Origin of the sequence: Lysobacter soli (assembly GCF_003382285.1) — a bacterium.
Taxonomy (GTDB): domain Bacteria; phylum Pseudomonadota; class Gammaproteobacteria; order Xanthomonadales; family Xanthomonadaceae; genus Lysobacter_J; species Lysobacter_J soli.
The window spans coordinates 1-114,613 of sequence record NZ_QTJR01000007.1 but is presented as its reverse complement, the minus strand read 5'-3'; the positions used below and the strand labels follow the sequence as shown (position 1 = coordinate 114,613).

The window sequence follows — 114,613 nt, the reverse complement described above, 5'->3', positions numbered from 1 at the left end:
GGATGCGGAGCTCGAAGCCCGGGACGCTGAGCTCCAACCTCGGAGCGTCGAGCTCAAAGCTCGGGACGCCGAGCTCAAAGCCCGGAGCGTCGAGCTCAAAGCTCGGGACGCCGAGCTCAAAGCTCGGGCCGTCGGGCTCCAGCCCGGAGCGTCGATCGCGAAGCGCGGGGCGTGCGCCTCGTAGGGCGGATCAAGCCTCCCGGCGCGTGCGGTCCGGGCACGCGAGGGTTCTGCCGCCTTCACACGCGCGCTTTATAAAACCGGAACCAGGAATCCCGAATCCACGCTTTGCGACGTTATGCTGTGGCGAAAATCTCGCCGCGCCGTCCCCCGCGCGCGCCTGCCGCCGGAACCGATGCAAGCCTACGTCTACAAGAGCCTCCGCAAGCCCGACACCTACGTTTACCTCGCGCAGCGCGACGACTTCGCGCGCCTGCCCGAACCGCTGCGCACGCAGCTGGGCACGCTGCATTTCGTGCTGGAAGTCGCACTGACCCCCGAACGCAAGCTGGCCCGCGAGGACGCCGCCGTCGTGCGCGAGAACCTCGCGCTGCGCGGTTTCCACCTGCAATTCCCGCCGAAGGTCGAAGACCCGATGCTGGAGGACTGGGGCACCGATGCCTGAGTCCACGCCTCCCGTCCGGGCCGCCCGCACCGCGTCGATGCCGCTGCGCATCGGCGGCGTGCTGGCCGGTGGTGTCCTGCTGGGCCTGATTGCGGGCGTCGGCGGCCTCGTTGCCGCGATCGCGGGCGTCCTCGCGCAGCCGTTGAACGCACTCGCCGTACGCGCCTGGCGCGATGGCGGCCTGCCCGCGCGCCGCGAGGCCATCCGCGACGGCATCGCGCTCGCGCTGGTCTGGGGCGGCGCCGTCGCCGTGCTCGCCGCGTTGCTGGCGTGGCCGCTGTCCTCGCTGCTTTCCAGCGGCTCGCTGGGCGCCGCGCTCGGCGTGAGCGCCGTCGTCGGCCTCGCGCTGCTCGGCCTGTGGCGCGTGTGGCCGCTGTGGCTCGGCCTGGAGCGCGACGGCGGTCCGATTCGCGAGCACTGGCACGCGCTGGGCGAACTCGAACTGGGCGCCTGGCGCGGACTCGGCGTCGCGGCGATCGTGCTGGCGATGGCGGTGATCGTCGTCGCCCTGGCCTGGCCGCAGCTGCTCGGCGGTGGCGTCCGCTGGACGCTTGCGGCGCTGCTGGCGCTCGGCGCTCCCGCGCTGCATGCGCTGCTCCAGCAGATCGAACCGGCCGACCCGCTGCCGGGCTTCGCGTTCGATGCCGACGAGGACGAGGTCGAACTCGACGAACCCGTCGCACTGACCGAGGGCGAACCGCTCGCGCCGCTGCTGTACGCCGCCGCGCGCGCCGGCCGCGTGGAGCGCGCGCTGGAGTTGATCGAGCTGGGCGCCGACGTCACCGCGCCGCCGCCGGCCGACGATCGCGACCAGCGCAGCCTCGCCGTGCTCGCCGCGGTGTTGCCTGACCTGCGCCTGCTGCGCGCGCTGATCGCCAACGGCGCCGATCTCAACGCGAGTCACGCCGGCATGACGCCGCTGCTGGCCGCCACGCGCGACAGCTGGCACGGGCGCCCCGACGCGGTGATGACGCTGCTGGCCAACGGCGCCGACCCGCGCCTGACCGACAACGAAGGCAACACGCCGCTGCATCACGCCGCGCGCAGTTCCGATCCGGGCGTCGCCGCGCTGCTGCGCGATGCGGCCGCCGAACTGGATCCGCTCAACCGCGACGGCGTCTCCCCGCTCGGCATGGCCTGCGCGGTCGGCAACTGGCGCCTGGCGAAATTCCTGCTGGAGCGCGGCGCGCGTCCGGAGCCCGTCGACGGCCAGCCGGCGCTGCTCGCCGCCGCCGGTGGCGAAGAGGACGACGCGGCCGGCGTCGCGCTGCTGCTCAAGCACAAGGCGAAGGTGGACGCGCGCGATCGCCGCGGCCGCACTGCGCTGCATGAGGCCGCGTTCGCCGGGCACGTGGACATCGCCGCGACGCTGCTCGCCGCGCACGCCGATCCGTCGATCCGCGACCACGACGGCCGCACCCCGTTCCTCGAAGCCGCGCGCGCCTCGCGCGAATCGCTGCTCGACAAGCTGCTGCAGCACCTGCCGCGGGGCGGCGCCGATGCCGCCACCAGCGCCGACGCGCGCGGCCGCACCGCGCTGATCCTGGCGTGCATGGCCGATTCGCCGTCGCCGACGCTGGTGCAGAAGCTCCTCGACCTGGGCAGCGATGCCGAACACCGCGACGCCGACGGCAAGCGCGCGATCGACCGCGCCGCCGAAGCCGGGCGCTGGTCGCTGGTCGCTGCGCTCGATCGCGCGTACCCGCTGCCGGCCGCGCTCAGCGAGGACGCCGACGACGACGCGCCGCTGCCCGATCGCGCCCCGACCGTGCTACTGCGCGATGGCCTGCGCGATGGTCGTGCGGACGAACTCGGCGGTCTCGCGCAACTGCTCAGCGCGAAGGAACGTGGCGCGCTGCTGCACGACGAAGATGCGATCGGCTCGGCGGAGCGCGTGCGCTGGCTGCTCGCGCAGGGCGCGGATCCGGAAGTGCGCGATCCGCAGCAGGGCGACACGCCGGTGCACGCGATGCTCTCGCGCATGCCGGAAGCGGAAACGTCATTGCGCGCACTGCTGGAACGCGCGGTGTCCCCGGCCGGTGCCGGCGGTCTGGCGCGCTTCCTCGCCTCGGCGCAGGGCAGTGCGGGCGATTCCGCATCGCTGGAAGCCCTCGCGCTCGAACTGCTGGAACGCGGCGCCGATCCGTTCGCGCGTTCGCCCGCGGGCGATCCGCCGCTCGCACTCGCCGTCCGCCTCGGCTGGGCGCGCCTGCTCGATCGCCTGCTCGCGATCGGCGTCGACCTCAACGCCCGCGACAGCCATGGCATGAGCGCGCTGCACCTCGCCGCCGCGCTCGGACGCGACGGCATGCTGAAGCGGCTGGTCGCGCACGGCGCGGCGCCGGACCTGCTCGCCGCCGACGGCCAGACGCCGCTCGGCGTCGCGCTGTCGTCCGGCCGACGCGACCTCGCCGACTGGCTAGACTGGCGCGGCTGGCCGCTGCCGCGTCGTCCGCTGCAGGCGCAGGACATTCCCGCGGCGGCGATCGTCGGCGATGCGGACGCGGTGCGTCGCCTGCTCGACCTCGGCCTGCCCGTGGACGCCACCGACGCGCAGGGCTGCACCGCGCTGCTGCGTGCGGCCGGCGGTGGACATCGCGCCGTCGTCGACCTGCTGCTCGCGCGCGGCGCGGATCCGGAGCGCACCGCGAACTCGGGCGCGACGCCGCTGTCGGCGGCGGTGAGCATGCGCCACGCCGACATCGTCGACCGCCTGCTCGCCGCGGGCGCGCCGCTCGAGCAGCGCCTGCCGGGCGATCTCACCGTGCTGATGGTCGCCTGCGCGCTGGGCCTGACCGACCTGGCCGCGCGGCTGCTCGCCGCGGGCGCCGACGTGCAGGCCTGCGATGCGCAGGGTCGCCAGGCGCTGCATTGCGCGGCGATGTACGGCTTCAACGCGCGCGAGCGTTCGCGCCTGGTCGCGTTGTTCGACACGCTGCTGCTGGCCGGCGTCGATGCCGACCAGCTGGCCGCCGGCGCCACGCCGCTGCTGCTGTTGCTGGGCGCGCGCGCCGAACCGGGCAGCGATGCCGACGAGGATGTGCTGGTCGCCGGGCTGCAATTGCTGATCGATCACGACGCCTCGCTCGACGCCAAGGACCCGCGCGGCTTCGGCCCGCTGCATCTGGCGGCGCTGCATGGCCTGCCACGCGTGGTGCAGTTCCTGCTGCGCGCCGGCGCCGACCCGGACCTGCGTGACGCCCTCAACCGCACGCCGCGCGAGATCGCGGTGATGCGCGGCTTCATCGACATCGCGGCGGAATTCGCACCGGCGACGCCGGGGCAGAACCTGTCGATGGCGAGGTTCCTGCGCGAGCCGCGTTGATTCGTTCGATTGTGGCTTCACACCAGGTATCGAGCCCCTCTCCCGACGGGAGAGGGGTTGGGGTGAGGGTCGGGGCGTGCGATCGCGCTGAAGCGCGCTGAGCCCGAAATCAGACTGGATTCCAGCTTTCGCTGGATGACGAGCGTTTGAGCCCCTCTCCCTCCGGGAGAGGGGTTGGGGTGAGGGTCGGGGCGTGCGATCGCGGTGGCGCGCGCGATGCCTGCGTTCAGAGCCCGAGGCGAGCCGGACCGCGTGATGGCCTGGGTCCCGGCTTTCGCCGGGACGACGGGAGTTCGAGGCGACCGACGATACGGAACGCCGGCGACATAAGGCGCGAGCCCCCCTCACTCCTCCTCATCCACCGACGCCATGTCCTTGCGCGTGGCGTCGGCAATCTCGTTGAGCACGCCGGTGCCGCTGTCGGCGTTGAACAGTTCTTCCAGCTCGCGGCGCGCATCCTGCGTGGATTGCAGCAGCGCGTCTTCGTCGTCGCGGATCAGCGACTGCGCATGCAGCAAGCGCAAGTCGTGGTCGCGGAACTGCTCGGCATGGCTGCGCGCGACGTCCTCGGCGATGCCCAGCTCTACCAGCACCTTCTCGCCCATCTTCAGGCTGCTGTAGAACGTCTCGCGGATCGCGCGCGCGCCCAGGTCCATCAGCTCCCACGCGTGGCGACGGTCGCGTGCGCGGGCGAAGATCGTCGCATCGGGGTACATCCGCCGCATCGTTTCCACCGTGCGCAGGCTTTCCTCCACGCCATCGATGGCGACGACGAACACCTTCACCTGGTCCGCGCCGCAGGAGCGCAGAAGCTCGGGCTTCGCCGGATCGCCGTAGTACACGGGATTGCCGAAGCGGCGCACGAAATCGACCTGGTCGGCGCTGTGCTCGATCGCGATGAAGCGCGTGTGCTGCGCCAGCAGCAGTCGGGCGACGATCTGGCCGAAGCGGCCGAAGCCGGCGATCAGCACTTCCGGCTGGTCGTTGGGAATCGTGTCGAACGCGCGTTCCTGTTTCCGCGGCGTCGCCGACAGCAGGCGCGCGATGGCGATCACCAGCAACGGCGTGAGCGCCATCGAGATGCCGACCGCGGCGACGAGCCGGTCGCGCGTGGGATCGTCGATCAGGCCGGATTTCACCGCTTCGTTGAAGATCACGAACGCGAACTCGCCGCCGAGCGCGAGCACCGCGCCCAGCCGCAGCGATTCGCGCGTGTCCAGCCCGCCGGGTATTCGGCCGACGAAGTACAGGATCGAGAACTTCACCATCAGCAGCGCGATGGCGAGCCCGGTGATGAGCACCGGTTCGGACAGCACGCGGTCCAGGTCGATGCTCATGCCCACGGCCATGAAGAACAGGCCGAGCAGCAATCCCTTGAACGGATCGATCTGCGCTTCGAGTTCGTGGCGGAATTCCGAATCGGCCAGCAGCACGCCCGCGAGGAACGCGCCCAGGCCCGCCGACAGCCCGGCGCCCTGCATGATCCACGCGGTGCCGAGCACCACCAGCAGCGCCGCGCCGGTGAAGACTTCAGGCATCTGCACGCGCGCGATGACGCGGAACACCTGACGCAGCGCGAAGCGGCCGCCGATCACCACCACGGCGATCGCGCCGAGCGCCTTGGCGACCTCGTCCCAGCCGAGGTTGTCCGCGGCGCCGGCGCGGCCGAGCAGCGGAATCGCCGCCAGCAGCGGGATCGCCGCGAGATCCTGGAACAGCAGGATCGCGAAGCCGAGGCGACCGTGGTCGGTCGTCATCGCCTTGCGTTCGGACAGCAGCTGCAGGCCGATGGCCGTGGACGAGAACGCCAGGCCCATGCCGATCACCAAGGCCGCCTGCCACGACGCGCCGGCGATCATCGCCGCGGCGCCGATGGCGAGCGCGCTCAACGCGACCTGCGCGCCGCCCGCGCCGAAGATCGGCTTGCGCATGACGCGCAGGCGCGCCGGCGACAGTTCCAGCCCGATCACGAACAGCAGCATCACCACGCCGATTTCCGCCGCGGTCAGCACCGGCTCGGCATTGGCGACGAAACGAAGGCCGTACGGCCCGAGCGTCACGCCCGCGGCGAGATAGCCCAGCACGGCGCCCAGGCCGAAACGACGGAACACCGGCACCGCGATCACCGCGGCCAGCAGGAAGACCAGTGCGAGTTCGAGACCGCCGCCGTGCATGAAACGCCTCCGTTTCCCGGATTATGCACGCCGATCCGTGGCCTCATCGGTGCCGCGCGGGCGACACAGCGATGCGATCGGTGCCCACGCGCGTCGCTGTCGATCGGTCGGAACGGTGCCGCGAGGGGCGCGAGGTGCCACGTGCGCCGCCGGAGGAGCTGCCATATCCGGTCACACCCGGGAGTGCGCTAGGCTTGCCCCATCAGCGCCAAGGGGGCGCCAGGGAAGGGGATGGAAATGGGCAGGCATGGATGGATCGTGGCAATGGCGCTGGCGTTGTCCGCCGGCCATGGGGTCGCGAATGCAGCCGACAGTCGGGCCGAAGTGCGCAAGCAGGTCGAGGCCACGATGCTGTTGACCGGCTCGCTGGACATCGACGCCGATGGCGTCGTCTCGACGTACACGTTCAATCAGACGGAAGCATTGCCCAAGGCTGTGCTCGAGGTCGTGGATAGACGCATCCGTGGATGGCGTTTCGAACCGGTCGTGATCGATGGCAAGGCCGTGCCCGTGCGTTCGCCGATGCAGATGCGGCTGGTGGCCCAGCAGGAGGGCGAGAATTACCAGCTTCGAATTTCGGGCGTGACCTTCTACGGCAAGAAGGGCGAGGGATCCTTCGCGCGCGGCAAGCTGCAACCGCCCAAATACCCGTCGGAGGCCGTCTACAAGGGCGTGGGCGGTACGGTGTACCTCGTGCTCCGGGTCGGCCGGAACGGCGCGGTCGAAGACGTGGTCGCCGAGCAGGTAAACCTGCGCATCCTTGGAAACGAGCGCGAGATGGCGACCTACCGCGAGTGGCTGGCCAGCAGCGCCATCAAGACGGCGCGGAAGTGGAAATTCGTCTTCCCCACGGAGGGCGAGGATGCCGATGCGCCTTTCATGTCGCTTAGGGTTCCGGTGGATTTCATCGCGCCGGATACGCGGCTGGAGGCGGCAGGCAAATGGAACGCGTACGTGCCCGGTCCGCGGCAGGGCGTGCCGTGGCGCAACTGGGATGCGAGCCTGCAGTCGCCGGACGCGTTCGCGTCGGACGGCGTCTATCGCGATCAACCCGATGGCCCGCGCCTGCTGACGAACATCGACGGATGATTCGCGCACAGGACGCGCAAAACAAAAACGCCCCGCAATGCGGGGCGTTCCGTTGATGCGACCTGCGATTGCGATCAGCGCTTCATCGAGCTGAAGAACTCATCGTTCGACTTGGTCGTCTTCATCTTGTCCAGCAGGAACTCCATCGCACCGATCTCGTCCATGCCGTGCAGCAAAAAGCCCTTGTTTTTGAAGGGTTTCCAAATTCCTTGCCCCACATGGGGGTCAAGGTTGGGGGTCAAGAATCTGCTCTCGTCCTCCTCCGGTCAACCCTCTCTTCCGTGACTCCGGGACGGGGATAGTTCCGCTGGCTCCCGCCAGCCTGTGTCGGCTTTCGTCGGGTTCTGTCGGATTTGCAATCAATTGCACGCGCATCCCAGCCGCCCCATGCGCACAGGCTGTCGCCGCGCCCGGTCATTAGCCCCCCCAGTGCCCCCGCAAAGCGATTCTGCCTGGGGTAGCCACCACCCTTGAGTTCGGGAAAGAGTGGGGAGGTCGCTGCGATGCTCTTGCGCCACCGTGCACGCAAGACCGCGACGGGTATGGGATGAAGGACGGCCAGGGTGCGCGCACCTGCATACGTCTTGCTCTTCGCGATGCGCACGAAGGCGGCGTTCCGATCCCAGCGGATGTCACCTTGGGTTAGGGAGCAGAGCTCATCAATGCGAGCGCCGGTGTACAGGCCGAGTGCCATGACCTCGCGCAGGGCAGGGTAGGTCGGAGCGCCGGAGAACAGGCGGACCAACTCCGCCATGGCGTAGGGGCGCTTCTTACCTCCCATGCGCTCATCCCTGGTGCTGAGCCGGAAGCCCTTCCATGGGTTCACACCTTTGGCGACGAAGCGCCGGGAGGCCATCCACCCCCAGAACGCGCCCAGCGCGCTCAACTTACGCCGTCGCGTGCTCGGGCTATCGGGGGACTGCTTCAGCCGCTCATCCACGTATTCAGCTGCCAGGGCCTCGGTGACGACTTGGGGTTGGCGGTCACCGCCTAAGAACGCGCGCAGCTCTCGATACGCTTGCTGTCGCTGGAAGTGGGTCGTCTTCAGGCAGGCTGTGCTGTCCAACCACTGCTCTAGTAGAGAGTCCAAGCAGGCAGCCGGGCGAGCATCGGCGTTTGCAATTAATTGCAAATCGAGCGAGGGGATTGGATTGCAATTAATTGCAATCGCGCTGGGAGTTGGCGAGATTGGAAGAGCGGTAGCAACCGCCGATAGCCCTTCAAGGTATGCGCGAACCTGTGCCAGCGCGCTCCACTTCCGGCGCACGGCCTCATCCAGGTCTCGGGTGCCCAGCGCGCGTCGTATATGGGTGTTCCCGACGCGCCCTTGCAGCGCTCGGGGGACCTTCACCCGCAGATACCAAGATTGCCCCAGGCGCTGGAGGTACTGGGTCTTGCTCATTTGCCCCACCGTCACGGTTAGGGGGCTTTTGGCTGCTTGGTGGTCAAACCTGGGGGTCAAACTCCGGTCTGACCCCTTCGATGGTCCGGGCCCTCGCGATGCGGCGGAGGGCCCGAAAGCCTTGGCCCGTGGGCCTCAGCGCTTCATCGAGCTGAAGAACTCGTCGTTCGACTTGGTCGTCTTCATCTTGTCCAGCAGGAACTCCATCGCACCGATCTCGTCCATGCCGTGCAGCAGCTTGCGCAGGATCCAGATCTTCTGCAGCAGTTCCGGCTCGATCAGCAGGTCTTCGCGACGCGTGCCGGAGCGGTTGATGTTGATGGCCGGATAGACGCGCTTCTCGGCGATGCGGCGGTCCAGGTGCACTTCGGAGTTGCCGGTGCCCTTGAACTCTTCGTAGATCACCTCGTCCATCTTGCTGCCGGTGTCGATCAGCGCGGTGGCGATGATGGTCAGCGAACCGCCTTCCTCCACGTTACGCGCGGCGCCGAAGAAACGCTTCGGACGATGCAGCGCGTTCGCGTCGACACCGCCGGTGAGCACCTTGCCCGAGGACGGCACGACGTTGTTGTACGCGCGCGCCAGACGGGTGATGGAGTCGAGCAGGATCACGACGTCCTTCTTGTGCTCGACCAGGCGCTTGGCGCGCTCGATCACCATTTCGGCGACCTGCACGTGGCGGCCGGCGGGTTCATCGAAGGTCGAGGAGACCACTTCGCCGCGCACGGTGCGCTGCATTTCGGTCACTTCTTCCGGGCGCTCATCGACGAGCAGCACGATCAGGTGGACGTCCGGATGATTGCTGGTGATGGCCGTGGCCACCTGCTGCATCATCATCGTCTTGCCCGCCTTGGGCGGCGAAACGATCAGCGCGCGCTGGCCTTTGCCCTGCGGCGCCATGAGGTCGAGGATGCGGCCGGTGATGTCTTCGGTCGAACCGTCGCCGCGTTCCAGGCGGAAGCGCTTGCGCGGGAACAGCGGGGTCAGGTTCTCGAACAGGACCTTGTTCTTCGACGCTTCCAGCGGCTCGCCGTTGATCGTGTCGACCACGGCCAGCGCGAAGTAGCGTTCGCCGTCCTTCGGCCAGCGGATGCGGCCGGACAGGTGGTCGCCGGTGCGCAGGTTGAAGCGGCGGATCTGGCTGGGCGAGATGTACACGTCGTCCGGGCCGGCCAGGTAGCTGGCCTCGGCGGCGCGCAGGAAGCCGAAGCCGTCGGGGAGGATTTCCAGCACGCCGTCGGCGGCGACGCCTTCGCCATGGCGGGTCAGCACCTTCAGGACGGCGAAGATGACGTCCTGCTTGCGGGCGCGGGCGACGCCTTCCTGGATCTGCAGCTGGTCGGCCACGTCCAGCAGCTTCGGCGTGGGCATGCGCTTGAGGTCGCCCAGCGAGTACTGCGGGAAGCCTTCCGGAACCTGCGGGTGCGGACGGGGAACGAAGTTCTCGCCGTTGCCGCCGTCGTCCTGCATGCCGCCGTTCTGGTCGCGGTAGCGCTCGCGCTGGCGCTCGCGGCGGTTGCGGAAACGATCGCGACGGTTGTTGCCGCCACGGTTGTCGTCGCGGCCCTCGCGGTGCTGGCCGCCTTCGCCGCCCTGGGCGGCGGCGCCTTCGGCGCGCGGTTCGGAAGAGGAGGAGGCAGGCGCTTCGGCGGCCGGGGCCGGCGCTTCGGCGCGCGGCGCGGGTGCCTGGGTGGGAGCCGGTGCGGAGTCGGCGGCCGGCGCGTTGTCGGCGGCCTTGCTCACGCGTGCCTTGCGCACGCGCTTCTCGGCGACTTCGCCGGCGTCAGGGGTGTTATCGGACAAGCAGGGAATCCTCGCTAAGCGGCGAGCGCTCGCAGAGGGCGAGCGGAACGTCAGGGACGATGGTTTCGAAAGTGGGGTGCGGCGGCAGACGGGTCCGGATGGTGAGGTCGCGGAAGGTCAGCAACGCCGGGTGGAATGAAACTAGCACTGCCATCGCGCGGCGGCAAGCGCCGGGACAGGGCTGGTTCAGATGGCCGGGGCCGGCGGGAAACCGTGCGGCGACAGGCCTTTGGGGCAGGACGGGCGGGAATGGAAGCGTCCCGCGAACCCCCTCCCGGGCGGGAGAGGGCGATGCGACAGGCGTCAGATCGCCTTGTCGATCATCTGGCTCAGCTGGGCCTTGCCGACGGCGCCGATCTGGGTCGCCTGGACCTGGCCGTTCTTGAACAGCAGCAGCATCGGGATCGAGCGCACGTGGTACTTCATCGCCGTGGCGCGGTTGTGGTCCACGTTGACCTTGGCGATCTTGACCTTGCCGTCGTACGCGGCGGCCAGTTCGTCCAGCGCGGGGGCGATCATCTTGCAGGGACCGCACCATTCGGCCCAGAAATCGACCAGCACCGGTTCGGACGACTGCAGCACGGCGGCGTCGAAGTCGGCATCGCCAACGTGCAAAATTTTCTCGCTCACGGGACTCTCCTGCGGATGGGGCATGGCGGACGACCCCCGGAGGGCCGTCCCACGGACGGGTGAACGACCCGGCGGGGCCCGCGGGCGTGCCGGATCGGTCGTTACGGTAAACTGGGGCGTTTCGCGGGGACTTCAAGCCCGGACCAGCGGTCCGATCGGCCGGTTCCCGACCCCTTTCCGAGCCGGCGCCCGAGCGGGCCCGGCCCCGGCAGTCTGCGATGCGGACGCCACCCACGCAAGCGCGCCAACGCAACATTGCATGCTGCAACTGCACGGCGCGCGCGGACTTCGAATCTGATGAGCGACAAGCCTCTAACCGACGTTTCCTTTTCTTCTTTCGACCTGCATCCGAGCCTGCTGGCCGGGCTCGAAGCCGCCGGCTTCACCCGCTGCACGCCGATCCAGGCGCTGACGCTTCCCATCGCGCTGCAGGGCCGCGATGTCGCCGGCCAGGCGCAGACCGGCACGGGCAAGACGCTGGCCTTCCTGGTCGCGGTGATGAACCGCCTGCTGACGCGTCCGGCGCTGGCCGAGCGCAAGCCCGAAGACCCGCGCGCGCTGATCCTGGCGCCGACGCGCGAACTCGCCATCCAGATCCACAAGGACGCGGTGAAGTTCGGTTCCGACCTCGGCCTGAAGTTCGCCCTGGTCTACGGCGGCGTCGACTACGACAAGCAGCGCGAGCTGCTGCAGAAGGGCGCCGACATCATCATCGCCACGCCCGGCCGCCTGATCGACTACGTCAAGCAGCACAAGGTCGTGTCGCTGCACGCCTGCGAGATCTGCGTGCTCGACGAAGCCGACCGCATGTTCGACCTGGGCTTCATCAAGGACATCCGCTTCCTGCTGCGCCGCATGCCGATCCGCACCGAGCGCCAGACGCTGCTGTTCAGCGCGACGCTTAGCCATCGCGTGCTGGAGCTCGCGTACGAGCACATGAACGAGCCGGAGAAGCTCGTCGTCGAGGCCGAGACCGTCACCGCGGCGCGCGTGCGCCAGAAGGTGTTCTTCCCGGCCGACGACGAGAAGATCCCGCTGCTGCTCGGCCTGCTCTCGCGCAGCGAGGGCGCGCGGACGATGGTGTTCGTCAACACCAAGGCGTTCGTCGAACGCGTCGCGCGTGCGCTGGAAAAGGGCGGTTACCGCGTCGGCGTGCTGTCCGGCGACGTGCCGCAGAAGAAGCGCGAGACGCTGCTCAACCGCTTCCAGAAGGGCCAGCTGGAAATCCTCGTCGCCACCGACGTGGCCGCGCGCGGCCTGCACATCGACGGCGTCTCGCACGTCTACAACTACGACCTGCCGTTCGACGCGGAAGACTACGTCCACCGCATCGGCCGCACGGCGCGCCTGGGCGCGGAAGGCGACGCGATCAGCTTCGCCTGCGAGCGCTATGCGATGTCGCTGCCGGACATCGAGGCCTACATCGAGCAGAAGCTGCCTGTGGCGGCGGTCGAGGCCGACCTGCTGGTCGCGATTCCGCGCCCGCCGCGCGAAGTGCCGGAAGGCGCTGAAGGCGAGGGCGAGAACGAAAGCATCGGTTCGATCTTCAAGGAAGCGCGCGAACAGCGTGCGGCCGACGAAGAGCGTCGTGGCGGTGGCCGCAACCGTGGCGGCAAGCCGGGCGGCGGTCGCAGCGAGGGCCGTCGTGAAGGCGGTCGTCGTGAAGGTGGCCGTGCGGAAAGCCGCGACGGCGCGCCGCGCGGCGAGCGCAAGCCGCGCCCGCAGCCGGTGGTCGATGCCGCCGCGCAGGCGCACCAGGCCGTAGAGGCCGCGACGCCGCCGACCGGCGATGCCGAACGCGCGCCGCGCAAGCGCCGTCGCCGTCGTGGTGGTCGCCGCATCGAGGGTGCCGAAGCCGCCACGCAGGGCGCCGCGCCCGCACAGGCCGCACCGAAGGCGCCGACCCAGGTCCACGCGCAGAAGGCCGCCAAGGCCGCTGCGAAGGACGGCGACAAGCTCGGCCTGCTCCATCGCATCGGCCGCGGCCTGAAGTCGCTGATCTCGCGTTCGCCGCGCAGCCAGCACTGAGTTCCGCGCTGGCGCCGCACGCATCCGGCGCCAGCCTCGCGAACCGCGTCGCGGTTTGCGCGCCTGCCGCGGATTTCGCCCTAGCCAGCGCCGCCCGTGCCGCCGATACTGGGCGGCACGAGTGGGTACACGGTGAGCGATGAGCGTCCTGCGCTTCGACAACGTCAGCAAGCGGTACGACGGCGGCCACGACGCGTTGAGCGAAGTGAGCTTCGACGTCGCGCAGGGCGAAATGCTGTTCGTCACCGGGCATTCGGGCGCGGGCAAGAGCACGCTGCTCAAGCTGATCCATCTTTCCGAACGCCCCAGCCGCGGCGCCGTTGTCTTCGGCGACCGCAACCTGCTGAAGGTACGTGGCCGCCGCATTGCGCTGCATCGGCGCGAGGTCGGCGTGGTGTTCCAGGACCACCGCCTGCTCGGCGACCGCAGCGTTGCCGACAACGTCGCGTTGCCGCTGATCCTGCGCGGCATGCGTCGCGCCGACATCGGCAAGCGCGTGCGCGCGGTGCTCGACAAGGTCTCCCTCGGCGCCCGCGCCAACGCACTGCCGTCGCAGCTGTCGGCCGGTGAACAGCAGCGCGTCGGCATCGCCCGTGCGATCGTCGGCGAGCCTCGCCTGCTGGTCGCCGACGAACCCACCGGCAACCTCGACCCCACGTTGTCGGCCGAGATCATGGCGCTGTTCGAATCGCTGCCGGAACTCGGCACCAGCGTGCTCGTCGCCAGCCACGACCTCGCGCTGGTCAAGCGCATGAAGAAGCGCGTGCTGGTGCTCAATCAGGGGCGCCTGGTCGACGACATCTCGCCACAGGACCTCGCCCAGTGAGCGCGCCGACCGCCAACGCCTCGACCCGCCCGGCGCGTCCGAACTCGCGTCTTGGCACATGGTTCGACCACCACGTCTACAGCCTCGTCGCCAGCGTCGGCCGCATGCTGCGCAAGCCGTGGGCGACCGCGCTGACCATCGGCGTGATGGCGGTCGCGATCACGCTCCCGCTCGGGCTGTGGGCCGCGCTCGGCAACGTCGAACGATTCACCGGAACGGTGGAGCAGTCGCGACAGATCAGCCTGTTCCTCAAGCCGCAGGTGACGGTCGATCGCGCCCGCGCGCTCGCCGAGCAACTCCGCGGCCGCGGCGACATCGCCACGCTCGACCTGCGCACGCCCGAACAGGGCATGGAAGAACTGCGCCGCAGCAGCGGCCTGGGCGAAGCGATCAGCGCGGTGGACGGCAATCCGCTGCCGAGCGTGCTGGTCGTGACGCCGAAGGGCGACGAAACGATGCTCGCCGAATCGCTGCGCACGTTGCCGGACGTCGATGTCGTGCAGCACGACGCCGCATGGCGCCAGCGCCTGGACCAGTGGCTGCGCTTCGGCGTCCGGCTGGCGTGGGTGCTGGCGGCGCTGCTCGGTGTGGGCGCGCTGCTCGTGGTCGGCAATACCGTCCGGCTCGACATCCAGTCGCGTCGCGATGAAATCGCGGTGCTGCAGCAGCTCGGCGCCACCGACGGCTTCATCCGCCGCCCGTTCCTCTATTTGGGCCTGAGCTACGGACTGGCCGCAGGCCTGATCGCGCTCGGCCTGCTGACCGCCGCCGACCGCGCGCTGCGCGAACCGCTCGCGGCGCTCGCGCAGAGCTATGGAAGCCAGTTCGCGCTGCACGGCTTCGACCTGCTCGACGCCGCGGCTATCGTGATCGGCTCGGGCGTGCTCGGCTGGATCGGCGCCGGCCTCGTCGCCGGCCACTACCTGCGCCAGACGCGCCCGACGACATGAGCCAGGACCTTCGCCATCTCGCCAACGCCGCGCCCCGGATCATGGTGGTCGACGGCTCCAAGCTGGTGCGCAAGCTCATCGGCGACGTGCTGACGCGCGAGCTGAGCGACGCCGTCGTCGTGCCCTGCGCCGGTATCGCCGAAGCGCGAGCCGCGCTCGCCAGTGGCGCGGTCGACCTGGTCACCACGTCGCTCGTGCTGCCCGACGGCGACGGCATCGCGCTGGCGCGCGCCGTGCGCGAATCGGCGGGGCAGGCGTACGTGCCGATCATCGTCGTCTCCGGCGACGCGCAGTCGCACCTGGAATCGCGCCGTTTCACCGAAGACGTCACCGACTACTTCGACAAGGCGCTGGGCCACACGGCGCTGGCGGCGTTCATCCGAGGCTACGTGCAGCCGCAGCCGATCCCGGGCGCCCGTGTGCTCTACGTCGAAGACAGCAAGGTCGTCGCGCTGGCGACCAAGCGCATGCTTGAACGCCATGGCCTGACGGTGCTGCACTTCGTCGGCGTGGAAGAGGCGCTGGAATTCCTTGAAGCGCGCCGTGGGCAGGACGATGTCGGTTGCGATCTCGTGCTGACCGACGTGTACCTCAAGGGCGCGCTGAGCGGCAACGACCTGCTCGCCCGGCTGCGCGAAGACTTCGGCTACGGCAAGCGCCGCCTGCCCGTGCTGGTGATGACCGGCGACGGCAATGCCGACAACCAGAGCGCGCTGATCCGCGCCGGCGCCAACGACCTGGTGCTCAAGCCGATCGAAGAGCGCCTGCTGGTCACCAAGACGCTGTTCCAGCTACGGCTGGCGCGGCTGCCCGAGCCGACGACGCTGGACGCATGAACGACGCGGCGGAAAGCGGCGATCGCATCCGGCTGGACCCGTCATGGAAGGCGAAAGTCGGCGATTACCTGCAACGTCCGGACATGCAGCAGCTGTCGGGCTTCCTGCGCGACCGCAAGGCCGCCGGCGCGCGGATCTTCCCGCCGGGGCCGAACATCTTCGCCGCCTTCGACGCCACGCCGTTCGACGAGGTGAAGGTGGTGATCCTCGGCCAGGACCCGTACCACGGGGCCGGGCAGGCCCACGGGCTGTGCTTCTCGGTGCAGCCGGGCGTACCCGTGCCGCCGTCGCTGGACAACATCTTCAAGGAAATCGAGCGCGACCTCGGTGTCGCCCGCCCGGACCACGGCTGCCTGTTGCCTTGGGCGCGGCAGGGCGTGCTGATGCTCAACGCCGTGCTGACCGTCGAGGAGGGCCGCGCCGGCGCGCATCAGGGCAAGGGCTGGGAAGGCTTCACCGACCACGTAGTCGACGTGCTCAACCGCGAGCGCGACGGCCTGGTCTTCATGCTCTGGGGCAGCTACGCGCAGGCCAAGGGCAAGGTCATCGACCCGCGCCGGCACAGGGTGCTGAAGGCGCCGCACCCCTCGCCCCTGTCGGCCTACCGGGGCTTCATCGGCTCCGGCCATTTCTCGGCCGCCAACGAGTACCTCGTCCGCCACGGCAAGACGCCCATCGACTGGTCCCTGCCCGGGCGGGCCGGCCTGGCCCCCTGAACGCCGGCTGGGCGGCCTCATCGGTCTTGCGGAAAACGATTTCGGCCCAATGAACTTCCGAGGCTCGTTCGGGTCTATGAACCGGTGCGCGGGAACGTTCCGGTCATGCAATCCAGACACTCCGCTCACGCACCAAGTGATTGATTTGCAAGCCTTGCATGGCGCGCGCTCGACGATTGAGCCCGTCCGGGGTTTGTCCCACCCATGAAACACTGAGGCCCTTTCGACCTTTAGCAGAGCCCTATTTCGACTGCTAAGATGACCCCCATGACCCAGAACACGCTCACCCTCCCGCTGGTCTCCAACAACCTTCCGGTGCCGAGTGCGCTCGGTTCGCTGGACGCCTACGTCAACGCCGTGCACCGCATCCCGGTGCTCACCGCGGAAGACGAGCAGGCGCTGGCGCGTCGATTCCGCGACGGCGAGGACCTCGATGCCGCCCGCGAGCTGGTGCATTCGCACCTGCGCTTCGTGGTGCACGTCGCGCGTGGCTACAACGGCTACGGCCTGCAGCTCGGCGACCTCATCCAGGAAGGCAACATCGGCCTGATGAAGGCGGTCAAGCGCTTCGACCCCGACCAGGGCGTGCGCCTGGTGTCCTTCGCCGTGCACTGGATCCGTGCCGAGATGCACGAGTTCATCCTGAAGAACTGGCGCATCGTGAAGGTCGCCACGACCAAGGCGCAGCGCAAGCTGTTCTTCAACCTGCGTAAGTCCAAGACCCGCCTGGGCTGGATGAATGCCGAGGAAGTCCGCGCCGTCGCCCAGGACCTCAACGTGTCCGAGCGCGAAGTGCTGGAGATGGAATCGCGCCTGTCGGGCCGCGACATCGGCTTCGATGCGCCGGACGATGACGACGACAACGCTCCGCCGTCTCCGGTCGCGTACCTGCGTACCGACGCCGAGGATCCGTCGCAGACCTACGAGCGCGAGGACGAGGAAGACAACCACCTCGCCCTGCTGCGCGAAGGCCTGTCGGGCCTGGACCAGCGTTCGCGCGACATCGTCAAGCGCCGCTGGCTGGATTCGGAAAGCAAGATCACGCTGCAGGAACTGGCCGACGAATACGGCGTGAGCGCCGAGCGCATCCGCCAGATCGAAGCCAACGCGCTGAAGAAGATGCGCGCGCTGTTCGCGGCGTAAGCCTCCAGCGACACGATGCATCGAAACGGCCCGGGAAACCGGGCCGTTTTCTTTTCCGCGCCGACAAGCGCCGCTCGCCACAAGGATCGGATATCGAGCCGCGCGCGACGCGCCGAACATGGCCGCATCCACCGGGAGCCCTGCCATGTTCCGCATCCACGCGCTGCCAGCCGCGCAGTTCCAGCCCTTGTTCGCGTTGTCCGACGATGCGCTCGCAACGCGCGACATCCGTTCCGTCGTCGCCGACGAAGCGCATTCGTTCCCGTGTCGCGTGAGCCTGCGCGATGCCGAGCCCGGCGAGCGCCTGCTCCTGCTGCCGTACGAACACCACGCGGTGGCGACGCCCTATCGCGCATCAGGTCCGATCTTCGTACGCGAAGCCGCCACCGACGCGGTCTTCGACGTCGGCGAAGTGCCGGACCAGCTGCGTCGCCGCCTGCTGTCGGTCCGTGCGTACGGAGACGGCCTGATGCGCATCGCCGACGTGGTCGAAGGCAAGGAGATCGAGACGCTCGTGGCGAAGTTCCTCGCGCGGCCCGACGTCGACACGCTGCACGTGCACTTCGCGCGCTACGGCTGCTACGCGTGCCGCATCACTCGCGCGGGCTGACCGCTCCGCGCGGTGAATCGCGACCCAGGATGATCCGCGCGTGGCGCTGGTAGCTCCAGTACGACCATGCCCAGTTGAGCAGCACGATCAGGCGGTTGCGGAAGCCGATCAGGAAGAACACGTGCGCGGCGAGCCAGAACCACCACGCGAGCAGACCCGAGATCTTGAAGCCGTGCAGGTCGACGACGGCCGCCATGCGGCCGATCGTCGCGAGGTTGCCGAAGTCGCGATAGCGGAACGTGGGCGTCGGCTTGCCGGCAAGCCGCGCCTTGATCGCCGCCGCCACGTGCGCGCCCATCTGCTTCGCCGCCGGCGCGACGCCGGGCACGGGCTTGCCGTCCTGCTGCACGCTGGCGAGGTCGCCGGCGACGAATATTTCCGGGTGCCCGGGCACGCTCAGGTCGGCTTCGACCGGTACACGCCCGGCGCGATCGCGCGGCACGCCCAGCAGCGCGCCCAGCGGCGACGCGGCGACACCCGCTGCCCATAGCACCGTGCGCGATGGCACGAAGGTGTCGCCTAGCGTGTAGCCGTTCGCGTCGATGGCGTTGACGGGCGTGCCGGTGACGACCTCGACGCCGAGTTTCTGCAACTGCCGGCGCGCCTTCTCCGACAGCGATTCGGGGAACGACGCCAGCACGCGCGGCCCGGCCTCGATCAAGCGCACGCGTGCGTGCGACGGATCGATGTTGCGGAACTCGCGCGTGAGCGTGTGGCGCGCGATCTCGGCGAGTGTGCCGGCAAGTTCGACGCCGGTCGGACCGCCGCCGACGACGGCGAAGTTCAGCCATGCATCGCGTTCGGCGGGATCGTCGCAGGCTTCGGCGCGTTCGAACGCGAGCAGCAGGCGGCGACGGATCGCGAGCGCATCGTCCAGCGTCTTCAGCCCGGGTGCGTCGGCGCTCCATTCGTCGTGGCCGAAGTACGCATGCGTCGCGCCGCTCGCGAGCAACAGATAGTCGTACGACATCGCGTCGCCATCGGCCAACGACACCGTGCGCGCATGCGTGTCGATGCCGACCACTTCGCCCAGCCGCACTTCGACATTGCGCTGGTTGCGCAGGATGTGGCGCAGCGGCGCGGCGATGTCGGGCGACGACAAACCCGCGGTCGCGACCTGGTACAGCAACGGCTGGAAGAGGTGGTGGTTGCGGCGATCGATCAGCGTGATGCGCACGTTGCTGCCGGCGAGCGCGCGCGTTGCCCACAGGCCGCCAAATCCGCCGCCGACGATGATCACGTGCGGGCGCGGATCGGGCGAGGTCATGCGTGTTCTCCGGCGTTGGGAATGTCGTGGTCGCGATCGATGCGCGAATGCAGCTTCGTATCGCGCATCAGCGCATACACGCCCAGCGAGACCGCGACGCACGCGGTCACGTAGACGTAGAACCACGATTCGTGGCCGATCTGCTTGAACCACAGCGCGATGTACTCGGCCGTGCCCCCGAATACCGACACGGTCAGCGCGTACGGCAGCCCGACGCCGAGCGCGCGGATGTGCGCGGGGAAGAGTTCGGCCTTCACCACCGCATTGATCGAGGTGTAGCCGCTGACAATCAACAGGCCCGACATCACCCAGACGAACGCATCCATCACCGTGCGCGACGCGGCGATGCCGCTCAGGATGGTGTAGGTGAACAGCGTGCCGAGCACGCCGAAGGCGATCAGGATCGGCCGGCGTCCGGTGCGGTCGGACAGCGCGCCCACGATCGGCTGCAGCAGCATGAACACGAACAGCGACACTGCGGATATGAGCGTCGCGTCGGCCTTGCTGAAACCGCCGGTGTTCACCAGGAATTTCTGCGGGTACGTCGTGAACGTGTAGAACGACAGCGTGCCGCCCATGGTCAGGCCGATCACCGTGAGCACTTCGCGCGGATGCTGCATCAGCACGCGCAGGCTCCCACGCTGCTTCGTGTCGCGTGTGCGGGCGACCGCGAAGGATTCGGTTTCCTGCATGCCGCGCCGCAGCCACAGCGCCGTCACCGCGCACAGTGCGCCGACGACGAACGGAATGCGCCAGCCCCAGTCGTGCAGCTGTTCTTCGGTGAGCAACGCGCGCTGCAACAGGACCAGCAGCGCGAGCGCGAGCAGCTGGCCCATCACGAGCGTCACGTACTGGAAGCTCGACCAGAAGCCGCGATGCTTCGATTGCGCCATCTCGCTCAGGTACGTCGCCGACGTGCCGTATTCCCCGCCGACACTCAAGCCTTGCAGCAATCGCGCGAACACCAGCAGCGCCGGCGCCGCGATGCCGATGCGCTCGTAGCCGGGCGCCACCGCGATCAGCAGCGATCCGGCGCACATCAGCAGCACGGACAGCATCAATGCGGCCTTGCGGCCATGGCGATCGGCGTACAGGCCCATGAGCCAACCGCCGACCGGGCGCATCAGGAAGCCCACCGCGAACACGGCCGCGGTGTCGAGCAGCTGCGCCGTGGTGTCGCCCTTGGGGAAGAAGTGCGGCGCGAAATAGATCGCGAAGGCGGAGTAGGCGTACCAGTCGTACCACTCGACCAGGTTGCCGACCGAACCGCTGAAGATGCTGCGCAGGCGCTGGGTGGGTGTCATCGGGGCGGTGGCATCCATGCGCATAGTCTGCCCGAAGCGGTGGAATCGCGCGTTGACGCGTCCGCAAAAACAAGAAGCCCGGCCAATGCCGGGCTTCGTTGCAACGCAGGCCGCAGGCGGACCTGCTTACCCCAGTCGCGCCGCCAGCATCGCCTCCAGCTTGCGCTGGTCGGCGGCGAACTTGCGGATGCCGTCGGCGAGCTTGTCGGTCGCCATCGCGTCCTCGTTGTGCTCCCAGCGGAAGACGGGCTCGTCCATGCGGGCCGGAGCCGGCGCGCGTTCGCCGGTGTCGACCAGCGCACGCGGCACATCGCCGGTGCCTTCGGCCAGCGCCTGCAGCAGGTCCGGCGAGATCGTCAGGCGGTCGCAACCGGCCAGCGCCAGCACCTGTCCGGTGTTACGGAAGCTCGCGCCCATCACGACGGTATTGAAGCCGTGACGCTTGTAGTGGTGCCAGATGCGCGTGACCGACTGCACGCCCGGGTCGTCCTGCGGCGTCGCCGGCTTCTCGGCGCCGTTGGCCAGGTGCCAGTCGAGGATGCGGCCCACGAACGGCGAGATCAGGAACACACCCGCTTCCGCGCACGCCACGGCCTGGGCGAAGGAGAACAGCAGGGTGAGGTTGCAATTGACGCCCTCGCGCTCGAGCTGCTCGGCGGCGCGGATGCCTTCCCACGTCGAGGCGATCTTGATCAGCAGCCGCTCGCGACCGATGCCGACCTGTTCGTACAGCGCGACCAGCTTGCGCGCCTGTGCGAGCGTGGCCTGCGTGTCGAAGCTGTGGCGCGCGTCCACTTCGGTGGAGACGCGGCCCGGGATGAGCTTGAGGATTTCCACGCCCACCGTGACGGCGAGCAGGTCGGCGGCGTCGGCGACGCGCGCGGTGAGGTCGGTGCCGCGGGCCTGCGAGATCGCCGAATCGATCAGCGGCGCGTAGCGCGGCAGCGAGGCGGCCTTGAGCAGCAGCGACGGATTGGTCGTGGCGTCGAGCGGGTGGAAACGTGCGATGGCGTCGATGTCGCCCGTGTCGGCGACGACCGCCGAATAGGCGCGGAGTTGTTCGAGCTGGCTGGTCATGTGGGGTTCGTCGGTTTCGTCGTGAATGCCGCCCCATTGTGGAGGATCGGGCGTGTACGGGGTAGCGCTAACCGGGGCTCGCACGTCGGCGCCCCTAGCGGTCGTCATGCCCGCGCGGGCCGCCTGCGCTAGGCTCGGCGAACCTGCCGAGAGCCGCTTCCGGAGCCGCCATGTCCGAACCCGAGCGCCGCATTGCCCTGCTCATCGACGCCGACAACGCGCCCGCCGCGAAGATCGACGTCATCCTGGCCGAGGTCGCCCGACACGGCATCGCCAACGTCCGGCGCGCCTACGGCAACTGGAAGAGCCCGCACCTGAAAGGCTGGGAAGCGACGCTGCACGAGTACGCGATCCGGCCCATGCAGCAGTTCGCCTACAGCACCGGCAAGAACGCGTCCGACATGGCGATGGTCATCGACGCGATGGACCTGCTGTATGCGCGCAACCTGGACGGCTTCGCCATCGTCTCCAGCGATGCCGACTTCACGCCGCTGGTGATGCGCCTGCTGACCGACGGCATGAAGGTCTACGGCTTCGGCGAGAAGAAGACGCCCGAGGCCTTCCGCAACGCGTGCTCGAAGTTCACCTACCTGGAAGCGCTCGGTGGCGAGGCGCTGCCCGACAGCGCCGCGGCGACCCGGCCGAAGACGTCGCAGGAGCTCCGCAACGACACGCGCCTGCTGCAGATGCTGCGCAGCGCGGTGGAAGCGGCCAGCGACGAGGACGGCTGGGCGCGCCTGAGCACGGTGGGCAGCCAGATCGGCAACCAGGCCTCGTTCGATCCGCGCAACTACGGCTACGGGAAACTCAGCGACCTGGTCGAGGCCATCGGCCTGTTCGAGAGCCGCCGCGAGAACCTGAACATCTGGGTCCGCAACCCGCCCAGGTCCGGTACCAAGAAAGCGGCGAAGAAGGCGGCGAAAAAGGCCGCCGGCTAGCCGTTCCGTTGCCCGCGCCGTAACGCCGGCTCTCCTACACTCGCCGGCATGTCCGGCGCCGACGCCCGTGCAGGCTTCATGCATCGTCGCGCGATCGTGGAGGCGATCGTCCTGTCGCCCGGGCTCACCCTGCCGCTCGTGGTCGCTGCGCGACAGACTCAGCCACGCGGCGACGTTTACGCGACACCGCGCGCCGCACTGGTCGCCGAGTTGCGCGCGCAGTCGCGCGACGACGCCGGAACCTCGAGGCAACTCGACCCCGCCGTGTTGTCGATCCTCGCGCGCGTGCCGCGCCACGAGTACGTGCCCGCCTCCGAGCGCGGCAACGCCTACGAGAACCGGCCGCTCGGCATCGGCCATGGCCAGACGATCTCGCAGCCGTACATCGTCGCGCTGATGACGACGCTGGCGGCGCCGCGTGCGGGGCAGAAAATCCTCGAAATAGGCACCGGCTCGGGCTACCAGGCCGCGGTGCTCGCCGAGGCGCAGGCGAAGGTCTACACGATCGAGATCGTCGAACCGCTCGCGAAACAGGCGGCGCTGCGCCTTCGTCGCTATTCCAACGTGCAGGCGCGGATTGGCGACGGTTACTACGGCTGGAAGGAGCACGCGCCGTTCGATGCGATCGTCGTCACCGCGGCGGCATCGTCGATCCCGCCGCCGCTGGTGGCGCAGCTGATGCCGGGCGGGCGCATGGTGATTCCCGTCGGCAGCAGCTTCTTCACGCAGACGCTGCTGCTGGTGGACAAGGACGCCGATGGCCGCGTGCGTACGCGCCAGGTGTTGCCGGTCCGGTTCGTGCCGCTGACGGGTGGGCCGTGAGCGTGGCCGACCCGGACGCGGTCGAACACGCGCCATCGGCGCGCGAAACATCGAGCGCGATGCACGCTGTCGCGCTGCCGGTCGCGATCGCGCTCGTCTCCGCCGCCGCGCTCGCGTGGCAGTTGCTGCTGATGCGGTGGCTGGCCATCGCGCACTGGCATCCCTTCGCGGTGATGATCATCAGCCTCGCGTTGCTGGGCCACGGCGCGAGTGGCACGTGGCTCAGCCTGTGGGTGCGCGGCGAACGACAGGCGCGCCTCGCACGCGATTTCGATGCTGCCTTCGCGACGTGCGCGCTGCTGTTCGCGATCAGTGCCGCCGCGACGCTCCTGATCGCGCGCGACATTCCGTTCAACGGGCTGGAGCTGGTGTGGAATCCGCGCCAGGTCCTGTGGCTCGCGCTGCTGTATCTCACGTTGTCGATCCCGTTCTTCTTCGCGGCGGCGTGCTTCGGCCTAGCGTTCGCGCGGCACGGCGCGCGCATTCCCGCGTTGTATGGCGCGGACCTGATCGGCGCGGCGATGGGCGCACTTGCCGCCTTGGCTGCGAGTGCGTTACCCGTGCATCGCGGCCTCCTGCTCGCAGCGATATGCGGGCCGATCGCCGCTTGGCTGGTAACGCGTCGCGCGCCATACCGCGTCGCGTGCATCATCGTCGCCATCGCACTGGCGATGCTCTGGCCAACGCAGGTATTCGCACCGCGTGCGAACGAGTTCAAGGGCTTGAGCAAGACGTTGCTGCTCCCGGGCGCGCGCGTGATCGCGCATGGCGCCGATCCGTACGGAAGTTTCACGCTGGTCGAAAGCGCGCGCGTTCCGCTGCGATTCGCACCGGGCTTGAGCCTGTCGCACACGGATGAGCTGCCGCAGCAGCTGGCCATCTACACCGACGGTGACGCGATGTCGCCCATCGTGCGCGACGACGGCCACGCGAACTGGCAATGGCTCGACGACATGACCTCGGCGCTTCCATATCGCCTGCGACTGCCCGATCGCGTGCTGGTGCTCGGCACGGGCGGCGGGCTGGACGTGCTGCAGGCGCTCACGCTGGGCGCACGGCGCGTCGATGCGGTCGAACAGTCCGCGCTGCGCGCGCGATGGGCGCGAGACGATTTCGGCGCGTACTCGGGCCACCTGCTCGACGATCGACGCGTGAACAGTTTCATCGCCGATCCCCGCGCATTCGTACGCGCGACGGCCGACCGGTACGACCTGATCGTGCTCGCCGGCGGCGAGTCCTTCGCCAGTGGCGGCGCGGGCGTGCAGTCGGCGAGCGAGCAGTACGCGGTAACGGTCGAAGCCTTGCGCGACTACCTGCGTACGCTCTCGCCGCGCGGCATGCTCGTGGTGACGCAGTGGAGCAAGCAGCCGCCGCGCGATGAACTGAAACTCTTCGCGACGGCGGTGGAGGCGTTGCGCGCCGAAGGCGTGCGCGATCCGGCGCGCAACGTCGCGGCGATCCGCAACTGGGACGCGAGCACCTGGCTGTTCGCGCGTTCCGCGTTCGATGCGCACGCCGTGGCCGCGTTGACGCGCTTCGCCGAGCGCCGCGGCTTCGATGTCGTGCATGCGCCGGGTGCGCGTGCCGGCACGCATGAGCGCTTCCATCAACTCGATCCGCCGACGGTGTACGACGGCGTGCAGGCGCTGCTGTCGCCGCAGTCGCGGGAATACGTTCGGGCTTACCAGTTCGACATCGAGCCGGTGAGCGACGACCGCCCGTATTTCGGGCACTTCTTCCGCTGGCGCAGCCTGCCCGAACTGTGGCGGCTGCGCGCGCAGGGCGGCGCCGTGCTGCTGGATTCGGGTTATCTCGTGCTCGTGGCGACGCTGGTGCAGGCCGTCGTCCTCGCGCTTGTGCTCGTGCTGCTGCCGTTGCGCGCGCTCGGGCGCGGAGATCGCGGTTCATCGCACTCCAGTCTTCGCATTGGCGCGTACTTCGTCTCGCTCGGACTGGCGTTCCTGCTGATCGAGATCGCGATGCTGTCACGCCTGACGCTGCTGCTGGGGCATCCGTGGATCGCGGCGAACGTGGGGCTCGCGGCGATGCTGCTGTGCGCAGGGCTGGGAAGTCTGCACGCCCAGCGGTGGGTATCGGCGTCAAACGTGGACGATGCCGCGCTCGACAGGCGCATCGCATGGGCCGTCCGCGCGATCGTGCTCGGCCTCGCGTGGCAATTCGTCGTGCTGGTGGGAGCGCATGCGATGACCGCATCGTGGCCGCTGGCGTGGCGCGCGTTCGTCGGATTCATCGGTATCGCGCCACTGGCATTCGCAATGGGCATGCCGTTTCCGCTCGGCCTCGCGCGCCTGTCGCGCAGCGCGCCGGCATTCGTGCCGTGGGCGTGGGGACTCAACGGTTGCGCGTCGGTGGTGGCAGCGATCCTCGCGCTGCTGTTGGCGATCGAGGTCGGCCTGCGCGCGACGCTGGTGATCGCGCTGGCGTTGTACGTGTTCGCGGCGTGGGTGTGGCGGTCGCCGTCGGCGCGTTGAATCAGTACAGATCCACCGGATCCACATCCAGCGACCAGCGCACCTTGCGCGCCTCGGCGGACGCATGGATGGCCGGCAGCGCGGCGTCGAGCGCCGCGTGCAGGCTTCGGCGATCGGCGGCGGACAGCAGCAGCTGCATGCGCTGGTAGCCGGCGCGGCGCGGCATCGGCGCCGGCAGTGGGCCGTGCAGGTCGAGCGGCGCGTGCACGTCGCGCAGCGCATCGCGTGCCATGCGCAGGAAGGCGTCGCAGGCATCTACGTGCTGCGCTTCGGCGCGGAACATCGCCATGTGCGCGAACGGCGGGAAGCCCGCGATTTCGCGCTGTTCGAGTTCCGCTTCGGCAAAGGCGTGGTAGCCGCCGGCAAGCAGCGTCGCCAGCAGCGGATGACCCGGATGGTGCGTCTGCAGCAGCACTTCGCCCTTGCGCTGCGCGCGTCCGGCGCGGCCGGCGACCTGGATCAGCAACTGCGCAAGCTTCTCCGGCGCGCGGAAATCGGCCGAAAACAGGCCTTCGTCGACGCCAACCACGGCCACCAGCGTCAGGTTCGGAAGATCGTGCCCCTTCGCCAGCATCTGCGTGCCGACCAGGATGCCGCGCTGCGTGCCGAACTTCGCCAGCGCGTGCTCCAGCGCATCGCGCCGCTGCGTCGTGCCGCGGTCGATGCGCATCACTGGCACGTCAGGAAAGCGCGCGGCGAGCACTTCCTCGATGCGTTCGGTGCCGGCGCCCTGCGGTTGCAGCGCGAGGCCGCCGCAGTCGGGGCAGGCATTCGGCGCGGGGCGTCGCGCGCCGCAGTGATGGCATTGCAGGCGACGGCCGCCGGCATGCACGGTCATCGGGGCGTCGCAGCGCTGGCATTGCGCGCTCCAGCCGCAGTCGTGGCACAGCAGCACCGGCGCGTAGCCACGCCTATTCTTGAAGACCAGCACCTGGCCGCCCGCGTCGAGCGCGTGGCCGATGGTGTCGAGCATCTCCGGCGACAATCCGGCCTCGAGCGGCCGCTTGCGCACGTCGCACACGCGCACCGACGGCGGCTGCGCGTTGCCCGCGCGCTGCTGCAGGCGCAGGTGTTCGTAGCGTCCTGCCTGCGCGTTGCGCAGCGATTCGAGCGAGGGGGTCGCGCTGCCCAGCAGCACGGGCACGCCGAGCGCCTTGCCGCGCACCAGCGCGAAGTCGCGCGCGTGGTAGCGGATGCCATCGAGCTGCTTGAAGCTGCCGTCGTGTTCCTCGTCGATCACGATGAGCCCGGCCTCGGGCAGCGGCAGGAACACGGCCGATCGTGTGCCGACGACGACGCGCGCCTCGCCGCGCGCGAAGGCCGTCCAGGTGCGGGCGCGCTCGCCGTCGCTGAGCCCCGAATGCAGCGCGTGGACCGGCACGCCCAGGCGCGCCCGGAAGCGCGCCAGCGTCTGCGGCGTCAGGCCGATCTCCGGCACCAGCACCAGCGCCTGCCTGCCGCGCGCGAGGCAGTCGGCGATGGCGTGCAGGTAGACCTCGGTCTTGCCGCTGCCGGTGACGCCGTCGACCAGCAGCGCGGCGAAGCCGTCGCGGGCGGCGAGGATCGCGTCGACGGCGGCCTGCTGTTCGGCGTGGAGCGCCGGCCCGGGGCGCGGGTCGATGGCGTGGGCGACGGCGGGGATGGCGACGCGTTCGGCCAGCTCGCGCTTGGCCAGCGCCCGGGCGCCGGCGCGCCAGTCATCGAGCTCGAGGTCCAGGCGGTCTTCGTCCAGTGGGCCCGCGTGGAGCAGGTCCGCCAGCCTACGCGGCTTGCCGGCGCGCAGGCGTTCGCGACCGGTCTGCCCGGCTTCGGTCAGCCGCCAGGCCCAGGCGTGGGTATCCGGCAGCGGCTCGCCACGGCGCAGCGAGGCCGGCAGCGCCGTCGCCAGCACCTCGCCGAGCGGCGCGTGGGTGTAGCGGGCGAGCCAGTGGAGGGATTCGAGCAGTTCGCCTTCCAAGACGGGCTCAAGGTCGAGGCGGGCGAGGGCGGGTTTCGCTTCGGGCGCGTCGGGGTCGGCGGGCCTGGTTTCGACGACGATCCCGATGAGTTCACGGCTGCCGAACGGCACCCGCACCCGCAGGCCAACGTCGCCCGTCTCGACCGCCTCGCCGACCGGCGGCCGGTAGTCGAACAGGCGCGGCAGCGGCAAGGGGAGGGCCACCCGCCAGACGGCGGGCGGGGTCGGAAAGGCGTCGGGCATCGGCGAAGTCTACCGGGCGTCCGGTGGCACGAAAGCGGCCGATGAGCTTGCCGCGCATTGCTGCCCCATCTGTGACAAAAATCACGCAAGTGCCCGGCCGCATTGGGAAAACGTCCTTATCCACACGAGCTGTGGATAAATCTGTGCATGGCGTGTTGCGAGCAGGGTCCCATCGCAGGAAATAAGGCCTCCCAGCTAGGTTGGTGAAAAAAGTGCCAAAGCCTATATTCCCTTTCAGATCATGCACTTGTGCGTGAAACACAGTTGTCACCCGGCTGAAGGGCGCGTTCAGGAAGCCCTGCATGACGGCGGCGTTACTGCTGTGCACAACCGGTTTTCCGGTGCAGGCCGCGTCCCGCTTGGCGGAGCACGTGACTCAGCGTTGTCAAGGGCTTTTTCACGGATCTGCCTCGCTATCATGCGGCGCATGGTGATGCAGTTCCGATGAGCGTTCCGACCGCTTCTTCACGCCCTTCCGGGCCCCCCGCGCTGTCCGCCTTCCTGCGCGGTGTCGAACGCCGCGGGGCGGTCCTGGCCGAACTCCAGGCGGGTGATGCCGCCGCCGGCGACGCCGCCCTGACCGAGGCGATGCGCCAGTTCCGTCCCGAGGCCGGGAGCCTGCCGATGGCCGACTGGCCGAGGCGCTTCTGGGCGCTCCTGCTCGCACAGCCGCGCCTCGGGCAGCGCACCGCGGTGGCGGTTCCGATCGAGGCCACCGATCGCCTTGGCGAGCTCGGCAGTGGGCCTCGCGCGGCCTTGCTGCTGCGGGTCGCCGCCGGCCTGTCCGAGGAGGATGCGGCGGGCGTGCTTGGCGTCAGCCTGACCGGTTACCGGCTCGCCCTGCAGCGGGCACTCCCGCACCATGCCGACGGTCGCGCCGACCCGCTCGCCTGGCAGCAGCTGCGCGAGCAGATCCACCGCCGCATCAAGACCCTGCCGCCCGACCGCCTCGTCCGCCTGAGCTCGGCCCGCGAGGCCGTGCTGCGCGGCGACGGGGCCGCCGCGTCTGCCGAAGTCGCCTCCGGCACGACGGCGCGCCCGCGCTGGCTGATGCCGCTGCTGTGGGGCCTGCTCGCGCTGTGCGTGCTCGCGATGGCCGCGACCTTCCTCCCCTTCGGGCGCGGGAACGTCGATGGCGTTGGAAGCAATCGCCGGGTCGACGTCGAACCGCTGCCCGAGGCCGATTCGCCCGCCTCGACCTACGGCGACGAGGCCGCGATGGTCACGCACCGCGACTTCGCGCTGCTGGCCGACCCCCACGGCGAGGCCGCGGCGCAGGACATGGAATTCAACAGCTGGCTGGCCGCGCAGCAGGCCGCCGGCGTGACCGCGCCGACTCCGCCGCCGGATATCCCGGTGCAGGAGGACGTCGCGCCGTCGCCGGTGGCGCACGGCATCGCAGCCGAAACGCAGGCGGAGACCGAAGATGCGCCGTAACGCGAGCCGCTCGCGCTGGATGCTCCTGTCGCTGGCGATGATCGCCGCCGTCGCGGGCTCGACGTCGCCGGAACTGGCGGACCTGCTCGAACGCCTGCCGCCCGCCACGCAGGCGACGCTGCGGGCCAACGCGCAGCGCTGGGACGCGTGGTCGCCCGCGGAGCAGAAGCTGTTCCGCGAGCGCGCCGCGCAGTGGGATGCCCTGCCGCGCGCCGAACGCGACGAACGCCGCGAGCGCTGGCTCGCCTGGCAGGCGCTGTCGCCGGGCGAACGCGCGCTGGCGCAGTCGGCCGCCGTGCAGTACGCGTCGATGCCGCCGGACCTGCAAGGCGCATGGCGCGCGCAGTTCAACGCGATGGATCGCAGCGAACGTCGCGGCTGGCTGCTCGGCCCGACGCTCGGTGCCGACTACGCGATCCTCCAGCCGTTGCTGGCGCAGGTCCCCGAAGCCGAACACGCCGCGATGCTGCGCACGCTGCGTTCGATGACGCCGCAGCAGCGGCGCGACCTGGGCGTGCTCGCGCAGCGCACGCCGCCGGATGCGCGTGCGGCGCTGCGCCGCGAACTGGTGTCGGTCAGCGCGCAGGAGCGCGGCGACTGGTTGTGGCGGCGGCTGCAGCACTAAGCCGCTAAAGGGCGCCGCTAAAGGGCAGGGTCGACGCCTCTCCATCACTGCCGGGCCGTTCGTCGCCTTCCCTTCGTTACCCGTCACCCCAACCCCTCTCCCAGTGGGCGAGCGGCTGACTGCGTCACATCCGCACGATGCTCGCGATCGTGATGAACACCACCGCGAAGCCGAGCAGCACGAAGTAGAGATTGCCGATCACGAAGTAGCGCAGCGACGTCAGCAGCCAGCCGTTGCCGTACACGCGCTTCTGCATGATCCACAGGTAGATCGGCATCCACATCCAGATCAGGAATTCCAGCGTGCCGGTGATCCAGCCGAAACCGGCCCACTTCGGCGTGATCGCGTTGTCCAGCGCCATCAGCAGGAAGAACGTCAGGATCGCCAGGCACAAGTAGGCGTGGCTGTAGAGCGCGACGACCAGGTGCTCCAGGTACAGCCGCTTCGATCCGACGTACGCCAGCTTGAGCAGCAGCGCGAACACCGGCACCAGCAGGAACAGCGCCGACGGCACCGCGCCGAGCATCGCCTTCACGAACAGGCCGGGATCGTGCTGCAGCCGCGCGACGTTGTCCTTGCCGTGCGCGATCTGCCGGTTGATCCACTTGTTGACGAAGTCCGGCACCCACGAGACCACCAGCGGGTTGAGTTCCTCATCCCACGGTTCGTCGCTGCCGAACAGCGTCAGGCGCCCATCGCAATTGGTTTCGCCGTAGATGCGCGCCTCGGCGGCGGCCTTTCGCGTGCGCATGCCTTCGCTGCCGCGCGCGGCGGCGATCTGCAGCTGCGCGGCGCGGCAGCCGGCCGCTTCGTTGGTTTCGCGGATCTCGACCTGCAAGCGGCGGCGCTCGGCCGTCTGCGTCGGCTTCAGCGCCGCGAGTTCCGCCTGCTGCTTGCGCACCTGCTCGTCGCGAAGCGTTTCGACCTCTGCCAGCGTCTTCGCCTTGTCCATCTCGGGCGTCGACTTCGTCTCGCTGCGCTCGGCCTCGATTTCCTTCCGCGCCGCGGCCTTTTCCTTCTCGACCTCGTTGGCAGTGAGGTCCTGCGTCTTCACCAGTTGCTGGATGCGCTTGTCGGCGGCCGTGTTGACGTCGACCATCGCGACCTCGAACGGCTTGCGCACGTGCGGCAGCATCGTGGACACCGCATCGCGACCTTCGGCGAGCTCGGCCAGTTGCGTGGCGCGGATGCGTTCGACCTGTTCGATCGTCGTTGCCGTTGCGAAGCGCTTGTTCTCGCGATTGACGTTCTGCGTGCGGCCGGGATTGCCCACGCCCTCGTCGAGCAGTTCGACCGTCGTGTCCTGCGATTCGACGTGGATCACCAGCTGCGCGACGAAGAAGGTCAGCACGCTCAGCACCACGAACAGGCGCAGCGGCGCGACGTACTTAGCGCGCTGGCCGGAGAGGTAGTTGATGGCCACGCGGCCCGGCGAGACGAGGTCGCGCAACGTGCGGAAGATGCGGCCGTCCAGGTGCCAGAACGCCTCGAACACTTCCTCCATCGCGTGCGCGGCGTGGCGGATCGGGTTCACCACCGACTGGCCGCAGTCGTGGCAGTAGTGCCCCTGCAGCGCGGCGCCGCAGTTCTCGCAATGAGTCGGATGGACGTCGTGCGACGCGTGGCCGGTGCTGGAACTCATGTGTCAACGCTCTCCCCGGCGCACGACGACAGTCGGTTCATTTCAAGGGGTTAAGATAACGGGCCGCCGCGACCCGGCGCCAGCGCCCGACATTGGATGCGGTCGCGCGGCCGCAGTCGTACGTCTGGTTTCCACGATGTCCCTTTCCTCCGTCTCGCCCGGCCGCAACGGCCTGTCCGGCGAAATCCGCACCACCGCCATCCTCGCCGCGCCGCTGGTGGGCGGGCATGTGTCCACGGGCCTGATCGGCTTCGTCGACAACGTGCTCGCCGGGCACCACGGCACGACGACGCTCGCCTCGGTCACCATCGGCACCGCGCTGTGGTGGCTGCCGATGATGGTGCCGATCGGCACGCTGCTGTCGGTGCCGCCGTCGGTGTCGCAGCTGGATGGTGCCGGTCGCCGTGAGGACATCGGCGGCCTGTTCCGCCAGGCGTTGTGGCTCGCGCTGGGCCTCGGGCTGGTGCTGTTCGCCTTCCTCACGCTGATCCCGCACGCACTCGGGCCGATGGGCATCGCGCCGGAGATCATCCCGGGCGCGACCGATTTCCTGCACGGCATCCGGTGGGGCGTGATCGCGCTGACGCTGTTCTTCTGCATGCGCTACCTCAGCGAGGGACTGCACTGGACCCTGCCGACGCTGGTGCTGAGCGCGGGCGGTCTGCTGATCCTGCTGCCCATCGGTTACACGCTGACGTTCGGCAAGTTCGGCTTCCCGGAAATGGGTGCCGGCGGGCTCGGCATCGCGTCGGCGATCATGCTGTGGGCGCAGGCGATCGGCTTCTTCATCGTGCTCAAGCGGTCGCGTCGCTTTGCCGACCTGAAGCTGTTCGAGCGCTTCGACGCGCCGCACTGGCCTACGATCCGCGGGCTGCTCGCGACCGGCCTGCCGATCGGGGTGACGGTGCTGATGGAAGGCGGGCTGTTCATCGCCACCGCGCTGCTGATGGGTCGCCTGGGCCAGGTGCCGGCGGCGGCGCACCAGATCGCCATCAACCTCTCGGCGCTGTGCTTCATGGTGCCGATGGGCCTGGCCGAGGCGACGACCGTGCGCGTCGGGCATGCGCTGGGTCGCGCGGACTTCCACGGCGTGCGCCGCGCGGCAAAGGCCGGCTACGCGATCGTGATCGGTACGCAGCTGTTCTCCGGCATCGTGCTGCTGACCTGCAACGACCTGCTGGTCGGCTTCTACACGCGCGATGCGGCGGTCGCGACGCTGGCGGCCTCGTTGCTGCTGTACGCCGCGGCGTTCCAGTTCCCCGACGGCGTGCAGGTGCTCTCCGCCGGCGCGCTGCGCGGGCTGAAGGACACGCGCGTGCCGATGCTGCTGGCGGCCGTCGCCTACTGGGGCATCGGCATGCCGCTGGGCGCCGGGCTCGGACTGGGCCTGGGCTGGGGCCCGCGCGGGATGTGGATCGGCCTGATCGCCGGCCTGACCTTCGCCTCGGTGCTGCTGTGCGTGCGGTTCGTCCGGTCGAGCCATCCGGACCGCCTGATGATGCGGGGACCGTAGGTCGCGAGCCGCCCTGTCCGGTCCCGCGGATCACGAACCCGCCATACGGTCCGTGTTACGAATGGCGGGTGATTCCACGCCCGCCCGCGTTTAGGCTGGCCGCGTGATCCAGGAGAACGTATGAACGACATGCCGCGTCGCGGCCCCATCGCCCGCTTCTTCGTGGGCGTGTGGGATGCGATGAACTTCACCCGCCGTCTGATCCTCAACCTGCTGTTCCTGCTGCTGCTGTTCGTGTTCCTCGCCATCCTCATGGCCGGCCCCCGCAACAAGCCGCTGCTGGATCGCACGACGCTGGTGATCGCGCCCGAAGGCAACCTGGTCGAGCAGTTCAGCAGCGATCCTCTGACCCGCGCGCTGGAACGCGCCCTGGGCGAGAAGGGCGGCGAAGTGCAGCTGCGCGACCTGGTGCGCGCGCTGGATGCCGCCGCCAAGGACAAGCGCGTCGAACGCGTGGTGCTCAACCTCGACAAGCTGCAGGCCGCCGGCATGGCGTCGCTGCGCGAGACCGCCGGCGCGATCGCGCGCGTGAAAGCCAGCGGCAAGCAGGTCGTCGCGTTCTCCGAAATGATGGACCAGAAGCAATACCTGCTCGCCTCGCAGGCGAGCGAGGTCTATCTCGATCCGATGGGCGGGATGCTGCTGGAAGGCCTCGGCCGCTATCGCACGTATTACCGCGAAGGCCTGCAGGACAAGCTCGGCGTCGACGTGCACCTGTTCAAGGTCGGCGAGTACAAGTCTGCGGCGGAGCCCTACGTGCTCGATGCGGCTTCGCCGGAGGCGAAGGAAGCCGACCTGTACTGGATGAACGACGTGTGGCAGCGCTACCTCGCCGACGTGGCGAAGGCGCGCAAGCTCGACGCGGCGAAGCTGTCGCAGCAGATCGACCAGATGCCTGAAGGCATCGAGGCCGCCAACGGCGACCTGGCGAAGTTCGCCGTCGCAACGAAGCTGGTGGACGGCCTGAAGACGCACGAGGAAGTCGACGACCTGCTGCGGCAGCGCGGCGTCGCCGACGACGACGCGCCGGGCGGCTATCGCCAGGCGTCGTTCGACGAGTACCTCACGCAGATCGACAGCGGTCTGAGCGCGGTCGATCCACGCCCGCAGGTCGCCGTGGTCGTGGCCGAAGGCGAGATCCGTGGCGGCGAGCAGCCGCCGGGCACCGTCGGCGGCGTGTCCACCGCCGAGCTGCTGCGCGAAGCGCGCGACGACGACAACGTCAAGGCGGTCGTGCTGCGCGTGGATTCACCGGGCGGCGAAGTGTTCGCCTCCGAGCAGATCCGCCGCGAAATCGTCGGCCTGAAGAAGGCCGGCAAGCCGGTCGCCGTGTCGATGGGCGACCTCGCCGCATCGGGCGGTTACTGGATCTCGATGGACGCCGACCGCATCTACGCCGACGCTTCGACGATCACCGGCTCCATCGGCATCTTCGGTCTGATCCCGACGATCCCGCGCGCGCTGGAGAAGATCGGCGTGCGCAGCGACGGCGTGGGCACGACGCGGTTCGCCGGCGCGTTCGACATCACGCGACCGCTGCAGCCCGAAGTCGGGCAGGTGATCCAGTCGGTGATCGAGAAGGGCTACCGCGATTTCACCGGCCGCGTCGCCACGGCGCGCAAGAAGCCGGTCGAGCAGGTCGACGCCATCGCACGCGGCCGCGTGTGGACCGGCGCGCAGGCGAAGGAGCGCGGCCTCGTCGACGAACTCGGCGGCGTGCACCAGGCGATCGAGTTCGCGGCCAAGCGCGCCGAGCTGGGCCAGCAGGGCGACTACCAGGTGCGTTACATCGAGAAGGCGGCGACGCCGTTCGAGCGTTTCTTCACCGGCTTCATCGCCAGCCGCGCCGGCGGTGCGCTGATGCGCGATTCGGATCTGGCGCGCAGCCTGATCGCCAAGGCCTCGCCGCAGACGGCGAAGGACCTGCGCTTCCTCGAAAGCTCGATCACGCCCACGCGTGGCGTGCCGGTGAAGGCGCTGGCGTACTGCTTCTGCGGGTTCTGATCCGCGAACCTCGCGCAGAGACGCAGTGAACGAAAAGGCCCGCCGATGGCGGGCCTTTTTGTTTCCACGTGGTAGATGACGATCAACCGCCCGCGGCCTGCTCCTGCGCGTCGATCGCAGCGCGTTGCGCCTCGGCGGCGTCCTGCACCTGCTTCTCGACGTCCTTTGCCTTGTCGATCGGTGCCTTGATCGCGTCGCGCAACTGCGTCGCCTGCGGTTCCACCGGGCGTTCCTTCTCCGGCGGCTGCGGTTTGGAGCAACCCGCGAACAACGCCATCACCGTCATTGCCAACAGCAGCTTCCGCAACATCCGCGCATCCTCGTGGCCGGGTCTGCGGGCTATGCTACGCCGGCCGCCGCGCGCGGCAAGCGACCGGCATGTGCCCACAATCACGGAGACGGCGATGGATCCCAAGCGTTGGCGCCTCGACGGCCAGCTGGCCCTGGTCACCGGCGGCAGCGCCGGCATCGGCCGCGCGGTCGCACGCGAGCTGCTGGGTTTCGGCGCCGACGTCCTGCTCGCCGCGCGCGATGTCGCCGGGCTCGACGCGGTGCGCGCCGAGCTCATGGAAGATTTCCCCGAACGCGACGTGCAGGCCTTCGTCGCCGACGTCGCCGACGACGAGCAGCGCCGCGAACTGCTCGACTGGGTCGAGGATTTCGGCGAAGGCCTGCACATCCTGGTGAACAACGCCGGCGGCAACCTCACCAAGGCCGCCACCGACTACACAGAGGACGAGTGGCGGCAGGTGTTCGAAGTGAACGTGTTCTCCGCGTTCGAACTGTCGCGTTACGCGCATCCGCTGCTGACCAGGCATGCGTCGTCGAGCATCGTGAACGTCGGCAGCGTGTCGGGCACCACGCACGTGCGAACCGGCGCGCCGTACGGCATGAGCAAGGCGGCGATGCACCAGATGACGCGCAACCTCGCCGTCGAATGGGCCGAAGACGGCGTGCGCGTGAACGCGGTGGCGCCGTGGTACATCCGCACGCGCCGCACGTCGGACAAGCTCGCCGATCCGGATTACCTGGACGAGGTCCTGCTGCGCACGCCGCTCGGGCGCATCGGCGAACCGGAGGAAGTCGCTGCGGCGATCGCGTTCCTGTGCCTGCCGGCCGCGGGCTACATCACCGGCGAATGCATCGCCGTGGACGGCGGCTTCCTGCGCTACGGCTTCTGAATGCGCGCGACATCGCGTCTGCCGAAAACACACGCATAAAAAAACCGCCAGGCGGTGCTGAATCGCCTGGCGGTCGTGACAAGCGGAACGCTTGTCGGTTGCCTGTCGAGGATCATGAACTTTCGTTCGTGGGACCTCCTTTCCAGGCACGTGTAGCCTACCGCGTGCGACGGAACGAACAGGTGAAGGGTTCGCGCCGCGCGCGTGACCGGCGCATAACATGCGCGTGGGCATCAATGGGGCAGCCCACACGCGACAGGACGAGATGGCCGCATTCGATGCCGCGCGCATGCGCATGGTGCGCAGCCACCTGGCAGCGCGTGGATTGCGCGATGCACGCGTGCTCGCCGCGATGGCGGAGGTGCCGCGCGAACGCTTCGTCGAGGCCGGCATGGAGGAGTTCGCCTACGAGGACAGCGCGCTGCCCATCGGCGAGGGCCAGACGATCTCGCAGCCGTACATCGTCGCGCTGATGCTGGAAGCCGCGCACATCGAACCCGGCGATCGCGTGCTCGAAGTCGGCACCGGATCGGGGTATGCCGCGGCCGTGATGTCGCGCCTCGCGCGCGAGGTGCACACCATCGAACGCCATGCCTCGCTCGCCGACGAAGCGCGTGCGCGATTCGCGCAGCTGGGCTACGACAACATCGACGTCCACACCGGCGACGGCAGTCGCGGCTGGCCCGACGCCGCGCCATTCGACGCCATCGTCGTCGCCGCGGGCGCACCCGCGCCGCCGCAGGCGTTGCAGGCGCAGCTCGCCATCGGCGGGCGACTCGTCATTCCCGTCGGCGACGACGGCGACGTGCAGGAGCTGACGAAGGTCGTCCGTACCGGCCAGGACACCTTCGAACGCGAAGACCTCGGCGCGGTGATGTTCGTTCCGCTGGTCGGCGAGCAGGGCTGGGCCGAGGATGGCCGCCGCGCGGCGAGCCGTCGCGCAACCCCAGCGCGCGCGGACGATGCCGCATCGCTCGTGGCCGAACACGCCATCCCGCTGCCCGCTATCGACGAGGAAGCCTTCGCCGACGCGTTCGAACGTTTCGCCGACGCGCGCGTCGTGCTGCTGGGCGAATGCAGCCATGGCACATCGGAGTTCTACGCCGCACGGGCCGCGATCACGCAGCGGCTGGTCGAGCGGCATGGCTTCACGCTGGTCGCGGTGGAAGCCGACTGGCCCGACGCATCGGTCGTGAATCGCCACGTGCGGCACCTGCCGCCGCGGCCGCACGGCGCGGTGTTCGCGCGCTTTCCGACGTGGATGTGGCGCAACCGTGAAGTCGCCGCGCTCGCCGGCTGGATGCGCCGCTACAACCAGGGACGCGAATACACCGAGCAGGTGGGCTTCTACGGCCTCGACATCTACAGCCTCGATGCATCGATCGAGGCGGTGCTCGACTACCTCGATCGCACCGATCCGGACGCAGCCGCCGTCGCGCGCGAACGTTACGGTTGCCTGACGCCCTGGCAGAGTTCGCCGGAAGTCTACGGTCGCGCCGCGCTGCGCGCGGGGCACGCGATGTGCGAGGAAGCGGTGGTGCGGCAGTGTCGCGACCTGCTCGACGAACGACTGGGCGATATCGACGAACTCGAGCCGGACCATCTCGACGCCGCGCAGAACGCGCGCCTGGTCGCCTCGGCCGAACGCTACTACCGCGTGATGTACTACGGCGGCGCGGAAAGCTGGAACCTGCGCGACGAGCACATGGCGGACACGCTCGACCTGCTGCTGCGCGCGCACGGCCCACGTTCGCGCGCGGTGGTGTGGGCGCACAACTCGCACATCGGCGACGCGCGCCACACCGACATGGGCCAGTCGCGCGGCGAGCACAACATCGGCCAGCTCGTTCGCCAGCGGCATTCAGGCGAAGCGGCGCTGATCGGCTTCGGCACGCACGCCGGCACCGTCGCCGCCGCGCACGACTGGGGCGAAGAGATGGAAGTGATGGACGTACGTCCGTCGCGCGCTGGCAGCGTGGAGCGGCTGTGCCACGACAGCGGCATCGAACGCTTCCTCCTAGACCTCCGCGAAGGCCATGGCGAGGCGCTGCGACACGCGTTGTCCGAACCGCGCCTGCAGCGCTTCATCGGCGTGATCTACCGCCCCGACACCGAGCTGCAAAGCCATTACGCGCGCGCATCGCTCGCGCGGCAGTACGACGGTTACGTCTGGTTCGACAAGACGCAGGCGGTGCATGCGATCGCCGCGCCGGAACGCGACGACACGCAGGTGCCGGAGACGTATCCGTTCGGCGTCTAGCGCGGCCCCGGGAACGTCCTCTCGTCCGGCACCGGAAGGTCGAGCACGGGGATCTCGACGAAGCTCACCGCATCGCCGCCGTGGAAGACGCGGTTCAGCGCTTTCGACGGGACGCTTTCGTCGTAGTTGCGACCGCCCGTGCCGAGATTGCGCTCCAGTCGCGGGAAGCTGGAGCTGCTGATGTCCAGCCGGATGCGATGGCCGCGGGGAACGAGGTAGGCGATCGACCGCATCGGCACGTCCAGCACGTAACGCTGGCCCGGCGTCATCAGGCTCGGGCGTTCGACGCCGTCGCGGTAGCGTGCGCGCAACGCGCCTTCCTGGATGTTCGTCGCGCGGCCGTCGGGCCACACGTGCACCAGGCGCGCGACGAAGTCGGTATCGGGCGCGGTCGACGACACCACCAGCTGCGCGCTGAGCTTGCCGACGATGCGCAGCGGCTGCTGCAGCGGCGCGGAGGTGTAGACGAGCACGTCCTTGCGCGTCTCGACGTCGCGCTGGTCGACCGGGCCGGCGCGCTGGTTCGGATCGCCCGTGCAGCACAGCGGGCCGCCGCGCGAGGGAACCGGATCCGTCGGATCGTGGATGAAGTCGTCGGAGCGGATCTCGCGCGCGGCTTCCAGCGCGAGCACGCCGTCGCCGTCGCGACTGTTCGCGTGGCCGTTGCTCGACAGGTACCACGACTGCGGCCGCGCTTCGGCCGGCGGCCATTGCGTCGCGTCCAGCCAGCGCTGTTCGTTGAGCACGAAATAGCGATACGGCGGCAGCGCCTTGAGGCCGTCGCCGCGCCCGCGCAGCCAGTGGTCGAACCATGCGAGGTAGTAGTCGCGATACGGCTGCGCCGCGTTGCGCACCGGCAGTTCGCCGAACTTTCCCATGCCGACGACGAGTTCCTGTTCGCAATGGTTTCCCGGCGCAATCAGCACGTGCTGCGCGCGCGCCGCGTCGGGCGAATGCCGGCGCACGGATTCGGTCAGCGCGAGCGTGCCGGCCAGGCTGGGATCGCCCCAGGTATCGACCACCAATGCCGGCGTGGTCGGGCGGTCGTCGGAGAACACGTAGTCCAGCGCGCGCCAGCGTGCGTCGCCGAGCGGCGTCTGCAGGAAGTCCTGGAAGCCGTTCGCCCCGGGCCGCACGCGCTTGACGACGTCGATCGCCGGCAGTGTCGGCAGCGCCGATGCCATGTCGAGGTCGTTCGGCCACGGGCGGTGGTCGGCCTTCATCCCGTGCTTGGCGAACCAGCCCGCCGCACCCGCCAGCTGGAAGACGCCGCCTTCGAACGCGCCGAAGTAGCCGGCTTGGCCGTCCACGTCGCCGGCCGCGCCGCCGGCGGCAATCGGGATCATCGCCGCATGCGCGGGATGGTTCGCTCGCGCGAGCGCGTATTGCAGTTCGCCCAGCGCCGAGCAGCCGATCGTGCCGACCTTCCCGTTCGACCACGGCTGGCGGACGATCCAGTCGAGCGTGGCGACGCCGTCGCCGGTGGCGTGCCGCCATGGCAGGAAGTCGTCGCCTTCGGATTCGAACTTGCCGCGTACGTCCTGCAACAACACGGCGTACCCGTTGCGCGCGAAGAACAGGCCTTCGCCGATGGCCTCGCCGTAACGGCGGCGGTCGTAGGGGAGGCGGACGTAGACCGTGGGCAGCGGGCCGTCGACGTTGCGCGGGCGATACAGCGTGCCGGCCAGGTGCGTGCCGTCGGGCATCGCGATGCGGATGTCGTCGTCGATCTTCACGCCGAAGACGAGCGCACGCACCGGCTGCTGCCAGTGCGCGGGAATGCGTTCTCGCAGGACGAACAGTGCGAGCGCGGCAAGCAGCAGCGCGGCCACGATCAGGGCCGACACCGTCCACCAGCCGAGCGCGGGGCGCACTGCGGACAAGTCCATCTCCAAGAGTCTTCCCTTGCGCTCGTGGCGGCCTCGGGACGGCCGTCCGGTCGTGCGGCGGGGCCGCCGCTTCGCCCTGAGTTCAAACGCGTGCGGGGCGCGCCGGCGGCCAGCGCTGCGGCGTCACGACGCCGTCAGGGCGTGCAGGTGCTGTCGGCAAGGACGCGCCGGATGCGTTCGGCTTCTTCCGGGGGGACGGCGTCGCCGCCGCCGAACGTCGCGCGCGCATCGAGCTCGCGCACGCGCTGCCTCCACGCGTCGCACAGCGCGGTCTCGGCGACGGGCTGGCACTGGTCGTCCATCATCTGGCATGCGGCGCCGCCGGCCATCGCATTGGAACCGTCGAGCCCGGTCACCTGCATCGGCGCGCAGCGCGGTGGCGGTTGCGGGTTCTCGCCGAAGTAACGCGTGTTGTCCCAGGTACGGCATTCGAACAGCGCCGGCGGCGGTTGCTTCGGCGTGGCGACGGCTTGCGGCGGTGGCGTGGGTGCGGGCGCGGGCGCGACGACGGGCGCGGGTTGCGGTGGCGGCGAAACCGCGGGCGGCGCGACCGGCGCGGGCGCCGCAGCGGGCGCCGGCGCCTCCATTACTTTCTTCTGCTGCTTGCTGCCTTTGGGGCAGGGCGTGCCGTTCTGCAGCGTGACGGCGCCAGACGCATCCGTGCAGCGATAGATGACGAGTTGCGCATGCGCGGCGGGCATCGCCAGGACGAACGACAACGCGAGCGTGCCGATGTGCAGTCGCCGCATCAACCGCCCCCGCAGTCGCTGGCCAGGCGCGCATCGATGCCGCGCTGCCGGCGATCGATGTCGCCGCGTTCGCTCTGCAGCGCGCTGTTGTAGCGACGGCCGAGTTCCCAGCGTTCGTCGCGAAGGCGCGCGCAGACTTCTTCCTGCGGCAGCGCGTGGCATTCGTCGTACACCCAGGTGCCGGCGCCGTAGGAATCGACCGCGTACCCCGGCGGCGGCACGTCGTGCGGCGGACGCGGCGGCGGGCGATCGCCGATGCTCACCGAATAGCGGCCGTCGCCACCGTTGAACTGGCCCTGCACGTTGGCCTGCACGCTGCCCGGATAGAACTCGCGGCGCGGCGGCAGCAGGCCCGCATAGCCGGGATAGCCCAGCGTCCACAGCGGCACCCAGCGCGGATTGCCGGCGCTGGTGTCGCTCAGATAGCGGTTGCCGTCGGGCGTGACGCATTCGTACATCGGCCGCGCGGGCGCGCTGACGAGATAGCGTGTCGCGGGCTCCGCCGCGGCCGGCGTCGCCTTCGGTGCGGAAGCGGCGCGGCGCACGGCGGGCGGCGCGTCCTTCGGGCGCTGCATTTCCTTGGTCTGCTGCGTCTCGCCCTTTTTGCACGGCGTGTCGCGCAACGCGAGCTGCCCGTTCGCATCGGTGCAGCGGTAGATCGTGATCTCCGCCGCGGACGCAGCCACCGTCGCGAGCAGCAGCGGGAAGGACAGGGTCACGATGCGGAGAGCCGGGCGCATGGGCGCATCTTGCGTCGGCCGGGGTGACGAAGGAAGCGCGATGCGCGGCGGCGGCGGGTCCAGCGCTGCCGTGTGTTCAGGCGCGGATCTGCGCGCCGGTGCGGGCGTCGCGGATGGCGGTCGGCGAGGCGAGGCCGCCTGTTTCGCCGGTCGTGACACCGTCCAGCAGCGCGAGCACGCGTGGATCCAGCGCCTCGCGCGTGAACGCCGGCGGCTCGCCGGCCAGGTTCGCGCTCGTCGACACCAGCGGCCCGCCGAACGCCTCGCAGAGCGCGATCACGTCCGGATGCGCGCTCACGCGCACGGCGACGCCGTCGTGTGAGCCGGTGATCCAGCGCGGCACGCGCGGCAGCGTGGGGACGATCCAGGTGTTCGGGCCCGGCCAGCTGGCGAGCACCGTTTCGCGCTGCGGCGCGGTGAGGGCGTCCCAGTCGAGCAGCCCGTCGAACTGCGAACGCGCGCTGGCGATGAGGATGACGCCCTTGTCGACCGGCCGCTGCTTGATGGCGAGCAGCCGCGTCACCGCCGCTTCGTCGAACGGGTCGCAGCCCAGCCCCCAGACGGCTTCGGTGGGATACGCGACGACGCCGCCCCGGCGTAGCGCGGCGGCGGCGTCCTTGAAGGTCAGCGGCGTGGACATGGCGCGAGGATAACGCGTGCGTCGATACACGCCAGGGACAGCCTCGGCCCCACCGACGCTGCCAGCCTGGATCCCGGCTTTCGCCGGGATGACGTCAGAGGGGGTCAGCCAGAGAAGATGAAGGCGTTTACGCCTTCGCCTTCTTCACGACCTTCTTGGCGGCCGTTTTCGCAGCGGTCTTCTTGGCGGCGGTGGTCTTCTTCGCAGCCTTCTTGGGGGTCTTCTTGGCCGCAGCCTTCTTCGCCGGCGCCTTCTTGGCGGCAGGCGCCTTCTTCGCGGCGGCTTCCTTCTTCACCTTCACCGCCGGTTCCTTCTTGGCGGCCTTCTTGCCGAAGCCGCGACGAACCGGCTTGCCTGTGTCGGCGAGGAACTGCGTGGTTTCCTCCAGCGAGAGCGAGGCCGGCTCGCGATCCTTCGGAATCTTGCCGTTGAGCTTGCCGTCGCTGATGTACGGCCCGAAGCGGCCGTTGAGCACCTGCACGTCGCTGCCATCCCACTGGCGGATGATGCGGTTGCGCGCGATCTCTTCCTTCTGCTCGATCAGGAACACCGCGCGCGCCAGGTCGATCGTGTACGGATCGTCTTCCTTGGTCAGCGACGCGTACGTCGTGCCGCGCTTGGCGAACGGACCGAAGCGGCCGATGCCGACGCTGACTTCGTGGCCCGCGTTCTCGCCGAGCTTGCGCGGCAGCTTGAACAGCTCCAGCGCGTCTTCCAGCGTGATGGTGTGCATCGACTGGCCCGGACGCAGCGACGCGAATTCGAGCTTCTCGTCGGTGTCCTTGTCGCCGATCTGCGCGTACGGCCCGAAGCGGCCCAGGCGCACGCTCACCGGCTTGCCGCTCTTGGGATCGGTGCCCAGTTCGCGCGCGCCGGTGGCCTCGGAACGGTCGACCGATTCGGTCTTGTCCTCGACCAGTTCCTTGAACGGGCCCCAGAACTTCTCCATCAGCGGGACCCATTCCTCCTCGCCGCGCGACACCGCATCGAGTTCGTCCTCGAGCTTGGCGGTGAAGTCGTAGTCGACGTAGCGCGTGAAATGCGAGGACAGGAACTTCGACACCGCGCGGCCCACGTCGGACGGACGGAAGCTGCGGCCTTCCATCTCGACGTACTTGCGGAACAGCAGCGTCTGGATGATCGAGGCGTAGGTGGACGGACGGCCGATGCCGTATTCCTCAAGCGCCTTCACCAGCGCCGCTTCGGTGTAGCGCGGCGGCGGCTGGGTGAAGTGCTGGTCGGCGTGGATGCGGTCCAGCGGCACGCGGTCGCCGGTCTTCATCGCCGGCAGCTTGCGGCCTTCGTCTTCGTCGTCCGCGGTCCTGGTGTCCTTGCCTTCCTCGTATGCGGCGAGGAAGCCCGGATCGACCACCGTCGTACCCGAGGCGCGGAAGGCGTGCTCGCTGCCGGCGGCCAGGTCGACCGACACGGTGTTGAGCGTGGCCGGCACCATCTGCGAGGCGACGGCGCGCTTCCACACCAGCTCGTAAAGCTTGCGCTCGTCGTCGCTGAGGTAGCGCGCGACCGACGACGGCGTGCGCAGCGCGGAGGTCGGGCGCACGGCTTCGTGCGCTTCCTGCGCGTTCTTCGACTTGTTCTGGTACGTGTTGGGCTTGTCGGGCAGCGCGCGCGTGCCGTAGTCGCGGGCGATCACGTCCCGGATCTCGCCGATGGCGTCCTGCGACAGCGTCACCGAGTCGGTACGCATGTAGGTGATCAGGCCGACCGTGCCTTCCTCGCCGATCGCCACGCCTTCGTACAACTTCTGCGCGACCTGCATGGTCTTGCGCGTCGTGAAGCCGAGCTTGCGCGAGGCTTCCTGCTGCAGCGTGGAAGTGGTGAACGGCGCGGCCGGGCGGCGCTTGCGCTCTTTCGATGCGACGTCGGTGACGTGCAGCGCGCCGTTGGCGGCGGCCGTGATGCGCTTGCGGGCGTCCTCGGCGGTGTCGCCGTCGGTCACGGTGAACTGCTCGAACTTCTTGCCGTCCAGCTTGATCAACTTGGCGGTGAAGGCCTGCGTCGGATGCGCGCACTCGGCCTCGATGGTCCAGTACTCGCGCGCGACGAAGGCTTCGATCTCCTCCTCGCGCTCGACGATCATGCGCAGCGCCGGCGACTGCACGCGGCCGGCCGACAGCCCGCGCTGCACCTTGCGCCACAACACCGGGCTCAGGTTGAAGCCGACCAGGTAGTCCAGCGCGCGGCGCGCCTGTTGGGCATCGACGAGGTCGGAGGCGATCGCGCGCGGTTGCGTCATCGCTTCCTTGATCGCGCGCGGCGTGATCTCGGTGAACACGACGCGCTGCAGCGTCTTGCCTTCGAGCAAGCCGCGCTCCTTCAGGATTTCCGCGATGTGCCAGCTGATCGCCTCGCCTTCACGGTCCGGGTCGGTCGCCAGATAGAGCGCGTCGGCACCCTTGGCGGCCTTGGCGATGGCGTCCACGTGCTTCTCGTTCTTGTCGATCAGGTCGTAGCGCATGGCGAAGCCGCGCTCCGGATCGACGGCGCCTTCCTTGGGCACCAGGTCGCGGACGTGGCCGTAGGAGGCCAGGACGGTGAAGTCCTTGCCGAGGTATTTGTTGATCGTCTTGGCCTTGGCGGGCGACTCGACGATGAGGAGATTCTTGGCCATGGGGGCTCCGCAGGACCTGTCCCGGTGCTGCGATGGGGGCGGATGGGGGCGGATGGGGGCGGGAGAAGACTACGCCCGCGGCATCCGGCGCGGGCGTGCGGGGGCTTCTCTTTTTCTATTGAGGCCACGCGCCGCCGGGCGCTGTCAAGCGCGGCGGCGTGAAGCCGGGATGGGCGCCGCGCTGCGGCCTGCCTGTTCAGCGTGCGGCTCAGCCTCCGCCGACGGCCCGGCGGACGTACTCCTGGTAGGCCGGGATCGCGACGGCGAGCAGGATCCCGGCGTACGCCACGACCGCCAGGCCGCCGAGGATCAGCAGGACCAGCGCCACGGTGCCGAGCCCGCGGCGCTGGCGGTCCGGATGCGCCGTGTAGGCCCAGCGGTCGACCACCAGCGTGCCGGCCACCATGTCGTGCAGGCCGCGCTTGCGGTCAGTGAACCCGGCCATGAAGTAGCCGATGTACATCGTGAGGTAGCACAGCAGGTGCGAGGCCCAGCGGCCAAGCGCGCGCCCGCGGCTCATGCGGCGCCCGGCATCGTCGGTGACCTTGATGCCGACGGCCATCTTGCCCAGCGTGGCCTGCGTCGCGGACGACTCCAGGCTGACGTAATAAAGCGCGCTGACGATCGGGTAGGCGAACACGGCCACCACGCCGATCAGCTGGGCGGCGCCGGCCGAGCCGGGGCTGCCACTCAGGGCATCCGAGAGGCCGATGCTGAAGGCGATGACCGCGACGATCAGCAGTACGTAGTACGCGAGGGTGACGACGAGCGAGTCGATCATCAGCGCCGCCAGGCGTTTCCAGAAACCGGCGTAGACGACCTCGCCGGCAGCGGCGTGGTAATCGCCGGCCTCGCTCAGTTCCGCACGTGGCGGCGCATAGGGCGAGGTGCGATCAAGGGCGTCGCCTGCCACGGCCGCGGGCGCCGCGTAGGCAGGGGAAGGCATTGCGATTTCATCGAGGCTCAGGGAATCGGAAAACCGGTCGAGCGGCAGCCAGTCGCGCGCCCCGACGTGCCAGGCCAGCGTGTCGCGCTGTACGCGGCCTTCGCGGTAGGCCTCGCGTACGTCGTCGGCCCCCAGTGGACCCACGCGGCCCTGACCCGGCAGGTGGTAGTACCAGTCCGTCATGCGAATCCCCTGATTGTTCGGCGGGCCATGGTGGCCCGACCGGCTGCGCCTCCCCAGGCGCGCTACGGACGTCCGGCGATGCTCAGTGCACCGGCTCGGGTTCGTCCTCGAACATCTGCGTTTCCATCCAGGCGTAGGCCGCTTCGGACCCCGGCTGGTTGAACAGCACCATCAGCACGACCCACTTCAGGTCGTCCAGGTCGATCTCGTCCTGGTCCAGCGCCATCGCGCGGTCGAGCACCAGCTCGCGCTGGCCGGCATCGAGCACGCCGTGCTGCTCCAGGAAGAGGAGGAACCCCCGGCATTCGACGTCGAGCTTGTCGAGTTCAGGGCCGAAGAACACGCGGACAGGACCGTTCGCGCGCGGGGCGCTCGCACTGGGCCGTTGCTCGGCCAGCGCGTCGAGCCATTCGAAGGCCTTGTTGATCTCGGCCGGGCTGAAGCCGGCTTTGCCGAGTTCGTCGAAGAGGGGGCCGCTGCGGAGTGAATCGCGGTCGCGGACGAGATCCGCGTCGTCGGTGAAGTAGTGCTCGAACAGGTAAAGCAGGACGTCCAGGATGCTCTCTTTCATTTCCCTCGGCCTGCGCCGCACGCGGCGCGGTGGGCAGAACTTGCGGAAGGCCCGCGGGGCCGCGTGGAGTCCCTGAACGGGAGCCTTCAACGACTGCGGAAATACCGGCCGTGTTGCGAAAAAACCCGGCCATCAAGCTCCATGAGCAGCAGCATGGAGGACACTGCCGCGGCCGTCAATCCGGTCCGCTGCACCAGTTGATCCATAGCGGTTGGGTCATGGCCCAGGGCGTTCCACAAGGTGTGGTAGTCGGGGTCGTGGACCCCTGAACCGCCCCGGGCGTCCGGCTCGACCGCCTGAGCGGGGTGGATGGGGGCGCCGAGCTGCCGCCGCAAGTCCTGGGCGAGGGCAGCGATCTGCGGCGCGAGGGCATCGATCACGTCCCCTGCGCAGCTGACCAGCCCCGCGCCGTCCCGGATGAGTCGATGGCAACCGCGTGCCAGCGGGTTATGGATCGAGCCCGGCACCGCGAACACCTCCCGCCCGGCCTCGGAGGCGAGGCGGGCGGTGATCAGGGCGCCCGAGCGCTCGGCGGCCTCGATCACCACCGTCGCGACGGAGAGCCCGGCGAGGATCCGGTTCCGGCTGGGGAAGTGGAACGCGACCGGCCCGGTGCCGGGCAGGTATTCGCTGACGATCGCGCCCACGGCCGGGTCCGCGATGCGGGAGTGGAGGTCCGTGTTGGCGCGCGGGTAGGGCACGTCGGGGCCCGTCCCCAGCACCGCGATGGTGCGGCCGCCTGCGTCGAGCGTGGCCAGGTGTGCGGCCGTGTCGATCCCCGCGGCCAACCCGCTTGCCACGACCAGACCCGACGCGGCGAATGCGCGGGCGAAGTCGCGCGCGTTGTCGCGACCGCCGGGCGTGGGCCCCCGACTGCCGACGACCGCGACCGACGGCTGCCAGAGCAGCGAGGGGTCGCCCGCGACGAACAGCGCGAGCGGCGGGTTGGGCGACTTGCGCAGTGGCGGCGGATAGTCCTCCTGATGCCAGCCGACGAGGTGGTGCGACGGGCCGCGCAGCCAGGCAATCGCTTCCCGCGGCGCGACAGCGGAGGAGAGCGCCGAGACCTGTTCGTCCGACCACCCGGCTTCGCGCCACCCGGCGGGCCCCGCGGCGACGGCCTGCGCCGCGCCACCGAAGCCCTCGATCAGCGAGCATCGCGCCGGGCTGCTGCCGCCCGCGGCGATCAGCCTCAGCAGCGCGAGGGTTTCGATATCGTCGGAGGCGTCTTCGGATCGGGCGGTCATCGCGCCAGCATCGCCCGCAAACGACGACGGCGCCCTAGGGCGCCGTCGCGTGGTTCGATCAGGAAACTTCCCGACGTGGCGTCAGTTCGTCGCGTCCGGATGCTTCAAACGGTAGCCCAGGCGGGTCGGCGCGACGCCGTCCATCACCAGGCCGTAGCTGACCTTGTCGAACGTGCGGAAGACCATGACGTGGCTGGCGAACTCGTCGGGCATCTTCACCTTCTCGCCGCGGGTATGCGCGTCGGGGCTGCGGTCGATGCCTGCGCGCACGCGGTCGACTTCGATGCTGCCCTGGCGCCACACCGAGAACACGGTGCCGTTGTCCACGCCGTCCGCGGCGCCGACCGAGAGGGCGACCACGTCACGCGTGCCGCCGCTGCTGACCATGTCGGTCACCGCGATGACGCGGGCCTTCTCGACGGCCGGCTCCTGCGCCGGGGCGTGCGGGAAGAACTGCAGGTCGTAGGACTGGGCTTCCACCGGGATCAGGCGATCGCCGGCGCGCACTTCGCGACCGTTGTCGTCCACCAGCAGCGTGGCGGCCTCGGCGTCGCCGACGATGCCGCGGGTAACGGTTGCGGTGCTGACCTTGGCCAGCTCGTAGCCCAGGAATTCGCCGCCGCCCGGCGGGAGCTGGTACGCCCACAGGCTTTCGGTGCCCCAGTTGCGCTGGCCACGGAAGTCCAGCGTCTGCGCGCGACGGCCCGACGGCTCGCAGCAGCGGTCCGGATCCATCGTCTGGAAGCGCTGGCTCGGGCGGACGACCATGTAGCGTTGGCCCGGCTGCGCGGCGTCGAGGCCCTTCACGTACACCAGCTGGTTGCCGGCGCTGCGCAGGCGATCGCCTTCAAGGCCGACCACGTAGGGCAGGTGTTCGAATTCGTCCACCACGCGCAGGTCCTTGAGGAAGGATTCGACCTCGGACAGCGGGATGGCGTTGATCGGCGCTTCCTGGCGCGGGCCTTCCTGCACCGCGACGCGGTCCAGGTATGCCAGCGACAGGACGTCGCCCGGGAAGATGAGGTGCGGGTTCTTGACCTGCGGGTTCGCCTGCCAGATTTCCGGCCACAGCCACGGCTTCTTGAGGAAGCGTCCAGCGATGTCCCAGAGGGTGTCGCCCTTCTTCACCACGTAGGTGTCCGGATGGCCGCCAGCGAGTTCCGCGGCGACGCCGTAGGTGGCGATCGTGAGCAGCGCAGCGGTCATCACCGTGCGCAACGGTTTAAGCATCAAGGCCATCTGGCAATTCCCCTTACCGCCCCTGAACATACTGTGCGGCCCCGCTGCCCCCGGCAGCGTCCCCAAAACCACACCTGAAGGCGGGGCACCGCGGCACTATAGCCCAGAAGAACCGCAGGGTTGCAAGCATTGGAGGCCCGTAACGGGGTTACAATCACGGTACTTCTTGCGGTTGTGACACACGCCCCCATTTCGACGCCATGGCCCTGCTTCCCATCCTCGAATTCCCCGATCCGCGCCTGCGTACCGTTGCGACGCCGGTCGATCCCGCGCGCATCGCCGATGCGCAGTTCCAGTCGCTGATCGACGACATGTTCGAGACGATGTACGAAGCGCCGGGCATCGGGCTGGCCGCCAGCCAGGTCGACGTGCACCAGCGTTTCATGGTCATCGACGTGAGTGAGGAGAAGAGCCAGCCGATGGTCTTCATCAATCCGGAGATCGTCGCGCGCGATGGCGAGCAGGTGTACCAGGAAGGCTGCCTGTCGGTGCCCGGCATCTTCGCCGACGTCACCCGCGCCGACCGCATCACCGTGAAGTACCTCGACCGCACCGCCAAGGAGTGCGAGCTGGACGTCGACGGCCTGCTGGCCGTGTGCATCCAGCACGAGATGGATCACCTGGCCGGAAAGCTCTTCGTCGATTACCTCTCGCCGCTCAAGCGCGAGATGGTCCGCAAGAAGCTCGCCAAGCAGCGCCGCCAGGCCGCCGCCTGACGGAGCCATGCGCCGGCGGCATGCCGGCGCCATGCACGACACGAACGCGGGGCGACCCGCGTTCTTCGTTTCCAGCGTTCGCATAACTCCCGGAACACCGCACCGCGCCCATGAGACTCGTCTTCGCCGGAACCCCCGACTTCGCCGTTCCCTGCCTGCGCGCCGCCGCGCAGAAGGGCGAGGTCGTCGCCGTCTACACGCAGCCCGACCGCCCGGCCGGGCGCGGACGCGAACTCACGCCGTCGCCGGTCAAGCGCGAGGCGTTGTTGCGCGGCATCCCGGTGATGCAGCCGGAGAACTTCAAGTCCGCCGCGTCGAAGGAAGCGCTGCGCGCGCTGCAGCCGGACTTGATGATCGTCGTCGCCTACGGCCTGATCCTGCCGCAGTCGGTGCTCGATATCCCGACTTACGGCTGCTGGAACGTGCACGCCTCGCTGCTGCCGCGCTGGCGCGGCGCCGCGCCGATCCAGCGTGCGATCGAGGCCGGCGACACGCGTACCGGTGTCTGCCTGATGCAGATGGAGAAGGGCCTGGACACCGGGCCGGTGTTGCTCTCGCAGGCGATCGACATCAGCGAGCACGAGACCGGCGGACAGCTGCACGACCGCCTTTCGGCACTCGGCGCTCAGGTGCTGGCCGACGGCCTCGGACTGCTGCGGGCGGACATCCATCCGGTGCCGCAGCCGCAGCCGGAGGAAGGCGTCACCTACGCGCACAAGCTCGACAAAAACGACGCGCGCCTGGACTGGTCGCAGCCGGCGCGCGCGCTGGCTGACAAGGTGCGCGCGTTCAATCCGTGGCCGATGGCCGAAGCCAGTGTCGCCGGCGAACGCCTGCGCCTGCACGGCGCCATCGCACTGGACGAAGCGCACGATGCCGCGCCGGGCAAGTTGCTGCGCGCATCGCGCGACGGGCTCGATATCGCGTGCGGTGTCGGCGTGCTGCGCATCCGCGTGCTGCAGCGCGACGGCGGCAAGGCGATCACCGCCGCCGATTACCTTAACGGTCGTCGCGACCTGGTCCGCTGAGGTACCGATGAAGCATCCCCATCGCATGCAGTCGCCCGGCGTGCAGCCTCGCGTGATCGCCACGCGCGTGCTCGATGCGGTGCTCCATCACGGACGCTCGCTCAAGGCCGAACTTGCCCAGGCGCTGCCGACGTTGCCCGACCCGCGCGATCGCGCGCTGGTGGAAGCGATCTGCTTCGCCGTGCTGCGCCAGCCGGCGCGTTTCGAATCGGCGCTGTCGGCGTGGATGAGCAAGCCGCTGGGCTATCGCGATAGCGAACTCAAGGCGTTGCTGTTCGCCGGCTTCGCGCAGCTCGATCCACTGAAACTGCCGGCGCATGCGGCCCTCGCGTCCACGGTGGATGCTGCGCGTGCGATCGGCCGCACGCACCAGGCCGGGCTGGTCAACGCGCTGCTTCGTCGCGCGCAACGCGAAGGCATTCCGGCCGGCGACGCGCACGCGCACTGGCCGGCGTGGCTGCGCGAACGCATCGCCGCCGACTGGCCGAAGGATGAAGCCGCGATCCTCGACGCGAGCGTGTCCGAGCCGCCGATGTGGCTGCGCGTGAACCGCCGCCGCGGCACGCCCGCGGCGTACCTGCAGCGCCTGCAGGACGCCGGCATTCCCGCGCAGCCCGACGACAACGCGCCCGACGCTTTGCGTCTGGATTCGCCCGTTGCAGTCGCCGCGTTGCCGGGCTTCAGCGACGGCGAAGTGTCTGTGCAGGATGCCTCCGCGCAGCTGGTCGTCGAGGCGCTGTCGCCCGGCGCCGGCGCGCGCGTGCTCGACGCCTGTGTCGCGCCCGGTGGCAAGGCCGCGCACCTGCTCGAACGCGACGCGACGTTGCGCCTGTCGGCCATCGACATCGACGCTCAGCGGCTCGTCCGCGTGCAGGAAAACCTGACGCGGTTGAAGCTTGGCGGAAGCATCCAGCTCGCCGCGGTCGATGCGGCCGAAACCGCCGCATGGTGGGACGGCGTGCCGTTCGATGCGGTGCTGCTCGATGCGCCGTGTTCGGCGACCGGCATCGTGCGTCGCCAGCCGGATGTGCTACAGCATCGCCGTGCGTCCGATCTCGACGCGCTCACCGCGACGCAGGCGCGCCTGCTCGATGCGCTGTGGACCACGGTCGCACCCGGCGGCGTGCTGCTGTACGCGACCTGCTCGATCCTCAAGGCCGAGAACGAAGCGCAGGTCGAAGCGTTCCTCTCGCGCACGCCGAACGCGGTCGCCGAACCGCTCGACGACCGCTTTGGCCGAGCGGCCGGCGTGGGCCGTCAGCGGCTGCCGGGCGAGCTCGGCTACGACGGCTTCTATTACGCGCGGCTGCGCAAGCGCCCGGCGTAAGCGCGCCACCCGGCACGTCGGAACGCTCCGACGTTCCGACAACATCCGGCGGATATCATCCGCGGATGCTGCCGACCCCGCGCCCGCTGACCGACCCCCGCTCCCGCGACACCTGGCTGTTCTGGATCATCGCCCTGCTCGTGCTCGGCGCCGGATTGGGACTGCGCGATCCGTGGCCGGCTGACGAACCGCGCTTCACCCTCGTGGCGAAGCAGATGGTCGAAAGCGGCGACTGGCTGTTCCCGCATCGCGGCCACGAGCTGTATTCGGACAAGCCGCCGGTCTTCATGTGGCTGCAAGCGATCGCCTACACGATCTTCGGCAACTGGCGCGTCGCCTTCCTGCTGCCGTCGCTGCTCGCCGCGCTGGGCACGCTGTGGTGCGTGGTCGACCTGGGCAAGCGGCTGTGGACGCGCCGCGTCGGCCTCTATGCCGGCTATGCGCTGCTGTTCGCGCTGCAGTTCACCTGGCAGGCGAAGAAGGCGCAGATCGATCCCCTGGTCGTGTTCTGGATCACGCTGGGCAACTACGGCCTGCTGCGGCACGTCCTGCAGACCGCGCGCAATCAAGGGCCGAACTGGCCGATGTGGATGCTCGGCTGGGCCGCCGCGGCGCTGGGCGTGATCAGCAAGGGTGTGGGCATCCTCGCGCTGCTGGTGCTCGTGCCGGCGGGTTTTGCGTCATTGCGCGGCTGGAACGTGAAGGTCCACGTGCGCGATGCGCGCTTCTGGCTCGGTCCGCTCGCATTCGTGCTCGCCGCGTGCGTGTGGCTGGTGCCGATGCTGATCGCCGCGATCGGCCACGCCGGCCCGGAATATCGCGCGTACGTCGACGACATCCTCCTTCGCCAGACCGCCAAGCGTTACGGCGCGTCGTGGGACCACGGCCAGCCGCTGTGGTACTTCATCGAAGTGATGGCGACGATGTGGCTGCCGACGGTGCTCGCGCTGCCGTGGGCGATACCCGCGTGGCGTCGCCGCCTGCGCCGTCGCGATCCGCGCTACCTGCTACCGCTGGCGTGGTGGGCGCTGGTGATCGTGTTCTTCAGCATTCCGTCCGGCAAACGCGACATGTACATCCTGCCGGCGCTGCCGATGATGGCGCTGGCGCTTGGTCCGCTGCTGCCGGGACTGATGCGCAAGGTGGGTGTGCGTCGCGCCGCGTTCGGCTTCACGGCGGTGTTCTCGATCGCGATGCTGCTGGGCGGACTGGCGATGTGGCTCGGCGATCCGGGCTTCGAACGCCGCTTCGTCGAGGAGCGTGGCCTGGAGGCCGAATCGACCGCGCTGGCGATGTGCATCACCGCGGTGGGCGTGTGGGGCGTGCTTTGCCTGCTGTTCGCCGGCCGCCGCCGTCCGTTCGCGGCGACGGTCGCGATGCTGTCGGGCGTGTGGGTGGCGTTCGGCCTCATGCTCGCGCCGCTGCTCAACGATTCCTCGTCCGCGCGTGGCCTGATGACCGACGTCGGAAGGCGCATCGGTCCGGACGCCGAACTCGGCCTGGTCGCATGGCGCGAGCAGAACCTGCTGATGGCCGATCGCCGCGTCGCCGAATTCGGCTTCAAGGTGGATTTCGACGAGCAGATGCAGCGTGGCCTGCGCTGGCAGCGCGAAGCGCCCACGACGCGCTGGCTGCTCGTGCAGGACGTCGCGCTCGCGCCGTGCATCGACGCGTCGCGCACGCAGCACCTGGGCAATGCGAACCGGCGCGGCTGGACGCTCGTGCCGGGTGACGCCGCGACGGGCTGCCGTTAGCCGGCGCGCACCTGTTCGCGCAGGTCGGGCAACGGCTGGTTCGCGAACTCCTCCAGGTGCCGGTCCAGCCCCAGCGGGCTGCGCACGCGCTTCGTCGCCTTCGTATCGGCGAGCAGCGGATCGTTGGGACTCGCGCCGTCCTCGTGGCGTTCGCGGTGGTACAGGTGCGTCGCCAGCCCGCCGAAGCGCAGCATCCGACGCATCAGGCCGTGGTGGAACGCCCGCACGGCCAGGTCCTTGTCCTCGCGGCCCCAGCCTTCGTAACGCTCGTCGAAGCCGTTCAGCGCGATCAGGTCGTCGCGCCACCACGCCTGGCTGCAGCCCTTGATCGAACTGGTCTTCTGGTTGCGCGTCACCCGCAGCGACAGCGCGGCCAGCGCGGGAATGCGCAACGTGTGACGACGTCGCGTCAGTCCGCGGTCAAAGAAACCCAGCTGGCGCACTTCGCGCGAGAGCAGCCGGTCGCGCCCGGTTTCGTCGGTGAGCACGCGCATGCCCTGCACGAAGCTGCCGCGCTCCGCGGCGCGTACCTGGTCCTCGACGAACTTCGGATGCGGCAGCATGTCGCCGTCCAGGATCAGCACGTAATCGCCCGTCGTCGCGGCAATCGCGCGGTTGCGCGCCAGCGCGAGGCGGAAACCCTTGTCCTCGATCCAACTGTGGCGCAGCGGCACGGGGTAGTCGCGCGCGAGGCGTTCGAGCATCTGGCGCGTGTCGTCGCGCGAACCGTCGTCGGCGACGATCACCTCGTGCGGCAGCATCGTCTGGCGCGACAGTGCTTCCAGCGCGAGTTCCAGTGCCTGCGGCCAGTTGTAGGTGGAGATGACGACGCTGACGCGTGGAGTCTGTGAAGTGTTCATGGGCTTGGATCGGTGATCGGGCGGCCGTTCTGCAACAGCCACAACATGATGGTTTTCTGCCGCACGTAGTTCGCGCGGACGTAGGCGTAGACCAGGCCGTGCCAGCCGTCGAGGAAGCCGCCGCGGAACAGGTAACCGCGCCAGAACCGCCACGCCGGCGACAGCACCAGCTTGCCTAGCGTCGCGCGCTTGCCGCGCGCGAAGTCGTGCTCGGCCATCATGCGCGCGTAACGTTGCGTTTTCTGCAGCTGCGCCTGCAGCGAGCGGTACGGGTAATGGATGAGGTCGCCGGTCAACGTGCGCACGGCGCCGTCGACGCTCGCCGCCTCGTGCACTTCCCGCTTACCGCGCCAGCCGCCGCGGCGGCGGTCGAACAGGCGTAGCACGCGATCCGGATACGCGTTCCCGTGGCGCAGGAACTTGCCGAAATACTCGCTCAGTCGCGCGAAGCGGTAACCAGCGGCGCCTTCGAAACCGCGCGCACGTTCGGCCTCGATCGACGTCCGCAGCGCATCGCCGACGCGTTCGTCCGCATCCAGGCACAGCACCCAGTCATGCGCGGCCTGTTCGATGGCGAACTGCTTCTGGCTGCGGAAACCGTCGAACGGCCGCTGGATCACGCGCGCACCCAGGTCGGCGGCGATCTGCGCCGTCGCGTCGGTCGAATGCGAGTCCACCACGACGATCTCGTCGCAGAAGGCGAGCGAGGCGATGCAGTCGGCGATGCGGTCGGCTTCGTTGAACGCGATGATGCAGGCCGACAGCGCCGGTGCGTCATGGCGTGCGTCTGCGGGGGCGGGCGAAGCGTTGATGGCGGCGGTCCGGGTTCCAGTGGGCGTCATCGTGCAGCCGGCAACCCCTCGCCACAAGTCGTGAGCGCCTTCACGGTCCCGATTCGCGACGGTCGCAGGTCGCTTGCAAGGCCGCGCGTTCCACGCAGAATGGGGCCGGGGATGGACCCCGGGCTGCCGATGAATGGACCCGGGGATGAAGCCGGGGGGCGAGCTTGGGGAAGCTGCGCGTGATCACCCGCGACAACGGCGCCGGCCTGAGTCGCGACCTGCGTCTGATCGGCGATGTCCTGCGCCACGGCCACGAGGTCGCGACGGTGGGGCTCGGTAACAGCCGCCTGCGAAACCGCCTGGCGCAGTGGCGCCTCTGCCTGGCCACGCGCCTGGCGGGGCCCGTGGATGCGCAGCTGTCCGTGGAGCGCATCTACGAACCTGTCCTCGCGACGGCGCGCAGCAACCTGCTGATGCCCAATCCCGAATGGTTCCGGCCGTCGTGGACCGCGCTGCTGCCGCGCTTCGACCGGGTGCTGTGCAAGTCCCGCCACGCAGTCGAGATCTTCCAGCGCCTGGGCTGCGCCACGACGTATACCGGCTTCACCAGCGCCGATCGCCTCGATCGCGCCGTGCCGCGCGAGCGGGCGTTCTTCCACCTGGCCGGTCGCAGTTCGGCCAAGGGCACGCAGGTCGTGCTGGAAGCATGGCGCCGCCACCCGGAATGGCCGCGCCTGACGGTCGTCCAGTGCGCGCGCAAGGCGCGCCTGCGCGTGTCGGCCGCGAATGTCGACCACCGCGTCGGCCACCTCGACGACGACGAGCTGCGCCGGTTGCAGAACGCGCACCGGTTCCACCTGTGTCCTTCGGAAGCGGAGGGGTACGGCCACTACATCGCCGAGGCCATGAGCGTGGAAGCGGTGGTGATCACCACCGATGCGGCGCCGATGAACGAGCTGGTCGGGCCGGAGTGCGGGCTATTGTTGCCCTGCAGGCCCGGCGAGCGCCTGGGCCTGGATGTCCGCCACCACGTCGACGTCGAGGCCGTGGAAGCGGCCGTGATGCAGGTGCTGGCGATGGACGAGGCGGCGTGCGCGCGCCTCGGCGAAGCGGCGCGTGCGCGCTTCCTCGAGAACGATCGCGCCTTCCGCATGCGCCTGCAGGCGGTATTCGCCGCGCAGCCGCGCGTGCGTCACGGTGGCCGGCCGGGCGTGGCCGACGCGATAATCGCCTGGCGACGCCCGGCGTCGCCTTCGCTTCCACCACCGGACCGCTGATGGCCGATTACCTGCTGTTCGCCACCGAGCGCTACGCCCTGCCGATCCTGCAACCGCTGGCGCAGGCGCTGGACGCGGCGGGGCATGCCGTGCACGCGTGGTTCGTCGACGGCGCGAGTGGTGCGCGGTTGCCGGCGCCGGTGCGCACGGTGGGGTTGCGCGAAGCCGTCGCGCTGAAACCGCGTGCGGTGTTCAGCGCGGCCAACTGGGTGCCGACGTTCGTTTCCGGCGCGAAGGTCCAGCTGTTCCACGGCTTCAACGTCGAAAAGCGCTCCGACGAACGCGGCCACTTCCGCGTGCGCGGCCTGTTCGACCTGTACTGCACACAGGGGCCGGCGACGACCGCGCCGTTCCGGGAACTGGCCGCGCAGGCCGGCCACTTCGCCGTGGTCGAAACCGGCTGGCCGAAACTGGACCCGCTGTTCCGCGACGACGCGGGCGCCGCCGCCGCGATGCGCGCCCCCGCCGGCAGCCGGCCGGTGGTGATGTTCGCCTCCACTTTCACCGAGCGCCTGAGCGCGGCGCCGCACCTTTTCGACGGCATCGCGGCGGAAGTCGCGCGCGGCGACCGCTACTGGCTGCTCACGCTGCATCCGAAATGCGCGCCGGAGCTGTTCGAACGCTACCGCGCGCTGGCCGGTCCCAACGCGACGTTCTTCGAGACCGAACAGCTCGTCACCGCCCAGCGCGCCGCGGACGTACTCGTCGCGGACACGACGTCGGTGGTGTCGGAGTTCGTGGTGCAGCGCAAGCCCGTGGTGACGTTCCGCAATCGCGCGCCGAAACCGCACATGCTCGATTTCGACGACGCCGCGCGGCTGCCGGACATGCTCGCGCGCGCCTTCGCGCCGGACGATGCGCTCAAGGCTGCACTGGCGGACTATGCCGATGCGATCCATCCGTATCGCGACGGGCGTTCGTCCGAACGGGTGATCGCCGCGACCGACGCGCTGCTCGGCGGCGAGCTGGGACGCCTGAAGGCCAAGCCCCTCGCGGCGCGACTACGCGCGTTGCAGATCCGCCAGCGCATGGGCTACTGGGGCCTGGGCTGAACGATGCCGCATCGCCTAGTGTTGCTGGCGTCCGAGCCGTACTCCCTGCCGATCCTGCGCCCGCTCGCGCGGGAGGCGCTTGCGCGTGGACATGACGTGGCGTGGGTCGCCAGCGACGCGATGGCCGCGCGCCTGGCGCCGGACGAACCACGCCTGACCAGCCGCCGCACGCTGAAGGCGTTCGCGCCGCAGGCCGTGTTCGCGACGGTGCATCGCATTCCTCCGTTCTTTCCCGGTTGGCAGGTCCAGCTGTTCCATGGGCTGAACCTGCACAAGCGCGATCCGGCGCACGGTCATCATCGGGTGCAGGGCTTGTTCGACCTGTACTGCACGCACGGCCCGGCGACGACCGGCCCGATGCAGACGCAGGCGCGCGGACACGGCGATTTCCTCGTCGTGGAGACGGGCTGGCCGAAGCTGGACCCGCTGTTCGGCGGCATGTCCGGCGCGGCGCTGGCGCTGCGCGAAGCCGCAGAAGGGCGGCCGGTCGCGATGTTCGCGTCCACCTTCAACGATCCGCTCAGTTGCTCCGGCGAGTGCTTCGAACACATGGAGCGCCTCGTTGCGCGCGGCGATCGTTACTGGCTGCTCACGCTGCACCCCATGTCGCCGCCGGAGCGCATCGAACGTTACCGCCGGTTGGCCGGGCCGAACGCGGTGTACCTCGATTCCGAACACCTGATCGACATGCTCCACGCCGCCGATGCGCTGGTGTGCGACACGACGTCCGTCGCGGAGGAAATGGCGCTGCTCGGCAAGCCCGTGGTGACCGTGCGTCATCGCAAACCACAGCCTTTCATGCATGACGTCGCGAGCGCCGACGACATCGACGCGGCGTTGCGCACGGCGCTGTCGTCGCCCGCAGCCCGTCTCGAAGCAACGAATGCCTATGCCGACACGCTCCATCCCTCGCGCGATGGGCGCGCGTCCGATCGCGTGCTCGACGCCGTCGAGGCGCTGATCGACGGAACGCTACGCCCGCAACGCCGCCGCAAGGCGCGCCCGTGGCGCCGCTTCTGGCGTTCCTGGAACGCGATGCGCGAACTGTTGCCGGGCTGATACGCGCGCCGGATCACCAACGCAGAGGCCGCCGCGCGAGCGTCCGCGACAGCGATGCGTAGAGCGCCAGCGCGTCCTCGTGCGGCAGGAAGCGCATGCGCAGCGGCGGCGACAGCGCGCCTGCGCCCGAGGTGTCCAGATGCAGGGTCGCGGTGCCGCAGCGGCGATCCAGCGGCGAACGCGTGAGCTGCAGCGCCTGCAGCTTGTCCAGTTCGGCGAAGCGCCAGTGGCGCGTCCACCAGCCTTCGCGCACGGCGACGATCTCCGCATTGGCCGCGTACGCCATGCGTCGCGCGCGACGATGCGCGGCGAACGCCGCCGACGGCAGCCACGCCAGCGCCAGCAGGCCCCATGCGCCAAAGCGCCAGCTCGCGGCGATGGTGATCGCAATGACGACCGGAATCGTCGGCAACACCAGTCGCCACCAGTTCGACGCGGGCAACTCGCGCCAGTCCAGCTGCGTCCAGCCTGCGCGCGGTAGCAGGTGTTCGATCAGCGCGTCGCAGTGGGCCGGCGTCGCGATCGGCGCCAGTTCGCGCAACGCACGTTGCTGCTGGTGTTCCTCGGCGACGGCGGTGTCGACGTCGAGGCTGCGGCGCTTCAACAGGCGATGCAGCGTGCCCTCAGTCAGCGTCCAGGCCTGGATGCGCCGGCGCGAGGCGCTGGTGCGCCAGCGCGCCAGCAGGCCGCGTTCGACGGTCAGCCGACGGCCGATCTCGCTCAGGCGGAAACCGTGGTACTGCAGCAAAGCGAGCAGGATCGAGAACCCGCGCAGTACGAGGATGGCGAACAGCACCAGCGCCAGCGCGGACACGACGTACTGTGTCAGCCCGAAGTGATGCTCGCCGGCGAAGCCGAACAGCCACTTGCCGACCGAGCGGAACGTGTCCATCACCGCGCGCTGGCTGATCTGCACGATGGCGGCGAACGCTGCCGCGACGACGACCAGCCCGCGGTTCGACACCAGCCCGAGCCGCACGATCTCGCCGAAGGGAAGCGCGAGCAGCGTGGTCGATTCGGGTTCGCTGGAGCTCTCCATGGCCGTCGCGCCGCGGTGCCGCACCAGCGCTTCCAGCGCGAGCGCGTCTTCGAGCTTGAGCACGCGCATCTGCGCTTCGGGCTTGCTGCCGCCGGCCGATTCCAGGCGCACTTCGGCCACGCCGAACACGCGGTGCAACGCCGACTGCTGCAGCGCGACGTTGTGGATGCGCGCGAACGGAATCACGCGCAGGCTGCGTTCGAACAGGCCGCTGCGGACCACCAGCCGGTCGCCGGCCACGCCATAGCGATAGGTGAAGTACTGCCACAGCGAGAGCACGACCAGCACCGCGACGCCGATCAACGGCCACAGCTCATTGCGGTCGCCGCGCCCGAACACCAGCAGCGCAACCAGCGGCAGCACGAACTGCTTCAGCTGCTGCACCAGCACGAACAGCCAAGACATCGGGTGCAGGCGACGCTCGGCCGTCGCGTCCGGGGCGGCGCCGGGCGACGGCGCGTCAGGCGTCGTCATCGGCATCGTTCGCTTCGATGGGACGAGCGAGCAGGTCGCGCAGGCGCTCGGCGTCGCCGGCATCCAGATGGGGCACGGTGACCGCGCTGTGGCGCGTGCCGGCGGTGTGCACGATCAGCGTCGCGAGGTTGCGCTGGCGCTGGAGCGGGCCGCGCTTGATGTCGAGGTGCTGCACGCGCGTGGCCGGCACGCGGGTTTCGCGCTGCCACATCCGGCCGCGACGCACGGCCAGGCCGTCGGCGTCCAGCCGCCAGAAGGTGCTTCGATAGTGCTTCAGGCCAATCCACGCTCCGGTGGCCAGTCCGACCAGCGCGAGCAAGGGCGGCGCGAGCCACAGGTCGAACACGCCCGCCAGCACGAAGCCCGCGACCAGCCCCGGGATGGCGAAGGGCAGCATCGGCGTGAGCATGCTCGGCAGCCGCGCGCGGCCGGGCAGGGGATGCCAGTCGGCGGGCGGTGTGGCCGCCGCGGCGGCTTCGTCGTGGTCGGCCATCGGGTCGCTCCGTTGCGCGTTCGCGACGGCGCGTGCCGTCAGCGGTTCCAGTACGGGTTCTCTTCCCCCGAACCCGGCGGCCTGAGCGTATAGCGTTTGTAGGTCCACTGGTATTGCGCGGGATCGCGACGGGCGATCGCCTCGACCGCGGCGTTGAGGGCGGCCACGGCGATCTTCGGATCCGGATCCGAGACTTCTGCCGGCGCGCGCTGGATATGCAGCGCGAAGCCCGGATGGCCGGCGTGCGTGTCCACGCGCTCGCACCAGGCAAACAGCACGGTGGCACCGGTGCGCGAGGCGAGCCGCCCCAGCAGCGTCATCGTCAGCGCCTGCACGCCGAAGAACGGCGCGAACTCGCCGTCGCCGGCCTTGGGCTGCTGGTCGGGCAGGATGCCGACGACGCCGCCATCGTTGAGGCGCTTGAACAGCTGCCGGATCGCCGGGCCTTCGGCGCGGACCTGCGTGACGCGCTCCCCTGCGTCCGGCTGCTCATGGTCGGCACGCACGAGGTTGAGGAAGTGTTCGACGACTTCCGACTCCGGCGGGCGGTAGAGGATCGCCAGCGGCGTGCGCCACGCCAGCCACTGGTTCAGCAGTTCCCAGTTGCCGTGGTGGGGCGCGGCGATGATGACGCCCCGGCCGGAGGCGATGGCTTCGTCCATCAGCGCCGTGCCGTGCTGCTCGCGCAGCAGTCGCAGGTTCTCGGCGTGCGGGCGGGTCCACAGGCGGATGGTTTCCAGCACCTGTCGCGCGGTCGTGCGCAGGATCGCCGCGTGCAGCGTTTCGCGCTCGGCGGGGAGCAGGTCGGGGTAGGCGAGTTCGAGGTTGATCCGCGCGACGCGACTTTCGCGCACGTCGCGCCAGCGCCACCACGCCGCCAGCGCGTCGCCCATGCGGAGCAGCACCGGCCAGGGCAGGCGGCCGATCAGGGCGGCGACGAAGTACAGCAGGCGTGCGGCGAAACGGTTCATCCATTCAGTCTAACGGGGGCATCGTCGGCGCCGGTTGACCCCGCAGTGCCGCGGCCCACAGCATCGGCGCTCCATCCACCCGCCACGGAACCCCATGCTCGCCCTGATCCAGCGCGTGAACGAAGCCAGCGTCCGGGTGGACGACGAAGTCGTGGGGGCGATCGGCCCCGGCCTGCTCGCGCTGGTGGGCGTCGAGCCTGGCGACGGCGACGCCCAGATCGCGCGGATGGCCGACCGCCTGCTCGGATACCGTGTATTCGCCGACGAGGGTGGCCGAATGAACCTGGGCCTGGCCGACACCGGCGGTGGCCTGCTGCTGGTCAGCCAGTTCACCCTGGCCGCGGACACCCGCAGCGGCATGCGCCCGGGCTTCAGCACGGCCGCGGCGCCGGAGGTGGCTGAACCGTTGTTCAGCCGACTGGTCGGCATCTGCAGGCAAAAACATTCCGGGGGGGTGGAAACGGGGCGGTTCGGTGCCCATATGGTGATCAGCCTGGTCAACGACGGCCCGGTCACCTTCCTCCTGCGGTCCTGAAGGCCAACCCGACCGGTCCGGCCTGATATACTGGAACGTTCCCATCCCTTCCCATTAGCGCGGTGGCGCAGCACATGGCCAACGAACGTCAGCCCCCCTCCTCCGATATCAAGCAGTTGATCAGCAAGGGCCTGGAGCAGGGCTACCTGACCTATGCCGAGGTCAACGACCACCTGCCCGACGACCTTGTCGACGCCGAGCAGATCGAAGACATCATCGGCATGATCAACGGCATGGGTATCGAGGTCCACGAAGTGGCCCCCGATGCCGAAACGCTGCTGCTCGCCGACGGCGGCACGGGCAACCGTGAAGTCGACGACACCGCCGCCGAAGAAGCCGCCGCCGCGCTGACCGCGCTGGACGGCGAAGGTGGCCGCACGACCGACCCGGTGCGCATGTACATGCGCGAGATGGGCACGGTCGAGCTGCTCACCCGCGAAGGCGAAATCGCCATCGCCAAGCGCATCGAGGAAGGCCTCGGCCAGGTGCAGGCCTCGCTGGGCGTATTCCCGGCGACGATCGCCTCGATCCTGGACGACTACGAACAGCACAAGGCCGGCAAGAAGCGTCTGGCCGAGATCATCGTCGGCTTCAACGACCACCTGGACGAAGTGCCGGAGCCGCCGGCACCGGTGGTGGTCGAAGCTGCCGACAGCGACGCCGAGTCCGACGAGGACGAAGAAGAAGTCGCGGAAGGCGAAACCGAGGAAGTGGTCAGCGGCCCGGATCCGGTCGAAGTCGCTGCACGCATGGAAGCGCTGGCCGACAACTACCAGAAGTTCCTCAAGGCCTACGCCAAGCACGGCGCCGCGCACAAGTCGGTGCTGAAGCTGCGCGAGGACATGGCCGCCATCTTCGTGACCTTCAAGCTGCCGCTGCCGCTGACCGACGTGCTGGTCCGTGGCCTGCGCGAAGTCGTCAACGGCATCAAGGATCATGAGCGCCGCATCCTCGACCTGTCCACGCGCGTGGCGAAGATGCCGCGCAAGGACTTCATCCGCGCCTGGGAAGGCAACCAGACCAACCTGGAATGGGTGGACGAGCTGCTCAAGCGCAAGCAGAAGTGGTCGTCGGGCCTTCGCGAGGTGAAGGACCAGATCATCGCCGAGCAGCAGGCGACGATGGAGATCGAGAAGTCCTCCTACCTGACGCTGGCCGACATCAAGGACATCTCCCGCCAGATGGCCTACGGCGAGGCGAAGGCGCGCAAGGCGAAGAAGGAGATGGTCGAGGCGAACCTGCGCCTGGTGATCTCCATCGCCAAGAAGTACACCAACCGCGGCCTGCAGTTCCTCGACCTGATCCAGGAAGGCAACATCGGCCTGATGAAGGCCGTGGACAAGTTCGAGTTCCGTCGCGGCTTCAAGTTCTCGACCTACGCCACGTGGTGGATCCGCCAGGCCATCACCCGTTCGATCGCCGACCAGGCGCGCACCATCCGTATCCCGGTGCACATGATCGAGACGATCAACAAGCTCAACCGCATCAGCCGCCAGATGCTGCAGCAGTACGGCCGCGAAGCGACTCCGGAAGAGCTGGCGAAGGAAATGGACATGCCGGAGGACAAGATCCGGAAGGTCATGAAGATCGCCAAGGAACCGATCTCGATGGAAACCCCGATCGGCGACGACGAGGATTCCCATCTGGGCGATTTCATCGAGGACACGAACATCGAGTCCCCGGTCGAGGCGACCACCAACATCAACCTGACCGAGACCGTGCGCGATGTCCTCGCCGGCCTCACGCCGCGCGAAGCCAAGGTGCTGCGCATGCGCTTCGGCATCGACATGAACACCGACCACACGCTGGAAGAAGTCGGCAAGCAGTTCGACGTCACGCGTGAGCGCATCCGCCAGATCGAAGCCAAGGCGCTGCGCAAGCTGCGTCACCCGAGCCGTTCGGAACAGCTGCGTTCGTTCCTCGACATCGACTGACGCGGCAACACCGCTGATGTGTCACCACGAAGCCCCGCTCAGCGGGGCTTCGTCGTTTTGGATGCGCGCCTTTTCGCGCCACCGGGCCAGCAGATCGGGCAGGGCCCGGCGCCGCGGTACTTGTGACCGCGGCTGCACGTCTTCCAGCCGTTGTTCGTGGGAGGCGTGGACGACTTCGCGTTCATGGCGACCTCCGCGGGGCGATCGGCCCGGCCCGCTGCGTTACGACTTGTCGGTGTTGTAGAAGAACTGTTCGTGCGTGATCTTGCCGTCGCGCACCTGGTACACCGCGATTTCCTTCATCGCCACGCGGCCCATGTCCTTGTAGGTCGCGTCCAGTCCCATCGCGACGCTGAACCAGCCATCGGCGATGACCGGATCGCTCACGCTGCCGCCGTGCACCTCGACGAGGTTGTCGGCCCACTGCTTGCCCTTCTCGCGGATCGCCGCCATGCCGCGCGTGATCGAGTCCGCGTCCTGCCCGGCGCCTTCGATGCTCACGGCATGCTCGGCGTAAAGCTCCTGCTGCGCCTGGTCGTACTGGCCGGTGCGGCAGAGTTCGACGAGGCGGTTGGCCACTGCGGCGATGTCGTTGGTCTTCGTGTCCATGCGAGGTTCCTTCGATTGGGACGCCCAGCATGAACGGGACAGACTGACAGCGTGCTGTCAGCAGCGTGACGCTGGCGGTAAGCTCGGATCCGGCCGCGGGGGGCGGTCATGCATGGGGAATCCGATGGAAGACACGAATCCGTACCGCAGCCCGGCCACGGCGTCGGTGGCAGTCGCGGTGCCCGCGGCAGGCGCCCGGTTGTACCGGGTATCGGGCATTGTGCTGGGCACGTTCATGGGCACGCCACTGGCGACCGGCTGGCTGATGTCGCGCAACTACCGCGCGCTGGGCGATCACGCGCGTGCGCGCCAGGCACTGACCTACGGCGCCATCGCGTGCGCGCTCGTGCTCGCACTCGTGTACGTCCTGCCCGAAAACGTGCCGGCGATGGTCTTCACGATCCCGCAGCTGTTCGCCGCCTCGCATATCGCGAAGCGCTTCCAGGGCGATCGCATCGCGGAGTACGAGGCGAGCGATCGCACCTACTCGAACTGGCGCGCCGTCGGCGTCGGGCTGCTGTGCTGCCTCGCCGTGCTGGTGGTGCTGGTACCGATCGTCATCGGGCTCGCGCTGGCCGGCGTGATCGAGTGATCCTCACCACGTCCGCCGCAGCGGATGCGCTTCGGTGGTCAGCACCACCTTCGACGGATCCAGCGTTTCGGGCGGCGCGAACAGCAGGTAGAAATACTTGAAGGTCTCGGCGAGCACGAAGCTTTCCATGTCGTCGTCCTTGTCCTTCGTGATCACGCTGTCGAGCGCCGCGAAGCCCGAATCGGTGCGCGTGTAGCGGACGAAGTCGTCGAACATCTCGCGCCCCATCGCGCGGTACTTCGCATCGCCGGTGAGGCGGTGCAGGTACCACGCCGATTCGATGATCTCCGGACGCAGCGGATAACCCGCCGACGTCACTTCACCCTTGCGATAGTCGTACGCCTCCGGCTCGATGCCCCACTTGCGCCACATCGCGAACGACGAATCCTGCAGGCGGCGCGCCTGCGCGACATCGCCCGACAACGCCAGCAGGCCCGGCCAGAACGCATCGAGCGCGCCGTACCGGCTGGCCACGCGTTCACCACTGTCCATGTCGACGTGGCCCACCCACAGCGCGCCGTCGACTTCTTCCGGGTAATAGCGGTTGGCCGCGGCGATGCTCTCCTTCCACATCGCGTGGCAGTCCTCATCGCCGAACAGCGTCCAGCACTTCCACAGGTACTCGTAGTACGAGTCGATGCGCGCGCCGACGTGGCTGCGCTTGTTCATCCACTCGCCCGTGGTGACGTCGAAACGCTCGCCGACCAGGCCGATCTTCGAACGACGCTTGTAGGTTTCCACGAGCGCGCGCTTGGCCTTCTCATAAAACACCGGGTTGCCGGTGAGCTTGCTGAGCGTGCCGTACTCCAGCAACAGCGTGCCGGCCTCGGCCGGATTGCTCTCGTTGCCGTGCGCCTTGCCGGTGCGCAGGTTGACGTAGACGTACGGCAGGCCCGTGGGCGAATCGAACGCCGGCAGCAAACGCGTGCCCAGATCATTCGCAAGCGCGAGCAGGCGCTGGTCGCCGGTCAGCTGGTAGCCCGACAGCAGGCCGCCGAGTAGCCGGATCACCACTTCGAAATGCTTCACGTCCAGGTCGCGATCGAACGACAGCTTCGTCGCGATCAGTTCGCGCGCCTCCGCCGCCTCCCGGTCCAGGCCCATCAGGATCATCGTGTCGAGCGCATCGACCGGCGTCATCAGCAGCGACTCGCCGTACCAGTCGTGCGGCATGTTGCTGAGCGGCTTGAGGCCGTCGTGACCCCACGCGTACTCGCGATAGCCGCGCCACGCGTGCAGGAACTGCGCCTTCACTTCCTCCGCGCTGCGTGCGGCGCGCTTGTCGCTGAACGACGCGGACGACTCCGCGCCTTTCGTCGCGGGTTCGGCGGCGATGGCGAGCGTGGGAACCAGCAGCAGGGACAGCAACGCAGCGTGCAGGCGCATCAGTTCTCTCCGCGATGACGAAGGACGGCCAGGACGTCGTAGCACGCGCCCATGGTGTGGTAATCGGTCTTGCCGGCGGGACTCTTCTCGTCGCTGTACTTGCGGTTCCGGCGATCGAGGATGCGATACCACGCGCCATGCTCGTGATCGACGAAATACTGCCACGAGTACGCCCACAGCCGGTCGTACCAGTCCCAATAGGCGACGTCGCCCGTCGCGTCGGCAAGTCGCGCGGCCGCGGCCAGCGACTCGGCCTGCACCCAGAAGTACTTGTCGTCGTCGCACACCGCGAACTCCGGCGCCAGGCCGAAGCCGTACGCGAGCCCACCGAACTCCGTATCCCACGCGCGCTGCACGGCGGTGTCGAAGAGATGCCGTGCGGTGTCGATCAGACCGTCGGCGGGAGCGCCGCGTTCGCGCAGGTGGCCGTCGAGGATGACCAGCAGCTTCGCCCATTCGGTCTGATGGCCCGGCTGGTAGCCCCACGGACGGAACAGATGCTTCGGATCGTCGCGGTGGTAATCCCAGTCGACGTTCCAGTCGCGATCGTAGTGTTCCCAGACCAGCCCGCCGGCCTTCGCGGCCTGGCGTCGCGTCATGCCGTCCGCGAGCAGCAATGCTCGGTCGAGGAAACGCGATTGCTTCGTCGCCTCGTACGCGGCGAGCATCGCCTCGCACATGTGCATGTTCGCGTTCTGCCCGCGGTAGTCGGAGAAGTTCCACTCCGCGTCGGCTTCATCGCGATACAGCCCTGCGTCCGCATCGAAGAAGCGCGACTCCAGCAACTGCCAGGTCTCGTCGATCCACGGCACCACATCGTCGATGCCGGCCTTCAATGCGGTCGAATACGCCAGCAACACGAACGCGACGCCGTAACAGTGGTTCGTGCGGTCTTCGGCAACGCCGTCGCGGATCGTCCACGCGTAGCCGCCCGTGGATGCATCGCGATGCACGTCGCGCAGGTAGCGCAGGCCGTGGCGCGCGGTGTCCAGGTACTCCGCGTTGCCGAACTCGCGCGCTGCCATCGCATAGTTGAAGACGAATCGCGTGCTGCTCACCAAGTGGCGATGCGAGGCGTCGTAGACGCTGCCGTCGTCGCGGAAGTAATGGAAAAAGCCGCCTTTCGGGTCGATCGCGTGCGGATGGTAGAACGCCATCGTGTCGGCGATGTGCGCGCGCAGGAAGGCGTCGCTGCGGAAGTCGGGTGCCGTCGTGTGCAGGGTGGTCATGCGTCGTTCCGGAAAAGGGTTTCGATGTCCTCGCGCGTCGGCATCGCGGCGAACGCGCCGTGTTTCGTCGCCGTCAGCGCGCCTGCGGCGGCGCCGTGGCGCAATGCGTCGACGATCGTCGTCTCGTTAGCGATCGCGTCCTCGAAGTTGCCCGCGTCCACCCCCAGTTCCACCAGCCGCAGCAGCAGGCTGGCGACGAAGGCATCGCCTGCGGCGGTGGTATCGACCGCGGAAACGCGGAACGTCGGTGCCTCGCCCTTCGCGGCGCGCGTGTACCAGCGCACCGGCTTTCCGCCGTCGGTGATCAGCACCAGTCGCGCATGCCCCTGCCAGAGGCGCTGTAGCATCGCGTCGTGATGCCCCGCGCGGCGGATCAGGAAATCCGCCTCGCTGCGGCACAGCTTGACGATATCGGCTTCGGCGAGCGCTTCCCACAAACGCGGCGCGGGATCCACACCTTCCGGCCACAACGAGGGCCGCAGGTTGAGGTCCATGCTCACCAGCGCGCCGTGTTCGCGCGCCAGCTGCATGCCGGCGACGGTGGTCTGCGCGATGTCGGCTTCGGTCAGGCTGTTGGAGCACACGTGCAGCACGGCCGCATCGAGAAAACATTCGGTGCGGAAATGTTCGACGCGGAACAGGAGGTCCGCCGCGGGCGGTCGATAGAAGCTGAAGCTGCGCTCGCCTTCCTCGTCCAGCGACACGAACGCCAGCGCGGTGCGCGCCGCGCTGGTGTGCGCGGTGAAGCGCGTATCCACGCCGAAGGCGCGCAACTGCGACATCAGGAACTCGCCGAACATGTCCACGCCGAGCATGCCGACGAAGCGCGCGTTGCCGCCCATGCGCGCGACCGCGGCGCTGACGTTGGCCGGCGCGCCGCCGGCGTACTCGACGAAATGGCGCGGGTTGCCCGGCAGCGCGGGAAGCGCGAGGAAGTCGATCAGCGCCTCGCCGAAACATACGATCGCCTTGCGTTGCACGGCTGCGATCATGCGCGCGTCGCCGCCGCGATCGTCGGGATGAACGCCGCTGTGGCAGCGCGATGGGGCAGGGGGCGACCGCTCATGCGGCATCTCCGGACAAGGTGGACTGGCTGCTCGCGCGCACATGCAACTGCACGGGCGCGATGGTGGTGATGGCGGGCGTGGACGGATTCTGCAGACGCTGCAGGATCAACTCAGCCGCCTGGCGGCCGCGCGCGCGCGGATCGACCGCGACGGTCGTCAGCGGTGGCGCGCTTACGGAGGCTTCGGGAATGTCGTCGAAGCCGGTGACCGCGAAGTCATGCCCGGCACGTCGCCCGCGCGTGGAAAGGCCTGCGATCAAGCCCAGCGCGACGGCGTCGTTGTAGCAGACCGCCGCCGTCGGTGCGGGATCGCGCACGAACAGCGCGCCGGTCTGCCGCGCGGCTTCCAGTCGCGTCGGCGCGCATTCGACGATCCACTGCGGCTCCGGCGCGATGCCCGCGTCCGTCAGCGCGGCATGCCATCCCTTTCGCCGTTCCGAGCACGAACTCGACTCGCCATGTCCACCGAAGAACGCGATGCGGCGATGGCCCTGCGCGAGCAGGTGTTCCGTCGCCAGGCGCGCGCCGCGTGCGTTGTCGAGCGCGAGGTAATCCCATTCGTCGCCAAGCGTGCGGTTGAACACCAGCATCGGCGTGCGCGACGCGAGCAGCGGACGCAGCCGCGCCGCATCGCTGCCTTCGGCGGGCGAGAGGATGATGCCGGCCGGGTCGTGTTCGAGCAGCGAGGTGAGCACCGCCTGCTGGCGTTCGCTCGACTCGCCCGTGCTGCCCAGCAGCGTGACGTAACCGGCGGCGCCGAGCGCTTCGTCCACGCCGGCCGCGAACTCGGCGAAGAACGGGTTCGAGAGGTCGTTGATCACCAGCGCGACGGTGTTCGACGCCTTGCGCCGAAGGTTCGCCGCGCCGCGGTGGTAGACGTAACCCTGCCGCTTGAGCTCGGCCTCCACGCGCGCCCGCGTCTGCGCGTTCACCAGCGGGCTGCCGCGCAGCACCAGCGACACCGTCGCGCGCGACAGGTCGCAGGCGTCGGCGATGTCGGTCAGCGTGACGCGGCCGCGCGCGGCGGGGAGGGACATGGACGGGCAGGCTCCGGCATTTGGATCGGTCTAAATCGGGCATCCTGCGGAAGGCAGCCGCCCGGCGCAATCCTGCGCTGCAGCATGAGGCCGGACGCACAGCCGTGGTACGGTCCGGCGTTTAGACCGATCCAAATTTGCGGCCCGCCCGCGTCCGATTCCGACTCCAGGAGCGCCCATGTCCCGTCGTGCCCGTTCCCATTCACTGCGTCTGGCCGGCGCCGCGCTGGCGCTCGCCAGCGGGCTTGCGGCCGCAGCCACGCCCGGCGGCGCGGGCGCGAAGGCCTATGCCTCGGTCGATCCCTTCATCGGCACCGGCGGCGAGGGCCACACCTTCCCGGGCGCGACGGTCCCCTTCGGCATGGTGCAGCTGAGCCCCGACACGCAGATCAAATCGCGCAAGGAAGGCTACGGCTGGGCGGCGGGCTATCGCTACGACGACCACACCATCGTCGGCTTCTCGCACACGCACTTCTCCGGCACCGGACATTCGGATCTCGGCGACGTGCTGGTGATGCCGATCGCCGGCGAGGTGAAGCTCGAACGCGGCGACGTCGACAAGCCCGGCAGCGGCTACACCTCGCGCTTCGACCACAAGGACGAACGCGCCGAACCCGGCTATTACGCCGTGACGCTGCAGGACTACGGCATCCGCGCCGAACTCACGGCGAGCCCGCGCGTCGGCGTGCATCGCTACACGTTCCCGAAGGGCAAACCCGCGCACGTGCTCGTCGACCTGCGCACCAGCATGTACGACTACCCCGGCAAGGTGCAGTGGTCGCGACTGCGCCTGCGCCCCGACGGCACGCTGACGGGCTTCCGCGAAACGCGCGGCTGGGCGCCGGGTCGCCAGCTGTACTTCGCGATGCGCTTTTCCAAGCCGGTGAGCGGCCATCAGTTCCACGACACCGAAGAGAACGTCGTCTACAAGGGCTTCCCGCCGCCGGGCGAGAAGGACCCGCGCCAGCGTGCGCAGATCGAAGGACGCCAGCTTGTCGGCGCGCTGGATTTCGCCGCGGCGCAGGGCGATTCGATGATCGTGAAGGTCGCGATCTCGCCGGTGAGCGAGGAAGGCGCCATCGCCAATCTCGACGCCGAAGTGCCCGGCTTCGACTTCGACGCAGTGCGTGCCGATGCGAAGGCGCAGTGGACGCAGGCGTTGTCTGCGCTCGATGTCGATGCGCCCGAACCGATGCGGCGCAGCGTCTACACCGCGCTGTATCACACGCTGATGGGGCCGTCGCTGTTCATGGACGTCGACGGTCGCTATCGCGGCCCCGACAACGCCGTGCACCAGGCGAAGGGCTTCACCCATTACTCCACGTTCTCGCTGTGGGACACGTACCGCGCGTTGCATCCGCTGCTGACGATCGTGCAGCCGGAGCAGCGCACCAACGACTTCGTCAATTCGCTGCTCGCCTCGCGCCGTGCAAGCGCGTACGGCGTGCTGCCGGTGTGGGCGTTCCACGGTCTGGAGACGTGGTGCATGATCGGCTACCACGCGGTGCCGGTGATCGCCGATGCGTACATGAAGGGCATTCGCGGCTACGACGCGAACGAAGCGCTCGACGCGATGGTCGCCAGCGCCAGCTACGGCCCGTACGACGGCATCGCGCAATACATGCAGCTGGGCTACGTGCCCATCGACGAGGAAGGCGAAGCCGCATCGAAGACGCTGGAATACGCGTTCGACGACTGGACCATCTCGCGTATGGCCGGCGAGATGGGCCGCGACGACGTCGCCAAGCAATTCGGCAAGCGCGCCACCAACTGGCAGCACGCGTTCGACGAATCCACCGGCTTCATGCGCGCACGCAAGCGCGACGGCAGCTTCCGCGAACCCTTCGACCCCAGCGCCAGCGGCTACGGCACCGACTACACCGAAGGCAACGCGTGGCAGTACTCGTGGTACGTCCCACAGGACGTCGCCGGCCTCGCGGCCGCGCACGGTGGCGAAGACAAGCTGCTCGCGCGCCTGGACGCGGTGTTCGACGCGAAGGTCGATCCGAAGATCTTCGAACACATGGAAGACATCACCGGCCTGATCGGCTGGTACGCGCACGGCAACGAGCCGAGCCACCACGTCGCGTATCTCTACGCGTACGCCGGCCAGCCGTGGCGCACGCAGGCGCGCCTGGGCAACATCATGAAGACGCAGTACGCGCCGCGCCCCGACGGCCTCGCCGGCAACGACGACCTCGGCCAGATGTCGGCGTGGTACGTGTTCACCGCGCTGGGCTTCTATCCCGTCGCGCCGGGCAGCAACGAGTACGTCATCGGCCGTCCGTTCATGCCGCGCGCCACGCTGAACCTGCCGAACGGCAAGCGCTTCACCGTCATCGCGGACGGCCTGGACGACGCGCACCTCTACATCGGTACCGCCACGCTCAACGGCAAGCCGCTGGAGCGCGCGTTCCTTCGCCACGACGAGATCATGGCGGGCGGCGAACTGCGCTTCACCATGCAGGCGCAGCCGAACAAGACCTGGGCGACCGACCCGTCGCAGCGCCCGTACTCGATGTCCAGCCGCTGAAAAGCCCGCCGGCGCGCGAACCCTCGCGCGCCGGCCCAGCCCCGTCGGCTGCTAAACTCCGCAGCCCACGGGCCTATAGCTCAACGGTTAGAGCAGGGGACTCATAATCCCTTGGTTCCAGGTTCGAATCCTGGTGGGCCCACCAGTAATTGCAAGGCCTCCAGCGGATCTGCTGGAACTCCCTCCAGATGCTGGGTACAGTCTAGGTACACCAATTTCGCGCGCCTGGACTGTGGCCACGTTCGTAAAGAACCCAAAGGGAAGCTGGAAGGCAGTCATCCGTAAGCACGGGTGGCCTACCGTAGCCAAGACGTTTCGCACGAAGCGAGATGCCGAGGATTGGGCTCGCCGGACCGAAGACGAGATGGTTCGCGGCGTCTACATTCGGCGGAGCTCGTCGGAACGCCTCACCTTCCATTCGGCGCTCGATCGCTACTTGGCAGAGGTGACTCCTAGTAAGAAGCCGGCGACCCAACAGGCTGAGATCCTGAAGGCTAAGCCGCTTCGAGAGTTCTTTGGGGATTACTCCCTCGCCGCTATCACACCCGATCTCGTCGCTCGCTACCGAGATGAGCGGCTGTCCGCGCGCGCTTACAGCGCAAGAAGAAATGCGCCAAAGACGACCATCAAGCCCAACACTGTTCGGCTTGAGCTTGCCTTGTTGAGCCATCTATTCACCATCGCCATCAAGGAGTGGCAGCTTGGACTCATCCAGAATCCTGTTGCGAACATCCGCAAGCCACGTATAGGGGCCGGGCGCGATAGGCGGCTCACCACGACTGAAGAGCAGGACCTCGCAGCGGCGCTGGCCAACTACTCGAATCCCATGTTGGGGTGGATCTTTCGCGTAGCTATCGAGACTGGGATGCGCTCCGGGGAGATCAGCGGCCTAAAGCTGCGACAGGTCGACCTAGAGCGCCGAATCGCGCGCCTGACGCAGACCAAGAACGACGGTGCTCGTACGGTCCCGTTGTCGAAGGCTGCCGTAGCGGCCCTGCGGAGCGCGGTCGAGAATCCGACGCGCCCGAAGGGATGCGATCTTGTGTTCTTCGGGGAACCTGGGCGTGACGGGAGGCGTCGCGCCTACAACTTCAACAAGGCCTGGACCGAGCTAAAAAGGCAGCTTGGTATCGACGACCTCCGCTTTCACGACCTTCGCCACGAAGCGGTAAGTCGGTTCGTTGAGGCTGGCTTCAGCGATCAGGAAGTTTCCGCCATCAGCGGGCATAAGTCGATGCAGATGCTTAAGCGATACACTCATTTGCGCGCCGAGGATCTCGTGGATCGGTTGGACGAAAGGCGTGGTCCGTCGAACCCTGCGACGTGAACTACGGCACGGGTTGGGCCGCCTTGAAGTCGACACATCGTGTACTTCTCATGGCGGCCTAAGCTCGATTCCCAGTGACTACGTCCGACCGCAAGGATGCTATTCGCTCAAAGCAAGCGCTTTGATGCGCGGCATTAACTACACGCTGCCAAGGCAACTTCGTATCCGCCGGACTGAATCGCCCCCCTACACAGCATGCGGCGCGTCTTAAGCCGCCGTGTGGACCGGTTATGTGCGCTGGCGCAGTGGCCAGCCCCCGTATGCGTCCACTATGGAATCAAGTTCCGACTGAAGCTCTAGCGTGCGAGCAAGGGCAGCGACAACCTCGTGGTAGTGCATGACGTCCTCAAAGCTTAGCTGACGACCTCTACGGCTCTTCAACCACTTTTCGACCACCCGGTAGCCGCCGATGTGGGTGTCCCACACGCCCTGCGGCACGCCACCGAAGTACTGTGCCTCGTTAATGTAGACGCGGCCCGTGCCGTCGTTGCCGGGAACCCAGCGTAACTTGACCACCTCGTTGTTTCCGGTGACATCGAAGCGGCTAATACGCGGCTGTTTCTGCTCCATCGTGTGGAGCGCGATCAATTCGCCACCAATGGCGACGAAGCGGTCAAAGAGATCGCGGCCTGGGGGGAGCGGAATACGCGGGAAGTCGCGGCGTAGAAGCTCGATGTAGCGACTTCGGTAGGAGGGGGTGTAGAGTACAGCGTACATCCAAGCGAGCGTGTTCTCGGGGGAAGGGGTGTAGCCAATTACCTCGTGCAACGCCCGTAGAAAATCAGGCGCCAAGTTGGCGCTTTTTCCTGTTGATCCCTGCTCCAACAAATCTGCTGAGTCAGCCTGATAGAGCCAAAGGGGGAAAAAGCTGGATTGTGTTGTGCTCTCGCCGGTTTTTGCCTCAGTCATGAGAGCTGAAGCAAGGAAATGATCGACCGCACCCGACTTGTTGCTGCGCGCCGTGATGATGCCAACATTCGGCCTAAGCATGTGCTTCATGACCTCCGAACGGGGGCGACAAATGAATCCGCGCGGCTTGCCGGTAAAGTACGTATAGCGAGCATCAAACGGCCTATAAAGAATGGGCGCAACGGCGGTCCGACTTGGGCCTGAGTCCCTAATATCACTCTGCGCTAGGGCCACCTTCCAGTCCTGTGAGTCCTTACCCAGCGCGTACTTCTCACGAGCGCTTTCGGAAGAGAGGCAGCAAAAATCATTGATGACGTCCCATACTTCGTCGCCTGACTCGCGGATTGTTAGTTCATCTCGCGCAGTCACGATGCCAACGCCGTTTACAGGCATCAGAGAAGTGATAGACCAACCTTGGCCATACTCCTGACGAAGGTCGCCATCCTCGGCGACGAAGTAGTAGCTCGGACTCACCGGTGCCAGCTCAATCCAGTCGGTGTTGCTAAGGTCGAGCGCGTCAAGTGTTGCGTACTTGTCTTGGCGAAGCCCGTACAAATCGGAGTGATGCACTCGGGCTAAGTGACCGCCGTTGCGCTGCGAGCCCTCTCGGCGTACGAAGATGCCAATTGCCACGCCCTGCTGAATGTCGAAGACGTTCTCGTCTTTTTCACCGTCCGGTGTCTTTTCTTTCTTCTTGCTATTACCGTGCAGGTCCAGCAAGTAGATCTCGTCAAAACCGCGCATCAAGCTTTCGCGCATCCCACGAAAGGTCGGGTTGTCGAGGTAGCCGTGGTTGGTGACAAAGGCGAGGATGCCGTGTCCGGTTTGTTCGATGCGCCACTGCGCAAAACGGATGAACTTCACGTAATCGTCATTGAGCCACTTTGGGTTGCGCTCACCTAGGGGCTTGCCGTCCACCTCAAAATAGTTCTCGGTCGCGCGCTTGTTCAGGGCGTCGTAACCACGGAGCAATCCGGCGATCCAGTCGCCGGTGTTAGCCGAATGTCCCGAGTACGGCGGATTGCCTAACACCACCATCACTGGCGCATCGCGCTTCACGTTCGCCGCCGCACGCGACTCCTCGGCCAGCCATTGAGTGAACAGCGGCAAGCCGGTCAGTTCGTGCGCTTCTTCCAATGAATTAGTGAGGAACACACCCAGGCGCTGATCGCTGGAGAAGTCGTATCCGGATTGCTCCAACTCTAGCCCCAGCTTCATGTGCGCCACGGCGTACGGCGCCATCAGCAACTCGAAGCCGAACAAGCGCGGCAGCAGGTGCTCGGCCACGTAGCCCGGCCACGCTCCCGCGTTCCCATCGAAGTGCTCGCGGATCCTCGCGATTACTGCGTAGAGGAAGGTGCCTGTACCGGTGGCTGGGTCGAGGATCTGCAAACGGTGCGCTTCATAGGTCTCCTCACCCTTACCCTGTACTTTCGGGCGCTTGAGCTTGACCTTCTTCGCATGGGCCAAGCCTTCCTTCATTCCAAAGTCGCGCTTAAGCAATGCATCCACGCTGCGCACGATGTAGCCGACCACTGGCTCCGGCGTGTAGTACACGCCTCGCGCCTCGCGCATCTTCGGGTCGTAGGCAGAGAGGAACGTCTCGTAGAAGTGCACTACGGGGTCTTCCTGGCGCGTGCGCTTGCCGAAGTCGGACAGGATCTCGTCCATGTCGGCACGTGCCAACAGCTCCGCCAGTTGATCCACGGCCCAAGCAATGCGCTCGTCCAGGTCCGGGCCGGCGATGGAGTTGAACAGCTTGCGCAAGAAGGGATTGGTTTTTGGCAGCGCGCTCGCCGCGATCTGACGTGTGAACCCCTTGGACGGTGCATTGCAGCGCGCCGCGAACAGGCCGTAGCACAAGGTCTGGGCGTACATGTCGGCGAATTGCTCGACGGTCAGCGATTCGATTAGGACTTGTCGGAAGGCCTGCAACTGGCCATGCAATTCGCCTTGCTCCCCCTCAGCCTTGAAGGTCTGCTCGATCAGGCTGCGGATTAGCTTGGCCAGGCCCGCCATGCGGGTAGCAAGGTCCTGAGGTGTGGACTTGAGGGGGATATCGGCAAGCAGGAACTGGTCCAGCAACTGCACGGTGGCGGACGCCGCGTCGTCATTCCAGCGGATGCGGCCATTGGCGGCGGGGCGCGGCAGATCAGCAGTCAGGCGAAGTTCGCCATCTAAGTACCAGCGGAAGGAAAGGTAGTCGGTAAAGACGAGGTTGCCGAGCGATTCGCGATAGCGGGTGAGCTGCTCGCCGCGCTCCAGTTTGGCAAGGTCCAGCCCGACGTCCTTGGCTTCGACATGGCCCAGCGGCACGGTGCCGCGGACGATGATGAAGTCCGGCGCGCCGCACTTGATCTGGCGCGGCTCGTTGATGGCGTCTACTTCCGGCCCCCCGAGCGCCTCAAGCAGCGCTTCGAGCGCCGGGCGGTGGGTGTGCTCGCTGGCTTGGCCCGTCTTAAGGGCCTGCTCCACAGAGGCTAGGTAGGTACGCATCGCGTCAAGCTTGCTCATCCGTCATCCCTCAGGTGATGGCAATAGGGTACGTGAAGACGGAGAACTCACGGCAGGGTTGTCGCGCCCTTGCGAAGGGATGGCTCACGAGTAGCAAGGGTCGGGGTGCGCCCTGGCGCAGACCGGTACCGCCATTGCAGAAGTGTCCGGCGCCCATCGCTAGCGCGCGGTCTCACGCTCACCGGCACGAAGACATGGCGTTCGTGGAGGTTGGAACGACCGTTCGGTTCCACGGACGGGCCGGAGCCCCTCAACGTGCCTTCACGCGAATACGGACACTGGCCTGTCGTCGGCTACACCACCGACTACCTGCGGTGGGGCAGACAGCTCGAGTAAGCCGCACATGCGGCAATCACCTCGTTCTGGAGGCCAAGGCGTCCTGTGAGGATAGCGAGATGCTGACACGCCAGTACCGCAAGGCCATTGCTGCTGCGGAACATTTGCTCGACCAAAGCCTGCGGAGGTTCAAAGCGGGTCCAGTGCACGGCGTGGATGCCGGAATGGACGAACGAGTTCAGCGGCATCCAAGAACTGTCCTTGAACTCGCGTAACGCGACTATCAGGTTCGCGAGTTGAGGAATCTTCTCCAGCATCTCCAACATTTCTGCTACTTGAGGAATGTTCTTGGTGGCTTGCTGGGATTCCATCGACAGGGTCGACGTAAGCCGCTCTATCTGCCCATCGTTCGCCCGATACAGGACCCAGATGGCTCTGAGCACAGCCTCGAACTGACTTCGGAGCACTGCAGCCGCCCCTATCGGCAGTTCGGCGTCGCACAGATTCCGAACCGAGGCGGCGAAATGGAGCGAGGTAATCGCGAGAGTTCGGCTTAGGAGGAGGCGTTCGGAATCATCGTGCGGTGGGTGATCCACCACATCGGCTAGATGCCCCAGCAGCTCGGCTGCTCGTGCCATTTCCATCCGTCTGCCTCCTGCACCGGTAGGTGGTCCAAGTCCGCTAACAATCGGGAAGTGCTTTTCTAGTCCGCTGCGTCGGAAGCAGACCCCGCCATCTCCAGGTCTAGTCCCGTAAGGAGGTTTCGAGCAGTCCTACATACGAATCGAGTCGGGTGCGAAGGCCGACCAACAGCCAACCGGCCGCGTACAGAAGGAGCATCGCCCAGATGAGTAGTCCCGCGAGCAGATTGACATCGAACGCGCCGGCCCAGTCGCCCCACTCCCAATTGCGAAACTGCAGGTAGAGGGCGATTAGTAGCGGTAGAACGCCGAGACGCTGAATTCCGCCAAGCAGCAAACCCATCCGTTCGCCCATGTTGTGGCGCAGTGCGGTCACGAAGGCTAGACGCGACTCGCGTTCCTGGCGCGTATACCTCCGTAACTCGGCCACCAAGGCCTGCCATTTGACGAAATCAGCATCCATCTCCGCCGCATGGTTCTCGCGGGGCCGCATGAATCGCGGTAGCTCACGCCTGAGCATGAGCCCTACCGATAGGCCAAGGCCCGTTACCTCCGCGACCAGACAGACCAGCGCCAGCGGAAGCACCGCTGCTGGCCAAATCGAGTGAATGAGCGAAGGGACTGTCAAACCGACGCCGGCCATGCTGAGCCCGAACCACAAAGACCAGCGCTCCATCCGGGATGAGGTCGGCTGATGACTCTCGGTGATATACGTCTGTACGCGTTCATGGAGCCATTTGTAGGTTAACGGCCCCCGCTCCGATCGCGGCGCCGTCTTCGAATCCGTTCCGATTCCGTCCATTCCCATCCCCTAGCCGCTCCCCTTTCCGGCGGATGGTAGCGCCTCTTGCGAGGTCTCTCAGAACTCATTCTGCTCCGCGACAGCGTGGCAGTGGATCCCGTCCCACCTACTGCCTCGGTCGCTCGTTTCGAGCCGATAGTCGCGCGCGTGCCGCCGCGAGTATTTCTTCGCGCCCTTCTTCGTAGGTTATCTCGCCCCTAAGCATCCGCTCGATTAGGCCACGCGCATCGTCAGGGAGCTTCATTCCTTCTATACGAAGGCTTGCTTCCACATACGCCAACACTTGCTCAGACGACAACTTGATCCCGCTCATAGGATGCTTCGCTCTCGAGTAAGTGACAGAGGGGTGACACGCTGACACCGCTAACGGACGTAGATTCGCGCACAATGGTTAAATCGGACGAGCAATTGCTCTGTGGCGACAGCGCATCTGGCGCAAATTTACGAATTGTTCATGATTTCACGCTGACGCCGATCCCTCTTTCAATTCAGAAAGATGCATAGCTCAAGTCTGATATAAATATATCAAACTCTATTGTTTTCAGCACGTTACAGCTATTGCAGCGCGCCGAAGCGTTACTGATTCTCCTGATGCACTTCAACGCAAGGAGACATGCAGTGACGAAGGTAGTTACATCCGTTCACGAGTGGGCGCTCGAGAAATATGGCCCCTTGATGACGTATCCCCAGGTCGCGGAGATGTTGAGCCGTACGACCAATGGGCTACGCGCAATGATGGCGCGAAGGGAGAGCGAGGCGTCCAGGATGCTATCCGGCGCGAAGTTCACGATCGGTCGCCGCGTCTACTTTCGCACCGATCAGGTCACTCGATTGATTGGCGCCCAACCGACGGGAGCGGTTGGAGGGAGCCGTCATGTGTGACAAGGCAAGGATCCTGTTCGCGGAACGAAATGCCTTCTACGAGCTTGACCTCCCACCGAACCCGAAGGCGGTGTACCTAGCCTTGATGCATCGGGCGAACGGTGCAAAGAAGGCATTTCCCGGTGTGCCGAAGCTCGCTCACATGACCGGGCTGAGCGAAAGGACCGTGCAGCGGGCCATCGCATGGCTGGAAAGTATGAAGCTGTTGGCCCGGAGTGCTCAGATCGTTGCCGGGCGACAGACATCGAATCTCTACCACTTACTCTTTCAGGGTATCGGCGCTCAGGCGGTGTCCAAGCGTCACCGGGGAGGGCGACAGCGGGACGCCCGAACAAAAGAAACATCCATATCAGAACAACAACTACCCACAATCCCGAGGCACAGAACGTGGTCGCCAGAGATTCAATCGATCCTTCGTACGATTGACCCTGGTTTCCGCCAAGCGGCTGAAACCGCCCTCAGCAAAGCGATCGATCGGGGTCGCATCGAGACCACGGCAGCCGCGTATCTGGCGGGGGTCGCACAGAAAATTGGACAGGGCAAGTTTGGACCTCCGAGTGGCTCGCCACTTCGTACCAGCGCAACACCGGCCTCTGCTGATCGCGCGCCCGATCCTGTCCGCGGCGCTCCAATCAGGATTAGTAGCCCTGAAGTAGCCCGCGGCCACTTGCGGGTGATCGGCGAGCTGCTTAGCGGAGCTGCTGCGTGATAACGATCCGAATCGAAGACCCCGAGACGATCATCCTGATCGCGAAGTATTCGTGCTACGTGCGAGACGTCGATGGAGCGACTGGGACACTTGATGAGTTGGCCGAAGGGCTAATGCTCGGGCTGTTGGATGCCCACGATCGATTCCGTCAGTGGTGTGGGATGGACCAGAGCCTTGATGAGCGACTGTACTGCGGGTGCGACTGTGGCTAAGAAGAAGCGGAACAAACCACGCCGAACACGCCATGGCGGCAGTCTCCTTGGCACCGCCACCTTCGACGGGAAGCCGGGAATTCTCGTCGCACAGTCTCCGAACGGGTTCCTGCTGCAGATCTCGCATGACGAGGTGATCTGCTTCAGTTCTCCGGCTGAGTGCCTCGAGAGCGCCAGGCTCTTGATTGGAGCCGCTCATGCGGAGGGGATGAGCGTAGAAGAGGCGCTCGGCGCGCTGGAGGCGTTAGTTCCCAATTCTCGCTCTTCTCAATGTCCCTTTGATGCGGATGACCGGGTGCTGATCAGTGCGGATCCACAGTTCCCAGATGAGGACATCGACGGAGTGACCGATCTGCTGGCGGCATGCCCAGACTATTGGTTCATCGACATCTGTGATCGGCATGGGCGTCGCCTGCTCGCCTGGCGAGGGCGGCTGCCACAGAAGGATGAGCGCTTCGCGTGATGTGCCTTGAGCGCCCGAGGTTTTTGACGAAAAAGTCAAAAAAACTGCTGAGCGTCGAGAGCACTTGGGTGGGGCCCTTTTTGACGAATCGTCAAAAAGCATCTCGAGACCAAAAAGTAGTGGAACATAAAGGGTGTCAGACATGTACTTGATGTTTAGCGTTGTAGCCCGCCTGCCAAGCAGGTCACGTCGTCAGACGCCGGAAGTAGTGTCGTCCGACAAGTGGCGGACGCAATGAGCGGGGCGAAGGAGCGAGTCTCCTATCGAGTTCCGTCGAGTTTGAGGGACCGAGTCAGGGACGTAGCGAAAGAGCGCGGCATCCTCGAAAGCGCGGCAGTGCGTACGGCTCTCCAGAGCTTCATTAAGCATGACCAGCAGATGGACGAGCTTTCAGGGTTGGAGAAGCGTGTCGTTGGCTCGCTGACCCGCCTGATGAAGGACGTGAGGCTGGTGCGAAACGATCTCCACCTGGCAATGGCCATGATCAACGTCCTAGCGGAGACATACCTACTGCACACACCGCCTTTGCCCGATTCCGCGCGTGACCCTGCTGCTGCATCCGCCGTCGACCGCCATCGGAAGTTCACCAGGAGGGTGGTCGCCCAGTTGCAGGGAGGGGAGGGGCTTTGGTCGGACCTGGCGGAGGCGGAAGAGGAGGGAGCTGGTGCAAGTAGTTGATCGGCGCGACTCCACCTTCCTTTTTGACGAAAAGTCAAAAATCTCTAGGTAGGGCGAGTCCCTAAGGCGACGGCAGGCGCGAACCTGTCTAGCCGATAGCGCTCCACCGTTTCGCCTGCACCCGAGTGTTATCGCCTAAGTGCGCCACTCAAAGAATCTCAATAGAAGACAGCGAGCAGCGACGCTCGCGACGCTTCGCCCGAAGTGGTGCAGTCGGGGTTGACCGGGGCTACCCACGGAAGGGGATGCCGTCTGAGCTGAAGCACCTATCGAACGCCCAATCGCCGTCCTTGTGGCGCCGATGGCATCTATCCCTACCCCTCTACTCAGGAGCTACGGCTATGCGCCGAGTTTCACCGTGCGACATTGACATCATCGACGCGGAGTTCCGCGTCATCGGCCGCCCGCGCTGGGCGGGTTGGATGGCTCAATTCCCCAACAAGCGCGATCGCTTCGCTTTCGTCTGCAGCGTCATTGCGCCGCTGGCAGTGCTGGGCGGAGTGCTGCTGGGCTTCGTCCACTTCGCTTTCCTCGCCGCAGTCGTGATCGTCACCGTTGGGTGCTTGGTCAGCACCGAATGGCAGCGTTACGGCGCGCTGGGCCTTATGGTGGCCTCACTGCTTGCCACGATCGGTTGCAGCCAGGAAACGACGCACGAACCGCCGCGCGCCACGCTGGCTAGCGAACAGCAGGCCAAGTCGACCGAGGAAGCGCAGGCGAGCATTCGCGAGGCGACGAGGTACCGCGATCCGCGCGAGGGATTGAAGCCCAAGGGAATCGACATTCTCAGCGGTGAAGTGAATGCCAAAGGCGACAAGGATGCGACCCATGAAGCCCGTTAAACCGATGCCCCCGACGCGGGCGGTGCAAGGTCGTGCCCGCGTGGCGATCCTCGCAGGCGGTTTGGCCGTAGTCGTCCTGTTCCTTTCGGCGGCGGCAACTGCGCAACAGATCGCGCCGAGCATGGGTATGTTCGATGACATTGCCGCGTTCTATATGCAGCAGGCAAAGGCGATGCAGGCGGTACTAGAACCGTACGCGTCCAGGCTATTTGGTCTGTTGGCGGTCCTCAGCATCATTATGTTCTTCACCAAGCAGATGCTGAACGGTGACGGCAATATCACCACGCTGATAACGCGCTTTGCGATGGAGATCCTAAAGCTCGGATTCTTCATGATGGTGGTCACTCACGGTCCACAGCTGCTTTTGCAGTTCATCGGGTATTTCATCCAGAGCGGCGCGGCTGTCACGGGTCTAGGTGAACTCTCCGCTTCCGGCATTGTCGTTCTCGGGTTCGACGCGTGCTTCCGAACCTTCGACGCGATCGGCGCAATGGGATGGGGCGACACAGCCGCTTTCGGCTTGCCGCTCGCTCTCGCCGGCATGGGCATCCTCGCGTGCTTCGCAATCGTGGGAATTCTGTATCTGGTCCGAGTGATCGAGCTTTACATGGTCATGTACGGCGGAGTGCTGCTGCTGGGTTTTGGCGGAATTTCCTTCACCCGGGACATTCCCAAGAATTACCTCAGCTACATGATCGGTGCGGGCACGCAGTTGTTCATGCTCAACGTCGTAATCGGCTTTGGCATGCAGCTCGTTACCAGCTGGCCAGCCTCGCTCACGCAGGGCACGCCGGATGCCGTGCTGCGCCAGGTGTTGCAGCTGTTGGTCGGCTCGGCGGTTTTTGCCGCGTTGGCGTGGTCGATTCCAAAAGTGGCTGGCAGTCTGGTCAATGGGGCGGTGTCGCTGGGGCCGAACGATGCGATCGCGCCGGCCCTTGCGGCAGGTGGCGCAGTGGCAATGGGCGCAGCCGTGGCAACCGGCGGAGGATCGGCTATTGCTGCCGCTACGCAGGGCGCAATCCAGGCGACGACGAGCGGCGTCTCGCTGGCAAAGGAAAGCGGAGCGTCCGGCATTGGTGCTGCGGTCAGGGGGTTGGGCCACGCCGTTGGCGCAACAGCATCGGAAGCCGGCCAGGCGGCGAAAGCAGGCCTTGGCCTAGCGCCGCCATCGCCCAATGCGACTGACAGCCGGGGCCGTAACGTCGAGAGCATGGGCACCCGTGCTGCGAATAGCCTGCAGGGACAAGCTCAACAGGTACGCGAGACGAAGGCAGGCGCGCCGGTCACCGCTAATGGAGGCGAAACCGCGCCGCTCAACATCGGGAGCGCGCCCGACGGTGCCGTGAGGCCCCTAACGGCGCAGCAGTCGGCCGCACTGAATGACGACGGTAGCCCGGAGTTTCGTCAGCCCGACCCGAATAACCCGAATTGGGGCAGCAGAATCGCGCCGCCTCGGCTTCCGCCTGAGGCGCCGCCGGCTAGTGCCGTCTCCATCCGCCTTGACACCGACGACTAAAACAGGATCACCACCATGAAGATTCAAAAGAGCGTTGCTTTGGCCCTCGCGGTTGCTATTACCGGCACCGGCATCACCTACACCCTGCCGGCAGCGGCGCAGTGGGCCGTGTTCGACCCGACCAACTACGTGCAGAACTATTTGACGCAGCTTCGTGCTGTGCAGAGCAACGTCAACGAGGTCCGCCAGATCCAAGCGCAGCTGCAGCAGTACGACAACATGCTCCGCAATACCAAGAGCCTCGACACACGCGACTTGGGTACGGCCATTGATGCGCTTACGCGGCTCGACCATGTGATTCGGGAGGGAAGATCGCTTGCGGTGACAGCGAGCGATTACGAAAAGGCCTTCAAGGCGCGATTCCCAGGCTATCAAGCGACGACGAACTATAGCGATGACTACCGCGAGTGGAGCGACACGTCTCGCGATTCAGTGCTGGGCGCACTACGCGTGGCCAACCTGCAGGCACGCGGGGCGTTTACCGAAGAACAGACCTTGGCGTCGCTGCGTTCGGCCGTTGCTACGGCCGACGGCCAGAAGGCCGCGGTAGATGCTGGAAACCAGATTGCCCTGGCCCAGATAACGCAGCTCCAGCAGCTTCGGGAACTGATGGTGGCTCAAATGCAAGCCAGCGGTACCTACATGGCGGCTCATCAGCAGGCTGATGCGTCGAAAGAGGCCTCAGTTCGTGAAGCGACGAAGTACCACGATCCTCGCAAGGGCTGGAGACCAAAGCCCTTGAAGATCGGCAACTAGACTGGATACATCAATCTGGGCGGACAGGAAATTCCCTGTCCGCACTCGGACTACCTATCAGCTCTAGCGCAATACTATGTAGGGCAGGTCAGAGGGGCCCCATCTCCGGGCTATTGGCTACAGGGTTATTGGCGCTAACTCCCCCTCCAAACGAGCTCCTCGATCGCTCCTATCAGCTTAGCAATTCCCGCTTCACTGCTTGGCGCCCCTGCAATCAAGGCATCAATCCTGGTCCCAAGTCCGATCTTCCGCACCTGCCCCGGAAAAGCAGGCACGTGCAGAAATGTGCAAATTTTCTGCACATTTGGAGACAGCGTGACCATTAGCCCTCGCTCCATTTTGGAGATCTGCCCTGGATCAACACCAGTCTGATCTGCAACGTATGTAAGCGAAAATCTCGCCTCGGAACGCGCCGCCCGCATCCGGGCCCCCAGTCGAAGGGCATCCTCAGGTGTCTTGAATCGTTCAGCCATATGTGCTAATTATTTGCACATCTTTTGCGGTTTGGCGAGCCCTTATGGCGGTCTACGTAGATTCGGAAGGCATTCGCTGGCGCGGTAAAGAGTGGTGCCACCTTGTGGCCGACTCCATAGAGGAGCTCCACTTGTTTGCGGCCCGCCTCGGGCTGCAGCGACGCTGGTTCCAGGACAAGGGGCGCTACCCGCACTACGACGTGACCATGGCGGTTCGGGATCGGGCATTGCGCATGGGTGCAGTAGAGGCGGACCGGGCGACCCTCATTGCCTGCTGCAAACGCGTCCGAGCGGATATTCTCCGGAGAAGTGCGCAGATGGCACTCGCCTGAAGCCCCTAACTATAAGCGAAGGACTGCTTGATGACGCCCGCATTGCCCCAACCGCAGCCACTCTCCTTGCCTGAGTACGCACTAAAGGCTCGGGAGACCAATCGATTCCAGAGCACTCCTGACGAGTTCGACAATCTGCGTTTCGGCTACTTCGGGGAAACCGGTGGACTACTCGCCTCGGTCAAGAAGTCCGTACGCGACCAACTGACGGACCCGCAGAACGCCCAGGCCGCGGAAGAACTTGGGGACGCGCTTTGGTACCTGGTAGGCACGGCAGGTTTTCTCGGCATTTTGCCCAACGAACTGGGCGACCATTGCATCCGACGTCTGCGGAAGCGCTTTGGGGAAAACGATCAGCCGGCGTCCGAACCCGTGAATTTTCGCCAGATCGATGGACTCCTTGATACTCACAAGGAGCGCTCGGACCTGGACCGAGTTAAGCAACTGGGCACCTTGGCCAACTCTGCCGGAACTCTCGCCAACATGTCGTTGGCGGTGTTTCAGTCAATGAGCCCACCGGCGCTGCGAGAGTACTTCGGCACCCTGTTTGCCGAGTGGGTACTGACGTGCGGCTGCTTTGATCTGCGCGCCGAGAGCATCGCACGCGACAACCTCGACAAGATCTCCAGTCGCTGGCCGGGCGACGAGAAGGTTTACCCGGCCTACTTCGATCCTGAAAGTAAGTACCCCGCCCATGAGCGGTTCCCAAGACGGTTCGAGATCGAGTTCGTCGAACGCGATGGATACGTCTTTCAGCTTCTCAATGACGTCTTCATCGGGGATCGTCTAACCGACAACAGCAATGAAGCGGACGACTACCGCTTCCACGACGTCTTCCACCTGGCCTACATCGCCTATCTTGGGTGGTCTCCTGTAGTCAGAGGCCTGCTGAAGCGCAAGCGCAAGTCCGTCAAGAAGGTCGATGAGAACGAAGATGGCGCTCGCGCCATGATCATCGAGGAGGGCATTGCCACCTGGATTTTCAACCACGCCAAGCGCCTTAAACTCTATGACGGCGTGAAGGCCGGCAAGCTCGATTACGGCGTATTGAAACAGATCCAGAGCATGGTCGAGGGCTACGAGGTGGACCGGTGTAAGCTCTGGCAGTGGGAGCTTGCGATCTTGAAGGGATTTGAGGTGTTTCGTCTGCTGAGACACCACCGTGGTGGAATAGTCACGGTCGACATGGAGCGTCACGAACTGTCGTTTCGCACCGCCAACTCAGCCGTACCGCAATGACCCCAACAGCCTTCGTAAAAGCACTCGCCGCCTTTAGCCTGGACAACGTTTTCAACCCCTACGCGGACGTTTGCCCGGTGCACGACCGCGCGGACGCTGCGGAGTCACGAAGGCGGAATCTGCGCACCTACCTGACGGCGGCGGCCGAGATCGGCGTCGACACGATCTGGATGGGGCGAGACCTCGGCTATCGAGGCGGCCGCCGGACCGGCCTAGCGTTGACCGACGAGTATCACCTACCCGAACTGGCCCGACGCTACCCTGGGTGCCATTCTCGTCAGGCCACTCGCGGGCCCGCCGTTGCGGAACGGACGGCAGCGGAAATCTGGGCGGTGCTGCGGGCGATCGATACGCCCCCACTCCTGTGGAACGTCTTTCCGTTCCACCCTCACGAACCGGGCAACCCCTTCACCAATCGCCGGTTCACGGCGCGTGAGCTCGACCAGGTGGATGAGCTGAATAACGCACTCATCTCGTGGCTGAGAATCCGGCAGATCGTTGCGATCGGTCAGGACGCCGCGTTCTATGCGCAGCGGTTCGGGGTCAAAGTAATCACCATTCGCCACCCCAGCTATGGCGGCGTTAGAGAGTTTCGGGATGGCATGCAGCAACTCTATCGGCTGCCAGTCAATGCGTTGAACCGGGCACAACAAGTCGCGCTGCTCTAACCGTTAGGGTGCGCGCAGGCGTTTCAGCAGCGCGGTCGCGGCACCTGTGCCTCCAAACGACTCAGCGTCCAGGTGCGCCAGGGTGCTTACACAGGTCAAGACGCCGGGGGCGTATCCGGATTCCTTGGTGACGAAGTTCAGTAGCTGGCTCAACCCGACCAGATTGCCGAGTGCGCGTTGTGCGTAGTAGTGGGATCGATACACCGCAGTGAGATCGACGGCGCCCTTCCCTGGATCGAGCTTGAAGCTGAGGTGACTCAGGCACGGAATGTTGGTCGCCCGCCCTCCGTCGGTCGCGGGCTCGTGAATCGGAAGCTCGCAGCCGATCTCGCCATGCAGCAAGTCAGTTACGTCGTGGACGCCGAGCTCATAGGCTGACTTAATCTTCCGCCCGGTCTTGGTCTCTTGAAGCTTGGTCACGATCGTATCCAACGGATTGATGACCTTCCTTGACTTTGGGTGAGTGCGCTCCATCATGCGCATCGCGTAGGTACCCCATGTGCCCTCCTTCTTCCCTGCTTTCATCGAGTCGAGGTAACGCTTGTAGAAGTCCGGTCGGCCGGACCGGAGATACAGCCCCTGCGGGAAGATTGTTCCGGCAACGGTGAACACACCGAACCCGCTCTTCCCCGCGCGCAGCGTCTCATCGACCGCATTGATGACCTGCAAGTCATCATCTTCCACGCGAGCGGGCGACGAAATCTCTAGCACGAAGTTGCGATCCGTTCGATCGGGAGCTGCGTTCAAGCTACGCGCCGCATCCAGCCAGGCGGGAACAAGTCGTTCGGCACTGAATACCTTTGCCACCGTCATCCTCCAAACGCACAGATCGCGTGCTCGCGAATGTAATCACCGGAGAGCCAAGCCTGTCCTCGCATCCCCCAGCCATCGCCCCAGCTGTTGCGAATGCGGAAATAGGGAGTGCCCTCGTTCCAGCCAAGCCCCACGACTGTCACCGCGTGGAGAACATTGGGAACGGACTCCGGTTCGAAGGCGATGACCCCGTCCCTCGGGACGTAGAAGCTCTTGGTCAATTTGATGGCGAGCCCAACAGGCAGTTGGCGTCGGATTGCTTCCGCGATCGATTCGAGGTCGCGCGGCAGCACTCCCAGCGCCGTGCCGTAGAGGCTGAACCCCGCCGGGGGAGCCGGCACCGGCGCAGCGGGCTCGGTCGCCTGATACGGGAAGTCCGCCTCGATGGGTTGCCCAGACGATGCCGCCTGCAAGGCGACACCCAAGCGGACACCGGCACCCGGAGCCCAATTAGGCGTCAGGTTGGCGGCCGCTTGATAGACGTATTCGGGGCTGAGCGCTTCGATCGTGGGGGCATATGGCAGGTTCAGCTCAGAAAGGGCGAACGCAATACAGGTTGGGCGCTGCCCCTGGTCCCGTGCCGGATTGCCCGCCTGCGGCAGTGAGATCTCTTCCTTGATGATCACGCGAGCGACGACTCCCTTAGCAGCTGCTGCTTCGCGGCACGGGTAAGCCCCGGCCCAATCTGCTCATATTTCGTCCTCGTTTCGAAAGTCGCGTTCGCCTCGGCGCCCTTCAGCCACGGCCGCTGCTCTTTCATGGCCAACACCAAAGGATCACCGTTCCGCGATTTCGCCGCCTCGTCGAGCGTCAACAGGAATTCCGCCGTAGCGACACCACCGAAGACGAGCTGCTCGGGATCAGGAATCTGCTCGGGCGAGCGCGGGACCGGACGGACCTCAAATCCTTCAGACGCCAGTTCGTCCAAGGACCACAGGTAGCCCGACGAGGCGTTGCTTTTCAAGCGAACCAGGACTTGGTCATCCGCGCGCGGTTCAAGGACGCTGGCGCGGTCGCTTTCGTCGAGCAGCCAGACTTCTTTACGGGAGTCGAACTCACGCTCTTCAAGGAGGGCGCGCTTGATCTCGATGGGCTGAACCTTCAGCAGGTCCTTAACCTGGTCGGCGTTCAAGATCTTCTGACGCACAAGTGACCAGCCCGTAGCCGTATAGCTAATTCCGAGCCGCAGCGAAAGCTGGTAGAGAACAAAGGGATTCTTCAGCGACTGAACACTCCAGTGCTTGCGTCGCATGATGTTGGCGAGCACGCCTCGGGAGGCCAGCAGGTGATACGCAAACCAGTCCGCTTCCTGCTCCACGTGCGCCGCCCTGGGACCGAAATCCATGGTCTCGTCACCAGTCGTGTCGTGGCCCATGAAGTAGTGTCCGAGCTCGTGGGCACACGTCAGGTGGATCAGGCCCGCCGATCGCTCAGAATTGACCAGGATCCCGGACACATCCTCCCGGATGAACGCACCAAGCAGCTTTTCCAAGGGGCGAAGCAGGACAGGAACGCCCTCTCCTCCCGCGATCAGAAAGGGGTCTACCCGCGTGTACCCATCCTGCTCCACACGGGCCTTGGCACCAGAGTCATGATAGATCTCGGTGGCGCGGCTGACGGCGTTCCTGATGTGAGGGAGCATTCCCTACTCCTTTCGGCTTGCCTTGCTTGATTGCTTTAAGAACTCTGCAAATCGCGCCACTTCATCAAGATCGCGCTCTGACAGTCCCTTGATCGCCCGCGCCAGGAAAACCAACTGTTCTGGCCCTTGCGGCGCTGGCTCTCTTCCTGTCAGCAAGTACTCCAAGGTTCTTCGGTACAAACGCGCCAGGATGCTTAGTTCAGTTGCTTCGACTTTGCGATTGCCTGACTCGATGTGAGTCACTGCTGGTCGTGATATCCCCAAGGCGCTCGCGACTTCCTCTTGGGACAGTCCGACATACTCGCGGGACTGTCGCAGCCGCTCCGCCATCTCGGCCCGCTGGACATCTTTCTCATGGCTAGTCATCGGCATGCTCCGCGACGTACTTGAGGACCTCCGCGGTCAAATGCTCGACGAATTGCTCCTTCGACTCGTATCCGCCCTTGCGGATGACGGTATCGGCTGGAATCTTCCGATTGAGCAGCTTGTCGATTTCGAGCATTGCCTCCATCGCGGTCAAGGAATCCAGGGGCGCGCCGACCAAGGCCCCTGTGTCTTGGGGGTCCTCGCCTAGCTCAATCGCCATTTCATCCCAGAACCGCCCCAGGGATGCCTCAATTTCCTGCTTCTTGTCGCCCATTCTTCGCCCTTCCCGGAATCGCACAATGGATGTACGAAAAACGTACCATAGCGGGAGTGCGGGGAGAAGACCCCCTTCCAGACTTTGCCGACGAGCGGCCATGGGGCGGGGGCCTCTCGCCTCTCCGCTTCTACCTAAGCGTCTACGCCACCATCTAAACCTCCCTCGCTGCATCGACGAGCGACGATCTGGCAGGTGACCCGAGGCCCAATGGCTCTACTGGTGGTAAGCCTGTTCGACAGCGCCGCTAGCAGTCGCGAATCCGCCGAGGACGACTAAGGCACAGTGGACCAACTGCAAATCCCGATCGGGTGATCCGGCTTGGGGCGCTAAGAACTTGCCCCCGTGGAACAAGTTGTTCCGGATACAACGGACGTAAGCAATAAGGCGCGCTGCTTGGGAAGCATTGGCTGTGATCGGGATGGCGGACCAGGATAGGCCCGCTGCTGCAGACCACGTCTGGCGTAGCGGCGGGTGAGCCATCAGGTAACTAACCGACGCATCCAGCTCCGGTGTAGCAGTGGGATCGAAGCGGTTAGCAATAGACCGACCAAAGGCCAACCAATCGGGCTCGGCATATCCGGGGGGGCTCGACTTGGCGAAACCGCCGGCTTTGAGGGCGTACTCGAAACGGGAGAAGACACCGAGGAACTCGCACGCGAGGCCTTTGTGAAGATATAGCTTCTGCCAAGGAGCCGTGAGCATCACTTCCTCAATGCCAGTTCGGGCAGCGATCGTCCTCGTTCAGCCTATCTACCATTACTTCGCCCGGCAACGCCGATAACTGACGACGCGCGCAGGCTCGCTAGATGTCGCTGCCCACAGCTGTGAGGGCTTGCCTCCATGGCCGACTAGCCCAACGGCAAGCAGGTTCTACACAGTCGGCCTTGCTCCGTGAGGACCGGCCAGGCTGCGGAGGGCGAGCGTCAGCTCCAGGCCGATAACGGACGTGTGTGCCGTGATCAGCGACGCGAGGACCTTAGGCGGTTTGGTTGGTCAGAAGCGCCCGGCCGTTGGGTACACCTCGGGTACATTGCAACGGACACGTGATGTGCGCTTAAAGAGCGTAAGTTGATGATTCGCTGGGAGATTGGTGTTTCATTGATTAGCCTTAGGATTGCTAAAGAATCAAAGAGATATGTAGTTCGCGACGAACTCATAATCCCTTGGTTCCAGGTTCGAATCCTGGTGGGCCCATTACGAAATCCCGCCGAAAACCCGCCATAAACGCCTCTTTCCACCGGCTGACGATCTCCCTGACTTTCGTTTCTTGCCGGATTTTCCCGACACGCTTACACCGGAATTACACCGAGGCGGGACACGCGACCGGGCAAACATTCCGGTGTCTCAGGCTGCGCGACGCCACCTGATTTAGGCTGCCCTCCGAAGCCGGGGTTATCCACAGTTTTATCTGCAACGCCCGACACGATCCGCGGCTAAGGTGTGCCCATGGAAATCGGGAGTGGTCGGAAGCGATGAGAAGGTACGTGTTCGCTGACGAGGCAGGCGACTTCGCTTTCATGCGAAACGGGCGGGCCAGTCGCTATTTCATACTGTGCACGATGACGGTGCCGAACTGCGATCTGGGCGCCAAGCTCCTCCGACTTCGGAAACAGCTGGTTTGGGAGGGTCTACCGGTAGGCGACTGCCTTCACGCAACCGAGGACAAGCAGGCAGTTCGTGATCGCGTTTTCGAGCTGTTGCGCGATGAGGATCTCACGATCGAAGCCACTATCCTGGAGAAGTCCAAGGCTCAGCGGCAAATCCGGCCGACCGAACATCGGTTCTACCAGCACGCGTGGTACTTCCACTTTTACGGCGCGCACCGGAAGATCCTAGGCGACGCGCGGGAGATGCTGGTCACCGCAGCGAGCCTCGGTACGAAGAAGGGCCGGGCAGGTTTTGAAGCTGGAATTCAGGACGTGATGCGCCAGTTCTATGGCATTCGCATCGACTGGAAGACCGATCATTGTCCTGCCATGGCCGATCCGTGCCTGCAGGCTGTTGACTACTGCACTTGGGCGATGCAGCGGAAGTGGGAGCGCGATGACGCCAGGGCCTACGACCTGATCAGCCATAAAGTCCGCCACGAATACGAGACGTGGCGCCACGGCACGGTGCACCACTACTAGCCGAAGAGGCTGCCTGCCCTAGTCCAGCTATCTCTTTCGAGAAGCGCCCGAGGGGTCTTGTCGCCAGGGGCAGGCAGCCCAGAACTCTCGACGGAGCTTTATAACATGGCCGGATGGTTCGGGGTCACGTGCACCAGCTGGTCATCCCATGGGTCGCCTGGCTACCCGTAAAGGCGGCGATAGGCAGCCGTAGCAAATTCCAGGATCGTCACGTGGCTCGCCTTGAGGTCATCACTAATAGCCTCTGGGTCCGCGGAGAAAAGAATACGGCACGCGTTCCTGACCTCAGGATTTTCCCAATTCAACGTCGTCGCCCCGATCATCCCAGCAAACAATTGCACTTGGCTGAACCGTAATGCGAGCCGCGTCGCGGCTGCCTTGCACGTCTCGTATCCCTCGAAGCGGAACACCTGCCCCTTTGTCGCCAACGCAGTGAGCCGAGCGGCGGTAGGCTGGATACTGTTCAGCGCACCAAGCATCCGCTTCGAATCTTCTTCGCCACGTTTCGCGATGTAGGCCACCATGCCCGCCGTGGCCATGTCCTCAACGCCGCCACTCGGCTCGTAGCCTTCGAAGCCGGCTTTGGTCAGTCGTATGTGAGTAAGCGGTCCTGCCATCTCGTCGACGAACGTGTGCGTGGTCTCCACCAGTTGGTCGAGAAACTCGGCTTCTCTCTTCGCCCTATCCTGACGTCGCCAGTTCTGAAGGGCCGTGTACGCGATAGCGGCCGTTGCCAGAGGCGCCGCTGCCTTGATGAGTTCGAGCCAAGAGATCCCGGCAACCGCATTCAATGACCACACCAGAGCATTGCAAAGCATGCGTCGTCCCCTTAGTTCTGTGGAAAGAGTACAGATGCTTCCAGTGCGGCGACCACGATAGCCCGACCGCCGGCGCCAGCTCGGTAGCCGTTCACCGGGCCTTACGAGAGGCAGCGGAAAAGTGGGGTGCTTTGAACGGACGTGAAGCGAGCGACGCTTGCGACGAAGCGCGTCCGGCGAAAGCTTGTCCTCTCGGTGGCCATCTCTAGGCCCCAGATTCATCGGATCCCCAGGTCTTTAAGCGCCCGGGGTTAATACGGTGAGCGGGCCCGCGGCCGTACTACTCAGCGGTTACTCCGTCGAAGAGGAATCGTTCGATGCAGGAAAAGAAGCCGATCCAGTAGCCGGTGCGGTCGGGGTCCTGGAAGTCGATGTCGGCGGCGATCCAGCCGAGGGTGCCCATGCCGACCAGGTCGGGGTTGGCTTTCAACCATTGGGCGTACTGGACGGCGTACTTAGCGCCGACGCGTTGGGCTTCGATCTGTTTGCGCGGGGTTTCGTCGACGGGTTCGACGGCCCAGTAGTTGGGGCGGCCCTGTTCGCGTTCGGCGACGAAGGGTAGGGCGGTGATGGAGAGGCTGACGGGGGAACGTGCTTCGGTGCGCTCGCTGCGCCTGCGTTTCTTCTTCGACATGTGGGAATTCCAATTTAAGTGGAGATTCCGTCGGCCCTGCCGCCAAACAGGGTGACGGACGACGCGAGGTTGGCGGACCGGCATGTCGAACCCGGCGAGCCTTGCGGCTCCCCCGCGCCGCCCGCCATAGGCGAGCCTGCGCTATACGCGAAGCCCATCATCGCGATCAGTCCGGAAAAACGAAAGCTCCGGGGATCGGATGATGGGCGCCTTGCGCTTCGACAGTCGGGCCGCCAAGCCCGGCACCGGAATGTGCCGGTGCCCACTCAGCCTGCCGACGCATGACACGCGATTCAACGACGCATGTGCGTCAGTTCAAACTTCGGTGTAAGCCTTTGTCGTGGTCGGGCTGAAACGCTTCGAAGACGCGTGGGGAGCGGTCTCGCGCACCGCGTCCCCGGGTGCGCTTCGCTTACCCGGGCTACAAGAGCGGAAAGGCCGAGCATGACCTTGTCGAGCTCCGAGCTCGGGCCGCCGAGCAAACAGCTCCACACGCCGCGCTCCGAACTCGGAACGCCGAGCAAACAGCTCCGCACGCCGAGCTCCGAGCTCGGAATGTCGAGCAAATAGCTCCACGCGCCGAGCTCCGAACTCGGAACGCCGAGCAAATAGCTCGACACGCCGAGCTCCGAGCTCGGAACGCCGAGCAAATAACTCCACACGCCGAGCTACGAACTCGGAACGCCGAGCACATAACTCCGCACGCCGAGCTCCGAACTCGGGCCGCCGAGCAAATATCTCCACACGGCCGGCCCAACCTCCTCGCACGCCGAGGGAGATGCCCAGAAACGCCGGACAGCGCACCCACACATCGGCCAAAACAAAAAGGCGCGCCGGGCAGCAAGCCCGACGCGCCGCGTTTTCAACGCGATCGTGCGGCCGCGAAGGCCGCGAGGATCAGGTGCGGTCCGTCGCTTCCGTCGCCGGTGCCGCCTCGCGTCCGCCACGGGCGAAACGCGCCGACAGCGCCTGCCGCGCGCCCTTCAGCGATTCGCTGCGGCCGGACACCTTGAGCAGGCTGTAACCCTCCAGCGCGACCTGCATCAGGTCGCTGCCCAGCGCCAGCACCGAGTCCTCGGCGCGTTCGGTCAGCTGTTGCAGCATGAGCAGGCGCGGACGCAGCGCGTCCAGTGCGGCCAGGTCCGCCTGCGCTTCGGCCAGGCCGAGGTTGGGCGGCACAATCTGCGGATTGGCCGCCAGTACCGTCAGCGTCTGCCGGCAGAAGGCTTCGGACTTGCCGCCCATCTTCGTCAGCTCGCGCCGCTGCTGCGTTTCAAGCGAGATCATCGGCGCGAACACGCGGCGCAGCGTTTCCAGTGCGGCGTCGACCTCTTGCAGTTCGATCTGCGAGAGGGTCATCGAAATCAGGTTCTGCATGGAATCTCCAGTTCGGGGGATGCCCGCCACCGTGGCGGACCACCCCAGCTTTGGAGACGCAGGCGCGACGGTCTGTCGGTAAACCGAGGGAACACGCGTCAGGATTTTCCTGCGAGGCGACGACGATTTCGCATTGCGCGGAAGCGGGCGAGGTACCCCGGCCGGGACGATCGCCGCTTCCCCCTGCTGCGGCGATGCTAATGTCCGCTTTCGACCCAAAGCGGACATTGAGGAGGGCGCTGTGCGCTGGAGAAGTGCGGTCAGAGACGCGGCGTGCATCGTCGTGATCGGCTTTGTGATTGGCTTCTTCGAAGGCGGTTCGCCACCTGGCGACCTGCCGGTCGCACTCCGGACCTGGGCGGCTGGGAACGTTGCCGCCAGCTCGGCAGTGGCCGTCCTGTTCTTCGCAGTCGCTACGGAGGAGTTAACGCAATCCTTTCGCCGGGCCTTCGCGGCGCTGTGCCTGTACACGCTCTTCGATATTGGTCTCAGCCTTCTCATGTCAGCCTGGGTCGCGAGCCCGCTGATCATGGTCCTGATCGACTGGCTGGCGGTGGCACTGGGTGCAATGGCAGGAACTGCCCTTGGTGTACGGATGTGCGTGGTGAAAGCACGTCAGCGGGCGCTGTCCGCTCCTGGCCGATAGCGGACAAAGGAGCGGGAACGGGGCGTCCGCCAGTGCTAATGTCCGCTTTCGACCCAAAGCGGACATTACGGGGGGCGCATGTTTGGATGGCGAAGGAAGAAGGCTCAACCACCGAGCGAACCGAGTGCCAAGTTCCCGCCGGTGCCCGACTGGCAGCCTTCGATCGTGCAGCCCTTGGAGTCGATCGAAGACCGTGTCAGGTACTACATAGACGGCAAGCGGGACTTCGCCTTGTTCGCTAATGGAACGTTCGTCCTGCTACCGGTGGGCTTAAGCGAAGCGCAGGCCGAAGCCTTCGCATTGGCCGCGCTCGACGAAGTCTTTCATGCGCACCCCGATATGCGGCCGGTAGCGATGGACGATGGCAACATCCTAATTGGGTACAAGAACGACATCACGGCGAACGTGGTGCTCAGCGACGTCGTGGCGGCAAACTGGACTGAGATCGAGGCGCAGCATCAACGTGCCTTGGCCAGGCACGAGGTGCTCATGACTCCCCTCGGGCAGAACAAGTTCGATGCCTTTGGAATCAAGGCGCTTTTCGGGCGCTGTTTTATGTTTATGGATGCCCAACGGCCGCGTGTACTGAAGGTCGTTCGGCACGCGACCTGACTCAGCGAGTGGTTTCGGCTCACATCCCTTCGATGACCGCTTCTGGCCGATAGCGGACGTTCGGCTGGGACGCCCGACAGCCGGGCTGCTAATGTCCGCTTTCGACCCGAAGCGGACACTACGGTCCCAAACTCTACGCATGAACCTTGAAGAGCTGAGAGCGAGATTGCACCGTGCTGGAGTTCACCCAGGGCTTTACTCACTTGGCGCCCCCGCATCGGAGAGCGAGTCGTACTCCCTCCTAAGGGACGGAACGGCTTGGAAGGTGCTCTACAAGGAGCGAGGTCAATTCGCCGAGATCGGAAGCGCACTGTCCGAAAGCGAAGGCTGCCTGCTGCTCTATCAACTGTTGAATGAGGCGTTGTCTCTCGGCGGCCCATCACAAGGTCGAGAGGGCTAACGTCCGCTTCTGGCCGATAGCGGACATTGGTCCTGCGAGTGGAGAAAGCTGATGCGCGACATCGATCAGATCGAACGCACGCTCGTCGAGTTGTATCCGGCGCTTAAGGTTTCCCAGCTGAAGGTGGTTCATCCTGGCGCCGATGACGATGGTGTGTGGTTTTTTACGCATCCGGCCTCCCGCTCGGAGGTGCAGCTGGAAGCAACCACGGGAAACTGCCCGTTCGTCTTGGAAAGCGACAGCGACAACCAACGACTGGTGCTCACGACCGTCGAGGCGGTCATTGAAGGCGTAGCCGCGAAGCTAGGACTTGCACTCGCGCGGCAGGCTTCCGATCCTGGCCGATAGCGGGCAGCCGGGCCATCGAAGCGGGCTCGGCGGCATTTTGTTGATGGACCCCCGTTCAGCGATACAACGCTGCGCCCGGATCAACCCTTGCGCGAAGTGATGCGTTGGCGGCACGTGTTTCAGAAAGCGAACTCGAACCCGGCGAGCGGACCGCTCAACGTGATATCGGTATTGTTGCCGCCGGTCTCGACCTCTATCGCCAGGTATCGGTAGCCGACGATCCAGGCGCCATGCTTCACGTGATATCGGACTACCGCGCTGGCGCTGTGCGTGCCTTCCGTTTCGCCGAACGAGCCGTCGCCGCGTAACGTGAGCTGCCAGCGATCGGACAAGGCCCACGTGTATCGTGCGCCGAGCATGAAGTCGCTGTAGGACTTGTCGATGCTGCGCTCCGACGGGGAGAAGACCGGATTGACAGGGTCGAACCTGACCTTGAGGTCCACGTCGACGTAACGCAGACCGCCGAACACATCCAGCCCATGGGAGCGCTCTTCGCCCGGACTCCAGAAAGCGGCCAGCTCCAACAGCTGCGAATCCAGATCGGACCGGGTAGCGATGCGCGGAAACTGCCTATCGTCCGCCAGGCCAAGGAAGATGTAATCGGCGAACGCACCGAAGTGATCGCCACGTCCCTCGGCATGCATCAGGAACGCGCCATCGATCTTGTCGATGATGTCGGAGAATGCCGAATCGGTTTCTGCGGGTGGCTGGCCGGTGCGGAGGTCTGTTGCGATGCTCGGCGCCCAGAGGTAGGGCGCGATCGTCCACTCCCACGCTCCGCTTTCCTCCGCGTGTGACGCAAGCGGCGCGCCCATCATGCACAGGGCCATGACAGCAGTCGCGAACGATCGGAAATCGTTGCTCATCGTCGGGCTTCCCATTCGCGGACCCATGGTCCGACGTTTTCGATCGCGGACATGGGAGCAAAACGTCGCTCCGATTCCGCGTGGTGCAGGACGGCCCATGTCCGGGCCGTCCGGTTGTTCCTCACGCCGACGCAGTGGAACCTACGACGTCGGATTCGCCGCCTTGACCACCGGCGGTGGCTGCCACGTGCCCTTGCCCGGCGGCAGGATCGACGGCGGCGTGTCCTTCGGCCAGTACGTGCGCATCATCAGGATGAACTTGCCCTGCGGCGCCGGCAGCCAGTTGTTTTCCTTGTCCTTGCCCGGCGACTTGTTCTGGAAGTACAAGGTCAACGAGCCGTCGTCGTTGAACTTCGGCTTGTTGCGCATGCTGATGGTGAACCGGTCCAGCGGGTTCGGATTGAACCACCAGCCTCCATCGTCGATGTACATCGTGATCGACCAGAAGCCGTTGACCGGAGGTGTCTGGTCTTTCGGGAACGTCAGCGTGTACGAATTCGCGCCGTTGAGCGTTTCGCCATTGCCATCGGTCAACGCGTAGGGATAGATCGCGTCCTCCGGGAGATTGGCAGGCCATCCAAACGCGGCGATCAGTGCACGCTGGAGATAATCGGTTCCGTACGTCCCGGCTGCTGCAGGAATGAACCACCCGTTCTGTTTGGTTCCCGACGTCTCCCGCCGTGCAAAGATCTTCTGCTGCGCCGTCCTGGTGACGTCCTTCAGCGCAGCCTGCGCAGAGGGCGACAGTTTGCCGATGTCGAACGGTTTGCCGGGCTCCAGCCCGATCTTCGCCATGCGGGCAACGATCGCGTTGTCCTCCGGCGCCGGTGGTGCGGTAGTGCCCATCAGACGCGCCATCATCCCGAAGTACGTGGACAGGTCCATCTCGTCGATGATCTTCTGCGGCTTGTCCGTCATCGAAAAGCCGGGGTTCGGATCAACCGGCGGTGCGGTGTAGGTATACGGCTTGCCGAACGCCGATAGCGGCACGAGCTTGTACTGCGCCTGTAGCGCGTTGACGGCCTTGTAGTCCGCTTCGGTGCCGTCGGCATAGGTTCGCCCGAGGATGACCAGATGTTGCGTGGGCGACTTCACGTGTTCCATGCCGGAAGGAACCTGCCCGTTCCAGCCGGGCCCGCTGATCAGGATGTCGGCCGCCTTGCCGCCCATCGTGCGGCTGCCTGGCGACGCGACGACGGGCATCCACAGGCTGTAATGCGGAAACAGGAAGAAGCGTTTGCCCATGTCGGGATGACTGAAGACCATCGGCTCCTTGCGCAGGTCGACCCACGCCACCGAGTAAAGCGTGTCCGCGTTCGGTGCCGATACGCCCCGATAGTCGCCGGGTGGATAACGCGGAACATTCGCAAACTGGTTAGGCGGCGCGTGCAGGGCGTCGGCCTTGGCGACATTCGACATCTGCACCCGTGTGACTTCGGTGGTGATCAGCGAATACCCGTAGATGTACGCGTCGGTCGCGATATCGACCACTTCCTTGTCGCTCAGTGCTCCAGGGCCTTGGACGGGCGCGTCCTGCTTCTGCACCGTTTCGGTTTGTTCGGTTTGTTCGGTTTGCCGCCCACCGTCGCGGGAGCATGAAAGCGTCAACAACGTCAGCGACATGCACAACGACATCGCGGCCAGCCTGGCCAGTCTCGTATTCACGGACCTTCTCCTTCAGCAGAGGAAACCGGGGGAATACACAGGGACCGCCCGGGCGGCGGTCGGCATAGGAGGCTCCCGCTAGTGTTAGCGGAAGGTGATGTCGTTGGCTCGCGCTGGATCTTCGACAGCGCCGAGCAGTGCTTCCGTCGTCGCAATAGAGAAGGCCCGCCGTTGGCGGGCCTCTATCTCCGTTCTTGCGCGTCGGGGGACCGGCTATTCCGTTACTGCGCCAACGCCTTGACCAGGTCGAACAGGTAATCGCGCCCGACATACACCGAGCGCACTTCGAGGCGTTCGTTGAGCCCATGCGCGCCATTGCCGTCCGGGTCGCCCCACATGCCGGGCACGCCGTAGGTCGGGATGCCCACGGCCGACATGTAGAGTCCATCGGTCGCGCCGGTCGACATCGACGGGATCACCGGCACGCCCGGGAAGTACTTCGCGCTCAACGTTTCCATCGGGCCGATGATCGCCGGATCGAGCGCGGGCGATTTGGCCAGGGGCTTGTCCTTGCGTGCGAGGTCGATCGAGATGGCGGGATTGCCGATGACCCCGACCAGCGCGTCCTTGATCTCCGCCGGCGTATGGCCGGGGAAGATGCGGCAATTGACGTTGGCTTCGACCCGCTGCGGAAGTGCATTGACCGCGTGCCCGCCGTTGATCATCGTCGCCACGCACGTCGTGCGCAGCATCGAGTGGAAGCCCTTGTCGGTGTTGACGATCGCCTCCGCCCTTGCGTCACCGGGATCCTTCGCCAACGCCGCCATCGCGGCACCCAACTCATCCTTGCGCGCCGCGCCGGCGCGCGCGAAGAACGCGCGGGTGGTGTCGTTGAACTCGGTCGGGAACTCGTGCCCGCCGACTTTCAGCAAGGCCTCGGACATCGCGTAGATCGCGTTGTCGCGTACGGGTTGCGAGCTGTGTCCACCCGGATTGGTGGCGACCAGCTTGTAGTCCTGATAGGTCTTCTCGCCCACCTGGATCGATTGTGCGACCAGGTGCCCCTTGCCATCGGTATCGCCACCGCCGCCTTCGTTGAGGGCGAAGGCCGCGTCGATCAGATCGCGTTTGTGGTTGGCCAGGTACTGCGCACCGTTGAACGCGGTGTCGGTCTCCTCGCCGCAGGTCAGCGCGATCTTGACCGTGCGCGCGGGCTTGTAGCCGGCCTGCTTGAACCGGATCAGCGTGTCGGCCCAAGTCGCGGCCATCATCTTGTCGTCGGCGATGCCGCGCGCGTAGTAGTAGCCGTTCTCCTCGACCAGCGTGTACGGGTCGCGCACCCAGTCGGCCCGCTTGGCCGCCACCACGTCGATGTGCGCCAGCAGCAGGATCGGCTTCAGCGTGCTGGACGTGCCGGGATAGACGGCGACCAGCCCGCCTTCCTTCGGGTGCTCGGGCACCGAGAACAGCGTGATCTGATCGTCGGCAAAGCCTGCTGCCTTCAGGCGCGCGGCGATCTGCCCGGCGGCCTGCGTGCAACTGCCGGTGGTGACCGAGGTGTCGGTCTCCACCAGTTCCTTGTAGAGCTCGAAGAAGCGTTGCTGGTCAGGACGCAGCGGGCCCATCTTGCCGGTCGGCACCTGTGCCGCCACCGGACCCGCGATCAACGCGCCCACCGCCAACGCCATCCACATCCTTCTCATGCCTCTCCCCTTGGTTGTGCCCGCGAATGGTGGCGCGAGCCTGCGCAATCGCCCCTCGTATCGAAGGGCCCTGATCCGCCTTCTACAGTATTCCGGGGTGGTGGGAGGCGGCGGCCTTCGGCCTGCCCGGTTTACGAGGGCCGCGCTTCGTTGAAAGGCCGCCGCTTGGTCGCAGCTCCTATGGCACTTCCAGCAACACTTCCTCCTTCCTGGCGAACGGCGGGACGAAATCGGGTTTCAGGCGCACGCCAGGCGCGGAAAGCTCGTTGAGGTGGTCGACGACCTTCTCGACCGAAGGCAGGACCGTCTCGAGCCGTACCGCCGACACGATGCGCACGCCCTTGAGGAGGAGCTTGCCGTCGGCACGCAGGTCGCGACTGAGCTCGTCCTTCTTCGGGCGGATGATCGCTTCGTAACTGTCCTGCACGCGGTCCAGCGCTTCGTTGAGTTCCTTCGCGTAGGCCCGCTTGGCCTGCTCGTATTCCTTGTCGCTGATGCGGGCGCGGGTGAGGGTGCTCGACCACGTCTGCCAGATGGCGAAGCATTCGACGTTCCAGAAGCGGAGCACGTGCTCGTTGTACCAGTCGCGCTCCTGCTCCGAGAGGCGCAGGTACCGCACGTCGAATTGGTACTGCGGCGCGTTGCTCGCACCGACCAGGCGCGTGAACAGTTGTGACCGGACGACCTTGCCCTGGTACGAGTTCCAGATGGACGCCACCGTGACGGGCTCGCCCGGTGCAAGGATGGGGGCCGATGCGATCGGCATGTCCAGGTCGCTGCTGAACCCGTTGGCGGTGAGGTCTTCCAGGAACTTCAGCGTGGCCTCGCCGGGATCGGCGGGATCGGCTTCCTGCGCTGGCCGCGCCAGGGTCCATGCGGCGCGGGTGGTGGCCAGTTCGTCGTTGCCGGTTACCGCGCTGTATTCGTTGTGCTGCACGACCACGCCGAAACGTTCGGTCTGGATCAGCATGCCCACGTGGAGCGGCAGCCGCACCCAGCGTGCCTGCACCGCTCCGGCGATGTTGTCGTGCACCGCGTTGATTCGCCCGAGGACGGTCAGCAGGATGTACGCCAGCCGGACCGCATGGACACCGCAATCGTGGAGCAGGCGGCCGGCGAGGTTGCGCGGGAAGGTGTGGGTCAGGTAGTTCGGCGGGTCCTCGGTCAGGTTGAGGCGCGAGTGCGCAGTCACCTGGCCGAAGTACGCGCTTGCCGCATCCACGGTCTCGCGCCAGGCGCTGAGGCCCAGCTTCGCCATGTCGGGCGTGCCGGATGCCTGCCGGACGAGATCGCGCAGCATGTCGTCGAAGAGGGCGACGAGGAAATCCACCACTTCGTCGTTGTCGACCACCCTGAGGCGGCCCCGGAACCGTCCTGCGATCAGCGCGCTGCGGAAAAGGTGTGCCGGTGCCGGCGGCTCCGCGGCATCCCACGGGTGTCCGTAGGCGAACAGGAAGTACGCCAGCTGCCGGTCGCGCGACACCTGCAGGCTGCCGATCTTCTCGCCGCGCACGTGCGGCCGCTCCGTGTCGTCGCGGTCCAGCGAATTGAAGACGACGCTCCTGGCGTCGTAGGCGGGGAACGCGTCGAGGAAGCGATGACGCTGCCGGCCACTTCCGTAACGGAATTCCGCGACACGTATCGGCCGGTTGAGGATCATCGTGCGACGGTCGTTGTGCCGGGTCAGCGCGTCGCGCGCGGTTCCGGGCGTCATTCCCTTCGGAATGTCCTTCGGGCTCAACAGCACCCAAAGCCCGAGTTGCAGCGCCTGCAACTTCCGCATCCCGACCGCGTCACGGTGGTCCTGCTCGAGCCTGGCCAGCGCGATGTCGAACAGCTGCTGGAACAACGTCTGCACGATGCGGTAGAACGCTTCGACGGCTTCCAGCAGCTGCTGGTACAGCATCACGTCCCGATAGGCGGGCGGCTCGTGGTACACGCCGCCACCCGTCAGCGGGCTCAGTATTGATGGCGGCGGCAGGCGCACCGTCTCGAAATGGCGAAGCGCGCCTTCCAGCGCGTTGACGGCTCTGCGCCACTGCGCTTCGCGGTCGGAACCGGTCAGGAGCCCGACCGATTGCGGCTGCTGCACGAGGACGGTGACAACGCCGTCCCAGTTGCGGGCGATGCGTTCGTCGCGCGTGCCGAACAACGTCTGTGGCCACGCGATGAGCAGGTCGAACTCGTCGAACCATCCCAGCACGAGGATGCGTGCCAGCAGCGCGCAGTACAGCTCGCTGGAGATGGCGTGCAGCGGGTCCTCCACGCCGCGGCGCCCGAGCAGGTCGCGCAAGCCGGCCGATGTGGCGGCCCGATCGCCCGCTTCCACCGCGATGCAGAGCGCCCGCAGCGCCAGCAGGTCGTCGACGTCCGGCGGATTCCGCGCGATCGCGTCGTCCACTTCACGGTAGAAGGCGGGCATGCCCGGTGCCATGGTCGCCCCGTCGCACAGGCGCTAGGCCTTGGGCTTCCACTTCCATTCCTGGGGCGACACGCGCTCCCACTCGGGCAGCGTCTCGCCCTTGCGCACCAGGACGGCGGCAGTGGGCATCCGCGTTTCCCAGGGATCGCCCACCGGCACTTCGCCCAGATCGCCGCCGGTGCGTTCCCTGATCTCCTCAACGATGGGCTTGTACAGCGGATGGTTGATCGGCGGCTCGCCTTCGTCGTTCCACACGTGCCCTGTCTCCATGAAGTAGGACACGGCCGCCTCGAATCCGACGCGGACCGGTACCACGACGCGCGCGTAGCCGGCCTTGAGGAACTCCTCCAGCACCGGATCCATGTTGCGCGCGCGGAAGCGCTCGGCCCAGCCGCCCGGTCGCGCCCAGAAATACGGATAGAACACGTACTGGATCTGATCCCATTCGAAGGCGTGTTCGAAGAAGCGGACCCATTCGCCATCGGCCTTTGCGTCGGCGATGTCGAAGAACGGCGGATAGATCGACCCGCCGGCGGTGTGCGTGGTGTTCAGCAGGCCCGCGTGCTCGTTGCGGATGAACGCAAGGCAGTGCTTCTTCAGCTCGGTCCGGATGATGCGCTCGTTGATGGACGGTGGATTGCCGAATTCCAGGCCGAGGCCGGCCTGCGCATCCTTCTTCTGCTTCAGCGCTTCGACATCCTGCTGGTACCTCAGCAGCACGTTCGAGTACGACTCCGCGATGGCGTCGTAGGTGGTCGTGGCCCACTCGCGCAGTGCCTCCTCGCGACGCTGGAAGGTGACCTTGCAATGGACGCTGTAGTTGGCCGTCTCGTGCGCGAAGATGTGGATGTAAAGCTTGTCGTCGTCGGCGAACAGTGCGCCGTCGCTCGGGAACACCGTCACGCGGTTCGCATTGGGGCGATAGAAGCGCAGGCTGCCTTCCTGCACGTCGATGCGCTCGCCGGTGGCGACCGGTCGCCAGTAATCGAATTCGTTGCCCACGCTGAAGGCGAAGTGCGGGTCCTCGTCGGTCAGGCCCACCACGGTCGTCAGTGCCCATACCGGGCGATAGCCCTTCGGGATCGGAACCTCGATCTGGTTGCGACTGCGCGGCTGGTTCTCCTCCGAATCGTTGCCCATGCCCTGGGTGACGCTGGCGCTCCTGACCAGGAAGATCGGCGGCGGCGCCTTGAGGCCGCGCGTTCCGTAACGGGCGCCCAGGCGCAGGTAATTGCCTTCATGCACGTAGGTGGCGTCCGGCGCTTCGACTTCGAGCCGCACCGGTGGTACCGGCAGTTCCGGATCCGGCTGCGGCATCTGCTCCAGGTGCCACATGTACGAGGCCGGCTCGGGCACCATGAAATCGAACATCTGCCGCAACCCGTAGTTGAATACCTGCGACTCGTACACCTTGTCGACGAACTGGTAGATGCCTGCGCGATGTTCGCTGCGCTCGTTGGTCAGGCGATGCTCGTTGACCTCTTCGGTCTCACGAAGGACGGTCAGCCGCCGCTCCTCGCGAACCCGCTCGACGATGCGTTCCTTCGAGCGCTCCACGACGTCCTTGGCGTACTTGACCGAGTTCTTGAGGCCGTTCTCCTCACTGGTCTGGTCGCTGACGTCGAGCTTGCTCTCGAACTCCACCGTGGGTCCGTACTTGCCCGACAGCGACAGTCCGAAGCCGACCTTGTGGTCGGTCTGCTGCGTCCGCGTGGTCTCGCTGTTGAGTTCGAACCGCTCGGTGGTCTGCAGTTCGTTCTCCTTCTCCTGTTCGCGTTCCCGCAGCGTGCTGATGACCTCTTCGGTCCTTGCCAGCTGCCGGTGCGTGCGCACCTTCGACTCGCCGGCCAGCAGGTTCTCGATGTGCGCGATCTCGCCGGCTTCGTACCGCTTGATCTGCTGCTTCACCACCAGCAGGTCGGCGACGCCCACCGCGCGCAGCTGTGCGGGTTCCGGACTCGGAACCGGCGGCTCGCCGGGCTGGTCGGTGGGCTGCGCCGGCGACAGGGCGACATCGATCGAGGCCACCAGCTGGCCGATGCTGGCCTCGGTCAAGGACACGCCCAGCTTCTGCAATGTCGCTTTCGTGCGCGACGACAAGCGCTCGATCGCGCCCGCATTCAACGTGAACATGCCGCGCTCCGACGACAGGTCCAGATCGCGCAGCGGTTCGAGCTTGTCCAGTTCGCGCTGCGCACGCACCAGGTCCTGCGACTCCCGCACCGGATCGGTCGCGACGCGCCCCGCAGCGGCCGGTCGTTCGCGCGCCGTGCGCGTGCGCCTTGCGGGCGCCGCGCCTGTCGGCGACTCGCCGGTGTCGGGCCTGAATCGGGATTTGGCGGCGCGCAGGTGCGTGAATCGGAACAGGCTGTTGTCGGCGCTGTCTGACATCGCGAACACTCCTTTCGATCGCGCCACGCTCATCGTCCATGGCGACTCATGATCGAACGCCGCCATCGCAGCGAACCGGACAGTGCTACGGTGCGCATGGGGCCTCCGCGAGTAGAGCCCGATTCAATTCAGAGCCTTCGAACATGCTGCATCACATCTCCATCGGCGTCCGGGATCTCGACCTTGCGGGAAGGTTCTACGACGCGGCCTTGGGCGCGCTCGGATTCAGGCGCGTGTTCGAGGACGAAACCGCTATCGGTTACGGCCTCGTCGATGGTGAGGACCTGCTCTGTTTGAAGTTGCGGAAGAATGCGCAGCCGCCCGGCGACGGGTTTCATCTGGCGTTTGCGGCGCCGTCAAGAACGGCGGTCCTGGCGTTCCATCTCGACGCGCTGAAGGTGGGTGGCCGCGACAACGGTGCCCCGGGCCTGCGACTCGAATACGGCGAGCACTACTACGCTGCTTTCCTCATCGATCCGGACGGTCATCGCATCGAGGCAACGATCAACGCGCCCGAGTCCTGAGCGCATAGCGTCATGGGCTCTGCGTGGTGTCTTTCGGTCGCCGACCGGCAAGCCATCCGCACCCGGTAGCAACGGCGTTCAACCCCCAGGCACCGCCGCGCAGCGCGCAAGTTGCCTTTCGGCATACCACAAGGCGCGGCGCGCCAGGTCGTAGGCGCGGTCCGCACTACGCGGCATGAGGTGCTCGGCCTGCACGGGGTCGACGCCGTTCGCCATCGCGCGCTCGATATGTTGGAGCTCGGTCATGTTCGCCTCTGCCGGGGCAAGCAGCTCCTGCATTCGCCGTGAATCGCAACTCGCGAAGCGTCGGCGCACTTCGTCGATGCGAGCGCGGATGCGCCGACTCGCTTCGCCCTTCAGCCCCGGCGCATGCTCGAACGCGATGGGCGCGGCCTTGTACGCATCGCCGGTCGCTTCGCTGCCGAGATCGGAAGGCCGCTCATGCAAGGCGGGATTGAAGCGCACGTCCGGCGGCGGTTTCGCCTCTGCCGGGTGGTCCTCGCCAAGGACGAACCGGCCGATGCTCGATACCCCGTGAAGGCTGTTGCCGATCTTTTCGAGGGCGACATCGCCGAGCGTGCCGTCGGTCGCCCAGTACTTGTCGAAGCGGGTCGGGCGGTACTCGATGGGATTGCGGCGTTCGAACGGCGCCTTGGCTGCCTGCGCAGCGCGTTCATCGCGAAGGCCCGGCGGTGTGCCCACGGGTTTCAGTGGATCGATCGCCATGCTCGCGGGCAATCGCAGCTGACCATCGGCCGCGTAAACCGCCTCGGTCAGTGGACGTGCCGACTGCGCGCGACTGGTTGCGATGTGCTCCCGCGCCATCGGTGGCATGCCATGCGACGCCTGCGGTATCGCGCCGGCAACGGTCGGGCTCGGAACCGGCGGTTTGCGCGGAGCTACGCGAACGATGAAGAACGCCTGCATCGCCGCGTCCGGTTCGCGAACCGGCACGGCGCGAGGGGTCATCCACCATTGAAGTAGGAACAGCACGATCGCCGCGGTTGTGATTGCGACCGCGGTGCCATGCGCTGGAACATCGAGCTGCCCGAACGACGAACGCACTACGCCCGTTACGCCTCAGCGCTTGTTCGGTGAGGACGAGGCGCCGCGACTCGTCACCACAGTTCGTCTTCCTCTGGTGGCCGCGGGCGTTTTCCGCCCCTCCCCGTGGACTTGAAGCCCTTTGCAGCGAGGCACGCGTCCATCCTTTCGCGATTGGGATGCTTGCTGTCGTCCGGACGCTGACCGGGTTCGGGTGCCGACACTCCCTGTTCTGCGGCGCAATCGCGCATCGCCACGTCGAGGTCCCCGGTAGGCGGCGACGCGGATTCCGCTGCCGTGGCGGCGAGACATGCGCTCCCGAGCGCGAGCGACAGCCACAATGCGGCGAGCCGTCGAGCGGCGTTGTATCTATGCATCGAATCGTCCTGGGATGGATCGGCGTTCGCCGAGGGTTGGGGATGAGAGCGCAGCAACACGAAGGCGTTCTCGTCGCAACGAAAGCAGCTTCTCGCGTGGGTGTGGCGTCCGATTGGCGCTGCGTGTCGCGGTTGCCAAACGAGCACGCGCTTTCAGCAGGCATTTAGCTCGTCGCGGGGTGGCCGGGGCCCGCGCTCTTCCGCATCTACGGCTCGCAGAGGCCCTTGTTCGACAGGACGTGGGTGCTGCCGGATATCGACCATTGCAGATGTTGATGTCTGGCTAGGCCGAAGCGGACATCGACAGAGGTGTGCCGTGCGAGCGTGTCAGCTCTCCTGCCCGATATCCCGATCAAGCAGGCAGTCGATGAACGCGCGCAGCGCGGGCAACATGTGCCGACGGCTTGAGTAATAGAGATAGAGCCCGGGCACGGTCGGCGACCAGTCGGCGAGCACGCGCTTGAGGCGGCCGTCGCGCAGCGCTTCGGCGATCTCGTCATCGTTGTAGGCGTACAACACGCCCAGCCCCTGCAACGCGGCGGGCACGACGATGTCCTGATGGTTCGCGATCACCATGCCCTCGCCGAAGAACTCGACCGTCTTGCCTTTCTTCTTGAACTCCCAACCCGCGATCTTCCCGCTGCCGGGGAAGCGCCAGTTGATGCAGGCGTGGCGATGCAGGTCATCGGGCGTCTTCGGCTCGCCGTGCTTCGCGAGATAGTCGGGCGACGCCACCGCCAGCAGTTCAAAGTCCGGTGTGAGCCGCACCGCCACCATGTCCTTCTGCAACCGCGCGCCCACGCGGATGCCCGCGTCGAATCCTTCGCCCGCGATATCGCTGAGGCCGTCTTCGATGACGATGTCGAGAACGACGTCGGGATGCGCGTGCACGAAACGCCCCAGCCGCGGCGCGATCACCTTCTTCGCCGCCATGCTCAGTGTGTTGATCCACAACGTGCCCGCGGCGCGCGCGTTCGCGCCCACCGCCTGTGCGACGGCGTCGTCCATGTCGCGCAGGAGCGGCGCCATCCGCTCGTGCAGGCGGCGTCCGGGCTCGGTCGGCGACACGCTGCGCGTCGTGCGATTCAACAGACGCACACCCAGTCTGGATTCGAGCTGGCGAATGGTCTGGCTGAGCGCGGATCTCGATAGTCCCAGGTGATCGGCGGCCCGGGCGAAGCTGGCCCGATCGACGACGGCCACGAAGGCCTTGAGTTCCGCGAAGTCAGACCCGCGCATTGTGCACCGTTTGCTACATAGCCTGATCGGATCATAGGTGATTCTCTAACCTGGCACGACGCATCAATCTGGCTCCGTACCCCACCGACGGAGCACTGCAATGAAAGACCTGGACCTGCCCGAGCCGATCGCGGCCTACTTCGATGCCGACTGCCACGACGGCCAGGCCGTCGCCCGCTGCTTCACCAAAGAAGGCGTCGTGCTGGACGAAGGCAAGACCCATTCGGGCGCCGCCGAAATCGAGGCCTGGAAGAACGAGGCGACCGCCAGGTATACCTACACCGCGCAGCCCCACACGCTGCAGACGCAAGGACACCGTTACCTCGTCACCAGCCGGGTATCGGGCAACTTTCCGGGCAGCCCGGTGGACCTGCGTTACGCCTTCATCCTCGAGCGCGGCAGGATCGCGTCGCTGGAGATCTCGCCATGAACTTCGATCTTCAACTGGCGGGAAAGCGCGTCGTCGTCACCGGCGGCACGCGGGGTATCGGCGCGGCCGTGGTCGAACTGCTGTCCCGGCTCGATGCACGCGTCGTGGCGACCGCGCGGTCCCAACCGAAGCAGCCCATTGAGAATGTGCACTACGTAGCCGCCGATCTTGCGACGCCCGACGGCGTGCGCGCGGCGGTGGACGCGGCCGCGCACCATCTCGGCGGTATCGACATCCTGATCAACGTGGCGGGCGGATCGTCTGCGCCGGCCGGCGGTTTCGCCAGGCTGGACGACGACGAGTGGGCCAAGGCGCTCGACTTGAACCTCATGTCGGCCGTGCGCATGGATCGCGCGGTGCTGCCGGCGATGATCGCGCAGGGATCGGGCGTGATCCTGCACGTGACGTCGATACAACGCGTGCTGCCGCTGCACGACGCCACCATCGCCTATGCGGCGGCCAAGGCGGCGTTGTCGACGTACAGCAAGGCGTTGTCGAAGGAAGTGACGCCCAAGGGCGTACGCGTGGTCCGCGTCTCGCCGGGCTGGGTGGAGACGGAAGCTTCGGTTGATTTCCTCGGAGGCATCGCGGCCAACGCGGGCACGGACTATGAAGGTGCCAGGAAGATGGTCATGCAGGCATTGGGCGGGATTCCGCTGGGGCGCCCGGCCAAGCCGAATGAAGTGGCCGATCTCATCGCGTTCCTGGTCTCCCCGCGGGCCGAGTCCATCTCGGGCGCGGAATACACCATCGATGGCGGCACCGTGCCGACTGCGTGACACCTTCCGATCGGCAGCGCGCCGCCCGTAGCGAGCAGCCGGAATCATCGAGGAGACGAATGGTAGCCCGACAGCCGTCGGGCTTCCGTTGCGCGAACTTCCTGCGACGTGAAGCGCGACGCGCTCAGTCGTTCCCGATCGGGCGCGCCTGCTTTGCCGCGGTATCGATCACGTCGGCGACCACCTTCGGCTTCGTCATGAAAACCGCGTGGCTGGCCGGCGTGTAGGTGATCGTCGCGCCGATGCGCTTGGCCATGTGCACGAGCATCGCCTGGTCGAACGCCTTGTCTTCGGTCGCGATCACCGCCCAGCTCGGGCGCGTGCGCCATGCCGCCTGGGTGAGCGGCGTCTGGAAGACCGACATGGCGATGGGCACCTGCGAGTCGCGCATGAAGGCGGCGTCCGCATCGCTGGCGTCGTGGGCGAAGCCGGCCTTGAACTTCGCGAGCTCGATGAAGCCGAAGCCGTCCTTGCCCGTGTCGATGACGAACTCGGGCGTCGGCGCGAAGCCCTTGTACTGCTGGGCGGTCGTTTCGCCCGCATCGGGCGCCAGTGCTGAAACGTAGACCAGGCCCGCGGCGTTGGGATGCACGCCGGCCTCGGTGATGACCGTGCCGCCCCACGAATGACCGACGAGGATCGCGGGCCCGTCCTGACGATCAAGGACGCGTCGCGTGGCGGCGACGTCGTCGGCCAGCGAGGTGAGCGGGTTCTGCACGATCGACACGTGGTAGCCGCGCCTGGTCAGGTCGTCGTAGACGCCGCGCCAGCCCGAACCGTCGGCGAAGGCGCCGTGCACGAGGACGACGTTCCGGATGGGGGCGGCGCCGGCGTCCTTCGGTTCGGCGGCATGGACGGCGGCGGGGAGGGCAAGCGCGAGCAGCACGGCGGACAGCGAGCGGGCGAGCGTGTTCATGGCGTCATCTCCGGCGGGTGGTGGATCGCGGTAATTGTTATCGCGATAAGTAACAGGCTAGACCCATGAAATTTGAATGTCAAGATATTCTTTATCGTGGTAACCTTTCGGCATGTTGCCCGAATCGCCCCGGGCTCAGGAGCACCCGATGGCCGCCAAAGCGAAAGCGCCTTTCCCGCTGGATGAACAGCTGTGCTTTTCCCTCTACGGGGCCAGCATCGCGATTAATCGCGCCTACAAGCCGCTGCTGGACGAACTCGGCCTGACGTATCCGCAGTACCTCGTCCTCAGTTCGCTGTGGGAAGACGATGGCCTGACCGTAAGTGGCATCGGCGCGCGGCTTGCGCTGGAGGCCAGCACGATCACGCCGCTGGTGAAACGGCTGGAGCAGGCCGGGCTGGTGGAACGCCAGCGCAGCGCACGCGACGAGCGACAGGTCCACGTGCAGCTGACGAAGGCCGGCCGCGACCTCCGTTCGCGCACGCGATGCCTGGCCGAACTGCTGGCGGATCGTTCGGGCATGGCGCCCGACGAACTGGTCGAACTCAACCGGCAGGTCCAGCGGCTGCGCGACGCGATGTCCGGTTCCGCGCAGCAGGACTGAACTCGCACCCGTCATGTGACGACCCGCGACGCAGCGCCGCGCGTGCTGTAGCGTCAGGCACTTCGACCTGCACGAGGCGGTTCGCATGGACGTCCGGGGGCACGCATGAACGCCACGACCGACAGCGCGTCACGACATCTGCTGCGCGATCTCTCTGCCTCCGCGATCGCCGCCGGCTTCGTCACGGTGCTGGTGGGCTTCGCCAGTTCCGCGGCGATCGTGTTCCAGGCGGCGCAGTCGCTGGGCGCGACGCCCGCGCAGATCGGCTCGTGGATCTGGGCGCTGGGCCTGGGCATGGGCCTGACGTGCATCGCCCTGTCGCTGCGCTACCGCATGCCGGTGGTGACCGCGTGGTCCACGCCCGGCGCCGCGATGCTGATCGGCAGTGTGGCGGGGCTGCCGCTGTCCGACGCGATCGGCGCGTTCGTGCTGTGCGCGGTGATGATCGCCGTCGCGGGCTTTTCGGGATTCTTCGAACGGATGATCAGCCGCATCCCGGTATCGCTGGCGTCCGGCATGCTCGCCGGCGTGCTGCTGCGGTTCGGCCTCGAGACGTTCGCGGCGTTGCGTTCGCAGGCGGGGCTCGTGCTCGCGATGCTGGTGGCGTACCTGCTGATGCGCCGGTTCGCGCCGCGATATGCAGTCATCGCGACACTGCTCGTGGGCATCGCGTACGCCGCCGCCGCAGGCCTGCTGCGGATGGATGGACTCTCGCTCGAACTCGCGCGCCCGGTGTTCGTTGCGCCGACGTGGTCGGTCGGCGCCATCGTGGGCATCGCACTGCCGCTCTTCATCGTGACGATGGCGTCGCAGAACGTTCCCGGCGTTGCCGCGATCCGCGCCGCGGGCTACCCGATTCCGATCTCGCCTGTCATCGGCTGGACTGGCGTGGCGAACGTGCTGC

General features: G+C 66.7%; 97 protein-coding genes, 1 tRNA gene and 1 pseudogene. 49 read left to right on the top strand and 50 right to left on the bottom strand.

Going from position 1 to position 114,613, the window contains the following annotated elements:
• Positions 1-355: 355 nt before the first annotated feature.
• Both DX912_RS11725 and DX912_RS11720 read left to right on the top strand, forming a co-directional pair.
• Entirely contained in the window at positions 356-625 is a 270-nt protein-coding gene (locus DX912_RS11725) for a YcgL domain-containing protein (RefSeq protein ID WP_115842832.1), read from the top strand.
• Between the two features lie 37 nt (positions 626-662).
• Positions 663-3,950, top strand: coding sequence for an ankyrin repeat domain-containing protein (locus DX912_RS11720; protein ID WP_115842701.1), 3,288 nt, complete (start codon positions 663-665; stop codon positions 3,948-3,950).
• A gap of 344 nt (positions 3,951-4,294) precedes the next feature.
• Here DX912_RS11720 and DX912_RS11715 read toward each other — a convergent pair whose 3' ends face one another.
• Positions 4,295-6,124 carry a monovalent cation:proton antiporter-2 (CPA2) family protein gene (locus DX912_RS11715; protein WP_115842700.1) on the bottom strand — a complete coding sequence of 610 codons (1,830 nt, stop codon included), beginning with the start codon at positions 6,122-6,124 and terminating at the stop codon, positions 4,295-4,297.
• A 237-nt stretch (positions 6,125-6,361) separates the two neighbouring features.
• Between DX912_RS11715 and DX912_RS11710 the strand changes: the two genes are divergently transcribed.
• Positions 6,362-7,213: an energy transducer TonB gene (locus DX912_RS11710; RefSeq protein WP_181902810.1), complete on the top strand. Its 852-nt coding sequence runs from the start codon at positions 6,362-6,364 to the stop codon at positions 7,211-7,213.
• Positions 7,214-7,451: 238 nt separating this feature from the next.
• Here DX912_RS11710 and DX912_RS11705 read toward each other — a convergent pair whose 3' ends face one another.
• The 3 genes from DX912_RS11705 to trxA all read right to left on the bottom strand — a co-directional run bounded on the left by DX912_RS11705 (position 7,452) and on the right by trxA (position 11,048).
• A complete protein-coding gene (locus DX912_RS11705; protein ID WP_147298640.1) occupies positions 7,452-8,615 on the bottom strand; it encodes a DUF6538 domain-containing protein in 1,164 nt (387 codons plus the stop codon).
• Between the two features lie 135 nt (positions 8,616-8,750).
• Positions 8,751-10,418 carry a transcription termination factor Rho gene (rho, locus tag DX912_RS11700; RefSeq protein WP_115842697.1) on the bottom strand — a complete coding sequence of 556 codons (1,668 nt, stop codon included), beginning with the start codon at positions 10,416-10,418 and terminating at the stop codon, positions 8,751-8,753.
• A 303-nt stretch (positions 10,419-10,721) separates the two neighbouring features.
• Positions 10,722-11,048 (bottom strand): thioredoxin TrxA, encoded by a 327-nt coding sequence (gene trxA, locus DX912_RS11695; RefSeq protein WP_115842696.1) that lies wholly within the window; start codon positions 11,046-11,048, stop codon positions 10,722-10,724.
• 297 nt (positions 11,049-11,345) lie between these two features.
• Between trxA and rhlB the strand changes: the two genes are divergently transcribed.
• The 7 genes from rhlB to DX912_RS11660 all read left to right on the top strand — a co-directional run bounded on the left by rhlB (position 11,346) and on the right by DX912_RS11660 (position 18,157).
• Positions 11,346-13,076, top strand: a complete 1,731-nt coding sequence (gene rhlB, locus DX912_RS11690; protein ID WP_115842695.1) for an ATP-dependent RNA helicase RhlB — start codon at positions 11,346-11,348, stop codon at positions 13,074-13,076.
• A gap of 139 nt (positions 13,077-13,215) precedes the next feature.
• Entirely contained in the window at positions 13,216-13,902 is a 687-nt protein-coding gene (ftsE, locus tag DX912_RS11685; protein ID WP_115842694.1) for a cell division ATP-binding protein FtsE, read from the top strand.
• Positions 13,899-14,852, top strand: coding sequence for a permease-like cell division protein FtsX (gene ftsX, locus DX912_RS11680; RefSeq protein ID WP_233433574.1), 954 nt, complete (start codon positions 13,899-13,901; stop codon positions 14,850-14,852). The genes ftsE and ftsX overlap by 4 nt, the downstream gene beginning before the upstream one ends.
• Positions 14,849-15,688: a response regulator gene (locus DX912_RS11675; RefSeq protein ID WP_115842693.1), complete on the top strand. Its 840-nt coding sequence runs from the start codon at positions 14,849-14,851 to the stop codon at positions 15,686-15,688. Before ftsX ends, DX912_RS11675 begins: the two co-directional genes overlap by 4 nt.
• Positions 15,685-16,404, top strand: coding sequence for a uracil-DNA glycosylase (gene ung / locus DX912_RS11670; RefSeq protein WP_115842692.1), 720 nt, complete (start codon positions 15,685-15,687; stop codon positions 16,402-16,404). Before DX912_RS11675 ends, ung begins: the two co-directional genes overlap by 4 nt.
• A 267-nt stretch (positions 16,405-16,671) precedes the next feature.
• Entirely contained in the window at positions 16,672-17,547 is an 876-nt protein-coding gene (rpoH, locus tag DX912_RS11665) for an RNA polymerase sigma factor RpoH (protein WP_115842691.1), read from the top strand.
• A 145-nt stretch (positions 17,548-17,692) separates the two neighbouring features.
• Positions 17,693-18,157, top strand: a complete 465-nt coding sequence (locus tag DX912_RS11660; RefSeq protein ID WP_115842690.1) for a DUF1203 domain-containing protein — start codon at positions 17,693-17,695, stop codon at positions 18,155-18,157.
• On the opposite strand, the gene DX912_RS11655 is transcribed toward DX912_RS11660, so the two are convergent.
• The 3 genes from DX912_RS11655 to tal all read right to left on the bottom strand — a co-directional run bounded on the left by DX912_RS11655 (position 18,141) and on the right by tal (position 21,805).
• On the bottom strand, positions 18,141-19,424 hold the full coding sequence (locus tag DX912_RS11655) for an NAD(P)/FAD-dependent oxidoreductase (protein WP_115842689.1): 1,284 nt from the start codon (positions 19,422-19,424) through the stop codon (positions 18,141-18,143). The genes DX912_RS11660 and DX912_RS11655 overlap by 17 nt on opposite strands.
• Positions 19,421-20,746, bottom strand: coding sequence for an MFS transporter (locus tag DX912_RS11650; protein ID WP_220340802.1), 1,326 nt, complete (start codon positions 20,744-20,746; stop codon positions 19,421-19,423). Before DX912_RS11650 ends, DX912_RS11655 begins: the two co-directional genes overlap by 4 nt.
• Positions 20,747-20,854: 108 nt before the next feature.
• The gene (gene tal, locus DX912_RS11645) at positions 20,855-21,805 is read right to left on the bottom strand and encodes a transaldolase (protein WP_115842687.1); all 951 of its coding nucleotides are present in this window, start codon (positions 21,803-21,805) and stop codon (positions 20,855-20,857) included.
• 170 nt (positions 21,806-21,975) lie between these two features.
• Between tal and DX912_RS11640 the strand changes: the two genes are divergently transcribed.
• From DX912_RS11640 to DX912_RS11630, 3 genes are read left to right on the top strand one after another with little or no spacing between them, the layout of a single operon-like run.
• A complete protein-coding gene (locus DX912_RS11640; RefSeq protein WP_115842686.1) occupies positions 21,976-22,743 on the top strand; it encodes an NYN domain-containing protein in 768 nt (255 codons plus the stop codon).
• 48 nt (positions 22,744-22,791) lie between these two features.
• A complete protein-coding gene (locus DX912_RS11635; protein ID WP_220340801.1) occupies positions 22,792-23,565 on the top strand; it encodes a protein-L-isoaspartate(D-aspartate) O-methyltransferase in 774 nt (257 codons plus the stop codon).
• Positions 23,562-26,057 carry a spermidine synthase gene (locus DX912_RS11630; RefSeq protein WP_115842685.1) on the top strand — a complete coding sequence of 832 codons (2,496 nt, stop codon included), beginning with the start codon at positions 23,562-23,564 and terminating at the stop codon, positions 26,055-26,057. The genes DX912_RS11635 and DX912_RS11630 overlap by 4 nt, the downstream gene beginning before the upstream one ends.
• 1 nt (position 26,058) lies before the next feature.
• On the opposite strand, the gene DX912_RS11625 is transcribed toward DX912_RS11630, so the two are convergent.
• Positions 26,059-28,257 carry a primosomal protein N' gene (locus tag DX912_RS11625; protein ID WP_115842684.1) on the bottom strand — a complete coding sequence of 733 codons (2,199 nt, stop codon included), beginning with the start codon at positions 28,255-28,257 and terminating at the stop codon, positions 26,059-26,061.
• 444 nt (positions 28,258-28,701) lie between these two features.
• On the opposite strand from DX912_RS11625, the gene DX912_RS11620 reads away from it, so the two are divergent.
• Both DX912_RS11620 and DX912_RS11615 read left to right on the top strand, forming a co-directional pair.
• Positions 28,702-29,694, top strand: coding sequence for an RNA polymerase sigma factor sigma-70 region 4 domain-containing protein (locus DX912_RS11620; protein WP_115842683.1), 993 nt, complete (start codon positions 28,702-28,704; stop codon positions 29,692-29,694).
• Positions 29,684-30,319, top strand: a complete 636-nt coding sequence (locus DX912_RS11615; RefSeq protein WP_181902809.1) for a DUF3106 domain-containing protein — start codon at positions 29,684-29,686, stop codon at positions 30,317-30,319. Before DX912_RS11620 ends, DX912_RS11615 begins: the two co-directional genes overlap by 11 nt.
• A gap of 1,329 nt (positions 30,320-31,648) precedes the next feature.
• On the opposite strand, the pseudogene DX912_RS18635 reads toward DX912_RS11615, so the two are convergent.
• Positions 31,649-31,961 (bottom strand): annotated as a pseudogene (locus DX912_RS18635) (DUF3667 domain-containing protein); the annotation flags it as partial.
• A 136-nt stretch (positions 31,962-32,097) separates the two neighbouring features.
• On the opposite strand from DX912_RS18635, the gene DX912_RS11605 reads away from it, so the two are divergent.
• Both DX912_RS11605 and sppA read left to right on the top strand, forming a co-directional pair.
• Positions 32,098-33,474: an MATE family efflux transporter gene (locus DX912_RS11605; protein WP_115842681.1), complete on the top strand. Its 1,377-nt coding sequence runs from the start codon at positions 32,098-32,100 to the stop codon at positions 33,472-33,474.
• 120 nt (positions 33,475-33,594) lie between these two features.
• On the top strand, positions 33,595-35,478 hold the full coding sequence (gene sppA / locus DX912_RS11600; RefSeq protein WP_115842680.1) for a signal peptide peptidase SppA: 1,884 nt from the start codon (positions 33,595-33,597) through the stop codon (positions 35,476-35,478).
• Positions 35,479-35,560: 82 nt separating this feature from the next.
• On the opposite strand, the gene DX912_RS11595 is transcribed toward sppA, so the two are convergent.
• Positions 35,561-35,788, bottom strand: a complete 228-nt coding sequence (locus DX912_RS11595; protein WP_115842679.1) for a hypothetical protein — start codon at positions 35,786-35,788, stop codon at positions 35,561-35,563.
• Positions 35,789-35,882: 94 nt separating this feature from the next.
• On the opposite strand from DX912_RS11595, the gene DX912_RS11590 reads away from it, so the two are divergent.
• Entirely contained in the window at positions 35,883-36,659 is a 777-nt protein-coding gene (locus DX912_RS11590; RefSeq protein WP_115842678.1) for an SDR family oxidoreductase, read from the top strand.
• A 265-nt stretch (positions 36,660-36,924) separates the two neighbouring features.
• Positions 36,925-38,919 carry a protein-L-isoaspartate(D-aspartate) O-methyltransferase gene (locus tag DX912_RS11585; protein ID WP_115842677.1) on the top strand — a complete coding sequence of 665 codons (1,995 nt, stop codon included), beginning with the start codon at positions 36,925-36,927 and terminating at the stop codon, positions 38,917-38,919.
• Here DX912_RS11585 and DX912_RS11580 read toward each other — a convergent pair.
• The 9 genes from DX912_RS11580 to DX912_RS11540 all read right to left on the bottom strand — a co-directional run bounded on the left by DX912_RS11580 (position 38,916) and on the right by DX912_RS11540 (position 49,746).
• Positions 38,916-40,808, bottom strand: a complete 1,893-nt coding sequence (locus DX912_RS11580; RefSeq protein ID WP_115842676.1) for a CocE/NonD family hydrolase — start codon at positions 40,806-40,808, stop codon at positions 38,916-38,918. The two genes, DX912_RS11585 and DX912_RS11580, sit on opposite strands and share 4 nt — an antisense overlap.
• A 134-nt stretch (positions 40,809-40,942) precedes the next feature.
• Positions 40,943-41,557 (bottom strand): DUF4124 domain-containing protein, encoded by a 615-nt coding sequence (locus DX912_RS11575; RefSeq protein WP_115842675.1) that lies wholly within the window; start codon positions 41,555-41,557, stop codon positions 40,943-40,945.
• On the bottom strand, positions 41,557-42,276 hold the full coding sequence (locus tag DX912_RS11570) for a DUF4124 domain-containing protein (protein ID WP_325050573.1): 720 nt from the start codon (positions 42,274-42,276) through the stop codon (positions 41,557-41,559). Before DX912_RS11570 ends, DX912_RS11575 begins: the two co-directional genes overlap by 1 nt.
• Before the next feature lie 97 nt (positions 42,277-42,373).
• Positions 42,374-42,937 carry an L-threonylcarbamoyladenylate synthase type 1 TsaC gene (tsaC, locus tag DX912_RS11565; protein WP_115842673.1) on the bottom strand — a complete coding sequence of 188 codons (564 nt, stop codon included), beginning with the start codon at positions 42,935-42,937 and terminating at the stop codon, positions 42,374-42,376.
• Between the two features lie 127 nt (positions 42,938-43,064).
• A complete protein-coding gene (locus DX912_RS11560; protein ID WP_115842672.1) occupies positions 43,065-45,569 on the bottom strand; it encodes a DNA topoisomerase I in 2,505 nt (834 codons plus the stop codon).
• 208 nt (positions 45,570-45,777) lie between these two features.
• The gene (locus DX912_RS11555; protein WP_115842671.1) at positions 45,778-46,698 is read right to left on the bottom strand and encodes an RDD family protein; all 921 of its coding nucleotides are present in this window, start codon (positions 46,696-46,698) and stop codon (positions 45,778-45,780) included.
• Between the two features lie 82 nt (positions 46,699-46,780).
• Positions 46,781-47,269: a DUF494 family protein gene (locus tag DX912_RS11550; protein ID WP_115842670.1), complete on the bottom strand. Its 489-nt coding sequence runs from the start codon at positions 47,267-47,269 to the stop codon at positions 46,781-46,783.
• Between the two features lie 86 nt (positions 47,270-47,355).
• On the bottom strand, positions 47,356-48,516 hold the full coding sequence (dprA, locus tag DX912_RS11545) for a DNA-processing protein DprA (protein WP_115842669.1): 1,161 nt from the start codon (positions 48,514-48,516) through the stop codon (positions 47,356-47,358).
• 81 nt (positions 48,517-48,597) lie between these two features.
• On the bottom strand, positions 48,598-49,746 hold the full coding sequence (locus DX912_RS11540; RefSeq protein ID WP_115842828.1) for a LysM peptidoglycan-binding domain-containing protein: 1,149 nt from the start codon (positions 49,744-49,746) through the stop codon (positions 48,598-48,600).
• 209 nt (positions 49,747-49,955) lie between these two features.
• Between DX912_RS11540 and def the strand changes: the two genes are divergently transcribed.
• From def to DX912_RS11520, 4 genes are all read left to right on the top strand, one after another.
• Positions 49,956-50,471: a peptide deformylase gene (def, locus tag DX912_RS11535; RefSeq protein ID WP_115842668.1), complete on the top strand. Its 516-nt coding sequence runs from the start codon at positions 49,956-49,958 to the stop codon at positions 50,469-50,471.
• A gap of 110 nt (positions 50,472-50,581) precedes the next feature.
• The gene (gene fmt, locus DX912_RS11530) at positions 50,582-51,499 is read left to right on the top strand and encodes a methionyl-tRNA formyltransferase (protein WP_115842667.1); all 918 of its coding nucleotides are present in this window, start codon (positions 50,582-50,584) and stop codon (positions 51,497-51,499) included.
• Between the two features lie 7 nt (positions 51,500-51,506).
• The gene (rsmB, locus tag DX912_RS11525) at positions 51,507-52,826 is read left to right on the top strand and encodes a 16S rRNA (cytosine(967)-C(5))-methyltransferase RsmB (protein WP_233433573.1); all 1,320 of its coding nucleotides are present in this window, start codon (positions 51,507-51,509) and stop codon (positions 52,824-52,826) included.
• 65 nt (positions 52,827-52,891) lie between these two features.
• Entirely contained in the window at positions 52,892-54,580 is a 1,689-nt protein-coding gene (locus tag DX912_RS11520) for an ArnT family glycosyltransferase (RefSeq protein ID WP_115842665.1), read from the top strand.
• Here the strand turns inward: DX912_RS11520 and DX912_RS11515 are convergent.
• Together DX912_RS11515 and DX912_RS11510 are read right to left on the bottom strand one after the other, a co-directional pair.
• A complete protein-coding gene (locus tag DX912_RS11515) occupies positions 54,577-55,440 on the bottom strand; it encodes a glycosyltransferase family 2 protein (protein WP_115842664.1) in 864 nt (287 codons plus the stop codon). The two genes, DX912_RS11520 and DX912_RS11515, sit on opposite strands and share 4 nt — an antisense overlap.
• Positions 55,437-56,282 (bottom strand): glycosyltransferase family 2 protein, encoded by an 846-nt coding sequence (locus DX912_RS11510; RefSeq protein WP_115842663.1) that lies wholly within the window; start codon positions 56,280-56,282, stop codon positions 55,437-55,439. The genes DX912_RS11515 and DX912_RS11510 overlap by 4 nt, the downstream gene beginning before the upstream one ends.
• Before the next feature lie 179 nt (positions 56,283-56,461).
• Here DX912_RS11510 and DX912_RS11505 point away from each other — a divergent pair, with 179 nt between their 5' ends.
• From DX912_RS11505 to DX912_RS11495, 3 genes are read left to right on the top strand one after another with little or no spacing between them, the layout of a single operon-like run.
• A complete protein-coding gene (locus DX912_RS11505) occupies positions 56,462-57,499 on the top strand; it encodes a glycosyltransferase (protein ID WP_233433572.1) in 1,038 nt (345 codons plus the stop codon).
• Entirely contained in the window at positions 57,496-58,551 is a 1,056-nt protein-coding gene (locus DX912_RS11500) for a CDP-glycerol glycerophosphotransferase family protein (protein ID WP_181902818.1), read from the top strand. Before DX912_RS11505 ends, DX912_RS11500 begins: the two co-directional genes overlap by 4 nt.
• 3 nt (positions 58,552-58,554) lie before the next feature.
• Positions 58,555-59,610 (top strand): CDP-glycerol glycerophosphotransferase, encoded by a 1,056-nt coding sequence (locus tag DX912_RS11495; RefSeq protein ID WP_147298639.1) that lies wholly within the window; start codon positions 58,555-58,557, stop codon positions 59,608-59,610.
• 13 nt (positions 59,611-59,623) lie between these two features.
• Here the strand turns inward: DX912_RS11495 and DX912_RS11490 are convergent, their stop codons facing one another.
• From DX912_RS11490 to DX912_RS11480, 3 genes are read right to left on the bottom strand one after another with little or no spacing between them, the layout of a single operon-like run.
• Positions 59,624-61,123 (bottom strand): PH domain-containing protein, encoded by a 1,500-nt coding sequence (locus DX912_RS11490; protein ID WP_115842660.1) that lies wholly within the window; start codon positions 61,121-61,123, stop codon positions 59,624-59,626.
• A complete protein-coding gene (locus DX912_RS11485) occupies positions 61,110-61,616 on the bottom strand; it encodes a PH domain-containing protein (protein ID WP_115842659.1) in 507 nt (168 codons plus the stop codon). Before DX912_RS11485 ends, DX912_RS11490 begins: the two co-directional genes overlap by 14 nt.
• 38 nt (positions 61,617-61,654) lie before the next feature.
• The gene (locus DX912_RS11480) at positions 61,655-62,587 is read right to left on the bottom strand and encodes a lauroyl acyltransferase (RefSeq protein ID WP_115842658.1); all 933 of its coding nucleotides are present in this window, start codon (positions 62,585-62,587) and stop codon (positions 61,655-61,657) included.
• A gap of 94 nt (positions 62,588-62,681) precedes the next feature.
• On the opposite strand from DX912_RS11480, the gene dtd reads away from it, so the two are divergent.
• Together dtd and rpoD are read left to right on the top strand one after the other, a co-directional pair.
• A complete protein-coding gene (gene dtd, locus DX912_RS11475; RefSeq protein WP_115842657.1) occupies positions 62,682-63,122 on the top strand; it encodes a D-aminoacyl-tRNA deacylase in 441 nt (146 codons plus the stop codon).
• A gap of 74 nt (positions 63,123-63,196) precedes the next feature.
• Complete coding sequence (gene rpoD / locus DX912_RS11470) at positions 63,197-65,056, top strand: RNA polymerase sigma factor RpoD (protein WP_115842656.1); 1,860 nt, start codon at positions 63,197-63,199, stop codon at positions 65,054-65,056.
• A 222-nt stretch (positions 65,057-65,278) separates the two neighbouring features.
• On the opposite strand, the gene DX912_RS11465 is transcribed toward rpoD, so the two are convergent.
• Positions 65,279-65,665, bottom strand: coding sequence for a SnoaL-like domain-containing protein (locus tag DX912_RS11465; RefSeq protein WP_115842655.1), 387 nt, complete (start codon positions 65,663-65,665; stop codon positions 65,279-65,281).
• A gap of 124 nt (positions 65,666-65,789) precedes the next feature.
• Between DX912_RS11465 and DX912_RS11460 the strand changes: the two genes are divergently transcribed.
• Positions 65,790-66,257 carry a hypothetical protein gene (locus tag DX912_RS11460; RefSeq protein WP_115842654.1) on the top strand — a complete coding sequence of 156 codons (468 nt, stop codon included), beginning with the start codon at positions 65,790-65,792 and terminating at the stop codon, positions 66,255-66,257.
• 3 nt (positions 66,258-66,260) lie between these two features.
• On the opposite strand, the gene DX912_RS11455 is transcribed toward DX912_RS11460, so the two are convergent.
• From DX912_RS11455 to DX912_RS11440, 4 genes are all read right to left on the bottom strand, one after another.
• On the bottom strand, positions 66,261-67,643 hold the full coding sequence (locus tag DX912_RS11455) for a glycoside hydrolase family 47 protein (RefSeq protein ID WP_115842653.1): 1,383 nt from the start codon (positions 67,641-67,643) through the stop codon (positions 66,261-66,263).
• Positions 67,643-68,872 (bottom strand): AGE family epimerase/isomerase, encoded by a 1,230-nt coding sequence (locus tag DX912_RS11450; RefSeq protein ID WP_115842652.1) that lies wholly within the window; start codon positions 68,870-68,872, stop codon positions 67,643-67,645. Before DX912_RS11450 ends, DX912_RS11455 begins: the two co-directional genes overlap by 1 nt.
• Positions 68,869-69,864 carry a carbohydrate kinase family protein gene (locus DX912_RS11445; RefSeq protein WP_115842651.1) on the bottom strand — a complete coding sequence of 332 codons (996 nt, stop codon included), beginning with the start codon at positions 69,862-69,864 and terminating at the stop codon, positions 68,869-68,871. The genes DX912_RS11450 and DX912_RS11445 overlap by 4 nt, the downstream gene beginning before the upstream one ends.
• A 70-nt stretch (positions 69,865-69,934) precedes the next feature.
• Complete coding sequence (locus DX912_RS11440; protein WP_115842650.1) at positions 69,935-70,975, bottom strand: LacI family DNA-binding transcriptional regulator; 1,041 nt, start codon at positions 70,973-70,975, stop codon at positions 69,935-69,937.
• Positions 70,976-71,153: 178 nt separating this feature from the next.
• On the opposite strand from DX912_RS11440, the gene DX912_RS11435 reads away from it, so the two are divergent.
• The 3 genes from DX912_RS11435 (at position 71,154) to DX912_RS11425 (ending at position 74,835) form a co-directional block, all read left to right on the top strand.
• Positions 71,154-73,508: a GH92 family glycosyl hydrolase gene (locus DX912_RS11435; RefSeq protein WP_115842649.1), complete on the top strand. Its 2,355-nt coding sequence runs from the start codon at positions 71,154-71,156 to the stop codon at positions 73,506-73,508.
• A 69-nt stretch (positions 73,509-73,577) separates the two neighbouring features.
• Positions 73,578-73,653: transfer RNA gene (locus DX912_RS11430), tRNA-Ile, on the top strand.
• A 219-nt stretch (positions 73,654-73,872) separates the two neighbouring features.
• Positions 73,873-74,835: a tyrosine-type recombinase/integrase gene (locus DX912_RS11425; RefSeq protein ID WP_233433571.1), complete on the top strand. Its 963-nt coding sequence runs from the start codon at positions 73,873-73,875 to the stop codon at positions 74,833-74,835.
• 228 nt (positions 74,836-75,063) lie between these two features.
• On the opposite strand, the gene DX912_RS11420 is transcribed toward DX912_RS11425, so the two are convergent.
• The 3 genes from DX912_RS11420 to DX912_RS18625 form a co-directional block, all read right to left on the bottom strand.
• Entirely contained in the window at positions 75,064-78,258 is a 3,195-nt protein-coding gene (locus DX912_RS11420) for a type ISP restriction/modification enzyme (protein WP_220340800.1), read from the bottom strand.
• 305 nt (positions 78,259-78,563) lie between these two features.
• Positions 78,564-79,178, bottom strand: a complete 615-nt coding sequence (locus DX912_RS11415; protein ID WP_115842647.1) for a DUF6988 family protein — start codon at positions 79,176-79,178, stop codon at positions 78,564-78,566.
• Between the two features lie 100 nt (positions 79,179-79,278).
• The gene (locus tag DX912_RS18625) at positions 79,279-79,977 is read right to left on the bottom strand and encodes a hypothetical protein (protein ID WP_233433570.1); all 699 of its coding nucleotides are present in this window, start codon (positions 79,975-79,977) and stop codon (positions 79,279-79,281) included.
• A gap of 874 nt (positions 79,978-80,851) precedes the next feature.
• Here DX912_RS18625 and DX912_RS11395 point away from each other — a divergent pair.
• The 5 genes from DX912_RS11395 to trbJ all read left to right on the top strand — a co-directional run bounded on the left by DX912_RS11395 (position 80,852) and on the right by trbJ (position 86,035).
• Entirely contained in the window at positions 80,852-81,568 is a 717-nt protein-coding gene (locus DX912_RS11395; protein WP_115842644.1) for a helix-turn-helix domain-containing protein, read from the top strand.
• Positions 81,569-81,697: 129 nt separating this feature from the next.
• Complete coding sequence (locus tag DX912_RS18195; RefSeq protein WP_147298638.1) at positions 81,698-82,243, top strand: hypothetical protein; 546 nt, start codon at positions 81,698-81,700, stop codon at positions 82,241-82,243.
• Positions 82,244-83,262: 1,019 nt separating this feature from the next.
• Positions 83,263-83,763, top strand: a complete 501-nt coding sequence (locus DX912_RS11380) for a hypothetical protein (RefSeq protein ID WP_115842641.1) — start codon at positions 83,263-83,265, stop codon at positions 83,761-83,763.
• Entirely contained in the window at positions 83,750-85,279 is a 1,530-nt protein-coding gene (gene trbL / locus DX912_RS11375; protein WP_181902808.1) for a P-type conjugative transfer protein TrbL, read from the top strand. The genes DX912_RS11380 and trbL overlap by 14 nt, the downstream gene beginning before the upstream one ends.
• Positions 85,280-85,294: 15 nt before the next feature.
• On the top strand, positions 85,295-86,035 hold the full coding sequence (trbJ, locus tag DX912_RS11370) for a P-type conjugative transfer protein TrbJ (RefSeq protein WP_115842639.1): 741 nt from the start codon (positions 85,295-85,297) through the stop codon (positions 86,033-86,035).
• Between the two features lie 134 nt (positions 86,036-86,169).
• On the opposite strand, the gene DX912_RS18795 is transcribed toward trbJ, so the two are convergent.
• Positions 86,170-86,508 (bottom strand): helix-turn-helix domain-containing protein, encoded by a 339-nt coding sequence (locus DX912_RS18795; protein WP_115842638.1) that lies wholly within the window; start codon positions 86,506-86,508, stop codon positions 86,170-86,172.
• A 44-nt stretch (positions 86,509-86,552) separates the two neighbouring features.
• On the opposite strand from DX912_RS18795, the gene DX912_RS11360 reads away from it, so the two are divergent.
• The 3 genes from DX912_RS11360 to DX912_RS11350 are packed head-to-tail and all read left to right on the top strand — an operon-like array spanning position 86,553 to position 88,747.
• Positions 86,553-86,840 carry a DUF4031 domain-containing protein gene (locus tag DX912_RS11360; protein ID WP_115842637.1) on the top strand — a complete coding sequence of 96 codons (288 nt, stop codon included), beginning with the start codon at positions 86,553-86,555 and terminating at the stop codon, positions 86,838-86,840.
• A gap of 30 nt (positions 86,841-86,870) precedes the next feature.
• The gene (locus DX912_RS18420; protein WP_181902807.1) at positions 86,871-88,079 is read left to right on the top strand and encodes a nucleoside triphosphate pyrophosphohydrolase family protein; all 1,209 of its coding nucleotides are present in this window, start codon (positions 86,871-86,873) and stop codon (positions 88,077-88,079) included.
• Positions 88,076-88,747, top strand: coding sequence for a uracil-DNA glycosylase (locus tag DX912_RS11350; protein ID WP_115842636.1), 672 nt, complete (start codon positions 88,076-88,078; stop codon positions 88,745-88,747). Before DX912_RS18420 ends, DX912_RS11350 begins: the two co-directional genes overlap by 4 nt.
• 3 nt (positions 88,748-88,750) lie before the next feature.
• Here DX912_RS11350 and DX912_RS11345 read toward each other — a convergent pair whose 3' ends face one another.
• From DX912_RS11345 to DX912_RS11325, 5 genes are read right to left on the bottom strand one after another with little or no spacing between them, the layout of a single operon-like run.
• Positions 88,751-89,554 carry a thymidylate synthase family protein gene (locus DX912_RS11345; protein WP_115842823.1) on the bottom strand — a complete coding sequence of 268 codons (804 nt, stop codon included), beginning with the start codon at positions 89,552-89,554 and terminating at the stop codon, positions 88,751-88,753.
• 2 nt (positions 89,555-89,556) lie between these two features.
• Entirely contained in the window at positions 89,557-90,186 is a 630-nt protein-coding gene (locus tag DX912_RS11340; protein WP_115842635.1) for a C1 family peptidase, read from the bottom strand.
• On the bottom strand, positions 90,183-91,202 hold the full coding sequence (locus DX912_RS11335) for an ImmA/IrrE family metallo-endopeptidase (RefSeq protein WP_115842634.1): 1,020 nt from the start codon (positions 91,200-91,202) through the stop codon (positions 90,183-90,185). Before DX912_RS11335 ends, DX912_RS11340 begins: the two co-directional genes overlap by 4 nt.
• Positions 91,203-91,205: 3 nt before the next feature.
• Complete coding sequence (locus DX912_RS11330) at positions 91,206-91,568, bottom strand: helix-turn-helix domain-containing protein (RefSeq protein WP_220340799.1); 363 nt, start codon at positions 91,566-91,568, stop codon at positions 91,206-91,208.
• The gene (locus DX912_RS11325; protein WP_115842632.1) at positions 91,561-91,842 is read right to left on the bottom strand and encodes a hypothetical protein; all 282 of its coding nucleotides are present in this window, start codon (positions 91,840-91,842) and stop codon (positions 91,561-91,563) included. Before DX912_RS11325 ends, DX912_RS11330 begins: the two co-directional genes overlap by 8 nt.
• Before the next feature lie 1,487 nt (positions 91,843-93,329).
• Here DX912_RS11325 and DX912_RS11320 point away from each other — a divergent pair.
• Positions 93,330-93,974, top strand: coding sequence for a DUF3800 domain-containing protein (locus DX912_RS11320; protein ID WP_147298637.1), 645 nt, complete (start codon positions 93,330-93,332; stop codon positions 93,972-93,974).
• A 161-nt stretch (positions 93,975-94,135) separates the two neighbouring features.
• On the opposite strand, the gene DX912_RS11315 is transcribed toward DX912_RS11320, so the two are convergent.
• The 3 genes from DX912_RS11315 to DX912_RS11300 all read right to left on the bottom strand — a co-directional run bounded on the left by DX912_RS11315 (position 94,136) and on the right by DX912_RS11300 (position 96,803).
• The gene (locus tag DX912_RS11315; RefSeq protein ID WP_115842630.1) at positions 94,136-94,792 is read right to left on the bottom strand and encodes a hypothetical protein; all 657 of its coding nucleotides are present in this window, start codon (positions 94,790-94,792) and stop codon (positions 94,136-94,138) included.
• Between the two features lie 280 nt (positions 94,793-95,072).
• Positions 95,073-95,426, bottom strand: a complete 354-nt coding sequence (locus DX912_RS11310) for a hypothetical protein (protein WP_115842629.1) — start codon at positions 95,424-95,426, stop codon at positions 95,073-95,075.
• Positions 95,427-96,323: 897 nt separating this feature from the next.
• On the bottom strand, positions 96,324-96,803 hold the full coding sequence (locus tag DX912_RS11300; RefSeq protein ID WP_115842628.1) for a hypothetical protein: 480 nt from the start codon (positions 96,801-96,803) through the stop codon (positions 96,324-96,326).
• Between the two features lie 241 nt (positions 96,804-97,044).
• Here DX912_RS11300 and DX912_RS11295 point away from each other — a divergent pair, with 241 nt between their 5' ends.
• The 3 genes from DX912_RS11295 to DX912_RS11285 all read left to right on the top strand — a co-directional run bounded on the left by DX912_RS11295 (position 97,045) and on the right by DX912_RS11285 (position 98,809).
• On the top strand, positions 97,045-97,449 hold the full coding sequence (locus DX912_RS11295; protein ID WP_115842627.1) for a hypothetical protein: 405 nt from the start codon (positions 97,045-97,047) through the stop codon (positions 97,447-97,449).
• 141 nt (positions 97,450-97,590) lie between these two features.
• Positions 97,591-98,061 carry a hypothetical protein gene (locus tag DX912_RS11290; RefSeq protein WP_115842626.1) on the top strand — a complete coding sequence of 157 codons (471 nt, stop codon included), beginning with the start codon at positions 97,591-97,593 and terminating at the stop codon, positions 98,059-98,061.
• A 451-nt stretch (positions 98,062-98,512) separates the two neighbouring features.
• Complete coding sequence (locus tag DX912_RS11285) at positions 98,513-98,809, top strand: hypothetical protein (RefSeq protein ID WP_115842625.1); 297 nt, start codon at positions 98,513-98,515, stop codon at positions 98,807-98,809.
• 119 nt (positions 98,810-98,928) lie between these two features.
• Here DX912_RS11285 and DX912_RS11280 read toward each other — a convergent pair whose 3' ends face one another.
• The 5 genes from DX912_RS11280 to DX912_RS11260 form a co-directional block, all read right to left on the bottom strand.
• A complete protein-coding gene (locus DX912_RS11280) occupies positions 98,929-99,675 on the bottom strand; it encodes a hypothetical protein (protein ID WP_147298635.1) in 747 nt (248 codons plus the stop codon).
• A gap of 141 nt (positions 99,676-99,816) precedes the next feature.
• Complete coding sequence (locus DX912_RS11275) at positions 99,817-101,340, bottom strand: DUF1254 domain-containing protein (RefSeq protein WP_220340798.1); 1,524 nt, start codon at positions 101,338-101,340, stop codon at positions 99,817-99,819.
• A gap of 221 nt (positions 101,341-101,561) precedes the next feature.
• Positions 101,562-102,983, bottom strand: a complete 1,422-nt coding sequence (locus tag DX912_RS11270) for a M20/M25/M40 family metallo-hydrolase (RefSeq protein WP_220340797.1) — start codon at positions 102,981-102,983, stop codon at positions 101,562-101,564.
• Positions 102,984-103,161: 178 nt separating this feature from the next.
• On the bottom strand, positions 103,162-105,405 hold the full coding sequence (locus tag DX912_RS11265) for a hypothetical protein (protein ID WP_115842623.1): 2,244 nt from the start codon (positions 105,403-105,405) through the stop codon (positions 103,162-103,164).
• Between the two features lie 33 nt (positions 105,406-105,438).
• Positions 105,439-107,796 carry a hypothetical protein gene (locus tag DX912_RS11260; protein ID WP_147298634.1) on the bottom strand — a complete coding sequence of 786 codons (2,358 nt, stop codon included), beginning with the start codon at positions 107,794-107,796 and terminating at the stop codon, positions 105,439-105,441.
• A gap of 143 nt (positions 107,797-107,939) precedes the next feature.
• On the opposite strand from DX912_RS11260, the gene DX912_RS11255 reads away from it, so the two are divergent.
• Positions 107,940-108,320, top strand: a complete 381-nt coding sequence (locus DX912_RS11255; RefSeq protein WP_115842621.1) for a VOC family protein — start codon at positions 107,940-107,942, stop codon at positions 108,318-108,320.
• 78 nt (positions 108,321-108,398) lie between these two features.
• Here the strand turns inward: DX912_RS11255 and DX912_RS11250 are convergent, their stop codons facing one another.
• From DX912_RS11250 to DX912_RS11245, 3 genes are all read right to left on the bottom strand, one after another.
• Complete coding sequence (locus tag DX912_RS11250; RefSeq protein ID WP_233433569.1) at positions 108,399-109,385, bottom strand: hypothetical protein; 987 nt, start codon at positions 109,383-109,385, stop codon at positions 108,399-108,401.
• Positions 109,386-109,438: 53 nt separating this feature from the next.
• Entirely contained in the window at positions 109,439-109,741 is a 303-nt protein-coding gene (locus DX912_RS18190; RefSeq protein ID WP_147298633.1) for a hypothetical protein, read from the bottom strand.
• Between the two features lie 327 nt (positions 109,742-110,068).
• Positions 110,069-110,980: a LysR family transcriptional regulator gene (locus tag DX912_RS11245; RefSeq protein ID WP_115842620.1), complete on the bottom strand. Its 912-nt coding sequence runs from the start codon at positions 110,978-110,980 to the stop codon at positions 110,069-110,071.
• A gap of 100 nt (positions 110,981-111,080) precedes the next feature.
• Between DX912_RS11245 and DX912_RS11240 the strand changes: the two genes are divergently transcribed.
• The gene (locus DX912_RS11240; RefSeq protein ID WP_115842619.1) at positions 111,081-111,410 is read left to right on the top strand and encodes a nuclear transport factor 2 family protein; all 330 of its coding nucleotides are present in this window, start codon (positions 111,081-111,083) and stop codon (positions 111,408-111,410) included.
• On the top strand, positions 111,407-112,189 hold the full coding sequence (locus DX912_RS11235) for an SDR family oxidoreductase (protein ID WP_115842618.1): 783 nt from the start codon (positions 111,407-111,409) through the stop codon (positions 112,187-112,189). The genes DX912_RS11240 and DX912_RS11235 overlap by 4 nt, the downstream gene beginning before the upstream one ends.
• Positions 112,190-112,313: 124 nt before the next feature.
• Here DX912_RS11235 and DX912_RS11230 read toward each other — a convergent pair whose 3' ends face one another.
• Positions 112,314-113,105 (bottom strand): alpha/beta fold hydrolase, encoded by a 792-nt coding sequence (locus DX912_RS11230; RefSeq protein WP_115842617.1) that lies wholly within the window; start codon positions 113,103-113,105, stop codon positions 112,314-112,316.
• 148 nt (positions 113,106-113,253) lie between these two features.
• On the opposite strand from DX912_RS11230, the gene DX912_RS11225 reads away from it, so the two are divergent.
• Together DX912_RS11225 and DX912_RS11220 are read left to right on the top strand one after the other, a co-directional pair.
• Complete coding sequence (locus tag DX912_RS11225; protein WP_115842616.1) at positions 113,254-113,709, top strand: MarR family winged helix-turn-helix transcriptional regulator; 456 nt, start codon at positions 113,254-113,256, stop codon at positions 113,707-113,709.
• Positions 113,710-113,814: 105 nt separating this feature from the next.
• A partial coding sequence (locus DX912_RS11220; RefSeq protein ID WP_115842615.1) for a benzoate/H(+) symporter BenE family transporter occupies positions 113,815-114,613 on the top strand: 799 nt, incomplete at its 3' end.

Excerpts from the sequence above, each read along its gene's own strand:
- DX912_RS11725 (WP_115842832.1), top strand. The coding sequence starts at position 356 with ATGCAAGCCTACGTCTACAAGAGCCTCCGCAAGCCCGACACCTACGTT.
- DX912_RS11720 (WP_115842701.1), top strand. The coding sequence starts at position 663 with ATGCCGCTGCGCATCGGCGGCGTGCTGGCCGGTGGTGTCCTGCTGGGC.
- DX912_RS11715 (WP_115842700.1), bottom strand. The coding sequence starts at position 6,124 with ATGCACGGCGGCGGTCTCGAACTCGCACTGGTCTTCCTGCTGGCCGCG.
- DX912_RS11710 (WP_181902810.1), top strand. The coding sequence starts at position 6,362 with ATGGGCAGGCATGGATGGATCGTGGCAATGGCGCTGGCGTTGTCCGCC.
- DX912_RS11705 (WP_147298640.1), bottom strand. The coding sequence starts at position 8,615 with ATGAGCAAGACCCAGTACCTCCAGCGCCTGGGGCAATCTTGGTATCTG.
- rhlB (WP_115842695.1), top strand. The coding sequence starts at position 11,346 with ATGAGCGACAAGCCTCTAACCGACGTTTCCTTTTCTTCTTTCGACCTG.
- ftsE (WP_115842694.1), top strand. The coding sequence starts at position 13,216 with ATGAGCGTCCTGCGCTTCGACAACGTCAGCAAGCGGTACGACGGCGGC.
- DX912_RS11675 (WP_115842693.1), top strand. The coding sequence starts at position 14,849 with ATGAGCCAGGACCTTCGCCATCTCGCCAACGCCGCGCCCCGGATCATG.
- ung (WP_115842692.1), top strand. The coding sequence starts at position 15,685 with ATGAACGACGCGGCGGAAAGCGGCGATCGCATCCGGCTGGACCCGTCA.
- rpoH (WP_115842691.1), top strand. The coding sequence starts at position 16,672 with ATGACCCAGAACACGCTCACCCTCCCGCTGGTCTCCAACAACCTTCCG.
- DX912_RS11660 (WP_115842690.1), top strand. The coding sequence starts at position 17,693 with ATGTTCCGCATCCACGCGCTGCCAGCCGCGCAGTTCCAGCCCTTGTTC.
- DX912_RS11655 (WP_115842689.1), bottom strand. The coding sequence starts at position 19,424 with ATGACCTCGCCCGATCCGCGCCCGCACGTGATCATCGTCGGCGGCGGA.
- DX912_RS11650 (WP_220340802.1), bottom strand. The coding sequence starts at position 20,746 with ATGGATGCCACCGCCCCGATGACACCCACCCAGCGCCTGCGCAGCATC.
- tal (WP_115842687.1), bottom strand. The coding sequence starts at position 21,805 with ATGACCAGCCAGCTCGAACAACTCCGCGCCTATTCGGCGGTCGTCGCC.
- DX912_RS11640 (WP_115842686.1), top strand. The coding sequence starts at position 21,976 with ATGTCCGAACCCGAGCGCCGCATTGCCCTGCTCATCGACGCCGACAAC.
- DX912_RS11635 (WP_220340801.1), top strand. The coding sequence starts at position 22,792 with ATGTCCGGCGCCGACGCCCGTGCAGGCTTCATGCATCGTCGCGCGATC.
- DX912_RS11625 (WP_115842684.1), bottom strand. The coding sequence starts at position 28,257 with ATGCCCGACGCCTTTCCGACCCCGCCCGCCGTCTGGCGGGTGGCCCTC.
- DX912_RS11620 (WP_115842683.1), top strand. The coding sequence starts at position 28,702 with ATGAGCGTTCCGACCGCTTCTTCACGCCCTTCCGGGCCCCCCGCGCTG.
- DX912_RS11615 (WP_181902809.1), top strand. The coding sequence starts at position 29,684 with ATGCGCCGTAACGCGAGCCGCTCGCGCTGGATGCTCCTGTCGCTGGCG.
- DX912_RS11605 (WP_115842681.1), top strand. The coding sequence starts at position 32,098 with ATGTCCCTTTCCTCCGTCTCGCCCGGCCGCAACGGCCTGTCCGGCGAA.
- sppA (WP_115842680.1), top strand. The coding sequence starts at position 33,595 with ATGAACGACATGCCGCGTCGCGGCCCCATCGCCCGCTTCTTCGTGGGC.
- DX912_RS11595 (WP_115842679.1), bottom strand. The coding sequence starts at position 35,788 with ATGTTGCGGAAGCTGCTGTTGGCAATGACGGTGATGGCGTTGTTCGCG.
- DX912_RS11590 (WP_115842678.1), top strand. The coding sequence starts at position 35,883 with ATGGATCCCAAGCGTTGGCGCCTCGACGGCCAGCTGGCCCTGGTCACC.
- DX912_RS11585 (WP_115842677.1), top strand. The coding sequence starts at position 36,925 with ATGGCCGCATTCGATGCCGCGCGCATGCGCATGGTGCGCAGCCACCTG.
- DX912_RS11580 (WP_115842676.1), bottom strand. The coding sequence starts at position 40,808 with ATGGACTTGTCCGCAGTGCGCCCCGCGCTCGGCTGGTGGACGGTGTCG.
- DX912_RS11575 (WP_115842675.1), bottom strand. The coding sequence starts at position 41,557 with ATGCGGCGACTGCACATCGGCACGCTCGCGTTGTCGTTCGTCCTGGCG.
- tsaC (WP_115842673.1), bottom strand. The coding sequence starts at position 42,937 with ATGTCCACGCCGCTGACCTTCAAGGACGCCGCCGCCGCGCTACGCCGG.
- DX912_RS11560 (WP_115842672.1), bottom strand. The coding sequence starts at position 45,569 with ATGGCCAAGAATCTCCTCATCGTCGAGTCGCCCGCCAAGGCCAAGACG.
- DX912_RS11555 (WP_115842671.1), bottom strand. The coding sequence starts at position 46,698 with ATGACGGACTGGTACTACCACCTGCCGGGTCAGGGCCGCGTGGGTCCA.
- DX912_RS11550 (WP_115842670.1), bottom strand. The coding sequence starts at position 47,269 with ATGAAAGAGAGCATCCTGGACGTCCTGCTTTACCTGTTCGAGCACTAC.
- dprA (WP_115842669.1), bottom strand. The coding sequence starts at position 48,516 with ATGACCGCCCGATCCGAAGACGCCTCCGACGATATCGAAACCCTCGCG.
- DX912_RS11540 (WP_115842828.1), bottom strand. The coding sequence starts at position 49,746 with ATGCTTAAACCGTTGCGCACGGTGATGACCGCTGCGCTGCTCACGATC.
- def (WP_115842668.1), top strand. The coding sequence starts at position 49,956 with ATGGCCCTGCTTCCCATCCTCGAATTCCCCGATCCGCGCCTGCGTACC.
- fmt (WP_115842667.1), top strand. The coding sequence starts at position 50,582 with ATGAGACTCGTCTTCGCCGGAACCCCCGACTTCGCCGTTCCCTGCCTG.
- rsmB (WP_233433573.1), top strand. The coding sequence starts at position 51,507 with ATGAAGCATCCCCATCGCATGCAGTCGCCCGGCGTGCAGCCTCGCGTG.
- DX912_RS11520 (WP_115842665.1), top strand. The coding sequence starts at position 52,892 with ATGCTGCCGACCCCGCGCCCGCTGACCGACCCCCGCTCCCGCGACACC.
- DX912_RS11515 (WP_115842664.1), bottom strand. The coding sequence starts at position 55,440 with ATGAACACTTCACAGACTCCACGCGTCAGCGTCGTCATCTCCACCTAC.
- DX912_RS11510 (WP_115842663.1), bottom strand. The coding sequence starts at position 56,282 with ATGACGCCCACTGGAACCCGGACCGCCGCCATCAACGCTTCGCCCGCC.
- DX912_RS11495 (WP_147298639.1), top strand. The coding sequence starts at position 58,555 with ATGCCGCATCGCCTAGTGTTGCTGGCGTCCGAGCCGTACTCCCTGCCG.
- DX912_RS11490 (WP_115842660.1), bottom strand. The coding sequence starts at position 61,123 with ATGACGACGCCTGACGCGCCGTCGCCCGGCGCCGCCCCGGACGCGACG.
- DX912_RS11485 (WP_115842659.1), bottom strand. The coding sequence starts at position 61,616 with ATGGCCGACCACGACGAAGCCGCCGCGGCGGCCACACCGCCCGCCGAC.
- DX912_RS11480 (WP_115842658.1), bottom strand. The coding sequence starts at position 62,587 with ATGAACCGTTTCGCCGCACGCCTGCTGTACTTCGTCGCCGCCCTGATC.
- dtd (WP_115842657.1), top strand. The coding sequence starts at position 62,682 with ATGCTCGCCCTGATCCAGCGCGTGAACGAAGCCAGCGTCCGGGTGGAC.
- rpoD (WP_115842656.1), top strand. The coding sequence starts at position 63,197 with ATGGCCAACGAACGTCAGCCCCCCTCCTCCGATATCAAGCAGTTGATC.
- DX912_RS11465 (WP_115842655.1), bottom strand. The coding sequence starts at position 65,665 with ATGGACACGAAGACCAACGACATCGCCGCAGTGGCCAACCGCCTCGTC.
- DX912_RS11460 (WP_115842654.1), top strand. The coding sequence starts at position 65,790 with ATGGAAGACACGAATCCGTACCGCAGCCCGGCCACGGCGTCGGTGGCA.
- DX912_RS11455 (WP_115842653.1), bottom strand. The coding sequence starts at position 67,643 with ATGCGCCTGCACGCTGCGTTGCTGTCCCTGCTGCTGGTTCCCACGCTC.
- DX912_RS11450 (WP_115842652.1), bottom strand. The coding sequence starts at position 68,872 with ATGACCACCCTGCACACGACGGCACCCGACTTCCGCAGCGACGCCTTC.
- DX912_RS11445 (WP_115842651.1), bottom strand. The coding sequence starts at position 69,864 with ATGATCGCAGCCGTGCAACGCAAGGCGATCGTATGTTTCGGCGAGGCG.
- DX912_RS11440 (WP_115842650.1), bottom strand. The coding sequence starts at position 70,975 with ATGTCCCTCCCCGCCGCGCGCGGCCGCGTCACGCTGACCGACATCGCC.
- DX912_RS11435 (WP_115842649.1), top strand. The coding sequence starts at position 71,154 with ATGTCCCGTCGTGCCCGTTCCCATTCACTGCGTCTGGCCGGCGCCGCG.
- DX912_RS11425 (WP_233433571.1), top strand. The coding sequence starts at position 73,873 with ATGGTTCGCGGCGTCTACATTCGGCGGAGCTCGTCGGAACGCCTCACC.
- DX912_RS11420 (WP_220340800.1), bottom strand. The coding sequence starts at position 78,258 with ATGAGCAAGCTTGACGCGATGCGTACCTACCTAGCCTCTGTGGAGCAG.
- DX912_RS11415 (WP_115842647.1), bottom strand. The coding sequence starts at position 79,178 with ATGGAAATGGCACGAGCAGCCGAGCTGCTGGGGCATCTAGCCGATGTG.
- DX912_RS18625 (WP_233433570.1), bottom strand. The coding sequence starts at position 79,977 with ATGGACGGAATCGGAACGGATTCGAAGACGGCGCCGCGATCGGAGCGG.
- DX912_RS11395 (WP_115842644.1), top strand. The coding sequence starts at position 80,852 with ATGTGTGACAAGGCAAGGATCCTGTTCGCGGAACGAAATGCCTTCTAC.
- DX912_RS18195 (WP_147298638.1), top strand. The coding sequence starts at position 81,698 with ATGCCCACGATCGATTCCGTCAGTGGTGTGGGATGGACCAGAGCCTTG.
- DX912_RS11380 (WP_115842641.1), top strand. The coding sequence starts at position 83,263 with ATGCGCCGAGTTTCACCGTGCGACATTGACATCATCGACGCGGAGTTC.
- trbL (WP_181902808.1), top strand. The coding sequence starts at position 83,750 with ATGAAGCCCGTTAAACCGATGCCCCCGACGCGGGCGGTGCAAGGTCGT.
- trbJ (WP_115842639.1), top strand. The coding sequence starts at position 85,295 with ATGAAGATTCAAAAGAGCGTTGCTTTGGCCCTCGCGGTTGCTATTACC.
- DX912_RS18795 (WP_115842638.1), bottom strand. The coding sequence starts at position 86,508 with ATGGCTGAACGATTCAAGACACCTGAGGATGCCCTTCGACTGGGGGCC.
- DX912_RS11360 (WP_115842637.1), top strand. The coding sequence starts at position 86,553 with ATGGCGGTCTACGTAGATTCGGAAGGCATTCGCTGGCGCGGTAAAGAG.
- DX912_RS18420 (WP_181902807.1), top strand. The coding sequence starts at position 86,871 with ATGACGCCCGCATTGCCCCAACCGCAGCCACTCTCCTTGCCTGAGTAC.
- DX912_RS11350 (WP_115842636.1), top strand. The coding sequence starts at position 88,076 with ATGACCCCAACAGCCTTCGTAAAAGCACTCGCCGCCTTTAGCCTGGAC.
- DX912_RS11335 (WP_115842634.1), bottom strand. The coding sequence starts at position 91,202 with ATGCTCCCTCACATCAGGAACGCCGTCAGCCGCGCCACCGAGATCTAT.
- DX912_RS11330 (WP_220340799.1), bottom strand. The coding sequence starts at position 91,568 with ATGACTAGCCATGAGAAAGATGTCCAGCGGGCCGAGATGGCGGAGCGG.
- DX912_RS11325 (WP_115842632.1), bottom strand. The coding sequence starts at position 91,842 with ATGGGCGACAAGAAGCAGGAAATTGAGGCATCCCTGGGGCGGTTCTGG.
- DX912_RS11315 (WP_115842630.1), bottom strand. The coding sequence starts at position 94,792 with ATGCTTTGCAATGCTCTGGTGTGGTCATTGAATGCGGTTGCCGGGATC.
- DX912_RS11310 (WP_115842629.1), bottom strand. The coding sequence starts at position 95,426 with ATGTCGAAGAAGAAACGCAGGCGCAGCGAGCGCACCGAAGCACGTTCC.
- DX912_RS11300 (WP_115842628.1), bottom strand. The coding sequence starts at position 96,803 with ATGCAGAACCTGATTTCGATGACCCTCTCGCAGATCGAACTGCAAGAG.
- DX912_RS11285 (WP_115842625.1), top strand. The coding sequence starts at position 98,513 with ATGCGCGACATCGATCAGATCGAACGCACGCTCGTCGAGTTGTATCCG.
- DX912_RS11280 (WP_147298635.1), bottom strand. The coding sequence starts at position 99,675 with ATGAGCAACGATTTCCGATCGTTCGCGACTGCTGTCATGGCCCTGTGC.
- DX912_RS11270 (WP_220340797.1), bottom strand. The coding sequence starts at position 102,983 with ATGAGAAGGATGTGGATGGCGTTGGCGGTGGGCGCGTTGATCGCGGGT.
- DX912_RS11265 (WP_115842623.1), bottom strand. The coding sequence starts at position 105,405 with ATGCCCGCCTTCTACCGTGAAGTGGACGACGCGATCGCGCGGAATCCG.
- DX912_RS11260 (WP_147298634.1), bottom strand. The coding sequence starts at position 107,796 with ATGTCAGACAGCGCCGACAACAGCCTGTTCCGATTCACGCACCTGCGC.
- DX912_RS11255 (WP_115842621.1), top strand. The coding sequence starts at position 107,940 with ATGCTGCATCACATCTCCATCGGCGTCCGGGATCTCGACCTTGCGGGA.
- DX912_RS18190 (WP_147298633.1), bottom strand. The coding sequence starts at position 109,741 with ATGCATAGATACAACGCCGCTCGACGGCTCGCCGCATTGTGGCTGTCG.
- DX912_RS11245 (WP_115842620.1), bottom strand. The coding sequence starts at position 110,980 with ATGCGCGGGTCTGACTTCGCGGAACTCAAGGCCTTCGTGGCCGTCGTC.
- DX912_RS11240 (WP_115842619.1), top strand. The coding sequence starts at position 111,081 with ATGAAAGACCTGGACCTGCCCGAGCCGATCGCGGCCTACTTCGATGCC.
- DX912_RS11235 (WP_115842618.1), top strand. The coding sequence starts at position 111,407 with ATGAACTTCGATCTTCAACTGGCGGGAAAGCGCGTCGTCGTCACCGGC.
- DX912_RS11230 (WP_115842617.1), bottom strand. The coding sequence starts at position 113,105 with ATGAACACGCTCGCCCGCTCGCTGTCCGCCGTGCTGCTCGCGCTTGCC.
- DX912_RS11225 (WP_115842616.1), top strand. The coding sequence starts at position 113,254 with ATGGCCGCCAAAGCGAAAGCGCCTTTCCCGCTGGATGAACAGCTGTGC.